The 112144-nt window shown below is 57.3% G+C and carries 112 protein-coding genes, 1 tRNA gene, 2 pseudogenes and 1 riboswitch (1 of these 116 only partly in view); of the genes and pseudogenes, 59 read left to right on the top strand and 56 right to left on the bottom strand.

From position 1 onward, the window contains the following. The first annotated feature begins 363 nt into the window (after positions 1-363). The 8 genes from metK to ruvX all read left to right on the top strand — a co-directional run bounded on the left by metK (position 364) and on the right by ruvX (position 7423). Positions 364-1518 carry a methionine adenosyltransferase gene (gene metK, locus AC0TNG_RS05785; protein WP_010435443.1) on the top strand — a complete coding sequence of 385 codons (1155 nt, stop codon included), beginning with the start codon at positions 364-366 and terminating at the stop codon, positions 1516-1518. A 335-nt stretch (positions 1519-1853) separates the two neighbouring features. Further along, positions 1854-3251 (top strand): galactose/proton symporter, encoded by a 1398-nt coding sequence (gene galP / locus AC0TNG_RS05780; RefSeq protein WP_157189703.1) that lies wholly within the window; start codon positions 1854-1856, stop codon positions 3249-3251. 58 nt (positions 3252-3309) lie between these two features. Further along, positions 3310-3807: a SprT family zinc-dependent metalloprotease gene (locus tag AC0TNG_RS05775; RefSeq protein WP_032650144.1), complete on the top strand. Its 498-nt coding sequence runs from the start codon at positions 3310-3312 to the stop codon at positions 3805-3807. Positions 3808-3901: 94 nt separating this feature from the next. Next, the gene (gene endA / locus AC0TNG_RS05770) at positions 3902-4609 is read left to right on the top strand and encodes a deoxyribonuclease I (protein WP_023333343.1); all 708 of its coding nucleotides are present in this window, start codon (positions 3902-3904) and stop codon (positions 4607-4609) included. A 51-nt stretch (positions 4610-4660) separates the two neighbouring features. Continuing rightward, positions 4661-5392: a 16S rRNA (uracil(1498)-N(3))-methyltransferase gene (gene rsmE / locus AC0TNG_RS05765; RefSeq protein ID WP_024906558.1), complete on the top strand. Its 732-nt coding sequence runs from the start codon at positions 4661-4663 to the stop codon at positions 5390-5392. Between the two features lie 19 nt (positions 5393-5411). Then, the gene (gene gshB / locus AC0TNG_RS05760; protein WP_024906557.1) at positions 5412-6359 is read left to right on the top strand and encodes a glutathione synthase; all 948 of its coding nucleotides are present in this window, start codon (positions 5412-5414) and stop codon (positions 6357-6359) included. 87 nt (positions 6360-6446) lie between these two features. Next, complete coding sequence (locus AC0TNG_RS05755; protein ID WP_032645077.1) at positions 6447-7007, top strand: YqgE/AlgH family protein; 561 nt, start codon at positions 6447-6449, stop codon at positions 7005-7007. Beyond that, entirely contained in the window at positions 7007-7423 is a 417-nt protein-coding gene (ruvX, locus tag AC0TNG_RS05750) for a Holliday junction resolvase RuvX (protein WP_021242076.1), read from the top strand. The genes AC0TNG_RS05755 and ruvX overlap by 1 nt, the downstream gene beginning before the upstream one ends. A 10-nt stretch (positions 7424-7433) precedes the next feature. On the opposite strand, the gene AC0TNG_RS05745 is transcribed toward ruvX, so the two are convergent. Beyond that, complete coding sequence (locus AC0TNG_RS05745; RefSeq protein ID WP_473713194.1) at positions 7434-8414, bottom strand: type IV pilus twitching motility protein PilT; 981 nt, start codon at positions 8412-8414, stop codon at positions 7434-7436. A gap of 17 nt (positions 8415-8431) precedes the next feature. On the opposite strand from AC0TNG_RS05745, the gene AC0TNG_RS05740 reads away from it, so the two are divergent. From AC0TNG_RS05740 to AC0TNG_RS05715, 6 genes are all read left to right on the top strand, one after another. After that, entirely contained in the window at positions 8432-9133 is a 702-nt protein-coding gene (locus AC0TNG_RS05740; RefSeq protein ID WP_157189707.1) for a YggS family pyridoxal phosphate-dependent enzyme, read from the top strand. 21 nt (positions 9134-9154) lie between these two features. Next, positions 9155-9721: a YggT family protein gene (locus AC0TNG_RS05735; protein ID WP_024906554.1), complete on the top strand. Its 567-nt coding sequence runs from the start codon at positions 9155-9157 to the stop codon at positions 9719-9721. After that, positions 9718-10014, top strand: coding sequence for a DUF167 family protein YggU (gene yggU, locus AC0TNG_RS05730; protein ID WP_248246085.1), 297 nt, complete (start codon positions 9718-9720; stop codon positions 10012-10014). Before AC0TNG_RS05735 ends, yggU begins: the two co-directional genes overlap by 4 nt. Positions 10015-10017: 3 nt before the next feature. Next, positions 10018-10611 carry an XTP/dITP diphosphatase gene (locus tag AC0TNG_RS05725; protein ID WP_032643339.1) on the top strand — a complete coding sequence of 198 codons (594 nt, stop codon included), beginning with the start codon at positions 10018-10020 and terminating at the stop codon, positions 10609-10611. Beyond that, positions 10604-11746, top strand: coding sequence for a radical SAM family heme chaperone HemW (gene hemW, locus AC0TNG_RS05720; protein WP_473713195.1), 1143 nt, complete (start codon positions 10604-10606; stop codon positions 11744-11746). Before AC0TNG_RS05725 ends, hemW begins: the two co-directional genes overlap by 8 nt. A gap of 63 nt (positions 11747-11809) precedes the next feature. After that, on the top strand, positions 11810-12172 hold the full coding sequence (locus tag AC0TNG_RS05715; RefSeq protein ID WP_073961472.1) for an endonuclease domain-containing protein: 363 nt from the start codon (positions 11810-11812) through the stop codon (positions 12170-12172). A 61-nt stretch (positions 12173-12233) separates the two neighbouring features. Here AC0TNG_RS05715 and AC0TNG_RS05710 read toward each other — a convergent pair whose 3' ends face one another. The 3 genes from AC0TNG_RS05710 to trmB are packed head-to-tail and all read right to left on the bottom strand — an operon-like array spanning position 12234 to position 14052. Then, positions 12234-12950, bottom strand: a complete 717-nt coding sequence (locus AC0TNG_RS05710; RefSeq protein ID WP_024906551.1) for a YggN family protein — start codon at positions 12948-12950, stop codon at positions 12234-12236. 56 nt (positions 12951-13006) lie between these two features. Further along, entirely contained in the window at positions 13007-13333 is a 327-nt protein-coding gene (locus tag AC0TNG_RS05705) for a YggL family protein (RefSeq protein WP_014885198.1), read from the bottom strand. Then, positions 13333-14052: a tRNA (guanosine(46)-N7)-methyltransferase TrmB gene (trmB, locus tag AC0TNG_RS05700; RefSeq protein ID WP_023333355.1), complete on the bottom strand. Its 720-nt coding sequence runs from the start codon at positions 14050-14052 to the stop codon at positions 13333-13335. Before trmB ends, AC0TNG_RS05705 begins: the two co-directional genes overlap by 1 nt. A 144-nt stretch (positions 14053-14196) precedes the next feature. Between trmB and mutY the strand changes: the two genes are divergently transcribed. The 4 genes from mutY to AC0TNG_RS05680 all read left to right on the top strand — a co-directional run bounded on the left by mutY (position 14197) and on the right by AC0TNG_RS05680 (position 18156). Then, on the top strand, positions 14197-15249 hold the full coding sequence (gene mutY / locus AC0TNG_RS05695) for an A/G-specific adenine glycosylase (RefSeq protein WP_175557797.1): 1053 nt from the start codon (positions 14197-14199) through the stop codon (positions 15247-15249). Between the two features lie 26 nt (positions 15250-15275). Then, entirely contained in the window at positions 15276-15548 is a 273-nt protein-coding gene (locus tag AC0TNG_RS05690; RefSeq protein ID WP_023309138.1) for an oxidative damage protection protein, read from the top strand. 56 nt (positions 15549-15604) lie between these two features. Continuing rightward, on the top strand, positions 15605-16681 hold the full coding sequence (mltC, locus tag AC0TNG_RS05685; protein ID WP_024906549.1) for a membrane-bound lytic murein transglycosylase MltC: 1077 nt from the start codon (positions 15605-15607) through the stop codon (positions 16679-16681). Positions 16682-16899: 218 nt separating this feature from the next. Continuing rightward, on the top strand, positions 16900-18156 hold the full coding sequence (locus AC0TNG_RS05680; protein WP_008499767.1) for a nucleoside permease: 1257 nt from the start codon (positions 16900-16902) through the stop codon (positions 18154-18156). Positions 18157-18236: 80 nt separating this feature from the next. Here the strand turns inward: AC0TNG_RS05680 and citG are convergent, their stop codons facing one another. From citG to AC0TNG_RS05640, 8 genes are read right to left on the bottom strand one after another with little or no spacing between them, the layout of a single operon-like run. Then, complete coding sequence (gene citG / locus AC0TNG_RS05675; protein WP_090418622.1) at positions 18237-19040, bottom strand: triphosphoribosyl-dephospho-CoA synthase CitG; 804 nt, start codon at positions 19038-19040, stop codon at positions 18237-18239. Then, entirely contained in the window at positions 19018-19557 is a 540-nt protein-coding gene (gene citX, locus AC0TNG_RS05670; RefSeq protein WP_024906547.1) for a citrate lyase holo-[acyl-carrier protein] synthase, read from the bottom strand. Before citX ends, citG begins: the two co-directional genes overlap by 23 nt. Then, complete coding sequence (gene citF / locus AC0TNG_RS05665) at positions 19554-21077, bottom strand: citrate lyase subunit alpha (protein WP_473713196.1); 1524 nt, start codon at positions 21075-21077, stop codon at positions 19554-19556. Before citF ends, citX begins: the two co-directional genes overlap by 4 nt. Positions 21078-21087: 10 nt before the next feature. Beyond that, positions 21088-21963 (bottom strand): citrate (pro-3S)-lyase subunit beta, encoded by an 876-nt coding sequence (gene citE / locus AC0TNG_RS05660; RefSeq protein ID WP_029740740.1) that lies wholly within the window; start codon positions 21961-21963, stop codon positions 21088-21090. Continuing rightward, positions 21960-22253, bottom strand: coding sequence for a citrate lyase acyl carrier protein (gene citD, locus AC0TNG_RS05655; protein ID WP_090418625.1), 294 nt, complete (start codon positions 22251-22253; stop codon positions 21960-21962). The genes citE and citD overlap by 4 nt, the downstream gene beginning before the upstream one ends. A 16-nt stretch (positions 22254-22269) precedes the next feature. After that, complete coding sequence (gene citC, locus AC0TNG_RS05650) at positions 22270-23292, bottom strand: [citrate (pro-3S)-lyase] ligase (RefSeq protein ID WP_090418627.1); 1023 nt, start codon at positions 23290-23292, stop codon at positions 22270-22272. Positions 23293-23302: 10 nt separating this feature from the next. After that, positions 23303-24166 carry a fumarylacetoacetate hydrolase family protein gene (locus AC0TNG_RS05645; RefSeq protein WP_032650155.1) on the bottom strand — a complete coding sequence of 288 codons (864 nt, stop codon included), beginning with the start codon at positions 24164-24166 and terminating at the stop codon, positions 23303-23305. 17 nt (positions 24167-24183) lie between these two features. Then, a complete protein-coding gene (locus tag AC0TNG_RS05640; protein ID WP_032650157.1) occupies positions 24184-25545 on the bottom strand; it encodes a 2-hydroxycarboxylate transporter family protein in 1362 nt (453 codons plus the stop codon). Positions 25546-25890: 345 nt separating this feature from the next. Between AC0TNG_RS05640 and AC0TNG_RS05635 the strand changes: the two genes are divergently transcribed. Both AC0TNG_RS05635 and AC0TNG_RS05630 read left to right on the top strand, forming a co-directional pair. Next, on the top strand, positions 25891-27516 hold the full coding sequence (locus AC0TNG_RS05635; RefSeq protein WP_024906542.1) for an ATP-binding protein: 1626 nt from the start codon (positions 25891-25893) through the stop codon (positions 27514-27516). Further along, positions 27506-28198, top strand: coding sequence for a response regulator (locus tag AC0TNG_RS05630; RefSeq protein WP_061714488.1), 693 nt, complete (start codon positions 27506-27508; stop codon positions 28196-28198). The genes AC0TNG_RS05635 and AC0TNG_RS05630 overlap by 11 nt, the downstream gene beginning before the upstream one ends. A 54-nt stretch (positions 28199-28252) precedes the next feature. Here AC0TNG_RS05630 and AC0TNG_RS05625 read toward each other — a convergent pair whose 3' ends face one another. After that, positions 28253-30388, bottom strand: coding sequence for an ornithine decarboxylase (locus tag AC0TNG_RS05625; protein WP_473713197.1), 2136 nt, complete (start codon positions 30386-30388; stop codon positions 28253-28255). A 181-nt stretch (positions 30389-30569) separates the two neighbouring features. Here AC0TNG_RS05625 and AC0TNG_RS05620 point away from each other — a divergent pair, with 181 nt between their 5' ends. The 3 genes and pseudogenes from AC0TNG_RS05620 to AC0TNG_RS05610 all read left to right on the top strand — a co-directional run bounded on the left by AC0TNG_RS05620 (position 30570) and on the right by AC0TNG_RS05610 (position 32210). Next, a complete protein-coding gene (locus AC0TNG_RS05620; protein WP_267217292.1) occupies positions 30570-31286 on the top strand; it encodes a DUF554 domain-containing protein in 717 nt (238 codons plus the stop codon). Positions 31287-31381: 95 nt separating this feature from the next. Continuing rightward, positions 31382-31457: transfer RNA gene (locus AC0TNG_RS05615), tRNA-Phe, on the top strand. A 272-nt stretch (positions 31458-31729) separates the two neighbouring features. Next, positions 31730-32210 (top strand): annotated as a pseudogene (locus AC0TNG_RS05610) (Hcp family type VI secretion system effector). Between the two features lie 24 nt (positions 32211-32234). Here the strand turns inward: AC0TNG_RS05610 and AC0TNG_RS05605 are convergent. From AC0TNG_RS05605 to AC0TNG_RS05595, 3 genes and pseudogenes are all read right to left on the bottom strand, one after another. Then, on the bottom strand, positions 32235-32552 hold the full coding sequence (locus AC0TNG_RS05605) for a DUF1493 family protein (protein ID WP_024906537.1): 318 nt from the start codon (positions 32550-32552) through the stop codon (positions 32235-32237). Further along, the gene (locus AC0TNG_RS05600; protein ID WP_024906536.1) at positions 32552-33004 is read right to left on the bottom strand and encodes an STM2901 family protein; all 453 of its coding nucleotides are present in this window, start codon (positions 33002-33004) and stop codon (positions 32552-32554) included. The genes AC0TNG_RS05605 and AC0TNG_RS05600 overlap by 1 nt, the downstream gene beginning before the upstream one ends. A gap of 108 nt (positions 33005-33112) precedes the next feature. After that, positions 33113-33313: pseudogene (locus AC0TNG_RS05595) on the bottom strand (hypothetical protein); the annotation flags it as partial. 321 nt (positions 33314-33634) lie between these two features. Here AC0TNG_RS05595 and AC0TNG_RS05590 point away from each other — a divergent pair. Next, complete coding sequence (locus AC0TNG_RS05590) at positions 33635-34453, top strand: DUF4225 domain-containing protein (protein WP_024906534.1); 819 nt, start codon at positions 33635-33637, stop codon at positions 34451-34453. Here the strand turns inward: AC0TNG_RS05590 and AC0TNG_RS05585 are convergent. Both AC0TNG_RS05585 and AC0TNG_RS05580 read right to left on the bottom strand, forming a co-directional pair. Next, positions 34431-34757 carry a hypothetical protein gene (locus tag AC0TNG_RS05585; RefSeq protein ID WP_071994442.1) on the bottom strand — a complete coding sequence of 109 codons (327 nt, stop codon included), beginning with the start codon at positions 34755-34757 and terminating at the stop codon, positions 34431-34433. The genes AC0TNG_RS05590 and AC0TNG_RS05585 overlap by 23 nt on opposite strands. A 284-nt stretch (positions 34758-35041) precedes the next feature. After that, on the bottom strand, positions 35042-35569 hold the full coding sequence (locus AC0TNG_RS05580; RefSeq protein WP_048990453.1) for a helix-turn-helix domain-containing protein: 528 nt from the start codon (positions 35567-35569) through the stop codon (positions 35042-35044). Between the two features lie 672 nt (positions 35570-36241). Between AC0TNG_RS05580 and pgaA the strand changes: the two genes are divergently transcribed. The 4 genes from pgaA to pgaD are packed head-to-tail and all read left to right on the top strand — an operon-like array spanning position 36242 to position 42378. After that, positions 36242-38680 (top strand): poly-beta-1,6 N-acetyl-D-glucosamine export porin PgaA, encoded by a 2439-nt coding sequence (pgaA, locus tag AC0TNG_RS05575; protein ID WP_473713198.1) that lies wholly within the window; start codon positions 36242-36244, stop codon positions 38678-38680. Positions 38681-38688: 8 nt separating this feature from the next. Continuing rightward, a complete protein-coding gene (gene pgaB, locus AC0TNG_RS05570; RefSeq protein ID WP_473713199.1) occupies positions 38689-40626 on the top strand; it encodes a poly-beta-1,6-N-acetyl-D-glucosamine N-deacetylase PgaB in 1938 nt (645 codons plus the stop codon). Further along, positions 40619-41950 (top strand): poly-beta-1,6-N-acetyl-D-glucosamine synthase, encoded by a 1332-nt coding sequence (gene pgaC / locus AC0TNG_RS05565; protein ID WP_048990458.1) that lies wholly within the window; start codon positions 40619-40621, stop codon positions 41948-41950. Before pgaB ends, pgaC begins: the two co-directional genes overlap by 8 nt. After that, positions 41947-42378 (top strand): poly-beta-1,6-N-acetyl-D-glucosamine biosynthesis protein PgaD, encoded by a 432-nt coding sequence (pgaD, locus tag AC0TNG_RS05560; protein WP_090418649.1) that lies wholly within the window; start codon positions 41947-41949, stop codon positions 42376-42378. The genes pgaC and pgaD overlap by 4 nt, the downstream gene beginning before the upstream one ends. Before the next feature lie 52 nt (positions 42379-42430). Here pgaD and gss read toward each other — a convergent pair whose 3' ends face one another. The 6 genes from gss to AC0TNG_RS05530 form a co-directional block, all read right to left on the bottom strand. Beyond that, the gene (gene gss, locus AC0TNG_RS05555; RefSeq protein ID WP_090418652.1) at positions 42431-44293 is read right to left on the bottom strand and encodes a bifunctional glutathionylspermidine amidase/synthase; all 1863 of its coding nucleotides are present in this window, start codon (positions 44291-44293) and stop codon (positions 42431-42433) included. Positions 44294-44404: 111 nt separating this feature from the next. Continuing rightward, entirely contained in the window at positions 44405-45382 is a 978-nt protein-coding gene (locus AC0TNG_RS05550; protein ID WP_090418654.1) for an ABC transporter ATP-binding protein, read from the bottom strand. After that, complete coding sequence (locus tag AC0TNG_RS05545) at positions 45379-46356, bottom strand: ABC transporter ATP-binding protein (protein WP_024906525.1); 978 nt, start codon at positions 46354-46356, stop codon at positions 45379-45381. Before AC0TNG_RS05545 ends, AC0TNG_RS05550 begins: the two co-directional genes overlap by 4 nt. Beyond that, the gene (locus tag AC0TNG_RS05540; RefSeq protein WP_021242100.1) at positions 46349-47194 is read right to left on the bottom strand and encodes an ABC transporter permease; all 846 of its coding nucleotides are present in this window, start codon (positions 47192-47194) and stop codon (positions 46349-46351) included. The genes AC0TNG_RS05545 and AC0TNG_RS05540 overlap by 8 nt, the downstream gene beginning before the upstream one ends. Before the next feature lie 5 nt (positions 47195-47199). Next, positions 47200-48153 carry an ABC transporter permease gene (locus AC0TNG_RS05535; protein WP_090418657.1) on the bottom strand — a complete coding sequence of 318 codons (954 nt, stop codon included), beginning with the start codon at positions 48151-48153 and terminating at the stop codon, positions 47200-47202. A 45-nt stretch (positions 48154-48198) separates the two neighbouring features. Beyond that, positions 48199-49788, bottom strand: coding sequence for an ABC transporter substrate-binding protein (locus AC0TNG_RS05530; RefSeq protein ID WP_473702208.1), 1590 nt, complete (start codon positions 49786-49788; stop codon positions 48199-48201). Positions 49789-50033: 245 nt separating this feature from the next. Between AC0TNG_RS05530 and yghU the strand changes: the two genes are divergently transcribed. After that, positions 50034-50900: a glutathione-dependent disulfide-bond oxidoreductase gene (gene yghU / locus AC0TNG_RS05525; protein ID WP_008499796.1), complete on the top strand. Its 867-nt coding sequence runs from the start codon at positions 50034-50036 to the stop codon at positions 50898-50900. 158 nt (positions 50901-51058) lie between these two features. Then, a complete protein-coding gene (locus AC0TNG_RS05520) occupies positions 51059-51391 on the top strand; it encodes a glycine zipper domain-containing protein (RefSeq protein WP_008499797.1) in 333 nt (110 codons plus the stop codon). 119 nt (positions 51392-51510) lie between these two features. Here AC0TNG_RS05520 and AC0TNG_RS05515 read toward each other — a convergent pair whose 3' ends face one another. The 3 genes from AC0TNG_RS05515 to AC0TNG_RS05505 form a co-directional block, all read right to left on the bottom strand. Beyond that, a complete protein-coding gene (locus tag AC0TNG_RS05515; RefSeq protein ID WP_473713200.1) occupies positions 51511-51789 on the bottom strand; it encodes a hypothetical protein in 279 nt (92 codons plus the stop codon). Positions 51790-51991: 202 nt separating this feature from the next. After that, positions 51992-52246 (bottom strand): hypothetical protein, encoded by a 255-nt coding sequence (locus tag AC0TNG_RS05510; RefSeq protein ID WP_090418665.1) that lies wholly within the window; start codon positions 52244-52246, stop codon positions 51992-51994. Positions 52247-52373: 127 nt separating this feature from the next. Beyond that, a complete protein-coding gene (locus AC0TNG_RS05505; RefSeq protein ID WP_024906520.1) occupies positions 52374-53921 on the bottom strand; it encodes a methyl-accepting chemotaxis protein in 1548 nt (515 codons plus the stop codon). Positions 53922-54140: 219 nt separating this feature from the next. Between AC0TNG_RS05505 and AC0TNG_RS05500 the strand changes: the two genes are divergently transcribed. Then, positions 54141-55181 (top strand): aldo/keto reductase, encoded by a 1041-nt coding sequence (locus AC0TNG_RS05500; RefSeq protein WP_032650239.1) that lies wholly within the window; start codon positions 54141-54143, stop codon positions 55179-55181. Positions 55182-55242: 61 nt separating this feature from the next. Here AC0TNG_RS05500 and AC0TNG_RS05495 read toward each other — a convergent pair whose 3' ends face one another. Both AC0TNG_RS05495 and AC0TNG_RS05490 read right to left on the bottom strand, forming a co-directional pair. Beyond that, positions 55243-55731, bottom strand: a complete 489-nt coding sequence (locus AC0TNG_RS05495) for a TIGR00645 family protein (protein ID WP_023333400.1) — start codon at positions 55729-55731, stop codon at positions 55243-55245. 81 nt (positions 55732-55812) lie between these two features. After that, positions 55813-56316, bottom strand: a complete 504-nt coding sequence (locus AC0TNG_RS05490; RefSeq protein WP_023309170.1) for an ESA_00282 family adhesion-associated protein — start codon at positions 56314-56316, stop codon at positions 55813-55815. A 103-nt stretch (positions 56317-56419) separates the two neighbouring features. Between AC0TNG_RS05490 and AC0TNG_RS05485 the strand changes: the two genes are divergently transcribed. Together AC0TNG_RS05485 and AC0TNG_RS05480 are read left to right on the top strand one after the other, a co-directional pair. After that, positions 56420-56824 (top strand): hypothetical protein, encoded by a 405-nt coding sequence (locus AC0TNG_RS05485; RefSeq protein WP_048990472.1) that lies wholly within the window; start codon positions 56420-56422, stop codon positions 56822-56824. A gap of 1 nt (position 56825) precedes the next feature. Continuing rightward, a complete protein-coding gene (locus AC0TNG_RS05480) occupies positions 56826-57272 on the top strand; it encodes a hypothetical protein (RefSeq protein ID WP_061714475.1) in 447 nt (148 codons plus the stop codon). Here AC0TNG_RS05480 and AC0TNG_RS05475 read toward each other — a convergent pair. From AC0TNG_RS05475 to exbB, 3 genes are all read right to left on the bottom strand, one after another. Beyond that, positions 57269-58720: a methyl-accepting chemotaxis protein gene (locus AC0TNG_RS05475; RefSeq protein ID WP_061714474.1), complete on the bottom strand. Its 1452-nt coding sequence runs from the start codon at positions 58718-58720 to the stop codon at positions 57269-57271. The genes AC0TNG_RS05480 and AC0TNG_RS05475 overlap by 4 nt on opposite strands. 273 nt (positions 58721-58993) lie before the next feature. Further along, positions 58994-59419, bottom strand: a complete 426-nt coding sequence (gene exbD / locus AC0TNG_RS05470) for a TonB system transport protein ExbD (protein ID WP_024906515.1) — start codon at positions 59417-59419, stop codon at positions 58994-58996. A gap of 4 nt (positions 59420-59423) precedes the next feature. After that, positions 59424-60155 (bottom strand): tol-pal system-associated acyl-CoA thioesterase, encoded by a 732-nt coding sequence (gene exbB / locus AC0TNG_RS05465; RefSeq protein ID WP_024906514.1) that lies wholly within the window; start codon positions 60153-60155, stop codon positions 59424-59426. A gap of 251 nt (positions 60156-60406) precedes the next feature. Between exbB and metC the strand changes: the two genes are divergently transcribed. Both metC and yghB read left to right on the top strand, forming a co-directional pair. Then, on the top strand, positions 60407-61594 hold the full coding sequence (metC, locus tag AC0TNG_RS05460; RefSeq protein WP_473713201.1) for a cystathionine beta-lyase: 1188 nt from the start codon (positions 60407-60409) through the stop codon (positions 61592-61594). A gap of 143 nt (positions 61595-61737) precedes the next feature. Then, entirely contained in the window at positions 61738-62397 is a 660-nt protein-coding gene (gene yghB, locus AC0TNG_RS05455) for a DedA family general envelope maintenance protein YghB (protein WP_024906512.1), read from the top strand. A gap of 48 nt (positions 62398-62445) precedes the next feature. On the opposite strand, the gene AC0TNG_RS05450 is transcribed toward yghB, so the two are convergent. After that, a complete protein-coding gene (locus AC0TNG_RS05450; protein ID WP_148769371.1) occupies positions 62446-63345 on the bottom strand; it encodes an AraC family transcriptional regulator in 900 nt (299 codons plus the stop codon). Positions 63346-63540: 195 nt separating this feature from the next. On the opposite strand from AC0TNG_RS05450, the gene yqhD reads away from it, so the two are divergent. Next, positions 63541-64704 (top strand): alcohol dehydrogenase, encoded by a 1164-nt coding sequence (yqhD, locus tag AC0TNG_RS05445; RefSeq protein WP_024906510.1) that lies wholly within the window; start codon positions 63541-63543, stop codon positions 64702-64704. A gap of 105 nt (positions 64705-64809) precedes the next feature. Beyond that, entirely contained in the window at positions 64810-65637 is an 828-nt protein-coding gene (dkgA, locus tag AC0TNG_RS05440; RefSeq protein ID WP_024906509.1) for a 2,5-didehydrogluconate reductase DkgA, read from the top strand. Between the two features lie 41 nt (positions 65638-65678). Here dkgA and AC0TNG_RS05435 read toward each other — a convergent pair whose 3' ends face one another. The 6 genes from AC0TNG_RS05435 to AC0TNG_RS05410 form a co-directional block, all read right to left on the bottom strand. Continuing rightward, positions 65679-66080: a transthyretin-like family protein gene (locus AC0TNG_RS05435; protein ID WP_048990484.1), complete on the bottom strand. Its 402-nt coding sequence runs from the start codon at positions 66078-66080 to the stop codon at positions 65679-65681. 109 nt (positions 66081-66189) lie between these two features. Then, complete coding sequence (locus AC0TNG_RS05430) at positions 66190-68364, bottom strand: YgiQ family radical SAM protein (RefSeq protein ID WP_061714470.1); 2175 nt, start codon at positions 68362-68364, stop codon at positions 66190-66192. 131 nt (positions 68365-68495) lie between these two features. After that, entirely contained in the window at positions 68496-69908 is a 1413-nt protein-coding gene (gene ftsP / locus AC0TNG_RS05425; protein ID WP_032650246.1) for a cell division protein FtsP, read from the bottom strand. 58 nt (positions 69909-69966) lie between these two features. Continuing rightward, positions 69967-70704: a 1-acylglycerol-3-phosphate O-acyltransferase gene (gene plsC / locus AC0TNG_RS05420; protein ID WP_024906505.1), complete on the bottom strand. Its 738-nt coding sequence runs from the start codon at positions 70702-70704 to the stop codon at positions 69967-69969. A gap of 163 nt (positions 70705-70867) precedes the next feature. Continuing rightward, on the bottom strand, positions 70868-73126 hold the full coding sequence (gene parC, locus AC0TNG_RS05415) for a DNA topoisomerase IV subunit A (RefSeq protein WP_157189728.1): 2259 nt from the start codon (positions 73124-73126) through the stop codon (positions 70868-70870). Positions 73127-73244: 118 nt separating this feature from the next. After that, positions 73245-73646, bottom strand: a complete 402-nt coding sequence (locus AC0TNG_RS05410) for a YgiW/YdeI family stress tolerance OB fold protein (protein WP_023344926.1) — start codon at positions 73644-73646, stop codon at positions 73245-73247. 138 nt (positions 73647-73784) lie between these two features. Between AC0TNG_RS05410 and qseB the strand changes: the two genes are divergently transcribed. The 4 genes from qseB to AC0TNG_RS05390 all read left to right on the top strand — a co-directional run bounded on the left by qseB (position 73785) and on the right by AC0TNG_RS05390 (position 76823). Then, a complete protein-coding gene (gene qseB, locus AC0TNG_RS05405) occupies positions 73785-74444 on the top strand; it encodes a quorum sensing response regulator transcription factor QseB (RefSeq protein ID WP_024906503.1) in 660 nt (219 codons plus the stop codon). After that, a complete protein-coding gene (gene qseC, locus AC0TNG_RS05400; RefSeq protein WP_473713202.1) occupies positions 74441-75790 on the top strand; it encodes a quorum sensing histidine kinase QseC in 1350 nt (449 codons plus the stop codon). The genes qseB and qseC overlap by 4 nt, the downstream gene beginning before the upstream one ends. Before the next feature lie 105 nt (positions 75791-75895). Continuing rightward, positions 75896-76477 (top strand): NAD(P)H-dependent oxidoreductase, encoded by a 582-nt coding sequence (locus tag AC0TNG_RS05395; protein WP_473713203.1) that lies wholly within the window; start codon positions 75896-75898, stop codon positions 76475-76477. A 31-nt stretch (positions 76478-76508) separates the two neighbouring features. Next, positions 76509-76823: a putative quinol monooxygenase gene (locus AC0TNG_RS05390; protein WP_008502984.1), complete on the top strand. Its 315-nt coding sequence runs from the start codon at positions 76509-76511 to the stop codon at positions 76821-76823. A gap of 88 nt (positions 76824-76911) precedes the next feature. Here AC0TNG_RS05390 and AC0TNG_RS05385 read toward each other — a convergent pair whose 3' ends face one another. From AC0TNG_RS05385 to AC0TNG_RS05365, 5 genes are read right to left on the bottom strand one after another with little or no spacing between them, the layout of a single operon-like run. Further along, a complete protein-coding gene (locus AC0TNG_RS05385; RefSeq protein ID WP_048990494.1) occupies positions 76912-77787 on the bottom strand; it encodes a MurR/RpiR family transcriptional regulator in 876 nt (291 codons plus the stop codon). After that, on the bottom strand, positions 77784-78734 hold the full coding sequence (locus AC0TNG_RS05380; RefSeq protein ID WP_473713215.1) for an iron-siderophore ABC transporter substrate-binding protein: 951 nt from the start codon (positions 78732-78734) through the stop codon (positions 77784-77786). The genes AC0TNG_RS05385 and AC0TNG_RS05380 overlap by 4 nt, the downstream gene beginning before the upstream one ends. A gap of 9 nt (positions 78735-78743) precedes the next feature. Beyond that, positions 78744-79784 carry a FecCD family ABC transporter permease gene (locus AC0TNG_RS05375; RefSeq protein WP_048990497.1) on the bottom strand — a complete coding sequence of 347 codons (1041 nt, stop codon included), beginning with the start codon at positions 79782-79784 and terminating at the stop codon, positions 78744-78746. Then, complete coding sequence (locus AC0TNG_RS05370; protein WP_473713204.1) at positions 79781-80764, bottom strand: FecCD family ABC transporter permease; 984 nt, start codon at positions 80762-80764, stop codon at positions 79781-79783. Before AC0TNG_RS05370 ends, AC0TNG_RS05375 begins: the two co-directional genes overlap by 4 nt. Then, complete coding sequence (locus tag AC0TNG_RS05365; protein ID WP_473713205.1) at positions 80761-81573, bottom strand: ABC transporter ATP-binding protein; 813 nt, start codon at positions 81571-81573, stop codon at positions 80761-80763. Before AC0TNG_RS05365 ends, AC0TNG_RS05370 begins: the two co-directional genes overlap by 4 nt. Positions 81574-81955: 382 nt before the next feature. Between AC0TNG_RS05365 and AC0TNG_RS05360 the strand changes: the two genes are divergently transcribed. Next, entirely contained in the window at positions 81956-84097 is a 2142-nt protein-coding gene (locus AC0TNG_RS05360; RefSeq protein WP_473713206.1) for a TonB-dependent siderophore receptor, read from the top strand. An 83-nt stretch (positions 84098-84180) separates the two neighbouring features. On the opposite strand, the gene parE is transcribed toward AC0TNG_RS05360, so the two are convergent. The 5 genes from parE to nudF are packed head-to-tail and all read right to left on the bottom strand — an operon-like array spanning position 84181 to position 88589. Beyond that, positions 84181-86073: a DNA topoisomerase IV subunit B gene (gene parE, locus AC0TNG_RS05355; RefSeq protein WP_032650257.1), complete on the bottom strand. Its 1893-nt coding sequence runs from the start codon at positions 86071-86073 to the stop codon at positions 84181-84183. A gap of 28 nt (positions 86074-86101) precedes the next feature. Further along, a complete protein-coding gene (yqiA, locus tag AC0TNG_RS05350) occupies positions 86102-86683 on the bottom strand; it encodes an esterase YqiA (RefSeq protein ID WP_008502976.1) in 582 nt (193 codons plus the stop codon). Then, entirely contained in the window at positions 86683-87510 is an 828-nt protein-coding gene (gene cpdA / locus AC0TNG_RS05345) for a 3',5'-cyclic-AMP phosphodiesterase (protein ID WP_090418705.1), read from the bottom strand. Before cpdA ends, yqiA begins: the two co-directional genes overlap by 1 nt. A 27-nt stretch (positions 87511-87537) precedes the next feature. Then, a complete protein-coding gene (locus AC0TNG_RS05340) occupies positions 87538-87960 on the bottom strand; it encodes a DUF1249 family protein (protein ID WP_014833293.1) in 423 nt (140 codons plus the stop codon). Continuing rightward, entirely contained in the window at positions 87957-88589 is a 633-nt protein-coding gene (nudF, locus tag AC0TNG_RS05335) for an ADP-ribose diphosphatase (RefSeq protein ID WP_024906492.1), read from the bottom strand. The genes AC0TNG_RS05340 and nudF overlap by 4 nt, the downstream gene beginning before the upstream one ends. A gap of 204 nt (positions 88590-88793) precedes the next feature. On the opposite strand from nudF, the gene tolC reads away from it, so the two are divergent. The 3 genes from tolC (at position 88794) to AC0TNG_RS05320 (ending at position 92303) form a co-directional block, all read left to right on the top strand. Beyond that, positions 88794-90281: an outer membrane channel protein TolC gene (gene tolC / locus AC0TNG_RS05330; protein ID WP_024906491.1), complete on the top strand. Its 1488-nt coding sequence runs from the start codon at positions 88794-88796 to the stop codon at positions 90279-90281. 190 nt (positions 90282-90471) lie between these two features. After that, positions 90472-91140 carry a DUF1190 family protein gene (locus tag AC0TNG_RS05325; protein ID WP_024906490.1) on the top strand — a complete coding sequence of 223 codons (669 nt, stop codon included), beginning with the start codon at positions 90472-90474 and terminating at the stop codon, positions 91138-91140. 2 nt (positions 91141-91142) lie between these two features. Continuing rightward, complete coding sequence (locus AC0TNG_RS05320) at positions 91143-92303, top strand: glutathionylspermidine synthase family protein (RefSeq protein WP_267215614.1); 1161 nt, start codon at positions 91143-91145, stop codon at positions 92301-92303. Between the two features lie 93 nt (positions 92304-92396). Here the strand turns inward: AC0TNG_RS05320 and ygiD are convergent, their stop codons facing one another. After that, positions 92397-93185 (bottom strand): 4,5-DOPA-extradiol-dioxygenase, encoded by a 789-nt coding sequence (ygiD, locus tag AC0TNG_RS05315; protein WP_473713207.1) that lies wholly within the window; start codon positions 93183-93185, stop codon positions 92397-92399. A 196-nt stretch (positions 93186-93381) separates the two neighbouring features. Between ygiD and zupT the strand changes: the two genes are divergently transcribed. Further along, entirely contained in the window at positions 93382-94155 is a 774-nt protein-coding gene (gene zupT / locus AC0TNG_RS05310; protein WP_024906487.1) for a zinc transporter ZupT, read from the top strand. Between the two features lie 32 nt (positions 94156-94187). Here the strand turns inward: zupT and ribB are convergent, their stop codons facing one another. Beyond that, positions 94188-94841: a 3,4-dihydroxy-2-butanone-4-phosphate synthase gene (gene ribB, locus AC0TNG_RS05305; RefSeq protein WP_010435670.1), complete on the bottom strand. Its 654-nt coding sequence runs from the start codon at positions 94839-94841 to the stop codon at positions 94188-94190. Between the two features lie 106 nt (positions 94842-94947). After that, positions 94948-95098, bottom strand: a riboswitch (FMN riboswitch). A 119-nt stretch (positions 95099-95217) separates the two neighbouring features. Here ribB and ubiK point away from each other — a divergent pair. After that, the gene (gene ubiK, locus AC0TNG_RS05300) at positions 95218-95514 is read left to right on the top strand and encodes a ubiquinone biosynthesis accessory factor UbiK (protein WP_014071796.1); all 297 of its coding nucleotides are present in this window, start codon (positions 95218-95220) and stop codon (positions 95512-95514) included. Between the two features lie 80 nt (positions 95515-95594). Here ubiK and hldE read toward each other — a convergent pair whose 3' ends face one another. From hldE to AC0TNG_RS05285, 3 genes are read right to left on the bottom strand one after another with little or no spacing between them, the layout of a single operon-like run. Further along, positions 95595-97025 (bottom strand): bifunctional D-glycero-beta-D-manno-heptose-7-phosphate kinase/D-glycero-beta-D-manno-heptose 1-phosphate adenylyltransferase HldE, encoded by a 1431-nt coding sequence (gene hldE / locus AC0TNG_RS05295; protein WP_003862540.1) that lies wholly within the window; start codon positions 97023-97025, stop codon positions 95595-95597. 40 nt (positions 97026-97065) lie between these two features. Further along, a complete protein-coding gene (gene glnE, locus AC0TNG_RS05290; RefSeq protein ID WP_473713208.1) occupies positions 97066-99921 on the bottom strand; it encodes a bifunctional [glutamate--ammonia ligase]-adenylyl-L-tyrosine phosphorylase/[glutamate--ammonia-ligase] adenylyltransferase in 2856 nt (951 codons plus the stop codon). Positions 99922-99942: 21 nt separating this feature from the next. After that, positions 99943-101244 (bottom strand): CYTH domain-containing protein, encoded by a 1302-nt coding sequence (locus tag AC0TNG_RS05285; RefSeq protein ID WP_473713209.1) that lies wholly within the window; start codon positions 101242-101244, stop codon positions 99943-99945. A gap of 229 nt (positions 101245-101473) precedes the next feature. Here AC0TNG_RS05285 and AC0TNG_RS05280 point away from each other — a divergent pair, with 229 nt between their 5' ends. Both AC0TNG_RS05280 and AC0TNG_RS05275 read left to right on the top strand, forming a co-directional pair. Next, the gene (locus tag AC0TNG_RS05280) at positions 101474-102094 is read left to right on the top strand and encodes a TIGR04211 family SH3 domain-containing protein (protein ID WP_024906484.1); all 621 of its coding nucleotides are present in this window, start codon (positions 101474-101476) and stop codon (positions 102092-102094) included. Positions 102095-102154: 60 nt separating this feature from the next. After that, complete coding sequence (locus AC0TNG_RS05275) at positions 102155-103396, top strand: multifunctional CCA addition/repair protein (protein WP_032650479.1); 1242 nt, start codon at positions 102155-102157, stop codon at positions 103394-103396. A 10-nt stretch (positions 103397-103406) separates the two neighbouring features. On the opposite strand, the gene bacA is transcribed toward AC0TNG_RS05275, so the two are convergent. Together bacA and folB are read right to left on the bottom strand one after the other, a co-directional pair. After that, on the bottom strand, positions 103407-104228 hold the full coding sequence (gene bacA, locus AC0TNG_RS05270) for an undecaprenyl-diphosphate phosphatase (protein ID WP_290093947.1): 822 nt from the start codon (positions 104226-104228) through the stop codon (positions 103407-103409). Between the two features lie 105 nt (positions 104229-104333). Continuing rightward, entirely contained in the window at positions 104334-104702 is a 369-nt protein-coding gene (gene folB / locus AC0TNG_RS05265) for a bifunctional dihydroneopterin aldolase/7,8-dihydroneopterin epimerase (RefSeq protein WP_032645073.1), read from the bottom strand. 107 nt (positions 104703-104809) lie between these two features. On the opposite strand from folB, the gene plsY reads away from it, so the two are divergent. From plsY to ureG, 10 genes are all read left to right on the top strand, one after another. Next, the gene (gene plsY, locus AC0TNG_RS05260; protein WP_023309216.1) at positions 104810-105430 is read left to right on the top strand and encodes a glycerol-3-phosphate 1-O-acyltransferase PlsY; all 621 of its coding nucleotides are present in this window, start codon (positions 104810-104812) and stop codon (positions 105428-105430) included. Positions 105431-105514: 84 nt separating this feature from the next. Continuing rightward, entirely contained in the window at positions 105515-106981 is a 1467-nt protein-coding gene (locus tag AC0TNG_RS05255) for an MFS transporter (RefSeq protein ID WP_473713210.1), read from the top strand. 116 nt (positions 106982-107097) lie between these two features. Continuing rightward, complete coding sequence (locus AC0TNG_RS05250; RefSeq protein WP_473713211.1) at positions 107098-107925, top strand: urease accessory protein UreD; 828 nt, start codon at positions 107098-107100, stop codon at positions 107923-107925. Positions 107926-107935: 10 nt separating this feature from the next. After that, positions 107936-108238, top strand: coding sequence for an urease subunit gamma (locus AC0TNG_RS05245; RefSeq protein WP_006811999.1), 303 nt, complete (start codon positions 107936-107938; stop codon positions 108236-108238). A 10-nt stretch (positions 108239-108248) separates the two neighbouring features. Continuing rightward, positions 108249-108563, top strand: coding sequence for an urease subunit beta (locus AC0TNG_RS05240; protein WP_473713216.1), 315 nt, complete (start codon positions 108249-108251; stop codon positions 108561-108563). After that, positions 108556-110259, top strand: a complete 1704-nt coding sequence (gene ureC, locus AC0TNG_RS05235) for an urease subunit alpha (RefSeq protein WP_473713212.1) — start codon at positions 108556-108558, stop codon at positions 110257-110259. Before AC0TNG_RS05240 ends, ureC begins: the two co-directional genes overlap by 8 nt. A gap of 9 nt (positions 110260-110268) precedes the next feature. After that, a complete protein-coding gene (ureE, locus tag AC0TNG_RS05230) occupies positions 110269-110733 on the top strand; it encodes an urease accessory protein UreE (RefSeq protein ID WP_045909994.1) in 465 nt (154 codons plus the stop codon). 9 nt (positions 110734-110742) lie between these two features. After that, on the top strand, positions 110743-111282 hold the full coding sequence (locus AC0TNG_RS05225) for a HupE/UreJ family protein (RefSeq protein WP_159125759.1): 540 nt from the start codon (positions 110743-110745) through the stop codon (positions 111280-111282). Continuing rightward, a complete protein-coding gene (locus AC0TNG_RS05220; RefSeq protein WP_229226314.1) occupies positions 111282-111956 on the top strand; it encodes an urease accessory protein UreF in 675 nt (224 codons plus the stop codon). Before AC0TNG_RS05225 ends, AC0TNG_RS05220 begins: the two co-directional genes overlap by 1 nt. Positions 111957-111965: 9 nt before the next feature. Next, positions 111966-112144: the 5' end (the start) of an urease accessory protein UreG gene (gene ureG / locus AC0TNG_RS05215; RefSeq protein ID WP_008503187.1), read on the top strand. Its footprint extends 439 nt past the window's final position; the window shows 179 of its 618 coding nt (coding positions 1-179); it begins with the start codon at positions 111966-111968; the stop codon falls past the right edge of the window.

Here is a 112144-nt window from a genome sequence, read left to right as displayed (position 1 = left end):
CACTGCTTAACCCGGCTGGAAGTGGCGACACGATGAGTTCATCGAGCGCTTATTTTATATGAGCCGCGCGCCGCGTTTTATACCGAGAAGGGGGCTAAAAAGCAAAACAAAAATGCGCGTGTTGCCGGGGCCGTCAGGAATTATTGCCAGCAGCAATTTCAACTGAGTGAGAGGTTAGTCAAAAAAAACTGGAAATCGGGCGAAGAAGTGACCTAAAATAGCCATCCAGATGTTAATCCATCTATACTGATTAACACTCATACTGCCAGTGTCAAAAACCTGCAGGCCTTGGTAGAATTATCTCCTTTGGCTATTCCACACAGCAGCTTGAGCTAACCAAATTCCTCTTAGGTGAAATAAAACATGGCAAAACACCTGTTTACGTCCGAGTCCGTATCAGAAGGACATCCTGATAAAATTGCTGACCAAATCTCCGATGCGGTGCTGGATGCGATCCTGGCGCAGGATCCAAAAGCGCGCGTAGCGTGTGAAACCTATGTCAAAACCGGCATGGTTCTGGTTGGCGGTGAGATTACCACCAGCGCATGGGTTGATATCGAAGAGATCACCCGTAACACGGTGCGTGAGATCGGCTATGTGCATTCTGATATGGGTTTTGATGCCAACTCCTGCGCGGTACTGAGTGCGATTGGCAAACAGTCTCCAGACATCAACCAGGGCGTTGACCGTGCCGATCCGCTGGAACAGGGCGCGGGCGACCAGGGTCTGATGTTCGGCTATGCAACCAACGAAACCGACGTGCTGATGCCAGCACCGGTCACCTACGCACACCGTCTGGTGCAGCGTCAGGCTGAAGTGCGTAAAAACGGCACCCTGCCGTGGCTGCGCCCGGATGCGAAAAGCCAGGTCACTTTCCAGTACGACGACGGTAAGATCGTCGGTATTGACGCGGTGGTTCTGTCTACCCAGCACTCCGAAGATATCGATCAGAAATCCCTGCAGGAAGCGGTGATGGAAGAGATCATCAAGCCGGTTCTGCCGACCGAATGGCTGAGCTCTGCGACCAAATTCTTCATCAACCCAACCGGACGCTTCGTTATCGGCGGCCCAATGGGTGACTGCGGTCTGACCGGTCGTAAAATCATCGTTGATACCTACGGCGGCATGGCGCGTCACGGTGGCGGTGCGTTCTCCGGTAAAGATCCGTCTAAAGTTGACCGTTCTGCGGCGTACGCGGCACGTTATGTGGCAAAAAACATCGTTGCCGCCGGCCTGGCTGACCGCTGTGAGATCCAGGTTTCCTACGCTATCGGCGTGGCTGAACCAACCTCCATCATGGTTGAAACCTTCGGTACTGAAAAAGTGCCTTCAGAACAGCTGACGCTGCTGGTGCGCGAGTTCTTCGACCTGCGTCCATACGGCCTGATTCAGATGCTGGATCTGCTGCACCCAATCTACAAAGAAACCGCGGCATACGGTCACTTTGGTCGTGAACATTTCCCATGGGAAAAAACCGACAAAGCCGCCCTGCTGCGTGAAGCTGCCGGTCTGAAGTAATCGACTGACATCGCTTTTAAAAGGCCAGCCTTCGGGCTGGCCTTTTTTTATGTTTGAAACCGATTACACCATGCCGAATATATCCCGCTTTCAGAATAATCTCTTTGCCTGATCGCCTTTCTTCTGCTGTTACATTTCATTTCAGTTAAGTCCGAAATTCTAACAAACGCGATGCGCATCACCTCGTTTACCTCTATATTTTCAAAGCTTTAATTATTTTTACGGTTCCACGTTAGTGTAACCGATTACACCTATGTGATTAACCTCACATATTTTTACGAGTTGCTCACCTACCCTTTACATCAATAAAACTGATAACCCAACTGGAGGGCATAATGCCTGACAATAAAAAACAGGGGCGTACGTCCAACAAGGCGATGACATTCTTCGTCTGTTTCCTCGCCGCCCTGGCAGGATTACTTTTTGGCCTGGATATCGGCGTGATTGCCGGTGCATTACCTTTCATCACTGACGAGTTCCAGATTAGCGCTCACACCCAGGAATGGGTGGTCAGCTCCATGATGTTTGGCGCTGCCGTTGGGGCCGTCGGCAGCGGCTGGCTCTCCTTCAAGCTCGGGCGTAAAAAGAGCCTGATGATCGGCGCGATCCTGTTCGTTGCCGGTTCACTCTTCTCTGCCGCAGCGCCTAACGTTGAGGTTCTGCTGGTTTCACGCGTGCTGCTCGGCCTTGCCGTGGGCGTGGCGTCCTATACCGCCCCGCTCTACCTGTCTGAAATCGCGCCGGAGAAAATCCGCGGCAGTATGATTTCGATGTACCAGCTCATGATCACCATCGGTATCCTGGGCGCGTACCTTTCCGATACCGCGTTTAGCTACAGCGGCTCATGGCGCTGGATGCTCGGCGTGATCATCATCCCGGCCATCCTGCTGCTGATTGGCGTCTTCTTCCTGCCGGACAGCCCGCGCTGGTTCGCTGCAAAACGTCGATTCCACGATGCTGAACGCGTGCTGCTTCGCCTGCGCGATACCAGCGCGGAGGCAAAAAACGAGCTGGAAGAGATCCGCGAAAGCCTGAAGGTCAAACAGTCCGGCTGGGCGCTGTTTAAAGAGAACAGCAACTTCCGCCGCGCGGTGTTCCTTGGCGTGCTGCTGCAGGTCATGCAGCAGTTCACGGGGATGAACGTCATCATGTACTACGCGCCAAAAATCTTTGAGCTGGCGGGTTATACCAACACCACCGAGCAGATGTGGGGGACCGTCATCGTGGGTCTGACCAACGTGCTGGCGACCTTTATCGCCATCGGTCTGGTGGACCGCTGGGGACGTAAGCCAACCCTGACGCTGGGCTTCCTGGTGATGGCGGCCGGTATGGGCGTCCTCGGTACCATGATGCATGTGGGCATTCACTCCCCAACCGCCCAGTACTTTGCGGTAGGCATGCTGCTGATGTTTATCGTCGGGTTTGCGATGAGCGCCGGTCCGCTGATTTGGGTGCTGTGCTCGGAGATCCAGCCGCTGAAAGGGCGTGATTTTGGTATCACCTGCTCTACCGCAACAAACTGGGTTGCCAACATGATCGTCGGCGCAACGTTCCTGACCATGCTCAATACCCTGGGCAACGCGAACACCTTCTGGGTCTACGCCGGTCTGAACATCTTCTTTATTGTGCTGACCATCTGGCTGGTTCCAGAAACCAAACACGTTTCGCTGGAACATATTGAACGTAACCTGATGAAAGGTCGTCCTCTGCGCGAAATCGGCGCTCACGACTAATTATCTTGCGGGAGGCGCCTCTTGCGCCTCCCCGCTTCGCGCTTTATGCTCTGCCCCTATGAAAGCACCCCGTCTCCCCATCGCCATTCAGCAGGCCGTTATGCGCAGCCTGCGGGAAAAACTCGCCCAGGCGAACCTGAAGCTCGGTCGCAATTATCCTGAACCCAAACTCGTCTACCAGCAGCGTGGAACCTCGGCCGGTACCGCCTGGCTCGAGTCGTATGAGATCCGCCTTAACCCGGTGCTGATGATGGAAAACCAGCAGGCGTTTATCGAGGAAGTGGTACCGCACGAGCTGGCACATCTGCTGGTGTGGAAACACTTTGGCCGCGTCGCGCCGCATGGAAAAGAGTGGAAGTGGATGATGGAGGCGGTGCTCGGCGTTCCGGCACGCCGTACCCATCAGTTCGAGCTGGAATCGGTGCGCCGCAATACCTTCCCCTACCGCTGCCAGTGTCAGCAGCACCAGCTTACCGTCCGTCGCCATAATCGCGTGGTGCGTGGCGAGGCGACCTACCGCTGCGTCAAATGCGGCGAGCCGCTGGTTGCGGAATAATCATCTGAACTTTCAGGAACTTTCCTGATCTGACTGATTGCATACAGGAACAACATTCGTTACGTTGCGGGCTCGTTTTGACACGGAGTGTAAGATGTCCCGTAATTTTTCTCTCGCGGTCGCTTTTCTGACGACGGCGCTCTCAGGCCATGCTCTGGCCGACGGTATCAACAGTTTTTCCCAGGCCAAGGCCGCAGGCGTAAAGGTCAACGCCGACGTGCCGGGCGATTTCTACTGCGGCTGTAAAATTAACTGGCAGGGTAAAAAAGGGGTCGTTGACCTTGAGTCCTGCGGCTATAAGGTGCGTAAAAACGAAAACCGCGCCAGCCGTATTGAATGGGAGCATGTCGTTCCGGCCTGGCAGTTTGGCCACCAGCGCCAGTGCTGGCAGGATGGCGGACGTAAAAACTGCGCCAAAGATCCGGTGTATCGCCAGATGGAAAGCGATATGCATAACCTGCAGCCTGCCGTGGGTGAAGTGAACGGCGACCGGGGTAACTTCATGTACAGCCAGTGGAACGGTGGCGAAGGCCAGTACGGCCAGTGCGGTATGAAGGTTGATTTTAAAGAAAAAGTCGCCGAGCCCCCTGCCCGCGCGCGCGGCAGCATTGCCCGCACCTACTTCTATATGCGCGACCGTTACGATCTCAACCTTTCCCGCCAGCAGACGCAACTGTTCAACGCCTGGGACAAGCAGTACCCGGTGACGGAGTGGGAATGCCAGCGCGACGAACGTATCGCCAGAGTCCAGGGGAATCACAACCCTTACGTCCAGCGGGCTTGCCAGGCGCAAAAGAGCTAACCTACACTACGGCAATTCGCTTATATCGCATGACACATGGAATTTCTGACTATGCGCATTCCCCGCATTTACCATCCTGAACTGATTACCGCAGGCCGCGAAATCGCCCTGTCTGATGACGCCGCCAACCACGTTGGCCGCGTGCTGCGCATGGGCGCAGGTCAGGCAATACAGCTGTTCGACGGCTCGAACCAGGTTTTCGACGCGGAAATCACGCGGTCTGATAAAAAAAGCGTACACGTTAACGTCCTGCGTGGCGAAGTGGACGACCGGGAATCACCGCTGCACATCCATCTGGGCCAGGTGATGTCGCGCGGCGAGAAAATGGAGTTCACCATTCAGAAATCCATTGAACTGGGTGTAAGCCTCATTACGCCACTTTTTTCTGAACGCTGTGGCGTTAAACTGGATGCGGAACGTCTGAACAAAAAGATCCAGCAGTGGCAGAAAATTGCCATTGCGGCTTGCGAACAGAGTGGCCGCAACCGTATTCCGGAGATCCGCCCGGCGATGGATCTGGAGGAGTGGTGTGCAGAAGAGGACAGTGGGCTGAAGCTCAATCTTCATCCGCGCGCCAGCGCCAGCATCAATACGCTGCCCCTGCCCGTTGAGCGCGTACGCCTGCTGATTGGCCCCGAAGGCGGCCTGTCGGCGGACGAAATTGCGATGACGGCACGTTACCAGTTTACTGATATTCTGTTGGGACCTCGCGTTCTGCGCACTGAGACAACGGCACTCACGGCCATTACCGCGCTACAGGTACGGTTTGGCGATCTGGGTTGAAGCATTAACGGAGAAGAACATGATCAAGCTCGGCATCGTGATGGACCCCATCGCAAACATTAACATCAAGAAAGATTCCAGCTTCGCTATGCTGCTGGAAGCGCAGCGTCGCGGCTATGAACTCCACTATATGGAGATGAACGATCTTTACCTGATCAACGGTGAAGCCCGCGCCCGCACCCGCATCGTTAACGTCGAGCAGAACTACGACAAATGGTACGAATTCGGCACCGAGCAGGACATTGCCCTGGCCGATCTCAACGTCATCCTGATGCGTAAAGATCCGCCGTTCGACACCGAATACATCTACTGCACCTATATTCTCGAACGCGCTGAAGAGAAAGGCACGCTGATCGTCAACAAGCCGCAGAGCCTGCGCGACTGCAACGAGAAGCTCTACACCGCCTGGTTCTCTGACCTGACGCCGGAAACCCTGGTGACCCGCAGCAAAGCGCAGCTGAAGGAATTCTGGCAGAAGCACGGCGATATCATCATGAAGCCGCTGGACGGCATGGGCGGCGCATCGATTTTCCGCGTGAAAGAGAGCGATCCGAACATTGGCGTGATTGCCGAAACGCTGACCGAACTGGGCACGCGTTACTGCATGGCGCAGAACTATATTCCAGCGATCAAAGACGGTGACAAACGCGTTCTGGTGGTAGATGGCGAACCGGTTCCTTACTGCCTGGCACGAATCCCGCAGGGTGGCGAAACCCGCGGTAATCTGGCCGCCGGTGGCCGCGGCGAGCCGCGTCCGCTGACCGAAAGCGACTGGGAAATTGCCCGCCGCGTTGGCCCGACGCTGAAAGCCAAAGGTCTGATCTTCGTCGGACTGGATATCATCGGCGATCGTCTTACCGAAGTGAACGTCACCAGCCCGACCTGCATTCGTGAAATTGAGGCGGAATTCCCTGTCTCAATCACCGGCATGCTGATGGACGCTATCGAAAAGCGTTTACAAAAATAACCTAACAATACTATTAGTGACAGCGCCTGAGTTTGTCCCCATACTGGGCGCTGTCGCTTTTTAAACCAGGAAACAGTACCTCTGACAATGAATTTACAGCATCACTTTCTTATTGCCATGCCTGCTCTCCAGGACCCGATTTTTCGCCGCGCCGTGGTTTATATTTGTGAATACAATGAAGACGGTGCGATGGGCATTATCATTAATAAACCGCTGGAAAATCTTCAGGTTGAAGGAATTCTGGACAAGCTGAAAATCCCGGCTGAAGCGCGACTGCCGGAAATCCGGCTTGATAAACCCGTGATGCTGGGTGGACCTCTTGCAGAAGATCGCGGTTTTATCCTGCATACGCCGCCGGTATTCTCTTCCAGCATTCGCATCTCCGACAAGACCGTTATCACCACCTCGCGTGACGTGCTCGAAACGCTGGGCACCGCAGAGCAGCCTTCTGAAGTGCTGGTGGCGCTGGGCTATTCGTCGTGGGAGAAAGGCCAGCTTGAGCAGGAGATCCTCGATAACGCCTGGCTCACCGCCCCTGCGGACATGAATATCCTGTTTAAAACCCCTATCGCCGATCGCTGGCGTGACGCGGCAAAGCTGATTGGCATTGATATCCTGACCATGCCTGGCGTAGCGGGGCACGCCTGATGAGCGGAACGCTTCTTGCCTTCGATTTTGGTACCAAAAGCATTGGCGTCGCCGTGGGGCAGCGCATCACCGGTACCGCGCGTCCGCTTACGGCCCTGAAGGCCAACGACGGTACGCCGGACTGGAACCTCATCGAGCGCCTGCTCAAGGAGTGGCAGCCCGATGACGTGATTGTTGGGCTACCGCTGAACATGGACGGTACCGAGCAGCCGCTGACCGCCCGGGCGCGTAAGTTCGCCAACAAAATCCATGGCCGCTTTGGCGTCTCCGTGAAGCTGCACGACGAGCGTCTGAGCACCGTCGAAGCGCGTGCGGGTCTGTTTGAGCACGGCGGCTTCCGGGCGCTCAACAAAGGCAGCGTGGACTCCGCTTCTGCCGTTATCATCCTCGAAAGCTATTTCGAGCAGGGCTTTTAAGCACAGGGGCCTACAGCCGCCCCTGCGCCCGTCTCTCCGCCAGGCTCTGGTCAAAGTTCTGCATTCCTGCCTGCTGACCGGTTTGAATGATGCCGGGCAGTTGCCACGTTTTCCCTTCACGAATAAGATTCGCCGCCGCGGCAGTGTTCACCAGCAGTTCATACAGCGCGACGCGCCCGCCCTGGAGATCGGGAAGCAGCTTTTGCGCCAGCACCGCCCGCAGGCTGCCGGCCAGCTGGTTACGCACCGGATCTTTCTCCTGCGCCGGGAACGTATCGACCAGCCGTTCAATCGCCTGCGATGCCCCGCGCGTATGTAGCGTCGCCAGCACCAGATGTCCGGTCTCCGCCGCCGTCAGCGCCAGGCGGATCGTTTCGCTGTCGCGTAACTCCCCAAGCAGAATCACGTCAGGATCCTGGCGTAAGGCACTGCGCAGCGCGTCGGCAAATGACGGGCTGTGCTGACCGATCTCCCGCTGCTGGATCAGGCAACGCTCGCTTTGGTAGATAAATTCCACCGGATCTTCGAGCGTGAGGATATGGCCGTCAGTGTGGTGGTTGAGAAAATTAACCATCGCCGCCAGCGTCGTGGATTTGCCGCTGCCGGTCGCCCCCGTCACCAGAACCAACCCGGACTCATTGGTTAACAGTTCCGGGATGGCCCTCGGCGCACCCAGTGAAGCGAGCTGCGGACAGGTACGCGGCAACAGCCGCAGCGTCACAGAGACACCGCGCATCTGCTTAAAGGCACTGCCGCGCAGGCGCTGGCCTCCCGCCACCGTCGCGGCAAAATCCACCTGCCCGCTGGCCCACCATATCCCCTGCTGCTCATCGTTGAGCCACGCTTTTAACAACGCCCCGACGTCAGGAGGAGGAAACGGTGCCGGCTCAAGGCGGCCCGTTCTGCGCCAGCGGGGTGGCGAATCACTGCACAGGTGTAGATCGGAGACGTTATGCTTTACACTAAGGGCCACAATTTCTTCCACATCCATAGACTACTCCTCGGAAAATGAACGACATTGCGCATAACCTGGCACAGGTCCGGGACAAAATCTCAGCCGCCGCAGCGCGTTGCGGCCGGGCTTCAGAAGAAATTACGCTGCTTGCAGTCAGCAAAACCAAGCCTGCGAGCGCCATCGCAGAAGCCATTGACGCAGGCCAGCGGGCGTTTGGTGAAAACTACGTGCAGGAAGGCGTGGATAAAATTCGCTACTTCCAGGAACAGGGGAAGACGGATCTGCAGTGGCACTTTATTGGCCCGCTGCAGTCGAACAAAAGCCGTCTGGTGGCAGAGCACTTCGACTGGTGTCACACCATCGACCGTCTGCGTATTGCGACACGTCTGAACGACCAGCGTCCGGCAGAGATACCAGCGCTTAACGTGCTGATTCAGGTCAACATCAGCGACGAAAACAGCAAGTCCGGCATTGCGCTGAGCGAGCTGGACGCGCTGGCCGCAGAGGTGGCCGAACTGCCGCGCTTAACCCTGCGCGGGCTGATGGCCATTCCGGCGCCTGAGTCAAGTTATGAAAGGCAGTTTGCCGTGGCACAGCAAATGGCTGTAGCATTTGAGGCGCTTAAAGCGCGCTATAACACGGTAGACACGCTTTCTCTGGGCATGTCGGATGATATGGAAGCCGCCATCGCGGCAGGCAGCACTATGGTGCGCATCGGCACGGCAATTTTCGGTGCGCGCGACTACTCAAAATAATAAGGAAACCTGAGGAACGCCATGAAGACGTTGACTTTCCTGCTCTCAACTGTGCTTGAGCTGTATACGATGGCGCTTTTGCTGCGCGTCTGGATGCAGTGGGCCCGCTGTGATTTTTACAATCCGTTCTCGCAGTTTGTCGTGAAAATCACGCAGCCTGTTGTCGGACCATTGCGCCGTATTATCCCGGCTATGGGCCCCATCGACAGTTCGTCTCTGCTGGTGGCGTTTATTCTGAGCGTTATCAAAGCGATCGTGCTGTTTATGGTCATTACCTTCCAGCCGATTATCTGGATTGCTGCGGTCCTTATTCTGGTCAAAACCATCGGTCTGCTTATTTTCTGGGTGCTGCTGGTGATGGCCATCATGAGCTGGGTCAGCCAGGGGCGTAGCCCGGTGGAGTATGCTTTGATTCAGCTGGCAGAGCCGCTGCTGCGTCCAATCCGTAACCTGCTTCCGTCTATGGGCGGCATCGATTTTTCCCCGATGATCCTGGTTCTGCTGCTCTATGTGGTCAACATGGGGATCGCTGAGCTGTTACAGTCCACAGGCAATATGCTGCTGCCGGGGCTGTGGATGGCGCTATGAGTGCAGTAAGCACCTGCGCTAACGGGCTGGTTTTACGGCTGTATATTCAGCCGAAAGCCAGCCGTGACGGTATTGTTGGGCTGCATGGCGACGAGTTAAAAGTCGCCATCACTGCCCCGCCGGTTGACGGCCAGGCGAACGCGCATCTGACCAAATATCTGGCAAAACAGTTTCGCGTCGCCAAAAGCCAGGTCATCATTGAAAAAGGTGAACTTGGGCGACATAAACAGGTAAAAATCCTTAATCCGCAATCTATCCCGACGGAAGTCGCGGCTCTGACAGAACAGGACTAAACCATGCAGAAAGTTGTTCTCGCGACCGGCAACGCCGGTAAAGTGCGCGAGCTGGCCTCGCTATTAAATGATTTTGGGCTGGACGTGGTCGCCCAGACCGATCTTGGCGTGGAGTCCGCCGAAGAGACGGGGCTGACGTTTATCGAAAACGCGATCCTGAAAGCGCGCCACGCCGCGCAGATTACGGGCCTGCCCGCGATTGCCGACGACTCCGGCCTGGCCGTGGATTTTCTCGGCGGCGCGCCGGGGATTTACTCCGCGCGCTACTCCGGCGTTGACGCCACCGACCAGCAGAATCTCGAAAAGCTGCTTGTCGCCCTGAAAGACGTACCGGACGAGCAGCGCACCGCGCAGTTCCACTGCGTACTGGTCTATCTGCGTCACGCGGAAGACCCTACGCCTATCGTCTGCCACGGCAGCTGGCCGGGCGTGATTACCCGTGAAGCGGCTGGCAACGGCGGCTTTGGCTACGACCCGATTTTCTTTGTCCCGACCGAGGGCAAAACCGCTGCGGAACTGACCCGCGAAGAGAAAAGCGCGATTTCCCACCGTGGACGCGCGCTGAAACTGTTACTGGAAGCACTGCGTAATGGCTAATTTGCCGCCTCTGAGTCTTTATATTCACATCCCGTGGTGCGTGCAGAAATGCCCGTACTGCGATTTTAACTCGCACGCGCTGAAGGGCGAAGTGCCGCACGATGACTACGTTGCACATCTGCTGGCCGACCTGGACGCCGATGTACCTTACGCACAGGGACGTGAAGTTAAGACCATTTTCATTGGTGGCGGTACGCCGAGCCTGCTGTCCGGTCCGGCTATGCAGACCCTGCTGGACGGCGTGCGTGCGCGCCTGAACCTGGCGGCGGATGCTGAAATTACGATGGAAGCCAACCCCGGCACCGTTGAAGCCGACCGTTTTGTCGACTATCAGCGCGCGGGCGTGAACCGCATCTCCATCGGCGTGCAGAGCTTTAGCGAACCGAAGCTAAAACGTCTGGGGCGTATTCACGGCCCGGAAGAGGCGAAGCGCGCGGCAAACCTGGCGACCGGGCTTAATCTTCGCAGCTTCAACCTCGATTTGATGCACGGCCTGCCGGATCAGTCGCTGGACGAGGCGCTGGACGACCTGCGCCAGGCCATTGCGCTGAACCCGCCGCATCTGTCGTGGTACCAGCTCACCATCGAGCCAAACACGCTGTTCGGTTCCCGCCCGCCGGTGCTGCCGGACGACGACGCGCTGTGGGATATCTTCGAGCAGGGTCACCAGTTGTTAACCGCTGCGGGCTATCAGCAGTATGAAACGTCCGCGTACGCGAAGCCGGGCTATCAGTGTCAGCACAACCTGAACTATTGGCGCTTTGGCGACTATCTCGGGATTGGCTGCGGCGCGCACGGCAAGGTGACCTTCCCGGACGGGCGCATTCTGCGTACCGCCAAAACGCGCCACCCGCGCGGGTATATGGAAGGCCGCTACCTGGAGCGTCAGCACGATGTAGAGGCGGCAGATAAACCGTTTGAGTTCTTTATGAACCGCTTCCGCCTGCTGGAAGCCGCGCCGCGCGCGGAGTTTGCGCTGTACACCGGGCTGCCGGAATCGGTGATTCGCCCGCAGATCGACGAGGCGCTGGCCCAGGGGTATCTCACCGAGTGTGATGAATACTGGCAGATCACCGAGCACGGCAAACTGTTCTTAAACTCCCTTCTTGAGCTGTTCCTCGCCGAAGAATCCTGAAGGCTGATTCAGGATTTTGCATCCCGTTCTGCCGGCTGAGGGAAAGGCTGGCAGAGTGCGGGGATGGAAATTACTCGTTCATATGCAAAACAGCTCAGACGCGAGCTGACAACGGAAGAAAGGCGACTTTGGTATCTACTGCGCAGCCGCCGTTTCGAAAATTATAAATTTCGCCGACAGCATCCGGCAGGAAATTACATACTCGATTTCGCCTGCTGCGAAGCACGTCTGGCAGTTGAGCTGGATGGCGGACAGCATGATGAAAATCAGGAATACGATCGTCAAAGGACGTTGTGGTTAAACCAAAAGGGCTGGCACGTTATTCGATTCTGGAACAACGAACTCTGGAATAATGAAGAGGCTGTGTTGGAAAAGATCCTTGAGACACTGCAAATGCTGCAACCCTCACCCCGGCCCTCTCCCTGAAAGGGAGAGGGAGCAAACCATCCCCTCGCCCCTTTGGGGAGAGGGTTAGGGTGAGGGGAACTTACTTCAGCGTCCCCACCAGCGCCTTCCTACTATCTTCCAGCGACACCACGCGTTTACACACGTCTTTGCCGAACTGCTGGAAATCATCTTCCTGGTTCTTCCACTCGTTCTGAATAGAGGTTTGCAGGCCGCCCAGACTGCCCAGCACGCCCTGCAGCGGGTTACCGCCGCCTTTCAGCACCGCTTTGGCGCCCATCTCGTTGATGCTGTCCTGCAGGATGCCGCCCATCGCCTGGTTCACCAGCTGCTGCCCGTCGGCACGGACCTGATCAATCGCCTTGTAGTGGAAAGTCAGGCCGTCGGAACGCGTCTCGATAATCCGGTTCATCTGTTCTTTAAGCTGCTTATCAAGCTTCGTCAGGCGGGTGCGCATATTGCTGCTCTCCCCCACCTCTTTAGTGATGATCTTATCCAGCGCCACGCGGCTCTTTTCGACGCGCGTCAGGGCACCTTCATTAATCCACGGCAGCGCGGTACGCAAATCGGCCTGATAGTCTTTCGCCTGCTCACGCTGTGCGGCAGTCAGGTTGTACTGCTTGCCGTTAAAGGTGACGTTCCCCTGCGGCGTAATCACCAGATTGCCGTTCTCGCCTTTGACCTGCACGGTTTGCGGGCTTAACACCACGTCATCACGCGGGGTGACGCTACACTGATAATCCGCATGGGCGGTGAATCCAGTTGCCATCAAAGCAACAGCCAGCAACGTTTTGCGCATCTTAAACACTCCCTCAGACAAAATGGGCCAGCTAATGCTGGCCCCTGACTTCTTTATTAGTCCCACCAAACGTCGAAAAGTTCGCTGACGCGGACATCTTCCAGCTTGTGGTCCTCAAGCCATTTACGCACCAGCGCCTGATGTTCTTCGGTGCATTTACCCACTTCCTGGGTGCAGATCAGACCTTCCCATGCCAGGTAGCCGCTACCGTCGAAGGCCAGCTTGTTTGGCTCAATCACGTCGTTGATGAACGCATCCACGTCCTGATCGATCTGTTCTACACTGGTGCCTTCCGGGAAACGCCACGCAACGGAGAAGCCCACTTCCTGGAATTCTTCGATGTGCATCTTTTTACGCAGACGACGGCTACGATTCTTTGCCATTATTTCACCCTCTCGAACATTAAGTCCCATACACCGTGACCAAGACGATGGCCACGCTGTTCAAATTTCGTTACCGGACGCGATTCCGGACGCGGTACATAGTCGTTGCTCGCAGACTGGTTTTTGTAACCGTCCAGCGACGACATCACTTCCAGCATATGTTCCGCATACGGTTCCCAGTCGGTCGCCATATGGAAGACACCGCCCAGCTTCAGCTTGCTTTTCACCAGCTCGGCAAACGGTGCCTGAACGATACGGCGTTTATTATGACGTGCTTTGTGCCACGGGTCAGGGAAAAAGAGCTGAACCATGGTTAAAGAATTGTCAGGAATCATTTTGTGCAGCACTTCCACCGCGTCGTGACACATCACGCGCAGGTTCTCAACGCCCTCTTCATGGGCCGTTGCCAGGCATGCACCCACGCCCGGGGAGTGGACTTCAATACCGAGGAAGTTCTGCTCCGGGCGGGCTTTCGCCATGGTCACCAGCGAGGTGCCCATACCAAAACCGATCTCCAGCGTGACGGGTGCTTCGCGGCCGAACAGTTCAGTAAAGTCCAGAGGCTGCTCGCTGAACTCAACGCCCATCACCGGCCAGTAGTTGTCCAGCGCGTGTTGCTGACCTTTTGTCAGGCGGCCCTGACGACGGACAAAGCTGCGAATACGGCGCAGCGGGCGACCGTTTTCATCAAATTCCGGTGAAATGACGTCGTTTTTCATAAAAGAGTTGTCTGCTTGTGAGAATGTTCGGGAAACGGGCATTATCCAAAGTTAAGGCTTCTATGCAAGCATGGGAAAGATCCGGTTTACAGCAGATTGACGCTGTGCTGCAATCTGCGTCCCTGATTATGCGAATCGATGACCATGCAAGCCTCTCAATTTTCAGCCCAGGTGCTGGACTGGTACGACAAATACGGGCGTAAAACCCTGCCCTGGCAAATTGAAAAAACGCCTTACAAAGTATGGCTCTCCGAGGTGATGTTGCAACAAACGCAGGTCGCCACGGTGATCCCTTACTTCGAGCGTTTTATGGCGCGCTTCCCGACGGTGACCGATCTGGCCAACGCCCCGCTGGACGAGGTCCTGCACCTGTGGACCGGTCTTGGCTATTACGCCCGCGCGCGTAACCTTCACAAGGCCGCACAGCAGGTCGCGACGCGCCACAACGGGAAATTCCCGGAAACCTTCGACGAGGTGGCCGATCTCCCCGGCGTCGGACGCTCAACCGCAGGTGCGATTCTTTCCCTGTCGTTAGGCAAGCATTTCCCGATCCTCGACGGCAACGTAAAGCGCGTGCTGGCACGCTGCTATGCCGTCGACGGCTGGCCGGGGAAGAAGGACGTTGAAAAACGTCTTTGGGAAATTAGTGAAGCGGTCACCCCGGCCAACGGCGTCGAGCGTTTCAACCAGGCGATGATGGATCTCGGCGCCATGGTCTGCACGCGCTCAAAACCAAAATGCGAACTCTGCCCGGTGAATACTCTCTGCGTGGCGTATGCCAACCATTCCTGGGCGCAGTATCCGGGTAAGAAACCCAAACAGACGCTGCCGGAGCGCACAGGCTATATGCTGCTGATGCAGCACGGCGACGAGGTCTTCCTGGCCCAGCGTCCGCCGAGCGGCCTGTGGGGTGGTCTATACTGCTTCCCACAGTTTGAAGATGAAGACTTGCTGCGTGAATGGCTTAAAAAGCGCGGGATTGCTGCCGATAACCTGACGCAGTTGACCGCGTTTCGCCATACCTTCAGCCATTTCCACCTGGATATTGTACCCATGTGGCTTCCCGTGTCGTCATTTGCCTCGTGCATGGATGAAGGCACCGCTCTCTGGTATAACTTAGCGCAACCGCCATCAGTCGGACTGGCGGCTCCCGTGGAGCGCCTGTTACAGCAATTACGTGCCGGTGCAATGGTTTAGCATCGACAAGAAAAAGAGGAATGTGTATGGCCAGAACGATTTTTTGTACTTTCCTGCAGCGTGACGCTGAGGGCCAGGATTTCCAGCTTTATCCGGGCGACCTGGGTAAACGCATCTACAATGAAATCTCCAAAGAAGCCTGGGGACAGTGGCAGAAAAAGCAGACCATGCTGATCAACGAGAAGAAACTCAGCATGATGAACCCGGAACACCGCAAGCTGCTGGAGCAGGAGATGGTAAGCTTCCTGTTCGAAGGTAAAGACGTGCACATCGAAGGCTATACGCCACCGGAAAAATAACAGCGTGCGGGGGAAACCCCGCCGTTAAAGCAAACACAACACGCACTCCCGGAATGATGAAAAAACTTTTAGCGCTAGCCCTTGTTGCGCCGTTGCTTGTCTCGTGTTCGTCAAAAAAAGGCGAAGATTACAACGAAGCCTGGATCAAGGACACCAACGGTTTTGACATTTTGATGGGGCAGTTTGCCCACAACATCGAGAACATATGGGGATTTAACGAAGTTCTTATTGCCGGACCCAAGGACTACGTTAAGTACACCGACGCCTATTTGACCCGTAGCCACATCAACTTTGATGAGGGTACGATCACGATTGAGACCATTGCAGGCACTGACCCTGCAGCGCGCTTACGTCAGGCCATTATCAAAACCCTGCTGATGGGTGACGATCCGGGATCTATCGATCTCTACTCCGATGCCGACGATATTACGATCTCGAAAGAGCCGTTCCTGTACGGTCAGGTTGTCGATCAGACCGGCCAGCCGATCCGCTGGGAAGGTCGCGCCACGAAATTTGCCGACTACCTACTGCAGACGCGCCTGAAAAGCCGCTCTAACGGTCTGAAGATCATCTACAGCGTCACCATAAACCTCGTCCCGAACCACCTCGACAAGCGTGCGCATAAGTACATTGGGATGGTGCGTCAGGCCTCACGTAAGTACGGCGTGGATGAGTCGCTGATCCTGGCGATTATGCAGACCGAATCCTCGTTTAACCCGTATGCGGTAAGCCGTTCCGACGCCCTGGGGCTGATGCAGGTGGTGCAGCACAGCGCCGGGAAAGACGTCTTCCGCGCGCAGGGGAAATCCGGCACGCCGAGCCGCAGCTATCTGTTCGACCCGCAGAGCAACATTGATACCGGTACCGCCTATCTGGCGATGCTGAACAATGTGTATCTGGGCGGAATTGATAACCCAACGTCGCGCCGCTATGCGGTGATCACCGCCTATAACGGCGGCGCGGGCAGCGTGCTGCGCGTCTTCTCGAATGACAAAGTGCAGGCCGCGAACATCATCAACAGCATGGCGCCGGGGGATGTTTACTCCACCCTCACCACCCGCCACCCTTCTGCGGAATCCCGCCGGTACCTGTATAAGGTGAATACGGCGCAGAAAAACTATCGTCGTCGGTGATCGGCACACCTTCTCCTGCAAGGAGAAGGTGTTCTCCTTCCCCCCACCCATACGAAAATGTTATTTGCATCACAATCCAAACTGCAAATTAATGTGGATTGCATTTTTTTGCGGGAGGTAACAAAACATATCGTTGCCAACTGATAGAATTGCATCAAATAACAACCCTGAATGTTCCTATAACAACATATCTCCCGCTCACTTGTGAGGAAAGTAACATGAACCTTAAGCTGCAGCTTAAAATATTGTCGTTTCTGCAGTTCTGCCTGTGGGGTAGCTGGCTGACTACACTCGGCTCCTATATGTTTGTGACGCTCAAGTTCGATGGTGCGTCAATCGGTGCCGTATACAGCTCGCTCGGTATTGCGGCGGTCTTCATGCCAACGCTGCTGGGGATCGTGGCGGATAAATGGCTAAGCGCCAAATGGCTGTACATGCTTTGCCATCTGGTGGGCGCGGGGACGCTGTTTATGGCAGCCCAGGTGACCACGCCGGGGGCAATGTTCATGGTGATCCTGCTTAACTCGCTGGCCTATATGCCAACGCTTGGGCTGATCAACACCATCTCCTACTACCGCCTGAAATCCGCGGATATGGATATCGTGACCGATTTCCCGCCAATCCGTATCTGGGGCACCATCGGCTTTATCATGGCGATGTGGGGCGTGAGCTTCGCGGGCTTCGAACTGAGCCATATGCAGCTCTATATCGGTGCAGCGCTCTCCGTGCTGCTGGCGATCTTCACCCTGACGCTGCCAACCATCCCGGTGTCTAACCAGCAGAAAAACCAGAGCTGGAGCACCATGCTCGGCCTGGACGCCTTCGCGCTGTTTAAAAACAAACGCATGGCGATCTTCTTCATCTTCTCCATGCTGCTGGGCGCGGAGCTGCAGATCACCAACATGTTCGGCAACACCTTCCTGCACAGCTTCGATAACAATCCGCTGTTCTCCGGCAGCTTTATCGTTGAACATGCGTCGGTGATGATGTCCATCTCTCAGATCTCTGAGACGCTGTTTATCCTGACCATCCCGTTCTTCCTGAGCCGCTATGGCATCAAGAACGTCATGCTGATCAGTATCGCGGCATGGATGTTGCGCTTCGGTCTGTTCGCCTACGGCGACCCAAGCCCGTTCGGCACCGTGCTGCTGGTGCTGTCGATGATCGTTTACGGCTGCGCCTTCGACTTCTTCAACATCTCCGGTTCGGTGTTTGTGGAAAAAGAGGTGAAGCCTGAAATCCGCGCCAGCGCGCAGGGTATGTTCCTGATGATGACCAACGGCTTCGGCTGTATTCTTGGCGGCGTGGTGAGCGGTAAAGTGGTGGAGATGTACACCACCAACGGTATCACCAACTGGCAGCCTGTATGGCTGATCTTCGCGGCGTACTCGCTGGTGCTGTTCTTCGCGTTCATCGCGCTGTTCAAGTACAAGCACGTACGTGAACCACACGGTGCGCAGCCGATCGCGCATTGATTGTTGTGCCCGGTGGCGCTAGCGCTTACCGGGCCTACAAAACCAGACCATAGGCCGGGTAAGGCGAAGCCGCCACCCGGCTATTTTATTGCAGACAGCACCCATCCCACCGACAGCAAATCCGCACTGCCGCCCGGACTCAGATTGCGTTCAATCAATGCGTTATCCATCCTAAGCAACGCCTCGCGGTCCCAGCCGTTAGCCAGCAGTTCCCGCGCGTAGCCCTGAACGTAGCGCAGCCCTTCCATGCCGCCGCGAGATACCAGATTACTGTCCTGATTGACGGCCATCAGGCGTAACAGCAGGCCGTGAAGTGAATGTCCGTTCCACTGCGCCAGCGCCTTACGCACCGTCGCAAAGCCGCTCTCCGCCTCACCGCGCGCACCGGTTAAGCCGTACTGCTGGAACTGTCGCTCGCCAGCCGTCGTCTGTCCGCTGCGTGCGGCCAGCTCCCGCGACACCAGCCCGCGGCAGATGTTACTCACCTCACAGCAGAGGCTCTCTGCGGAGATATTTTTCACACGACCGGCGGCGAAGCACAGTAAACCCAGGGCAAAAACCCCGCCTTTGTGGGTGTTCACCCCGTTCGTCGCGGCATACATCGCCTGCTCGCAGGCCAGCCCCATCGGGCGGAGAACGCGTAGCTGTTCGCCAGCGGGTTTATCCGCATGCGCGCTGCCCAGCTCGGCAAAGCGCGAAAACCACGGCGTAATCGCCGCGATGCTGCGGACAAACAGCGCGTGGTCCATATCGCGATGGGAACCGTTGTTGAGCGTGTCCACCAGTCCCGGCTTGGGCGTCAGCTCCAGCTCCTGCCACAGCGCCGCCTCGGCAAGCGCGGGCACGTCAGCCGGGCGCGGTTTAGTCGCGAGCAAACCAGTCATCGATCGTCTTCTCCACGCGGGAAACCACCTGCTCAACGGGGTGATTGCGCGAACGGGAACAGGCATGAGCGGGCGCGTCGCAGATCAGGCAGCGCCTGAGATTCGCCCCCAGCGACTGACGCCCGACGTGGCCATGCTGAGGGCAGATCACGTCCAGATCCCACAGCCTGCCGAGCGGGTGCGTCTGCTCCAGATCCGTACAGTGCGCTTTGATTTCCACCGCCGGATGGGCCACGCACCAGAGGGCTTCTGGCCCGGTCGGGAGCCACAGCACCTGACGGTCCAGCACCTGCCAGCGGTTCTCCCACAGCAGCTGGTCGCACATCTGCAGCGCCACGCCCATGGTATTGCGATAGCGCAGGCTGTCCTTGATTTCCCCGGGCGTGACCAGCGTGAGGGAAATCACCGGTTGTTGATAGTGCTCGAGCATGTCAGCCTGGCGCGCTGCGCGGCGCTCTTTCGCCGCCAGCAGTTCGTCAAGGCTGACACCCGCCCGCACGGGTGTCGCTAAAGTCATACTTCCTCCTTCACCTGTCGCACGGTGTCGATCACGCTGCCGTCGCGGTAGCGGATCACCCCGACGATTTTGTCGGTAAATTCAATCGGTTTCGGGACGCCGGTCAGGGAGATCGCCCGCTCATACAGCGCGTTGATATCCACAACCTTCAGCCCGGCCTCCAGCAGCCGCTCGCGGATTTCCGGGCGCGCCGGGTTGACCGCGATGCCGTGATCGGTAACCAGCACGTCGATGCTTTCGCCCGGCGTGAGGCGCGTGGTAACCCGCTTCACCACCGTCGGAATGCGGCTGCGCAGCAGAGGGGCAACGACGATGGTCAGGTTCGCCGCGGCGGCCACGTCGCAGTGCCCGCCGGACGCGCCGCGCATCACTCCGTCGGAGCCGGTGATGACGTTGACGTTGAACTCGACGTCGATTTCCAGCGCGCTGAGGATCACCACGTCGAGCTGGTCGCAGCTTGCCGCCTTGCTGCCTGGGTTAGCGTAAACGTTGGTGGAGATCTCCACGTGGTTCGGGTTACGCGCCAGCGAGGCCGCCGCCTGGCCGTCAAAGCACTGGGTATCGAGCAGCTTTTCGATGAGCCCCTTCTCGTGCAGATCCACCAGGCTGCCGGTGATGCCGCCGAGTGCAAAGCGCGCCTTCACGCCGCTGCGCTCCATCTTCTCTTCCATAAAGCGCGTGCAGGCCGTGGCCGCCGCGCCGGAGCCGGTCTGCATCGAGAAGCCCGGTTTGAAGTAGCCGGAGTGTTCAATGACGTCCGCCGCATAGCGGGCGATCATCAGCTCGCGCGGGTTGCTGGTGACACGGGCCGCGCCGACGCTGATTTTCGCCGGGTCGCCCACGCTTTCAACCTGCACGATGTAGTCCACCTGGTCCTGCACCAGGCTGGCGGGCATATTGGGGAACGGCACCAGCTCTTCAGTCAGCAGCACCACCTTGCGGGCAAAGTGCGCGTCCACCATCGCGTAGCCGAGCGAACCGCAGCACGATTTTCCGTGCGTCCCGTTGGCGTTGCCAAACTCATCGCTGCACGGCACGCCGAGAAACGCCACGTCGATATTCAGCTCGCCGTCCTGGAGCAGCTTCACGCGCCCGCCGTGGGAGTGAATTTGCACCGGTTTGTCCATCAGCCCGTGGGAAATGGCATCCGCCAGCCTGCCGCGCATCCCAGAGGTGTAAATCCGGGTGATGACGCCGCTTTCGATATGCTCGATCAGCGCGTCGTTGCAGGTCATCAGCGAGCTGGAGGCCAGCGTCAGGTTTTTAAAACCCATCCGCGCCAGCAGCGCCACGACGGTGTTGATCACCCGGTCGCCTTCGCGAAACGCATGGTGGAAGGAGATGGTCATCCCGTCCTGCAGGCCGCAGCGCTTAACCGCCTCTTCAACAGAGGCGCAGAGCTTACGGCTGTGCTTCGCGTCGCTGTCCGCCAGCCACGGCGTGGCGCTGTGGGCGGTATCGAAGGGTTTTAAGTCCCGCAGATGGGGGAAATTCACGTGAAGAAGTTCTGTCTGATTCATTGTCTTATCCTTACCGACGCACGCCGGAGGCTGCCGCGCGCTCCAGCACCACCTGCGCGTGGTTAATAATCGGTGCATCCACCATTTTGCCGTTGAGCGACACCACGCCCAGGCCGTTACGCTCTCCCTCTTCCGCCGCCTCAATCACCCTTCTGGCGTGATCCACCTCTTCCTGCGTCGGGGCGTAGGCGTTGTGCAGCAGATCAATCTGGCGCGGGTTGATCAGCGATTTGCCGTTGAAGCCCATCTTGCGGATCAGATCGACCTCACGCAGGAACCCGGCCTCGTCGTTAACGTCTGACCACACCACGTCGAAGGCGTCGATACCCGCCGCGCGGGCGGCGTGCAGCACGGCGCAGCGGGCGTAGAACAGCTCGGTGCCGTCGCCGCGCTCGGTCTGCATGTCCATCACGTAGTCAAAGGCGGCCAGCGCGATGCCGATGAGGCGCGGAGAGCTGCGGGCAATCGCCACGGCGTTGATGACGCCAATGGCCGACTCAATCGCCGCCATCACGCGGGTGGAGCCGACCTCGCGGCCGCACTCGCGCTCGATACGCTCAAGGTGGCCCTCCAGCTCGTAGATGTCGTCCGGCGTGTCGGTTTTCGGCAGGCGGATCACGTCCACGCCGGCCCGCACGGCGGCCTCCAGATCCAACAGGCCAAACGGCGTGCTGAGCGGGTTAATGCGCACCACGGTTTCGATATCCTGATACATCGGGTGCTGCAGCGCGTGAAACACCAGCATGCGCGCGGTATCCTTCTCGCGCAGGGCAACGGCGTCCTCAAGGTCAAACATGATGGAGTCGGGACGGTAGATAAAGGCGGTGGAGAGCATGGCGGCGTTGGCGCCCGGCAGGAACAGCATACTGCGGCGGAGTTTGCTCATTTCAGCGCCCCCCAGTTGATGGTCTGTTCGTCGGCGGCACGCATCAGCGCGCTTTGCAGGCGGGCGCGGATCACACAGTCCAGCGCCCCTTTGTCTTCAATAATGATTAATCCCTGGTGCACGTTCATGGCGCGCAACGTGTCGTTGACCACCTGGCGAATCTGCTCGCCAAACTGCTTAATCACTTCGCTGTGGATGACGATCTCCAGCTCGCCGTGAGCGGGAGCGATTTTCACCATCAGGTCGCTGGACTCCTGCGTTCCGGCCAGCGCCTCCCTTACAATTTTCATGATAAATTCCTGGTAGTTAAGCGACTTCCGCACTCGCACGGTAATGCGTTTCGAGATGCGCGAAGGTGGAGTCCGGGACAATCTCCCGGATCCGGGAAAACTGCTGTGTCTTCAGTAATCGGCGCACTTCGGACGCCGATATGGCGTTGCCGGTGGCCTTGATGCGCGGCATCTCCACCACCTCGATATGCGAGGCCAGCAGGTCGTGCAGCGTCTGGTTGTACTGGCGGGTGATATCGCAGAACGGCTCCGAGCCGATGAAGCGGTGCGTGATGCCGAGCGCCGGGGCGATAAAGTCCCGGAAGATCAGCACGTCGATCTCGCTCCACGCCTGCTGCACTTTGCCGGTCTCCTTCAGGAAGTAGGCCGGAAACGTGGCACGAGATATGATGTACTGTGAGCCTTCATGCACCACGACGCTGGGCAGATGCGCCACGCCCGCGCGCACCATCTCGAGGCGCGCGCTGAACGGGAAGAACGACGCGTCTTCGCGCACCACGAACAGGTGCAGGGCGTCGCACTGCGCCGCCGCCTGCTCCACCAGATGGCGGTGGCCGAGGGTGAACGGATTGGCGTTCATCACGATGGCGCCAATCTTCTCCCCGCACCTGCGGTTCGCGCGCAGAGAGCGGCAGTAGCGCTCGATCCCCTGCGGGGTGTTCTCCATCAGCACGGCGTTGTTCCCGCTCTGGGCAATCGGCCAGAAGCCGCTGCGGGCAAAGCGCTCCCGGTTGCACGGACGGGTGCAGAGGAAGAGGTGAAAATGGCCGCGCTCCAGCGCCGCATGTTCCACCTCTGCCAGCAGCCGCGCGCTGAGGTTCTCGCCGCGAAGCTGCTCGTTGACCGCCACGCACTTGATGACGTTGGCGGCAAGCCCTGCGCAACCCACCAGCTGCGGGCCTGACCAGGCTTCGACAAACAGCGTGATGTCGTTGTCCAGGCCAAGGCCGCTGTCTGCCAGCAGGTAACGGATCTGGCTTAAGCGTTCCGGATGCTTCGCCACGAGGGTGTGGCGAAAATCGATGGGTTGACTGTTCATGCCGCCTTACTCAGTGTGCCGCCGCAAGCCCGACGGCTGGCGCTTCCACGATCACGTTGCTCAGATGACCGATATGCTCGATCTCCACCTCAATGCGGTCGCCCTCTTTCATAAACAGCGGCGGGTTACGCTTTTTACCCACGCCGCCCGGGGATCCGGTGATGATCACATCGCCCGGGCTTAAGCGGGTAAAGGTGCTGATGTACTCAATCAGCTCCGCAACCTTGTGGATCATGCTGCTGGTGTTGTCTTCCTGCACCATGCGGCCGTTCAGCCAGGTGCGGATTGCAAGCCTGTGCGGATCCGGGATCTCATCGGCCGTTGCCATCCACGGGCCGAACGCGCCGGTCTGACGCCAGTTTTTACCGGCTGTAAACCAGGTGTGCTGCCAGTCGCGGGCGGAGCCGTCCATGTAGCAGCTGTAGCCCGCCACGTGGCGCAGGGCGTCATCACGGCTGATGTTCTCCCCGCCTTTACCGATGATCACCGCCAGCTCGCCTTCGTAGTCGAATTCGCTGGAGTGGCGCGGCTTCAGCACCGGCTCGTTGTGGCCGGTCTGTGAATCAGGGAAGCGGACAAACAGCGTTGGGGCCGGGTTGTGCTGGTCAAACTCTTTGCGCTTGTCGGCGTAGTTCATGCCCACGCAGAGGATTTTTTCCGGCTGCTCAATCACCGGTAAGAAGGTGATGGCGCTCATCGGCACGTCCACGGCATCGTTCAGGTAGCGGGTGGCCTGCGCCAGCCCGTTGCCCTGCAGCAGCGCCTTGAGGTCGCTGTAGCGGTCGCCCAGACGGCGGCCTAAATCAATCACGCCGTCGGCCTGGACGATGCCGTAGCTGCGTTTTCCCTGGTATAAAAAGCTTGCGAGTTTCATTGTTCTTTCCTGAAAACTTAAACGAGGAAGTTGCCCAGAATCAGCAGTGAGACAGAGACGTTAATCGCCCCGCCGATACGGGTAGCAATCTGGGCGAACGGCATCAGGCTCATGCGGTTGCCTGCGGTCAGGATCGCCACGTCGCCGGTACCGCCCTGGCCGCTCTGGCAGCAGGAGACGATGGCGACATCAATCGGGTGCATACCAATCTTTTTGCCGACGAAGAAGCCGGTGGCGACCAGTGCAGAAACGGTGCTGACAATCACCAGCAGGTTGCTGACGGTGAACGCCGCCACCAGTTCATGCCATGGGGTGATGGCCACGCCAACGGCGAAGAGGATCGGGTAGGTCACAGAAGTCTGGAAGAATTTGTACACCACCTGAGAACCTTCCAGCAGGCGTGGAGAGGCGCCGTTGCAGAGCTTCACCAGCACCGCCATAAACAGCATGCCGACCGGAGCAGGCAGACCAATCAGCTTGTGGCCGAGCATGCCCAGCATATAGAGCAGCACCGCCAGCAGCGCGCCGGAGGCGATAGTGGTCACATCCGCTTTGCCGGAGAACGCAGGCTGAGAGACGGTGGTATCGGCATTGGCGCGGTTAGGCATCAGCTGGCCTTCACCGGTCAGGTGCGGGAAGCGTTTACCGAGCTGGTTCAGGCAGCCGGAGATGATGATCGCTGTCAGACCGCCGAGCATCACCATCGGCAACACGCGGCCGAGCGCCACGCCCTGGTCCATGTGCAGTAAGGTGGCATAGCCGATGGAAAGCGGGATCGCCCCTTCCCCGACGCCGCCCGCCATAATAGGCAGAATGATAAAGAAGAAGATCTGGAACGGCTCAAGACCCAGCGCCAGGCCGACGCCCATCCCCACCAGCATGCCGACGATTTCGCCGCACAGCATCGGGAAGAAGATGCGCAGGAAGCCCTGAATCAGCACCGTGCGGTTCATGCTCATGATGCTGCCGACAATAATGCAGCAGATATAGAGATAGAGAATGTTGGTGGATTTGTAGAACTTGGTGGTGGACTCGACCACCACGTCCGGCAGCAGGCCGTAATAGACCAGCGCGGAAGGAATAAAGGTGGCGCAAATCGCCGCCGCGCCGAGCTTGCCGACAATCGGCAGGCGTTTGCCAAACTCGCCGCAGGCAAAGCCGAAGAAGGCCAGCGTTGCCACCATCACCACGATATCGCTCGGCAGTTTTCCGCCCAGGCAATCAATCGCGATCAGCGCGCCCGCCAGAACGAACAGCGGCAGAGGAATAATCCCAATTTTCCAGGTATCCATAATATGCCACCAACGCTCTTTGAGCGAAGGTCGCTGAATTTCAATCGGGTCGTGGGTAACAGAGAAAGAATCGTCAGTTGTGCTCATAATAAGCCCCTTGGTTATTTTGTGCGTTCAGCTTAGAGTCACAAAGGCTTACTTTATGTGAGGAATGGCATATTAAAAGCGAAGTTTTAATGGCAGCTATGGTTTTAATGGTTTCTTTTATTTAATGTGATTTACACCTTATTTATTAGCGTGGTTTTTATGGTTTCTTTTCCGAATCGAACAAACAAATAACATTTGTTCATGCAGCCAGAGGCACGGCAGACTTTAGGATAACGCTTTTACAGCGCCCGCTGTGCAAGGGATCACAAGTTTTCGGCAAAGCGGGCGTCCGCGTGAAAAAAGATGATATATTGGCGATCTTTGCTGCTACCTTGCGTGATAGTTATGAAAGTCTCTTTCCAGATCAAGTTGTTTATTTCGCTGGTTGCCTTTTTCTCAGTACTTTTTGCGTTACTGGGCGGATATTATTATGCCGACGTCGGGAAACAGCTATATCAGGAAATGAGTACGCGAGCCAAAATACAGGCTGAAGAAATTGCGCTTATTCCGACATTGCGTAATGAAGTTGAACAAAAAAATATCAGCGCCATCCATGATTTTATGCAGAAGATTTCTGCGCACAGTGACGCCAGCTTTATTGTGATTGGTGATAATAAGGGTCAGCATCTTTTTCACTCCGTCTTTGCCGACAGAGTGGGCACAACCCTGGTTGGCGGAGACAACGAAGCCGTATTGCAGGGTAAAAGCACCACCACCATTCGCAAAGGCGGGTTGGGTATTTCGCTGCGCAGTAAGGCCCCCATCTTCAACGCTGCCGGACAGGTGGTCGGCATTGTTTCGGTCGGCTATCTCACCAGCTACCTGGACACCATTACCGTCAGTAAGGTGGTCAATATCCTGATTGCCGCCGTGCTGCTGCTGATCGCTCTCTTTATCTTCTCCTGGTTCTTTACTCGCAGCATCAAGAAGCAGATCTTCTCTCTTGAGCCGCGAGAAATCGGGCTGCTGGTGCGCCAGCAGAAGGCGTTAATGGAGTCTATTTATGAAGGGGTGATTGCCATTGACGATCGGCGGCGGATTGAAGTGATCAACCAGGCGGCGCGCAAGCTGCTGGGTCTGAGCCAGCCGGCCCGTGAGCTGCGCGGGCAGCTGATAAGCCAGGTTATCGATCCGGTCCCGTTCTTCGACACGCAGACGATGCTGGCGAAAGATACCCATGACGAGATTTGCCGTTTTAACGATCTCACGGTAATTGCCAGCCGGGTGCACATCATGCTTGAGGGGTCGCTGCAGGGGTGGGTGATCACCTTCCGCGATCGCAACGAAATCGACTCGCTGAGCGCCCAGCTCAGCCAGGTAAAACGCTATGTCGATAACCTGCGTATTATGCGCCATGAGCAGTTAAACCGAATGACCACGCTCTCCGGCCTGCTGCATATGGGCCGCTATGAGGAAGCCATTGGCTACATTCAGGCGCAGTCGGAGCATGCCCAGGAGCTGCTGGACTTTATCTCTTCGCGCTTCAGCTCCCCGACCCTGTGCGGCCTGCTGCTGGGGAAAGCCGCCCGCGCGCGGGAGAAAGGCGTCGAACTGAGTTTCGACCCGGCATGTCGGCTGGACAGGCCGTTCCTGCCGTTAGGGGAGCAAGAGCTGATTTCAATTATTGGCAACCTGCTGGATAACGCCATCGAAGCGACGCAGCGATCGCCGCTTCCCCATGCGCCGGTAGAAGTGCTGATAAAACTCAGCGACCAGGAGCTGATTATTGAAGTCGCCGACCAGGGCGTTGGCATTACACCGGAGATCCGTGACCGGATCTTTGAACGCGGCATCACCACCAAAACACGCGGCGATCATGGGATTGGCCTGTATCTGATCGAAAGCTATGTCACACAGGCTGGCGGCGCGATAGAAGTTGCCGATAATACCCCGCGCGGCGCCATTTTCTCCTTGTTTATCCCGGCCACGGGAACCGCCCGGCAACTGGAAGACACCGACTATGCAACATGAACTTATCGACGTACTGATTGTTGAAGACGAGAACGAGCTGGCGCAACTGCACGCGGAGCTGATAAGCAAACATCCGCGACTGAGGCTGGTGGGCATTGCCTCGTCGCTGGCTGCGGCTCAGGCAGAACTTGCAAACAAACAGCCGCAGCTGGTGCTGCTGGATAACTATCTGCCGGACGGCAAAGGGATCTCGCTGATCAATAACCCCATGCTGGCCCGCGCCAACTGCTCGGTGATTTTTATAACCGCCGCCAGCGATATGGATACCTGCAGCCAGGCGATCCGCAACGGCGCGTTCGACTACATCCTCAAACCCGTCTCCTGGAAACGGCTCAGCCAGTCGCTGGAGCGGTTTGTGCAGTTTGCCGAACAGCAGCGGGTCTGGAAGATTGTCGACCAGCAGAACGTCGATTCGCTGTATCAGCTACAGGCGAAAAACTACCGCCAGGACAACGGCAGCAAGGGTATTGAGGAAAATACGCTGGCGCGGGTGCAGTCGCTGTTTAACGACAAGGCAACGCACTGCTTTACCGTGGATGAAGTGGTGAGCGAAACGGGATTAAGCAAAACCACCACCCGGCGCTATCTGGAACACTGCGTGGAGGCGGGTTTTCTGACGGTGGAGATGCTGTACGGCAAGATTGGGCATCCGAGGAGGATGTACAAGCGTAGCGCGATTTGATGAAAGGTTCCCTCTCCCTGTGGGAGAGGGTTAGGGTGAGGGCTGCAGCCCGCACTATCTCAACACATACCCATACAGCCGCTTGATCCCGTCAGCATCCTTCTCGCTGTAAACCCCCTGCAGCTCCGGCGAGAAGCCCGGCAGCAGGTTGATCCCCTCCTCCAGCGCCAGGAAGTAACGCTGTACCGCCCCGCCCCAGACTTCACCCGGCACCACGCACAGCACGCCCGGCGGATAGGGCAGCGCTCCTTCGGCCGCAATTCGCCCTTCGGCATCCCGTATGCGAACCAGCTCCACCTCTCCGCGAATATACACCTGATTGGCATCCTGCGGGTTCATCACCACCTCCGGCAGGCTCTCCTTGCGGAACATCGCCTTCTGCAGATCCTTGACGTCAAAGCTGACGTAGAGATCGTGCATCTCCTGGCACAGCTGGCGAAGGGTGTAATCCCGGTAGCGCACCGGGTATTTCTGGAAGATCGTCGGCAGCACGTCCGCCAGCGGCGTGTCGTCTTCAATATGCTGTTCAAACTGGCCCAGCATCGCCACCAGCTGCGCCAGCTTCTCGCTGCTTTCGGCAGGCGTCAGCAGGAACAGGATCGAGTTGAGGTCGCATTTCTCCGGCACGATGCCGTTTTCGCGCAGGTAGTGCGCCAGAATCGTCGCCGGGATCCCGAAATCGGTGTACTCCCCGGTTTCGGCATCGATACCCGGCGTGGTCAGCAGCAGCTTGCACGGGTCGACAAAGTACTGCTCGTGAGCATAGCCCTCAAACCCGTGCCATTTGGCCCCCGGCTCAAAGCTGAAGAAGCGCAGCTCGCTGGCAATGGCGTGCGTCGGATGATCCTGCCACGGTCGCCCCGCCACCACCGGTGGGATAAACGGTTTGATCATATGACAGTTGGCAATGATTGCCTTACGCGCCTCAATCCCCAGCTCAACGCACTCGGCCCACAGCCTGCGCCCGCTTTCCCCTTCGTGGATCTTGGCATTCACATCCAGCGCGGCGAACAGCGGGTAAAACGGGCTGGTGGAGGCATGCAGCATAAAGGCGTTGTTCAGCCGCTTGTGCGGGCAGAAACGCGCCTGACCGCGGATGTGGTTATCCTTTTTATGGATCTGCGACGTTTGTGAAAACCCGGCCTGCTGTTTGTGCACCGACTGGGTCACAAAAATGCCCGGATCGTTCTCGTTCAACTCCAGCAACAGCGGGGACGTTGCCGCCATCATCGGAATAAACTGCTCGTAGCCCACCCAGGCGGAGTCAAAGAGGATGTAGTCGCACAGATGGCCGATCTTGTCGATCACCTGACGGGCGTTGTAGATCGTCCCATCGTAGGTGCCGAGCTGAATGATCGCCAGGCGGAACGGACGCGCCTCGTCGGCTTTCTCCGGCGCCGCCTCGCGGATCAGGTCCCGCAGATACGCGTCGTCAAAGCAGTGCTCGTCAATCCCGCCAATAAAGCCAAACGGGTTACGTGCAGCCTCCAGATAAACCGGCGTGGCACCCGCCTGGATCAGCGCCCCGTGGTGGTTAGATTTATGGTTGTTGCGGTCGAACAGCACCAGGTCGCCGCGGGTGAGCAGCGCGTTGGTCACTACCTTGTTGGCCGCCGACGTTCCGTTCAGCACGAAGTAGGTTTTATCCGCGTTGAACACTTTCGCCGCGAACTTTTGCGCGTGCTTGGCGGACCCTTCGTGGATCAGCAGATCGCCCAACTTCACGTCGGCATTGCACATGTCGGCGCGAAACACGTTCTCACCGAAGAAATCATAGAACTGCCGCCCTGCCGGGTGTTTTTTGAAAAAGGCGCCGTGCTGGTGGCCTGGACAGGCAAAAGTGCTGTTGCCCATCTCCACATACTGGCTCAGGGTGTCGAAAAACGGCGGCAGCAGGTTCTCTTCGTAATGGCTGGCAGCAGTCTCCAGTTCCAGAAACTCCTGAGCTTTACCCGAGATGACCGCGGTGGCACCGTCAGGTACGTCCGTTGGCTCCTGAGAGAAAATAAACACCGGTAGCTTAAAGCCCGTACGTTTCAGCAGTGCAAGAATGCCGCTGCGACTTTCAGCTGTTGTGATGACGACGGCCGCCACATCGGTAAAATCCGTGCTGTCCAGCGTCACCTTTTCGCGGTGCGTAGACACGGTGGAGACCAGCTCGCGGCTGACGGCAATTTTCATGGTTTTCATAGGCGCAGTTACCCTCACCGAGCGGTGAGACAGGGAGGAGAAAATTCGCGCAATAATGTCACCTTTTATTTTGAGGTGCAAGAAGGAATCAGTATGCACGAAACCACCCAAAGCTAAGGCTCGCGCAGGCCTGACGTGCCATAATAATGCAATATCAATGATTAAATAACAGGAGTTAACTTTGGTTATCGGGCCATTTATCAACGCAGGAGCCGTATTGCTGGGCGGCGTACTCGGCGCCGTGCTGAGCCAGCGGTTGCCGGAGCGGATTCGCACCTCCATGCCCTCGATATTCGGCCTGGCATCGTTAGGGATCGGTATTCTGTTGGTGGTCAAATGCGCCAACCTGCCGGTGATGGTGCTGGCCACCCTGCTCGGCGCGCTGATTGGCGAGTTCTGCTATCTGGAAAAAGGCATTAACGGCGCGGTGAGTAAAGCCAAAAACCTGATTGCCCGACCCGGCGGCAAGGCGAAACACGGCACGCACGAGACGTTTATTCAGAACTATGTCGCCATCATCATTCTGTTTTGCGCCAGCGGCACCGGGATTTTCGGTTCGATGCAGGAAGGAATGACTGGCGACCCGAGCATATTGATTGCGAAGGCGTTTCTTGATTTCTTCACCGCCACCATTTTCGCCACTACTCTTGGCGTCGCCGTGGCGGCGATTTGCGTCCCGATGCTGCTGATCCAGCTGGCACTGGCTACCTGCGCCACGTTGATTCTTCCGCTCACCACGCCAGCGATGATGGCAGACTTTACCGCCGTCGGCGGCCTGCTGCTGCTGGCTACCGGGCTGCGTATCTGTGGGATTAAGATGTTTGCCGTGGTGAACATGCTGCCCGCACTGCTGCTCGCCATGCCGCTCTCCGCACTCTGGACGCACTTTTTCGCTTAAGGATGCGGCGAAATGGTGAGAGATTGCGCAGTCTGTAACGAAAACAACATTTTTCGTTGACGCCACCGGGCAGATCGGGTTTAATGCGCCCCGTTGCCCGGATAGCTCAGTCGGTAGAGCAGGGGATTGAAAATCCCCGTGTCCTTGGTTCGATTCCGAGTCCGGGCACCACTATTTAAAGAACCCGCCCTCGTGGCGGGTTTTTGCTTTTGCGCTAGTCCAGCAGCTCATACAGCCAATCACTGACATAGTATTACGCTTCCAGCGTCAGACTTCCTTTTAATTTTTGATTAAAAAATAACAAGTCATTGTCTTAAAAAAACAAAGACAGGCCGTAAACATGATCTGTTTTGAACTTCTATACCAGCTACGCGTATACGCTTGCCCGAATGGTCTGCGAAAGCAGGATGGAGATCCACACGCAAAAAGGAAGGAATATTCGAATGGCTATACCGGCTTATCTATGGCTGAAGGACGATGGTGGCGCGTTGATTAAAGGCGGAGTTGATGTTCAACACAGAGAATGCAGCATTGAAGTGAAAGGTTTTCATCATAACCTTGTTATCCCAACAGATAACGCAACCGGTAAAATAACCGGTACGCGAATGCACTCACCTATGTTGATCATTAAGGAATTCGATTGTTCAAGCCCATACCTCTACAAAGCCGTTGCGACAGGTCAAAACCTGTCATCAGCTGAGATAAAGTAGTATCGGATAAATTACTCTGGCCTTGGAGAAGAGTATTTCAACATGTTGTCTGAAGACGTCAGGATAGTATCGATTTCCCTGCGATGACTACAGGCGATAACCCTAACGAAAACCCTATGGAAACCTTCGAACTCAAGTATGAGAAATCACCTGGAAGCATAACGATGGGAACATCATCTTTAGTGATGCATGGAACGAGCGTCAATCGGCGTAAACATCATAAGGGGCTTTCAGCCCCTTAGTCATATAGCCAGCGCCCCGCTTTTGCCGACTCAATAATCATTTCGAGATTTAGCGGCTTGTACTGCCGATCGCGGAATTTTTTTCTGAGCCGAAACTGAAACCAATACAGCTCCGGTTCAAAATAATGGTCCATCACAAAGTTGCTATATTCAATTCCATACCGGGTGAAAAGGTCAAGCAGCATGTCCTCAAGATCTTCTGGTACGAGATTGAAATGCTCCTGGAAGGTCCATTCTTTCCTTGCCGGAGTTTTACGGTCACTATAATTCTCAGTGATGTAATCTAGTAATTCTTGCTCATCAGGAAGCAACATCAGAAGTATGTCCAGGCAATACGATCTTTAGGTCGCGCGATGAGGTTGTACTTGCTTCTCGTTTCTCTGGCAACCGTAATAAAAATAATCACCGCCTGAGTATAGCCAACATACGGAACCGCCCGCCCTACTGCTGCCCCGACCTTGTTTGTTAGACGTGTCTTACCCATACCAATGGTGGTTTCGACCCTTATGCCATCGGGGAAACGTGCTCCCTTTAAAATACGCCGCGCCACTTTCGAGGCAATACTTGTCCGTGATCCGGATGCACCCAGGACCTTTCGCTTAGGCAGAAGGGGTTGCCCAGCCAAAATGGTTGCAGCAGTCTCAACCGTCACCCCTATATGATTTGCAAGACCTTCAGCAAATATGAGCAAAAATAGCTCCTGCGCTGTTACGTTAGCATTACCGTGATAGAAATATGTTCCACCAGACTCTTCAACCGTGTCCATTACAGCGTCCTTTCTCTCGTTTTGAGCCAGAGTAAATCCATATCTGAAACAAGGATGCTGTCACCGTCCATTTTTCTTAAAACTCAGAATAGCGCCCGCAAGACAGTTTTATGCTTTTGGTCTCTCCCCAACCCAGGGATCGTTCCTACCTGCGCCCAGCAGTTTGTTTTTGAAGATAAACAAACACGCCTCATTAAAATTCTCCGCCCCCAGCCGTTCCGAGAGCGCCGTCCGTTTACGATAGAGACTTTTCACCGACGTATTCAGCTCGCCTGCAACCTCCTCCATTAACATCCCTGCCCTCAACATGGACTGACCCCGCCAACCACTCAGCGAAATGAGTAAATTACTCAACAGGATAGGGGCTCTCCCCGTCATCCGGCTTTATCGAAAGTGCAAAGATTGCTTTCAGATATGTAGGACAGCTATTCACTGGAGCAGGAGTGGCACAACATATGTGAGCACCAGCAACAAATCAGGCCGAGGAGCGAAGCTGTAAAAAGCGACTTCTGCTTCAGACCCCGTAACTACATTGCTACTATATTGTCCATGCGTTGGCACGCATGGCTGTCAGAGGGAGCCGTTTATCAGTCTAAACAAATGCCGGTAAAGCAATTGAGAGGAATTACAATGGATGCAGCATTGCTTAACATGATGCAATCAGGTGGAAGAAATAAAGCCTGGGCGGAAACGATGGTGAATATGGAAGCCAGAAAACTGGTAAATACAGCCAACACTCTGTCGGCTTTTCATCTCAGCGATGGTCTGACTCGAATGAAGTTTATTCAGGAAATTCGGGACCTCATAGAACAACAGTTTACGTTAGCTCGTCGGGCTAAATCAGATGAAGAATGCATGGAATGCGTTAAAAAACTTAGAGAAGAAAACTATAACCTTCTGGAACAAGCTCGTTTATTACGAACTAAGGCAGCGAAGCTTTACGCTAAAGTCGAGTTCATCCGAGAGAATAACAAAATTGTTGGGTATGTTATCTCGGCAGTTAGTGTTGTCCTGGCCGGTGCTGAAATAGCCGCAGGATTTACCCTTATTGGCACTATGACCCCTCTCGGGGTCCTTGCTGGTGCGGTTCTGGTTACTGACGGGGCAAACAGCATCAGTAAAGAAGTGGCTCGCTACGCAACGAACAACACTACCAGTGAAGGGCTGGTCGCGGATGCCGCGATGTCTACAGCTGAGTTTATGGGCTTTAGTCGTGAGAACGGGTTAGGTGTCTACAAATCAATTTCACTGGCCGCTAACGCTTATACCATTTTTGGCTTGTTGCGGCGACCAGGTACCTGGCGACTGTTTCGTTATATGCCCACAGACTATTACCGAAAGGTGAGCACACTGAGCCGCCCGCAGCTTACAATGAAAATTGCTGGTTATGGGGTCAAAGCTAAGATTATTTTTGATCTGTTGTCCGTCAGCGATCCGTCCCAGAATTAGTCAGCATTTTACGATAACGCCAGGATTTGTAGCCAAGTTTTGCTGGCGTTATATACCAGATAAAAGGGAGTACAATCAATAACGTGAGCGCAAGTGTCAGACTTGTATCCCTGGATGCAAGTAAAAGAGTTAAAGCCAGTATGATAAAGGCAATAATAGTTATCCACTTCATTGCCTTAAAACGATTGGCCAGATCATGAGTTACGCTATCAAACGAACCACCGTAATTCTCGATATTGTTTTTTAGCTTTTGAAGATCTCGTTTACTAAAACCTGATTTTAAAAGTGCTTCTTCGCTCGTCATTCTGCCATCCGTCCCATAACTCACTGAAACCTGTGACGAAGTTTAACTTAATTTGACGGATAAATCGCTCCTTGACGATATTTGTAAAATTTTTATTTAAATCAAATATTTGAAGATATGCTACACAGTAGCGGTGACCAGACTCTTCAATCGTGTCCATGACAACGTCCTTGTGTCGTTTTGAGCCAGAGTAAATCCAAACCCAAGGCCAGGAAGTTGTCCTCATCCAGCATTCTCAAAGCTCAGAATACCGCCCGCAATTTTGCTTTTGATCTCTCCCCAACCTAGGGATCGTTCCCACCTGCGTCCAGCAGTTTGTTTTTAAAAATAAACAAACACGCCTCATTAAAGTTCTCCGCCCCCAGGCGTTCCGAGAGCGCCGTTCGTTTGCGGTAGAGGCTTTTCACCGACGTATTCAGCTCATCGGCAATGGCTTCCATCGACATCCCTGCCCTCAGCAAGCGCAGCATGATCGCTTCGTGCGTGCTCAGCCGTAAATTCAGCAGCCACTTCGTGGTCAGGCGCCTGCCCTTCATATTGAGCACCAGGTTAAACAGCGAGGCCATATCCGGCGCAGTAAGCGACGTGTTCATAAACAGCTTCATACTGAGCAGATTCTCCTCGCGGTGACGCATATCAAGCATAACGCAGCAGATTGTTTTTTTCGTTCTGGCCGGATGGCGTATCAGGTAATCATATAAACGGAGCGGACAACGACTATCAATCAATACAGAATATTCATCTGCACCGTTATCAAATATGTTTCTGTCAATCGAATCGAGCAGGATAATATCCGGAAAAAATATCCGCATTCCTCTGACAAGGTAGCGATCCTGAGTCACTAACACTATTGAAGTTGCCACTAACCATCCCTTTTAGATTAAAGCAAGAACGATCCTTCAGAAAGAAGGCCGCCTTCGTTTTATAGCGCTGTTATATTAACGATAAATGTATTCTGGCTTTGGACATCCCTCAATACAGACATTGATGAGTAAGACTTCCTGTAGACTATCATTCAATGTCTGCCATTAATTATAAATAAAAAACAATCGCAGAAAAGTCACTTCTCTAAACATTAAGAATTTTTGTCATGAAACTTCCCAAACATGCACCAGAAAGTACTTTAATTGAGGCGGATAAACGTCACTAAAAATATATACAAAACTGTCACAATAAAAATAAAATCATTTTATTTCAGATAGTTACGATTAAGCTCTCAATTCACAATAATCATTAAAACCTGCTCATTCCAGAATTATCTCAAAACTACTCAGCCGCTTTTCAGCATATTTATCCGGCAACATATCAGGTGTACATTACCTCCCATCCAGTCTACTGAGATGAGGATCCATAATTACCTTTAAGTAAGTACCCCGTAACATCACTGCATTCAGATTTAATGTTCTCATTTATGGCCTTTTACGCTGAGCTTAAAGGCGGCCGTGTTATGCAATGGATTCATGATAAACAAATGGCAAATAGATATGGAAAGATCACTTAGCTTCAGTACATTATTCTTTTATCGCACCCCAACATTATTGTTTCTGTTATTACTCTTTCCTGTTCTGGTTCAGGCTACGGAATCCGTTTATGAGCAACAGATTCAACAGGCGCGTAACGGTAATTACACGTCGTTTCTCGATTATCTTCAGCGTTATCAGCAGCAGCATGCCCTGACGCCTGAACACGTCGCGGACTGGTTACAGGTGGCGGCCTGGGCAGGTCATGATGACGAGGTTATTCAGGTCTGGCAGCGCTACAGCATTTATATGCCGCTACCCGCCCGTGGCGTTGCGGCTGTCGCGCAATCCAGGCGAAATCAAAAGGCGTGGCAGCCCGCCCTGGCGCTCTGGGAAAAGGCGCGCAGCCTTGCGCCGGATAACGACGATTATCGTATCGGCTATATCAAAACCCTGGCCGATGCCCGCAAAGATACGCTTGCCCTGCAGGAAGCCCGGCGGCTGGTGGCGGAAAATCCCTCTCAGGCGCATCTTCAGACGCTGGCGTATGTCTGGTTACGCCAGGGAAAAAGCTGGGATCGGCTCTTAGCAGACACGCGCGCGCTGAATATCGCACCTGAGAATAAAACGCTCCTCAGGGAGCTGATTGATGCGCTAACGGATAACCGGGTCAATACCCCCGCGCTCCTTCTTTCACAAAAGGTGGCGCTGTCCCCCGCAGAGCGTCGTCGCCTTGAGCTGAATGCCGCAGCCGAAAGCGTTCGCCTTGCCGATGTGCCTGGCCGAACAGAAAAGGAGCGCCTGCAGCTTGCGCAATCTGCGCTGAATCGTTACGGCGCGCTGCTTGCTCGCTGGCAACGCGAGCCGCAGGCGGCGGAAGACATCATCCTTGCGCGTATCGACCGGCTCGGCGCGCTGTACGCCCATGGTGATTACCCGCGGGTCATCAGCGAATATCAGGATCTGACGGCAGCCCAGCATCCGGTGCCGGGCTGGGCAATCGGCTGGGTGATCTCCGCGTACCTGCAGGAGAAAAACGCGGCTGCCACCTTCTCGCTTCTGCAACGCTATCCGCAATACGCTTCCGACCCGCAGGACGAGGAGCACGCGCTTTTCTACGCCTGGCTGGATACGGGAGAGTATCCGTCCGCCCGCCGGTATGCAGAGCGCCAGACCCGCAACGTCCCCTGGACCCGTTACGATTTCGGCTCACCTACCCCTCAGCCTAACGATCTGTGGCTTACCGGGCAGTCGCTCCGTTTTAACTATTTGCTGGCGACGAATGCCCTGCCGGAAGCCGAAAAGCTGGCGCACCATCTGGCGACAACGGCACCGGGCAATCAGGGATTACAGATTGACTACGCCACGCTGCTTCAGGCGCGGGGTCTGCCGCGCGCGGCCGAGCAAACGCTGAAAATGGCGGAGGCACTGGAGCCCTCGAATCTGGAACTTGAGCAGCAGCAGGCTTACGTCGCCATGGATCTACAGGAGTGGCGGCAGATGGATTTACTGGCCGATGACGTCATCACCCGCACGCCCGTCGATCGCAGCGCAAGGCGTCTGGACAGGCTACGCATCGTCCACCACATGTCCGAACTGCGCCTCAACGCGAGCAAGGGCTTGCACTCCGATAACCCCGTCAGCGGGACGCACGACCTCAACTGGGACGCCACGCTCTATGGCCCGCCCGTAGCGGATAACTGGCGGCTGTTTGCCGGCACCCGCTATGCGCAGAGTAATTTCGAAGAAGGCAAAGGCACCAGCCGTCACCTGTTGGGCGGCGTCGAATGGCGGCCACGCGACCTCCAGCTCGAAGCCGAGCTCTCCAGCAACCGCTATCACGGGGCAAACAAGCCGGGCGCTCGCCTCTCAACCTCGTACGTTCTGACGGATAACTGGCAGGTCAGCGGCAACCTTGAACGCCTGTCGCGCACCACCCCCCTGCGGGCGTTACGCAACGGAATTAGCGCCAACCGGGGTGAAGGCGGGGTGCGCTGGTATCAAAACGAGCGCCGTGAGTACCAGTTCAGCGCCGCCCTCAGCCGCTTCTCAGACCATAACCGCCGTCAGGAATACACCCTCACGGGTAAGGAGCGTCTCTGGCAGACCCCGTCCCTGACGCTGGATCTCGAACCAGGGATCGCCGCCAGTAAAAACAGCCTGCACGACACGCTCTATTACAACCCGGCACGGGACCTGTCCGTGACGGCCGCCCTGTCCATCGACCATGAAATGTATCGCCATTACGACACCCTCTGGAGCCAGCAGTTCGTGGCGGGTGGCGGCGGCTACTGGCAGAAAAATCAGTCCGCTGGCGCCATCACCCTGCTGGGTTACGGACAACGCGTTCAGTGGAACAACGTCATGGACACCGGCGTGATGCTGAACTGGGACAAGCGCCCTTACGACGGCAAACGCGAGAGCAACCTCTCCGTCACGTTTGATGCGAATTTACGCTTTTAAGGATGATGATGATGAACACACGTTTTTCCGTGAGCCTGATACTCATCGGCTGGCTCTGCCTCAGCGCGAGCGTTTGCGCGCAGGCATTTTCGTTTATTGCGCCCAACGCGCGGCCACAGCTGGAGGCGAGCAAACCCTGGCCGCAGAACCAGTTTCTGGTACTGGCCTACCACGACGTCGAAGACGATGCCGCCGATCAGCGCTACCTCTCCGTACGTACCAGCGCGTTAAACGAGCAGATAAGCTGGCTGCTGCACAACGGCTATCACGTCATCAGCGTGCAGGACATCCTGGATGCCCATGACGGGAAAAAAACGCTGCCGCCCAAAGCCGTTCTGCTCAGCTTTGACGACGGCTACAGCAGCTTTTACACCCGCGTCTGGCCGCTGCTTCAGGCGTGGAACGTTCCTGCGCTGTGGGCGCCGGTGGGCAGCTGGGTGGATACGCCGGAAAATCAAAAAGTTAACTTCGGCGGCCTGATGACGCCCCGCGATCGCTTCGCGACGTGGGACATGGTGCGCGAGCTCAGCCAGTCCCCGCTGATTGAGATTGGATCGCATACCTGGGCCTCGCATTACGGCATTCCGGCCAACCCGCAGGGCAGCCGCGAACCGGCGATCGCCAATCGCTTTTATGATAAAGCCACGGGCCGCTATGAAACCGACCAACAGTTCAACCAGCGGATCGGCGATGACGTTCGTAAAGTGACCGAAAAAATCACGCAGGTGACGGGCAAGGCGCCGCGCGCCTGGGTCTGGCCCTACGGTGCTGCTAACGGTACGTCGCTTGCGATCGCCAGACAGCAGGGTTATCAGCTGGCCTTTACCCTTGAAGACGGGCTGGGGAACGTGCAGGAGCTGGGGAACATCCCTCGTCTGCTGATCGCCGGTAATCCCTCCCTCAAGGCGTTTGCCAGTACGGTAAGCCAGGTTCAGGAGCGCGAGCCCGTGCGCGTCATGCACGTCGATCTCGACTACGTTTACGATCCCGATCCGGCCCAGCAGACCCAAAATATCAACAGGCTGATCCAGCGGGTCTACGACATGAAAATCAGCCATGTTTTCCTGCAGGCGTTTGCCGACCCGCAGGGCGACGGCAGGATCAAGGCACTCTATTTTCCCAACCGCCAGCTGCCGGTCCGGGCCGATCTCTTTAATTTTGTCTCCTGGCAGCTGCAAACCCGCGCGGGCGTGAAAGTCTTCGCGTGGATGCCGGTGCTCTCGTTCGATCTCGATCCTGCTCTGCCGCGCGTGCAGCGCCGGGATCGCCAGACAGGCCAACTGAGCGAGGCCACCGAGCCCTATATCCGGCTCTCCCCGTGGGACCCGCAGGTGCGCCAGCAGGTGACGGACATCTATGAAGATCTGTCCCGCTATGCCAGCTTCAATGGGATTTTGTTTCATGACGATGCGGTGCTGACGGACGTGGACGATGCCGGGCAGGACACGACTCGCCAGAAGAGCCAACTGCTTATCGGGTTTACCCACGCCCTGAGCCTGGCGGTGAAGCATATCCGTGGCCCGCAGATAAAAACCGCGCGCAATATGTTCGCCTTACCCATTCTGCAGCCCGAAAGCGAGGCGTGGTTCGCGCAGAATCTTGACGATTTTCTGGCGGAGTATGACTGGACGGTGCCGATGGCCATGCCGTTGATGGAGTCCGTCCCGGTAGACGAAAGCGATGCCTGGCTGACGCGTCTGGTTAAAGCGGTCGCCACGCGTCCCGGCGCGCTCGATAAAACCATTTTCGAGCTGCAGGCCAGAGACTGGGATAAGCAACCGCCGCGCGCCGTTTCCGACAGCCAGCTGGCACAGTGGATGCGCGTGCTCCAGCTGAACGGCGTCAAAAACTACGGCTACTACCCCGATGATTTCATCAACAACCAACCTGATATCTCACGTATCAGGCCTGTATTTTCTTCGTACTGGTACCCTGACAATGACTGATCGCATTATCGCCTTTTCTATTCTATGTCTGGTATTCGGGTTGCCGTTAGGCGTGGCCGCCCTCTTTACCGGCGAGCTGATTCTGGATTTTGTGTTCTTCTGGCCGCTGTTCATGTCCGTGCTCTGGATAACCGGCGGGCTCTATTTCTGGTTTCAGCTTGAACGCCACTGGTCGTGGGATAAAGACACGCCCGCCCCGACGCTCGCCGGTAAGCCGCTCATCTCCATTCTGATCCCCTGCTTTAACGAGGGACGAAATGCCCGGGAGACCATCAGCGCCGCGCTGGATCAGCGGTATGAAAATATAGAAGTTATCGCCATCAACGACGGCTCCTCTGACAACACGGCGGAGGTATTGCAGGCTCTGGCGCAGGAACATCCGCGCCTGCGGGTGATTAACCTCGCGGAGAACCAGGGGAAGGCGCTGGCGCTCAAAGCCGGGGCAGCGGCGGCCCGGGGCGATCTGCTGGTCTGCATTGACGGTGACGCCCTGCTCGATCGCGATACGGCAGCGTATCTGGTGGCACCGCTGATTCAGTATCCCCACGTCGGGGCGGTCACCGGCAATCCGCGTATTCGCACGCGCTCCACGCTGATTGGTCGCATCCAGGTGGGCGAGTTCTCATCGATTATTGGGCTCATCAAGCGGACGCAGCGGATCTATGGCCGGGTCTTTACCGTCTCGGGCGTTATCGCCGCCTTTCGCCGACAGGCGCTGGCGGACGTCGGGTACTGGAGCCCGGACATGATCACCGAAGACATCGACATCAGCTGGAAGCTCCAGCTGCGCCACTGGGATATTTTTTTCGAGCCGCGGGCGCTGTGCTGGATCCTGATGCCGGAGACGCTCAAGGGCCTGTGGAAACAGCGTCTGCGCTGGGCCCAGGGCGGCGCGGAGGTGTTTCTGGTCAACCTGCGCAGGATTGTGCGCTGGGAGCATCACCGCATGTGGCCCCTGTTTCTTGAGTATGCCCTGTCAACGCTGTGGGCCTTCGCGTACGCGATGACGGTGCTGTTATTTATCCTCAGCCATATCGCCCCTGTTCCTGCCAGGCTGACCGTGGAGAGCCTCTTTCCACCGGAGTTTACCGGGCTGCTGCTGGGGGTGATGTGCCTGTTGCAGTTCCTGGTCAGTTTGTACATCGAGAGGCGCTATGAACGGAAGGTAGCCAGCTCGCTTTTCTGGGTGATCTGGTTCCCGATGGTGTACTGGATGATTGGCCTGTTCACCACCCTCGTCGCATTTCCAAAAGTCATGCTTAAACGCCAGCGTGCCCGCGCGCGCTGGATCAGTCCGGACCGGGGAAAAGGAAGCATTCAATGAACGAAAATACCTTAATTTTGACCGAACATCGGCTATTGCCACGTGTTTTCGATGCCGCGTTAACGCTGGTGGCGTGGGGAGGCTTTCTGTTTTTCCTGTATGCCCGGCTCTGGATGCAGCTCACCGATGAGAGCGACCACCGCTGGGGCGTCATTATTGCGTCCTTTAATACGGTGTTGATCTATTTACTGTTCGCCGCGCTCAACGGCTGGCTGCTGATTTTGTGGTATCAGTACAACCGCCGCCGCGCCCACGTGAGGCGGCGTCAGCCGGGCTATTTTCACCAGGAGGAGCTGGCCCGCAGCTTTAATGTCTCACCGCAGATCATCTCCGAGATGAGCCAGTACAACCTGCTGACGGTCTATCATGACCAGATTGGCCGCATCATCGATCTGAAGATCAACGGACAGGAAGAGGAAGAACAGTAACGAAAAGCCCCCGCAGGATACCCAGCGGGGGCTTTTTTCTCGCGGGAGTCAACTACTTATCTTTCACCACAATCAGCGGCTCGATATCGCTCTCTTTCTTCACCACCAGCGAGTCATCGCCGCGCAGGCAGGTACCCCCGTAGTTCCCGCCCACGGTGAAGGTGCAGACCTGAATGTACTTGCCGTCGACCTTCGGCAGGCACCACAGCTGCTGGTAGATGTTTTTACGGTCGACAAACTTGCCGCTGGATTTATCCAGCAGTTCGTCCTGGGCGCTAATCAGGTCGATATTGCTGCCGCAGCGTCCGGCAATCGGCTTGACGGCATAGCCGGTCTGCTTCAGCAGATCGTTAACCTCAAAATCGGTGTCGAGCAGGTAACGGTGGTTCGGGAACAGCTGCCACAGTACCGGGAGAATCGCCTTGTTGCCGGGAATGACGGTCCACAGCGGTTCAAAGACCAGCACCTCCGGGCGCAGCAGGACGTCAATCAGGCGCACCTCGCCTTCAGGATGTCCGGTCCGGATCGGCACGGCGGCGTATTCGGTTTCGCTGACCTCGCGGATCTGCTCTATCGCCGTCTCCCACGCCCAGGTTTTCCACACGCAGTTGACGTGGCGACCTTCGTCGTCAATCAGCTGTCCGGCGGCATCCCAGCTCAGCGCCCCCAGCCCGTGCAGGATTTTGGTTTCAAACCCGGCCTGCATCAGCGAACGCTGGATAAAGAGCGCGTGATAGTCCTCTTCGACATCGTTGTCCTGCATGATGTGGACAAACGGCCGCGCGTGGCTGTGCTTCCAGGCGCCGGTCAGCTCTTCCAGCAGCCCTTCCGCCGGGTTATGCCCGTTGCCGCGATAGCCGTTTTTCACCCACTCTTCGAGAATCAGCCCGCCCTCGGTATGGCAGGAGGCGGAATCCGCGTTGTACTCGTAGACCTTGATCCCGCGCTCATCCATGCAGAAATCCATACGACCGGTGATCATATGGTGACGACGCCACTGCCAGGAGAGGCGCAGGCGCGGCCAGAGGATTTTCGGGATGTCGAAAAGCGCCAGCAGACTGTCGTCTTTCAGCACCTTGTCCGTCGCGTGCAGGTACATCAGGTGCAGTTCGTTGGTGGCCTTGATCAGCTCCTGCTCGGCGCTTTTGGTAATGGTGAAGTACTGGCAGGGATCTTTGTTGATCACATGGCCGTTGGCGCGGATATACGCCTGCTGCAATGCGTCATTTTCGTTAAGCCATTTTCCGTCGAACTGACGCCTGTTTTTCAGCCGCGCGCCGCTGATTTTCAGCAGTTCGCCGTCGATTTCCGGCTGGGGAATGCTGTGTTCCGTGTCGTCGGTCTGGATCATCCAGCCGAGGATCTCCGTGTCGTTGAAAGTGTCATGGATCGTATAACACCCGTTCTCCACGCTCAGACGCAGCTCGCGCGTCCATTGCTGCCCGAGCGGCAGCGGAGAGTGAATCACGTTCTGCTCGGCGATACGCACCTTATCGTCCAGAAGCTGGGTGATCACCGCCACGTGGCCGGTCTCGTGAAACTCGCCGCCCTTTTGCCAGATCAGCAGCGCCCCGGCGCGCGGCGCGCGTTTTGAGCCATTAGCAAAAGCCTGAAGGGGCAGGATGTTATCGTTCACCACCTGACGCAAAAAGCGCAGGGAGAAGATCTCCCACGCCATGCCGACGTCGGTAAACACGAAGCCATAGTTGAGAAACAGGAAACGGCGGGCAAACTCAACGCACTGCCACTTGTGGCCCATGTATTCGTTGCCAATATAGCTGCGAAAATCCGCGTCTTGCGGGTAGTTGCGCGGGTCCAGACTGCCGTAATTTGAAGAGTAAATCGCCACGCCACCGGGCGCATAGCCTAACAATGTCCCGAATGGCGCATCACTGCTTAACTTTCCTTTACGCATGTATCCAACCTAAAACAGGCAGGCGGCAATTTTTTTAAGGGTTGTCGTCGTCTGCACGTTGTAATTAACCTGACAGAGGGGCATTTATCATACACCTGCGTGGGGCATTAATTACACGTTAAACAACCAGCACGCCGCGAAATGCCCTGGCGCAATCTCCCGCATGGCAGGCTCCTGCGTCTGGCAAACCGGCATGGCGTGCGGGCAGCGGCTGCAGAACTTACAGCCCGGCAGCGCGGACGTGGGGCCTGGAATGTCGCCGCGCAGGGTGGCGTCTTCGAGATTGCGGATGCGCGGATCGGGCCGGGGAACCGCCGCCAGCAGCGCGCGGGTGTAGGGGTGCGCCGGACGCTGATACAGTTCATTCGCCGGGGCCACCTCCACCAGCTTACCGAGATACATCACCCCAATGCGGCTGGAGATATGGCGCACCATGGAGAGATCGTGGGCGATGAACAGATAGGTCAGCCCCAGCTCCTGCTGCAGATCCTGCAAAATATTCACCACCTGCGCCTGCACCGAGACGTCCAGCGCCGAAAGCGGTTCATCGCACAGCACAAATTCAGGACGCACGGACAACGCGCGGGCAATACTGATGCGCTGACGCTGCCCCCCGCTGAACTCATGCGGGAATCGTTCAAGGTGTTCGTGCTTCAGCCCCACTTTGTAGAGCAGCGTTTCCGTACGTTCCCGCTGTTCTTCGCGGCTGTAGCCGTGGATCTGCATCGGCTCGGCCACCAGCTGTCGTACCGTCATGCCGGGGTTGAGCGAGGAGTAAGGATCCTGAAAAATCGCCTGCATCCGCTTACGCAGCGGCTTGAGCTCTTTTTCGCGGGCGTGAGCGATCGCCTGCCCGGCAAAGTGGATCTCGCCAGAGGTAATATCGAAAAGGCGCAGGATGGCGCGCCCGAGGGTGGATTTCCCACAGCCGGACTCTCCCACCAGGCCAAACGTCTCGCCGGGCTGAATATCAAAGCTCACGCCATCAACCGCCTTCACGGCCACGCCTTTATGCAGCAGACCGCCGTTGAGCGGATAGTGTTTGCGCAGATCGCGAACGCTCACTAATGGCGCCTGTTGTTCACTCATGCCTGAATCTCCTTATCGGCCCATAGCCAGCAGGCGGCGCGATGGCCCTCTCCGGCGGTGTAAAATGCGGGCTGCCGTTCACACTGGGGCATGCGTTTCGGGCAGCGTTCGGCGAACGGACAGCCCGGCGGCGGGTTAAGCAGGCCAGGCGGCGCGCCTTCGATGGGCGATAAGCGTTGGTTAACCTCATCCGGGCGCGGCAGCGAGGCCAGCAGACCCTGAGTGTAAGGATGCGCAGGGCGATAAAAAATGTCCTCCACGCTCCCCTCCTCCATCACCAGCCCGCCGTACATCACCACCACGCGGCTGCAGACCTGCGCCACCACGCCGAGATCGTGGGTGATCAGCAGAATCGCGGTTTGGGTCTGCTGTTGCAGGCTTTTCAGCAGACGCAGGATCTGCGCCTGAATGGTCACGTCCAGCGCGGTGGTTGGCTCATCGGCAATAAGAAGCTTAGGGTTGCAGGAGAGCGCAATCGCGATCATCACCCGCTGGCGCATCCCGCCGCTAAACTCGTGGGGATACTGGTCGTATCGGCGTTCCGCTTCGGCAATCCCCACCTGTTCCAGCATGGCGATCGCCGCCGCTTTGGCCGCTTTTTTGGTCAGTCCTTTATTGCGCATCAGGATCTCCGCCATCTGTTTGCCGATGGTCAGCACCGGGTTCAGGGCGGTCATCGGATCCTGGAAAATCATCGCGATCTCGTTGCCGCGAATGGCGCGCATCTGCTCAGGGGTTTTCTGCGCCAGATCGTCATTCTGGAAGCGGATGCTGCCGCCGGTTATCCGTCCGTTGTTCCCCAGAAGCTGAATGATCGACTTACAGGTGACGCTTTTCCCGCAGCCCGACTCGCCGACGATGCCGACAAGTTCTCCCGGCTGCACCTGAAAGCTCACGCCGCGCACCGCGTGAACCTCGCCCTCGCGGGTGCGGAAGGTGGTTTGCAGGTTCTCAAGCGCTAACAGGTTACTCATCGCGATTCGCTCCTGGCTCAAAGGCGGTACGGAAGACATCGCCCAGCACGTTAAAGCTGAACACCGTCAGCAGGATCAAAATGCCGGGGAACATCGCCAGCCACGACGCTTCGCCAATATACGACTGGGCGTTGTTGAGCATGCTTCCCCACGATGCCGCCGGCGCCTGCACGCCCAGCCCTAAGAAGCTGAGCGTCGACTCCATCAGAATGGCCGAGGCGATATTGAGCGTGGCGGCCACGATAATGGTCGGCAGCACGCCGGGAATAATGTGGCGCACGATAATGCGCAGCGGGTTTTCCCCCGACGCGCGGGCATAAAGCACATACTCGCGCTCTTTCACCGATAAGGTTTCTGCGCGCACCAGCCGCGACATGTTCATCCACGTCAGCAGGCTGATGATCAGAATGATGTTATCCACGCCCGGCTTGAGGTAAGCATTCACCACCAGCAGCAGGAAGAAGGCCGGAATGGCCATCAGGATATCCACGGCGCGCATCATCAGGTTATCCAGCCAGCCGCCAAAATAGCCGCTCACCGTTCCTACCACCGTGCCGATAAGCGTGGAAAAGAGCATCGCCAGAAAACCGACCATCAGGGAGATCTGGCCGCCATACAGCGCGCGGGTGAAGTAGTCGCGGCCATACTCGTCGGTGCCGAACCAGTGCGCGGCATCCGGCGGTAGCGTGCGTGCGCCGAGCGCCATCCGATCCGGATCGTACGGACTTAGGCCCGCACAGAGCGCGGCGACAACGAAAATAAAAAGCACAAACAGGGAGAACTGCGCCGGACGGTTGCGGCGCAGCTGGTGACGAACCTGCTGCCAGCGTCTGCTCATCCGGGTTACCTCAGCGTACGAATGCGGGGATCGGCGAAGCGATAAAGCAGATCGGCGATCAGGTTACCGACGATCAGCATCATCGACGAGAGCATGATGATCGCCATGATCAGCGGGTAGTCCAGCGAGGCGATCGACTGGATCCCGAGCAGCCCCATCCCCGGCCACGAGAAGACGCTTTCCGTCACATAGGCCCCCACAATCAGCTCACCGAACGACAGGCCGAACAGGGTAATCACCGGCAGCAGCACATTTTTCAGCACGTGGCGGAACAGAATGCCGGAACGCGTGGCGCCGTAGGCCAGCTGGGTCTGCACGTAGTCGGCCGAGAGCTGCGAGATGGTGTTGGAGCGGATGTAGCGCACGTAGCTGGAAAGGTTGTAGAACGTGAGGGCAATACACGGCAGCACGCCGTGACGCAGCACGTCCAGCGCGTTATCTTCCATGCCGATGGTGCGCATACCCATGCTGGGGAACCAGTTAAGCTGCACGGCAAAGACCGTAATGAGCAAGATGCCGAACCAAAAAATCGGCACCGAGATGCCGATATAGGCGAACAAGTTAAGCACGTGATCCAGCCAGCGGTGCTTAAATGCCCCCGCCAGCAGGCCCAGCGGGATCGCCAGCACGATCGCCATCAGCAGCGACGCGCCCATCAGCCCCAGCGTGGCCGGAATGCGTTCGCCGATCATCTCCAGCACCGGGCGGTGATAAATCAGCGAATAGCCGAGATCGCCCTGCAGGACGTTTTTCAGCCACAGGACGTACTGCGTGACCAGCGGCTTATCCAGCCCCAGGCTCTGGCGAATACGCTCGATATCTTCCGGGGCCATGCGCGGCGTAATGTACGCCGCCACCGGATCGCCGGGCGCGAGCTTGACCAGCAAAAACGCCACCAGTGAAATAAAGAACAGCATCGGCAGCAGCTGCAGCAACCGACGGGTGAGGAGTGTGTTCACGACGTGCCCTTACAAAATCCCCGACCTGACGGCCGGGGCAATCACTTATTTCTGATAGATTTTTGACAGATCCTGGAAAAGATAGACCGGTTTCGGCTCTGCCTCCTGGGTGCCGCCGAAGCGCTTGTCCACCGCGACGGTCGCATTGGTGTAGGCAATCGGGTAGTAGGTCATGTCGTTCGCCACGGTCTGCTGAATGTGCTTGTAGATATCGGCACGTTTCGCGGCGTCGGTTTCCACTGCGCCTTTATCCCACAGGGCATCAAACTGCGGATTTTTGTAGTGCGCATAGTTATAGGCTTCGTTGCTCATGAACAGCGATTTGTAACCGTCCGGCTCGGAGCCCATGATGTAGCCGCCCAGGTTCAGCTCCCACGCGGTGTTGTTCATATCAAGACTGCGCTGAGACATGGCGTTGGAGTCCAGCGGCATCAGCTCCACGTTCACCCCAATCGCCTTCAGCGCCTGCTGAATATAGAGTGCCATGCTCTCCTGGGTTTTGTTGGTGTTCACATACGCCAGGCGCAGCTTGAGGTTGTCCGGCGCGCCGGACGCTTTAAGCAGCTCTTTGGCTTTTTGCAGATCGAATTTGTACTGTTCAACGTCATCCGTCTTGTAAAGCGTATCGGGCGTCAGGAACGAGGTCGCCGGTTTAGCGTAGTCCAGCGAGGTAAACGCGGTCTGGGTGAGCTCGTCTTTGTTGATGGCATACGCGATGGCCTGACGCAGCGCTTTGCTCTTCATCACCGGCACGTTCTGGTTGAACGTCATATAGGCCAGGCGGCCTTCCGGATAGACCACGAAGTCGAACTTACCGGTATTTTTCAGGCGATTCACGTCCTGCGGGTCAACCATCTTGAGGTTGATTTCACCGTTTTGCAGCGCAAGGTTGGCGGCGTTGCTGTCTTTGGCGAAACGGTAGGTAACCGAATCAAGCTTCGCTTTGCCGTTCCAGTAATCATCGAAACGGGTCAGGGCGTAATACTGCCCGGCGCGGTACTCTTTGAATTTGAACGGCCCGGAGCCGACCGGCGCATCGTTTTTGCTGCTCTTTTCCAGGTCACCTTCACCTGCGAACACGTGCTGCGGAATCGGGTAGATCTGAACCAGAGTGCCGGTAAAGGCCGCGCTGACCTGCGGTAAGGTGAACTTAACGGTGCGGTCGTCAACCTTGCTTACCTGTACCGGCTTATCGCCGTAGGTGAACATGCTGCGGAAGAAGCTGTGCTGTTTGGCATCCAGCAGCTTATTGAACGTAAAGACCACGTCGTCCGCCGTCAGCGGCTGTCCGTCCTGCCATTTCAGATTGGGTTTTAACGTCAGGGTGTAGCTCAGGTTGTCGGCGGAGGGCTTCAGGCTTTCCGCCAGGCCCCACTCGATCTTACCGTTGTTGAAGCTATAGAGCGGGGCATAGAGCGCCTGCATGATCGTTAACGTGGTACGGTCGCTGGCATAGAGCGGATTAACGGCTAACGGGTCGCCGGAGGTAATACCGATAATCAGCGAACCGCCCTCTTTTGGCGCGTCGCTTTTTGCCGCAGGGGGGGTATTGGTCTCTTTATTTTTCGCATCATCACAGCCCGCCAGGCCTAACGCGAGCGAAACGACCACTGCCGATAACAGAAGCTTGCGCATCTCACTAACTCCTTGCCTTATAAAGTGTTTATGACTGCATCTTTTATTTATGTTGAAGCATCATATGCAGCTTTATCCGTTTACGCATTAATTATGAAAATGCGATTTTCGATTAAGCTTATGCCGCATTTGATATATATAAGCGCCGGAAGGAATAGCGGCAGATCGATTACGCTCAGTTGGTTAAACGCTTCACAAATCTCCTGCTACACTGCCTCAACACATCACTCAAAAGGCAGGCCAACATGTCAGACAACACGTATCAGCCACCAAAAGTGTGGGAATGGAAAAAGAACAACGGCGGCGCGTTCGCCAACATCAACCGCCCCATTTCCGGCGCGACCCATGAGAAAGATCTACCTGTCGGTTCGCACCCGCTGCAGCTCTACTCGCTGGGAACACCGAACGGCCAGAAAGTGACGATCATGCTCGAAGAGCTGCTGGCGCTGGGCGTGACGGGCGCGGAGTACGACGCGTGGTTGATCCGCATCGGCGAGGGCGATCAGTTCTCCAGCGGCTTCGTTGAGGTGAACCCGAACTCGAAAATACCGGCGCTTCGTGACCACTCCACGAACCCGCCAACGCGCGTATTTGAATCCGGCAATATTCTGCTCTATCTGGCGGAGAAGTTCGGCCACTTCCTGCCGAAAGATCCGGCGGGACGCACCGAGACGCTGAACTGGCTGTTCTGGCTCCAGGGTGCGGCGCCGTTCCTCGGCGGCGGTTTTGGCCACTTCTACAACTACGCCCCGGTGAAAATCGAGTACGCGATTGACCGCTTCACCATGGAAGCCAAACGCCTGTTCGACGTGCTGGATAAACAGCTGGCGCGCGGCCGCTACGTAGCGGGTGAGGAGTACACCATCGCGGATATCGCTATCTGGCCATGGTTCGGCTGCGTAGCGCTGGGCAGCGTGTATAACGCCGCTGAGTTCCTCGACGCAGAAAAGTACACCAACGTGCAGCGCTGGGCGAAAGACGTGGCGAACCGCCATGCCGTTAAGCGCGGACGTATCGTTAACCGCACCAGCGGCGAGCTGAACGAGCAGCTCCACGAACGCCACGCGGCGAGCGACTTCGAGACCAATACAGAAGACAAACGTCAGGCGTGACGACTAGCCGGGCGGATCGCCGCCCGGCAACAGAGATCCTTGCTCAGGGCATGATTGGCCTAAAGGTTGAGCCGGCATTGCTGGCACTATCTGTGCGTTTTTCTCACCTCAGAGTGAGAAGCAACGTATCAACCGACAGCAGTCACAAAGGATCTGTTATGAAACTTATTAAAACAACGCTGGTTATCAGCGCCCTCATTTTTTCCACCTCGGGAATGGCCATCGACAAAACCGCCGCTGGCGCGGTAGCAGGCGCAGCCATTGGCGCGGCGACGGGTAAAGATCTGAAATCGACGGTTGGCGGCGCCGTCGTTGGCGCAGGCACCGGTGCCATGTTCAAAAACGGCGACAAAGGTAAAGCCGCGCGTAAAGGTGGTGCGGTAGGTGCTGCCGTGGGCGCAGGTGCCGCGGCGGTTACCGGCAAGAGCGTGCTGAAAGGTGCGGCCGTTGGCGCGGGAACGGGCGCGCTGATTGGTGAAGCGACGCACTGATAAACTTCGCCGGGCGTCGCAGCGCGTGCCCGGCCTCATGACTGTTCAGTAATAACTCCCTGCACCCAATCACGACTATTTGCCCTCAACTTATGGCCAGAAATGTCACCCGGAATACATCAATGGTGATCGTCATACTGATGCTCAATCACCATCCCTTCCGCCACGCTCGCCACATGGCGTGCACGCGGATGATAGACCGGTGCAGGGGCGACATACGTTGTTTGTGCAGGTGCAGGTGCAGGCGCAACGCTTACCGCCTCAGGAACCGTGGCTGACTGCGGAACAATCACGACCTTATACCCGGCAGGGACATCGACCGTGACGCTCTGGGCCATCGCTGTATTGACCACGGCAAAACCTGCCAGGGCAGCAAATAAAATAATACGGTTTTTCATAAATTGAATTATTTCCGGTATCAAGAAGATAATTCATTATGTCGGCTGAATCTTAAGACAATATTAATTTTCATGTTCTGGAATGTGCAGAAAATGCCAAATATATTGTTACAAGCAAATACTTTAATATTTAAAAAATATTGACTTACGTTTTTTTAAAAGGCGGCAAGAAATACGCTTGCATGCCGCCTCACCTGTTATGTTAATACTTAATATCCCGCGCTTTTTGCCGTCCGGACTGTTTCATCTGGCGCTTGTCCTGGCGGCAGTCGTGATTACTCTGGTTATTGTTTGCCACGCAGGTCTGCTTCACCTGCCGTGACGTATCGCGGGTTTCCTGCCTGACATCACGCGCCACGCGCCGTTCCTGCGCCTGCTGGGTCGCACTGGCAAAAACCGAAAACAGCATCAGAAAAATGAAAGAGAGAACAGGGATGACAGATAACGATCTGTTCATAGCAACACCTCATAGAAGAGAGCCCAGAACGTCAGGGGGGTTAGCAAAAGAATAGCAGTTTCAGCGCGAGCTGGAGGGGAAGACGTTAATAATGTAAGGCCGCACAAGGCGGCCTTGCAGCGCTGCGTTATGCCGTCAGGCGGAACTTCTGCACCGAGCGCTGAAGATCTTCGGTCTGGCGCTCCAGCGCCGCCGCCGCCGCGGAAACCTCTTCAACCAGCGAGGCGTTTTGCTGGGTAACGCCGTCCATCTGGGTAATGGCAACCCCGACCTGCGAAATGCCCTTGCTTTGCTCCTCAGAGGCAGAGGCTATTTGCTTCATAATGGTCGTCACTTCCGTCACGTCACGCAAAATCGCATCCATAGTGGTGCCGGTGTCGCCCACCAGCTTCGCCCCCTGCTCGACGCGGGAAACGGAGTCGGTAATCAGCCCCTCAATCTCTTTGGCCGCGTTGGCGCTGCGGCTTGCCAGGTTGCGGACCTCACCTGCCACTACCGCGAAACCACGCCCCTGTTCGCCCGCGCGCGCCGCTTCAACCGCCGCATTGAGTGCCAGAATATTGGTCTGGAAGGCAATGCTGTTGATTACGTTGGTGATTTCAGCAATTTTCTTCGAGCTTTCCGAAATTCCGCTCATGGTGGTCACCACCTCTTCCACCAGCGAGCCGCCGCGGCTGGCAGTGGTAGAGGCCACATCGGCCAGCTGGCTTGCCTGACGCGCGCTTTCCGCGTTCAGCTTCACCGTGGCGGTCAGCTGTTCCATGCTGGCTGCCGTCTCTTCCAGCGCGGCCGCCTGCTCTTCGGTACGGGACGAGAGATCGTTGTTACCGCTGGAGATCTCCGTTGCGCCGCGCCAGATATTCTCACTGCCGGAGCGGATCGTGCTGACCGCTTCACGCAGGCTGTCCTGCATGGCGCTTAGCAGCGGCACCAGCTGGCCCACGCAGTTGCGGCCGAACGGCTCAATGGGCTGGCTGAGATCGCCCTGGGCAATCTGGCGGAACTGCTGGCGAATGCGGTCCAGCGGTTTGACCAGCATCGCCACCAGGTAACGGTCGGTGAAGAGCAGGATCAGCAGGCCGATTATCGTGGCAACGATAATCACCGTGCGGGTCATGCTGGTCAGGCCGTCCACCACCACGCGGGTGCTGTCGAGCGACTTCGCGGCGGCATTGTTGAACTCTTCAGCCGCCGCACCGAACGCGCGGCTCAGCGGTGGGGTGACGTTGTTGGCCTGCTGACGGTAGCCGTCCAGCGCGCCCAACTTCGCCTGCTGCATTTGCGGCGTCACGCCCTGTTCAAGCAGCGCCTGCCAGGTGCCGATCACCCGGGAAGAGATCTGCTCATCCATCGGGCCAGGGGAAATGGCTTTCATTTCAGCCAGCTTCTTGCCCATGTTATCCAGCGCCTGCTGGGCAGAGGCCAGATCCGGCGTGCCGCCTGCAGCTTTGACTTCCATCGCTCGGCTCAGACGGGTCACAAAGCGGAAATACTGATCGTTGCCCTGACTGAGCACCGTCATCTGTTTGACCAACTGGCGGTCCACCTCGTTGCCATCAGTCACGCGAGACAGGGACCAGGTGCTGTACAGTCCAACACCCGCCCACATTAAACAAAAGATCCCGAGAATCGCCAGCATGACGAAGCGGATCGTGAAATTACGGAGCATATTCATAAGTCTTCCTTGCCGTGAGGGTGAGTTCGCCCAGAGGCGAGTACTACTCTCGTTATCGGCAGGAACGAGGGAAATTATAACGTTTTGTGATCATTTTTAATTAGCGTGGCTTCACTGGTCGCACAGCCGCCGTTAACCATTATCTTCGCGCTTAGTGATGTGATAAGTTCAGAATGAAAACGACGTTTCAAAAAATTATCGATAAGAAAAGGAGACATCATGTCCTGGTACCCTGACGCTACCCGCTATGAACATATGCAGTACCGCTACTGTGGAAAGAGCGGTCTGCGCCTTCCTGCGCTGTCGCTGGGACTGTGGCACAGCTTCGGCCACGTCCAGCCTCTTGATGCCCAGCGCGCGCTGCTGCGCAAAGCCTTCGACCTCGGCATCACCCATTTCGATCTCGCCAATAACTACGGACCTCCGGCGGGTAGCGCGGAAGAGAATTTCGGCCGCCTGCTGCGGGAGGACTTCGCCGCGTACCGCGACGAGCTGATTATCTCCACCAAGGCGGGTTACGACATGTGGCCAGGGCCGTACGGCTCGGGCGGTTCACGCAAATATCTGCTCGCCAGCCTCGATCAGAGCCTGAAGCGCCTGGGCGTCGAGTATGTGGATATTTTCTATTCCCACCGCGTGGATGAAAACACGCCGATGGAAGAGACGGCCGCCGCGCTGGCCCACGCCGTGCAGAGTGGGAAAGCGCTGTATGTGGGCATTTCCTCCTACTCAACCGGGCGCACACAAAAAATGGCCGAGCTGCTGCGCGAGTGGAAGATCCCTCTGCTGATCCACCAGCCGTCCTATAACCTGCTCAACCGCTGGGTCGATAAGACCGGTTTGCTGGATGCGCTGGAAGCAAACGGGACGGGGTGTATTGCCTTTACCCCGCTGGCACAGGGTTTGCTGACCGGAAAATACCTGAACGGTATTCCTGAAGATTCACGCATGCAGCGTGAAGGCAAGAAAGTCCGTGGTCTGAACGAAAAGATGCTGACCGAAGCCAACCTGAACAGCCTGCGTTTACTGAGTGAAATGGCGCAGGCGCGCGGTCAGACCATGGCGCAGATGGCGCTAAGCTGGCTGCTGAAAGATGCGCGCGTGACGTCCGTGCTGATTGGCGCAAGCCGCCCGGAACAGCTGGAAGAGAATGTTCAGGCGCTGGAAAACCTGCGCTTTACGGAGGACGAACTCAAGCGGATTGACCAGCATGTTGCGGATGGGGAGTTGAATCTGTGGCAGGCGTCGTCGGATAAATAGTGCGGTCTGATGCCCTCACCCCGGCCCTCTCCCTGTGGGAGAGGGTTAGGGTGAGGGGGAATTACTTCTTACTGATCTTATCCAGATACCCCATCACAAACGCAGAGAGCACAAACGTCAGGTGGATAATGACGTACCACATCAGTTTGTTATCCGGCACGTTCTTCGCGTCCATAAACACGCGTAGCAGGTGGATAGAGGAGATCGCCACAATCGACGCGGCCACTTTATTCTTCAGCGATGACGCATCCATTTTGCCCAGCCAGCTGAGCTTCTCTTTACGCTCGTCGATATCAAGCTGGGAGACAAAATTCTCGTAGCCGGAGAACATCACCATCACCAGCAGCCCGCCCACCAGGGTCATATCCACCAGCGACAGCAGAACCAGAATCAAATCCGCTTCGGCAATGGAAAAAATGTTCGGCAGAACATGCAGGATTTCCTGAAAGAACTTAATCGTCAGCGCGACAAGCGCCAGCGAAAGGCCAAAATAGACGGGGGCCAGTATCCAGCGAGAGGCGTACATGGCATTTTCAAAAAAGCGTTCCATAAAGTCCTGTTTGCAAAAGAAACCAGCGCCCAGTATATCTCAACGGCGCTGACTGTTTGCAATAACTCAACAGTACGCCACTCAGACGTTGTCCGGGTTAACCTCTGGACGGGCGTACTCCGGCCAGACAAGCGCCACCAGCTCAGGATAGGCTTCCAGACTGAACTCGCGAAAACACTGCCGCAAATTTAATACGTCCAGATCGGAATAAGAGACCTTCTCGCCGTTAAGGCAGCGCTTTTTGATATTGTCATAATATTTATACACGGCTGAATTCAGGTCGCTACAGCGACGCTGCGCCTCAAACAGTCCGGGCGTATCATTAATTTCCGACATTTTCATGCGCTTAATTGTCGCGTGTAAAAAGTCGATATATTCGTGGTTCACCCGCCAGTACCAGACCGGCGTAACGGAGTTCATCAATACAGAGAAATGGTCTTCACCTTCCTCTTTTGTCATCAGTTCAGGTTGCGGGGGTTCACTGGTGTCTTTCGACACTTTCGTTTTATTGAACTCCTGCATCAATAAAAGAACACCAGCGGTCAGTAATAGTAATGTGATGACCGTAAAAAAGATGCTGTTCATGGGTAGGCTCCATTTTTTTTGATTTTAAATTTGCCTCATGATATTGTCAACGAATCTCACGCCTTTACCAACCCCACCCTGTTGAAATTAAAGGAAATTGAAAATGCTGCCCGACTATCTCGTCCCGGCTAAGTACCACATCACGCCTGTGGAACAGCAACCGACGGAAGCAGAAAAAGAGGCCAGTTTCACTCAGGGGAAAAGAAAGCTCTCTGATTTCGAGCCCGATATATTAATTGGTGTTTCCCGAACTGGCAAATCCCGAAATATGTTGCTGGAAGAGCACGATCGCCATATAAAAGACCGCTTATTTCGCGCCATAAAAATTGAAGCCTTTGTCCACCTGCTGAATGACCTGCAGGCCGAGGGTGAAATAGATGCCCAGAAACTAAGTCAAATATTGGCCGAGAAAACCGAAGAAATTAACAAAGCGGGCAATGAAATTTGGCTTAACTTAATTACGCGCGAAAAAAACAACCCAATTTTTTATAGCCTTGGGGAGGATTAACGTGAAGGAAGTTAAAAACAACGACGTTTATTTGACTTTAGATGATAAGAAAAGTGATGAATTTATCTTAAAGCAAAATCTCGATGCGCTGCGAAACACAAAAAATGACGAGATGACGCGTATTACCCAGGACCTGGTATCGATCCCGGCAACGCTGGTGCGGCTGAAATGGCAGAATCGCCGTGAAATTTATCCGCTACAGGTCAAAGAAGAAATTTACGGTGCCGTGATGAACACCATCATGGAACAGCGGCCAGAGCTGAAAGAGAAGCTTCTGGGTCGCCTCGAGGCCAATTACCAGTATCTGCTTGCCAGAGAAATCGCCACCCTGCGCCTGACGCGCAAGCTGTCAGACGGTGAGTTCCGTACCTCAAACGTCACCTGCGTGGCGCTTGATGAAGACGCGCTGGCGTCTGGTGCCAGCGCCCCTTCCGAACCGCAACGCTAATTAAATCTGAATACGGCAATCGCCTCTTTTAACTGACCCGTCTGCTGGCGCTGCGCTTCAGCCACCTGCACTGTTTGCGCTACGTGACGCACGTTCTCCTGCACGCTGGCATCGATGCTGGCAATGCTGTCGTTCATCTGCGCAATGCTCGCCCGCTGCTGCTCGCTCATCTGCGACAGCTCCTCCAGCAGAGAGCGAAGCCCTTCGATACTCTCAATGATCGACTTCATTGTCATACCCGCCTGCTCAACCTGCTCGACGCCCTGCAGCGTGGTTGCCTGCGATGCGGTCAGAAGCTGGCGGATATCTTTTGCAGCCCCCTCGCTGCGCTGGGCCAACACGCGCACTTCCGAGGCAACCACCGCGAAGCCTTTGCCATGTTCGCCCGCTCTGGCAGCCTCGACCGAGGCGTTGAGCGACAGAATATTGGTCTGGAACGCAATCCCGTCGATCAACTCCAGAATGGCGTAAATGCGCTGCGACTCCTCGCGAATGTGCTCCATCGCCGCAATCGCCTGCCGTACGTTATGGCCCCCCTGCTCCGCCACGTTACTGGTGCTGAACGCCACCTCCCTGACCTGGCTTGCTTTTTCACTGGTCAGGGTGGCGACAGCCCTTAACTGTTCCATCGCACTGGCCGCCGTCGCCAGCGAACTTGCCTGGTGATCGGTACGTTCCGACAGCGCGCTGTTGCGCTGTCCTAACGCGCGGGATGCCTCCAGCAGTTGCCCAATATTGGCGCTAACCTGCTCAAGCGTGGCGCGCATGGTGCCCAGCGTCAGGCTGAACGTGCGGGCAAAGGAAGACTCTGCGGGGACCGCATCGACGGCCAGCGTGAGGTACCCCGGTTCACGGTTGATCACCCCCGCCAGCCTTGCCACCTCGCTCGCCGAGCGGGCGTCCTGCTCCATTCGTATCGCCAGCAGAACCAGAATTGCGGTCTGGACCACCACAAACAGCCCGTGGAAAACCACCATATGAAAGCCGGTGTGCATGAACACCACGACGCCGTAAAGGTCATTCTCCTGCAGATAGTTAAACACCAGATGATGTAACGCGATGACCGCCGCCCCCATCACCAGCGGGCGCCAGTCTCGCCAGGCAAGGAGCGCGGAGAGCAGGACAAAAACCGAAAAATGGTATTCAGTTTCGCCTTCGCCCAGATGAATCAGCAGCGCGGAAAATGCCATTAGCACAAACGCAGAGCTCAGGCGGAGCAACAGCGCGCCGGGAAACAACAGCGTCAGCAGCGTCGATAAACAGGCCAGAGAGGTGCCAATAATCGCCCCCTGCACGATATTCTCGTTGATATAGCCCACCCCCAGCGAGATGGCCCACAGCGACCAGATGAGCACCAGTATTAGCCTGTCGGCGCGTCGTCGAATGGCAGAAAGCGAAAACAGATCGTTTTGAGGCGCGTGCGGATACAGCCATGTCATCGTAGCCATAGGGAGTCTCTTGCTGTGCAGGTGAAAAGATCCTTCGAAGAAGGTTTGTTTTTATTATCTTTTTTAAGCGTAGTGGGGATATTCCACGACGCCATTTCAGCCAACGATATATTTTAATGACTCAGCCGAATACTAATATTTACTTAACTATCAATGGATTATTAATTATGGCTTTATTGATAAGGAAATATGAAGAATGGGGATATACAGCAGAAAATAATAACGATGCCGCGTGGCAGAAAACAAAAAAGCTGGCTTTCGCCAGCTTTCGTTCTATTTTTTGGCCGCTTTTTCTTCGCCGACCAGCCCAATCTTCAGGTAACCCGCCTGATGCAGCGTGTCCATTACCTTCATCATGGTTTCATAATCAACGGTTTTATCCGCACGGAAGAAGACCGTGGTATCTTTCTTACCGCCCGTAAGCTGATCCAGGGCCGGGATGACAGAGTCGGCCGTCACCGGGTCATTGCCGAGGAACATGGATTTATCCGCCTTCACCGACAGGTAGATAGGCTTCTCCGGGCGCGGCTGGGGCTGGCTGGATGAGGCAGGTAGATTTACCTTCACATCCACCGTCGCCAGCGGCGCAGCCACCATGAAGATAATCAGCAGAACCAGCATAACGTCGATAAACGGCGTCACGTTGATCTCATGCATTTCGCCGTTATCGTCCAGATTTTCGTTTAGACGCATCGCCATACTATCAACCCACGCGCAGTTTGGACGCCGCGTGCACCGGCTTAACCGAGCTGGCATTCAGGTCGAGATCGCGACTTTGCAGCAGCAGAACCTGCGCGGCAACGTCACCCAGCGTGGCTTTGTAGCTGCCAATCATACGCGCGAAGATGTTATAGATAACCACCGCCGGAATCGCCGCGACCAGACCAATCGCCGTCGCCAGCAGCGCTTCTGCGATACCCGGGGCCACAACCGCCAGGTTGGTGGTTTGGGTCTGCGCGATACCGATAAAGCTGTTCATGATGCCCCAGACCGTACCGAACAGACCGATAAACGGTGAGATCGCCCCGATGGTCGCCAGATAACCATTGCCGCGCCCCATGTGTCGGCCAACGGCCGCCACGCGACGCTCCAGGCGGAAACCGGTACGTTCTTTGATGCCTTCGTTATCTTCACTGCCCGCGGAGAGTTCCAGCTCGTTCTGCGCTTCATTCACTAACAGGGTGGTCAGGCTTTTCGCGTGGAAGGATGAGGTCATGTCTGAAGCCTGATCCAGAGAGCGGGCTTCAGCCAGCTGCTGCTGTTCCCTCTTGAGGCGACGCTTCTGCGAAAGCAGCTCGGCGCTCTTGCTGAAGAAGATAGCCCAGGTGACAACGGACGCCAGAATCAGGCCGATCATCACAATCTTAACCACGATGTCAGCATGCTGATACATGCCCCAAACGGAGAGATCCGCCTGCATCAAATTATTACCCACTCTGTATCTCCAGGACGCAAATCACAAAATCTGAACGTAATAATATCAAAACGTCGTCGAATTGATAGTAGTTCTCATTAGTATTTGCATAGTGCCGCAATTTTCGTTCACTTTCCTTGCGCTTACGCAGTAAAAATTTCTTATGCGTTTTTTTGCTAATATTTTCTGCTTATTCGATAAGCCTGCGGGTGCAGTTTTTTCCAATCGTGGTAGTCTGGACGTCCAGACGTATAAAAACAGGGTTAGCGAACATGACAAAGAAGCATCTTGATACCACGCTGGTACAGGCAGGACGCAGCAAAAAATATACTCAGGGATCTGTCAACAGCGTGATTCAACGCGCCTCCTCGCTGGTGTTTGATACCGTTGAGGAGAAAAAAATCGCCACGCGCAACCGCGCGAAAGGCGGCCTGTTTTATGGCCGTCGCGGCACGCTAACCCATTTTTCTCTGCAGGAGGCGATGTGCGAGCTGGAAGGAGGCGCAGGCTGCGCGCTGTTCCCGTGCGGAGCGGCTGCGGTCGCCAACACCATTCTGGCGTTCGTGGAACAGGGCGATCACATCCTGATGACCAACACCGCCTACGAACCCAGCCAGGACTTCTGTACCAAAATTCTCAGCAAGCTCGGCGTGACCACCGGCTGGTTCGACCCGCTGATTGGTGAAGGTATTGCCGAACTTATTCAGCCCAACACGCGCATTGTGTTCCTGGAATCGCCGGGGTCGCTCACCATGGAAGTTCACGACGTGCCGGCTATCGTGAAGGCCGTGCGCAGCAAAGCGCCAGAGGCGATCGTTATGATCGACAACACCTGGGCGGCAGGCGTGCTGTTCAAAGCGCTGGACTTCGACATTGATATCTCGATTCAGGCGGCGACGAAGTACCTGATTGGCCACTCGGACGGCATGATCGGCACGGCGGTCTCCAACGCGCGCTGCTGGGATCAGCTGCGTGAAAACGCCTACCTGATGGGCCAGATGGTGGATGCCGACACGGCCTACATGACCAGCCGCGGACTCCGCACGCTGGGCGTTCGCCTGCGTCAGCACCATGAAAGCAGCCTGAGAGTTGCCGAGTGGCTGGCACAGCATCCGCAGGTTGAGCGCGTGAATCACCCCGCGCTACCCGGCAGTAAAGGCCATGAGTTCTGGCAGCGTGACTTTACAGGCAGCAGCGGGTTGTTCTCGTTTGTGCTGAAAAAACGGCTGAATAATGACGAGCTGGCAAGCTATCTGGATAATTTTACCCTCTTCAGCATGGCCTACTCGTGGGGCGGTTTTGAATCCCTCATCCTGGCTAACCAGCCGGAACAGATTGCGGCCCTGCGCCCCGGTGGCGACGTGGACTTCAGCGGTACCCTGATTCGACTGCATATCGGTTTAGAAAATGTTGACGATCTGATTGCGGATTTAGCAGCAGGGTTCGAGCGTATCGTGTAGAGTGCTGGCTGAAAATGTACTCCCTGGACGCTTTTGTGAACACCGCAAGCGGAAAAGTCTGCATGAGTTGCGCCCGGGATCAAACCCGACGGGCGAATAAGGGAGTACAATAGCGCTATATCTGCTGTTCCACAGGAAAGTCCATGGCTGTTATTCAAGATATTATCGCGGCGCTCTGGCACCACGATTTTGCCGCGCTGGCGGATCCTCACGTCGTCGGTATCGTCTATTTCGTGATGTTCGCAACTCTGTTTCTGGAAAATGGATTACTGCCAGCCTCGTTTTTACCCGGTGACAGCCTGCTTTTACTTGCCGGGGCGTTAATCGGTAAAGGCGTCATGGACTTCACGCCAACGATGGTTATCCTTACCTCCGCAGCCAGCCTGGGCTGCTGGCTGAGCTATCTGCAGGGCCGCTGGCTGGGGAACACGCGCGTCGTCAAAAGCTGGCTGGCGCAGCTGCCGCATAAGTATCACCAGCGTGCGACCTGCATGTTTGACCGGCACGGCCTGCTGGCGCTGCTGGCGGGGCGTTTCCTGGCGTTTGTTCGCACGCTTCTGCCGACGATGGCGGGCATTTCCGGCCTGTCGAACCGCCGCTTTCAGTTCTTCAACTGGCTGAGCGCCCTGCTGTGGGTTGGCGTGGTGACGACGCTCGGCTACGCGCTGAATATGATCCCCTTCGTGAAACACCACGAAGATCAGGTAATGACCTTCCTCATGGTGCTGCCGATGTTCCTGCTGGTGGCGGGTCTGGTGGGGACTATCGCGGTGGTGATTAAGAAGAAGTACTGCAGCGCATAATTCAACAAAGCCGGGTGGCGCTATCGCTTACCCGGCCTACGTTTTTCGTCAGACTCCCTGCATCGTTCTTATACGTGACGCATCCTCTCCCGGCGTAACGCCGAAATAGCGCTTAAACTCCCGACTGAACTGCGACGCACTTTCGTAGCCCACCCGCATCGCCGCCGCGCTGGCCTTCATGCCGTCGTGGATCATCAGCATCCGCGCCTTATGCAGCCGGTAGGTTTTGAGGTACTGCAGCGGCGAGGTGCTGGTCACCGATTTAAAATTATGGTGAAACGCCGAGACGCTCATGTTCGCTTCCGCCGCCAGCTGGTCGACGCTGAGGTTTTCGGTGTACTGGCTCTCGATACGCTTGAGCACGCGGCTTATCAGGCTGAAGTGGGTCTGTCGGCTCACCAGGGCCAGTAACGCCCCGCCTCCCGGGCCCAGCAGCACGTGGTAGAGAATTTCGCGGATAATCTGCTTGCCCAGAATGCGCGCGTCCAGCGGCCTCTCCATCACGTCCAGCAGACGCTCAATGGCGCAGAGGATCTCTTCCGACAGCGTCGCCGAGTTAATCCCGCTCGACGCCATCGAAGGCTGGAAGAGTTCATCTTCGCCAATCTCCATCAGCAGTTCCTGCAGCTGCAGAATATCGACGTTGACGCGAATACCCGCCAGCGGAACGGCCTCTGTCGCGAAGGTTTCACATTCAAAGGGTAAAGGTACCGTCAGAAGCAGATATTCGTTGGTGTCGTAGCGGAACACGCGCTCGTTGATATAGCCAATTTTATGGCCAGAGAAGAGAAAAACGATGCCAGGCTGGTACATGACCGGCGTGCGCGTCCCTGGCTGCGTGCCATAAAGCAGGCGAATGTCAGGAAGCAGGCCACTGACGCCATTTTCGTTATCTATCAGTCTTTTAATCTGCGCAGTGAGCTGCTGGCAGATAGCCTCACGGTTCATCTTGCGTTACTCCGGGTGCGGTTTTCGACGTTGACAGTGTGCGTCGTTTTCCGCGCTTTCTCCAGCGCTCTGTAGAAATGGGCAAGACATCGGCAGGAATGTGCATTGAGGGCGTAGCCCCGGGCGGCCACAATGAGCAGCATCAGGTCGCCCTCTGCGCCACCACGGTTTTTCACCCACTAAAGGGAACGAGCAATGAACAACTTTAATCTTCACACCCCAACCCGCATTCTGTTTGGTAAAGACGCTATCGCCGATCTGCGCGCGCAGATCCCTGCTGACGCCCGCGTGCTGATCACCTACGGTGGCGGCAGCGTGAAAAAAACCGGAGTATTGGATCAGGTTTACAGCGCGCTGGACGGTCTGGACGTGCGTGAGTTCGGCGGCATCGAGCCAAACCCGTCTTACGAAACGCTGATGAACGCGGTGAAAATCGCCCGCGAAGAAAACATCACCTTCCTGCTGGCGGTCGGCGGCGGCTCCGTGCTGGACGGTACCAAATTCATCGCGGCGGCAGCGCACTACGCTGACGGCATCGATCCATGGCACATTCTGGAAACCCGCGGCAGCGACATCAAAAGCGCTATCCCGATGGGCTCCGTGCTGACTCTGCCGGCCACCGGTTCTGAATCCAACAAGGGCGCGGTGATCTCCCGTAAAACCACCGGCGATAAACAAGCATTCATGAACGAACACGTTCAGCCTGTGTTCGCCATTCTGGACCCGGTTTACACCTACACCCTGCCTGCGCGTCAGGTAGCGAATGGTGTGGTCGACGCCTTTGTTCATACCGTTGAGCAGTACGTCACGTATCCGGTAAATGCCAAAATTCAGGATCGCTTCGCGGAAGGCATTCTGCTGACGCTCGTCGAAGAAGGTCCGAAAGCGCTGAAAGAGCCGGAAAACTACGACGTTCGCGCCAACGTAATGTGGGCCGCCACGCAGGCGCTAAACGGCCTGATCGGGGCTGGCGTGCCGCAGGACTGGGCAACCCACATGCTGGGCCACGAGCTGACGGCAATGCACGGTCTGGACCACGCTCAGACGCTGGCCGTTGTGCTGCCTGCCCTGTGGAACGAAAAACGCGACACTAAACGCGCCAAACTGCTGCAGTACGCTGAACGCGTGTGGAACATCACCGAGGGTTCTGACGATGCGCGTATTGATGCCGCCATCGAAGCGACCCGCAGCTTCTTTGAAGGTTTGGGCGTGCCAACGCGTCTGTCTGGCTACGGCCTGGACGGCAGCTCGATCCCTGCCCTGCTGGCGAAACTCGAAGAGCACGGTATGACCCATCTGGGCGAGCACGGCGACATCACGCTGGACGTCAGCCGTCGTATTTACGAGGCGGCACGCTAAGCGTTTTTGTCCCCCCGACTTTCGTTTTTTGACATTTCGTCCAGACTTAATGCACACCCCATCGCCGGAGGAACCCTCCGGCGATGCGCACCTGAAGGAGGAAAAATGGCAAACCAAACCGTAATCAAGCTGCAGGACGGCAACGTGATGCCCCAGCTGGGGCTAGGTGTATGGAAAGCCGGTAACGACGAGGTCGTCTCCGCCATTCATAAAGCCCTGGAAGTCGGCTACCGGTCGATTGACACTGCCGCCGCGTACAAAAACGAGGACGGCGTGGGTACCGCACTGGCCAGCGCCGGTGTCCCTCGCGATGAGTTGTTCATCACCACTAAACTCTGGAACGACGACCAAAAACGTCCCCGCGAGGCCCTGGAAGAGAGCCTGGAAAAACTCCAGCTCGACTTCGTCGATCTCTGGCTGATGCACTGGCCGGTTCCGGCTATCGATCACTACGTTGATGCCTGGAAAGGGATGATTGAACTGCAGAAAGAGGGGCTGGTGAAAAGCATCGGCGTCTGTAATTTCCAGGTTCATCACCTGCAGCGGCTGATTGACGAGACGGGCGTCGCGCCTGTCATTAACCAGATCGAGCTGCACCCGCTGATGCAGCAGCGCCAGCTTCATGCCTGGAACGCCACGCATAAAATCCAGACCGAGTCCTGGAGCCCGCTGGCGCAGGGTGGCCAGGGCGTGTTCGATCAAAAAATTATTCGCGAACTGGCGGATAAATACGGCAAAAGTCCGGCGCAGATCGTCATTCGCTGGCATCTGGACAACGGCCTGGTGGTGATACCGAAATCAGTCACGCCGTCACGCATCGCCGAGAACTTCGACGTCTGGGATTTCCGTCTGGACAAAGACGAGCTGGGTGAGATTGCGAAGCTGGATAAGGGTAAGCGGCTTGGGCCGGACCCGGATCAGTTTGGCGGGTAATACCTAAAACGAGCCTGGTCTTCCGCCGGGCTCGTTTTAATCTATAAACCGGACTGACATCTCGCTTCTCCGGGAAGATCAGGCAATGTGCAAATAACGTTATACGCTTTCCCTTCAAGTTTATGTGGCCCACCGAGACCTCCGCCTGCTTCTGCATCATATTCCTTTCCGTTGACACTTATCTGGAGCGGGGTGTGATAAATCCAGTCCATCGGACCTATTGGCAGAAAAAAGATCCACTCATGCTGGCTCTGAAAAGCAAAACGACCGTTGTCGTCAGAAAGCGTTTGCTCCCTCTCTAATGTTATTTTAGCGCCAGAGACTGGCTTACCTGCGCTGTCGATTAGACGTCCTTCCACTTCTGGCTGTGTCTGGCGGTGCATTACACAACCGCATAACGTCAGGCCAATCAGCATCGTTCCTGTTAACTTCCTTATTTTCATTTTGGGCCTCCTATCCTTATGCAGAAAAAGCCGGGTGGCGGGCCTTACCCGGCCTACGCGCTGACCTGTAGGCCCGGTAAGCGCAGCGCTACCGGGCATTGTTACAGGTTTAACCGATCTTACGTTTTACGTTCTTCTTCGTTCCCGCCCCACCGTTCGAACGCTGATGCACAATTGGCGTGTGCTTGGTCAGCGCCGGGCGCGTATTGCGGTTCTGGCGACGCGCTTCGCGCATCTCCTCCAGCGTCGGGGCCGGTACCAGGCAGTCGCGGCGCGAGCCGATCAGATGTTTTTTACCCATCTCTTCCAGCGCCTGGCGGATCAGCGGCCAGTTTTTCGGATCGTGGTAACGCAGCAGCGCCTTGTGCAGACGACGCTGTTTATCCCCTTTCGGCACCACCACCTCTTCACTCTTATAGCCAATCTTACTCAGCGGGTTCTTGCCGGTGTAATACATAGTCGTCGAGTTGGCGAGCGGTGATGGATAGAAGTTCTGCACCTGATCCAGACGGAAGCGACGCTGCTTCAGCCACAGGGCCAGGTTCACCATGTCCTCATCGCGCGTGCCCGGGTGGGCGGAGATGAAGTACGGGATCAGATACTGCTCTTTGCCCGCCTGCTTCGAGTAGGTGTCGAACAGCTCTTTAAAGCGGTCATAGCTGCCCATGCCCGGCTTCATCATCTTCGACAGCGGGCCTTCTTCGGTATGCTCCGGCGCAATCTTCAGATAGCCGCCGACGTGATGCGTCGCCAGCTCTTTGATGTAGCGAGGATCTTCCACGGCGATGTCGTAACGTACCCCGGAAGCGATCAGGATCTTCTTGATGCCCTTCAGATCGCGCGCGCGGCGGTAGAGGTTAATCGTCGGCTCGTGGTTGGTGTCCATGTGCTCGCAAATGCTCGGATAGACGCAGGAGAGGCGACGACAGGTTTGCTCCGCGCGCGGCGACTTGCAGCGCAGCATGTACATGTTTGCGGTTGGGCCACCGAGATCGGAGATCACGCCGGTAAAGCCCGGCACCGAGTCGCGAATCGCTTCGATCTCGTTGATGATCGAATCTTCAGAGCGGCTCTGGATAATACGCCCTTCGTGCTCGGTAATGGAGCAGAAGGAGCATCCGCCGAAGCAGCCGCGCATGATGTTGATCGAGAAGCGGATCATCTCATACGCCGGGATGCGGGCGTTGCCGTACGCCGGGTGCGGCACGCGCTTGTACGGCAGCGCAAAGACGCTGTCCATCTCTTCGGTGGAGAGCGGGATGGCCGGCGGGTTGATCCAGATAAAGCGCTCGCCGTGCTTCTGCATCAGCGCACGGGCGCAGCCCGGGTTGGTTTCATGGTGCAGAATACGGGACGCGTGCGCGTAGAGCACCTTGTCGGCTTTCACCTTCTCGTAGGACGGCAGCAACACGTAGGTCTTTTCCCACGGTTTCGGGCGCGGCGGCTGCACGACGATAGCCTTTGCTTCCGCTTTTTTCGGCTCAACCGGCTTGTTATCGGCACACGGCAGATCTTCACCGTACGGGTGTGGGATCGGGTCGATTTTGCCCGGCATATCAATGATGCGGGAATCCACACCGCGCCAGCCCGGCAGCGCCTCTTTCACCATGATGGCGGTATTGCGCACGTCACGGATGCTGCTCACCGGCTCGCCCTGCGACAGACGGTGCGCCACTTCCACCAGCGGACGCTCGCCGTTGCCGTAAATCAGCATGTCGGCTTTGGAGTCCACCAGCACCGAGCGGCGAACGGTATCAGACCAGTAATCGTAGTGCGCGGTACGGCGCAGGCTCGCCTCGATGCCGCCCAGGATCACCGGGACGTCTTTCCAGGCTTCTTTGCAGCGCTGGGTATAGACGAGGGTCGCGCGGTCCGGACGTTTACCCGCCACGTTATCCGGCGTGTAGGCGTCGTCATGACGCAGCTTACGGTCGGCGGTATAGCGGTTGATCATCGAGTCCATGTTGCCCGCGGTCACGCCGAAGAACAGGTTGGGTTTACCCAGACGCATAAAGTCGTCTTTGCTGTTCCAGTCAGGCTGGGAGATGATCCCCACGCGGAAGCCCTGCGCCTCAAGCATACGGCCACAGATGGCCATGCCGAAGCTCGGATGGTCAACATAGGCATCGCCCGTGACCAGAATAATGTCGCAGCTGTCCCAGCCCAGTTGGTCCATCTCTTCCCGGGACATCGGCAGGAACGGCGCCGGTCCAAAGCAGGCCGCCCAGTACTGGGGCCAGGAGAAGAGGTCACGATCCGGCTGGATCAGGGAAATTGCGCTCATAATGCTTCCGAAGAAAAAATAGACAAAAGGAGCGGGATTATACGCTGGATCAATGTGGGAAATGAAGGGGTATTATGCGGGCTGTTGCCCTCACCCCAGCCCTCTCCCACAGGGAGAGGGAGAAAAGCAATTTACGGCGCCGGATTGATCAGCATCTGCCCCACGGAGCCCCTGTCCATCATCTCCAGCGTCTGGCTGTGGAACAGGAACGGGAAGTGCGGCCACGAAGGCTGACCGTAGTAGACGAGCAGTTCAACCTGACCGTCCACCCAGACGGTATCTTTCCAGCCGCGATCTTCCGGGAACGGCATCGCGCCGTTGACGTTGCGGATCAGGAATGACACCCCTTCAATATGGAACGACTGCGGCATATCCGAGCGAACCGTCCAGCGCTCCCAGGTGCCCTGCTGCGCGGTGATGTCGATGCGGTTAACGTCCCACAGCGCGCCGTTGATCCCCGGATCGTCGCCCAGGCTGATATCACGGCTGCGCACCGGCGAGCCGCTCATGATCTCCTGCGGCAGCAGACGCATTGGCAGGCTGTCGGTCACCAGCGGCAGCAGACCGGTTGGACGCAGGGTCAGCACCAGGGTCGAGACAAGTATGCTCGACGGTTCAAAGAACCCGCGAATGCGGTCAACAATGCTGGCCGCTTCGCCGCAGGTGACAGACACTTCATCCCCATTGGTCATATCAATAAGCACTTCGCGACGTTCCCCCGGCGAGAGCGCCAGCTGTTTGACGGAAACCGGCGCCGGTAAAAAGCCCTGATCGCCGGAAATTACGTGCAGCGGACGGCCATCGCTCATTTTCAACTGATAGCGGCGCGAGTTAGACGCGTTGAGCAGACGCAGGCGCACCCAGCCACGGGACACTTCTACATACGGGCTCTGCGCGCCGTTTACCAGCAGCGTATCGCCAACGAAGCCGCCGCTGCCCGGTTCGCTGTATTCCGGCGTACCGAAATTATCCAGACGTTTGTCCTGGATGATAATGGGGAAGTCATCCACGCCGTAGTGGTTCGGGATCGGCAGGGATTTGCTGACCTCATCTTCCACCAGCCACATGCCGGCCAGGCCGTTATAGACCTGCTGCGCCGTGCGGTTAGGTGTGTTGGCGTGATACCACAGGGTTGCCGCGCTCTGGCGAATCGGCAGAACGGGCGCCCAGTCGGCGCTGGGTGACATCATTCGCGCCGCGCCACCAATCAGCGGGCCAGGCACCTGTAAACCGCTGATGGTCATGGCGACATTTTCAGGGGTACGGTTACTGTAGATGAGCTTAACGTCATCGCCATTCCACACGCGTATGGTCGGCCCAAGGTAACGTCCGTTAATGCCCCAGACGGGTGCACGCGTCCCCTGGGTAAAGGACCAGTGGCTGCGCTGCAGCGTCAGGAAAAGCGGCTGACCGCGACGGGATTCAATGAGTGGCGGAATAGGCAGCGGCTGTTGCTGCCCGGCGGCGCTGGCTGTCAGCGGCATCGCACCCGCACAAAGGGCGATCCCCGAAGCCTGAATAAACTGACGCCGACTGAGTGACATATAAGCTCCATCTGAAACGACTAACAACGCGGGAATTCGTTTTCCCTTCAACGCCGGATTAAATCTTACCGGCGGCTTCTCTCTCTGCGACTTCTTTGTCGAGCAGCGCAATATGCTCAGCCATCAGATCACGGCAGTGCGCGGCCAGCTCGCGCACCTGATCTTTACCGTATTTGCTGGTATCGACGGGTGGCAGCATTTCGACAATCACCAGCCCGTTATTCAGGCGGTTAAGATTAATCTTATTCGAAGTATTGGAAACGCACACAGGAATAATTGGAACACCTGCCGCAATTGCGGCATGAAACGCACCGGTTTTAAACGGCAGCAGGCCGCGGCCGCGGCTGCGCGTCCCTTCCGGGAACATCCAGATTGAAATTTTGCGCTTTTTAAAATGATTCACCACTTCCGCAATGGTGCTATGCGCTTTTGCACGGTTGTTACGGTCGATCAGCAGGTTACCGGTAAGCCAGTACAGCTGACCAAAAAACGGGATCCACAGCAGGCTTTTTTTGCCCACCGTCACGGTCGGTGGAAGCACGATATTAGAGGCCGTCACCATATCGTAGTTGTTCTGATGGTTGGCGATATAGATGGCGTTACCGAAATTCTCCGCCCCTTCCGGCAGACGTTTTTCAACCTTCAGACCGAACAGCGGCGCAAGGCGACCAAACATATGGCCGAAGGTGGCGACATGCTTCGGATTACGCGGGCTGAACAGGCAATAAATAGAGCCGAAAATACAGACCAGAATGCAGTAGATAACGGTAAGAATAAGACGAACAATATATAGCATAGCGACCTCTGAAGCCCCAACAGCTGACAATTATACTTCACCTGTGGCCAGGTAAGGACTTTATTACGAGCGCGTATTGTTAATCGCAACGCACGAATTAACAACGATTTTACGGGAAATTTTATTGAAATTCCCCCTCCGGACAGAGGGGGATATCACGACATTACTCTTCGCTGTCACCCGCGGTGCTGCGTGCAGGAGAGTCAATCTCCACGCGGTCAATACGCTGCAGACCGCGCATCAGCGAGCCACGGCGACCGCGCTCACCCACCACCTTCTGCAGCTCTTCCGGACGAAGCTTGATTTTGCGCTTGCCGACGTGAATGGTCAGCGTGCTCTGCGGCGGCAGGAGGAAGAGGTGCGCCAGGCCATCTTCGCCTTTCGCGGCCTCCGCCGACGGGATGTTGATAATCTTGTTGCCCTTGCCTTTCGACAGCTCCGGCAGATCGCTGACCGGGAACATCAGCATACGTCCGGCGGTAGTGATCGCCAGCAGCATGTCGCTTTCGTTCTCAATCACCAGCGGCGCCATCACGTGAGCGTTGTCCGGCAGGCTAATCAGCGCCTTACCGGCACGGTTGCGGGAAACCAGATCGTTAAAGGTACAGATAAAGCCGTAGCCCGCATCGGACGCCAGCAGCAGCTTCTGCTCATCGGCTTCCATCAGCATATGGTCAACCGTCGCGCCCGGCGGCAGCGTCAGCTTGCCGGTGAGCGGCTCGCCCTGCCCGCGCGCGGAAGGCAGTGTGATTGGGTCGATGGCGTAGCTGCGGCCGGTGGAATCGATAAACGCCACCGGCTGGTTGCTCTTCCCTTTCACCGCCGCTTTGAAGCTGTCGCCCGCTTTGTAGCTGAGCCCCGGCGCGTCGATATCGTGGCCTTTGGCGCTGCGCACCCAGCCGCTCTGCGACAGGACAATGGTCACCGGCTCGGACGGCTGCATGTCGTGCTCGTTCATCGCCTTCGCTTCTTCGCGCTCGTGCAGCGGAGAACGACGGTCGTCGCCAAACGCGTCGGCATCGGCCTGCAGCTCTTTCTTCAGCAGGGTGTTCATCTTGCGTTCGGACGCGAGGATCGCCTGCAGCTGATCGCGCTCTTTTTCCAGCTCGTTCTGCTCGCCGCGGATCTTCATCTCTTCCAGTTTGGCGAGATGGCGCAGCTTCAGCTCGAGGATCGCTTCGGCCTGGGTTTCGCTGATGCCAAAGCGCGACATCAGGGCGGGCTTCGGCTCATCCTCGGTACGGATGATCTCAATCACCTCGTCGATATTGAGGAACGCCACCAGCAAACCTTCGAGGATATGCAGGCGCTTAAGCACTTTCTCCAGACGATGGTTCAGACGACGGCGGACCGTATCGCGGCGGAACGTCAGCCATTCGCTGAGGATCTCCAGCAGGTTTTTCACCGCCGGGCGTCCGTCGAGGCCGATCATGTTCAGGTTGATGCGGTAGCTTTTTTCCAGATCGGTGGTGGCAAACAGGTGGTTCATTACCTGCTCCATGTCCACGCGGTTAGAGCGCGGCACAATCACCAGACGGGTCGGGTTTTCGTGGTCAGACTCGTCGCGCAGGTCGTCCACCATCGGCAGCTTTTTATTGCGCATCTGGGAGGCGATCTGCTCCAGCACTTTGGCACCGGAAACCTGATGCGGCAGCGCGGTGATCACCACGGCGCCGTCTTCTTTATTCCACACCGCGCGCATGCGCACGGAGCCGCGACCGTTCTGGTAGATTTTGCGGATTTCCGCACGCGAGGTAATGATTTCGGCTTCGGTGGGGAAATCCGGACCCTGCACGATATCCAGCAGATCGTCGAGCGAGGCTTTCGGCTGCTCTATCAGGGTGATGGCGGCTTTCGCCACTTCACGCAGGTTGTGCGGCGGAATGTCCGTCGCCATACCGACCGCAATACCGGTGGTGCCGTTCAGCAGGATATTCGGCAGACGCGCAGGCAGCATCTTCGGCTCCTGCAGCGTACCGTCGAAGTTTGGTACCCAGTCAACGGTTCCCTGCCCCAGCTCGCCCAGCAGCACTTCGGCATATTTAGACAGACGGGATTCGGTATAACGCATCGCCGCGAAGGATTTCGGATCGTCCGGCGCCCCCCAGTTCCCCTGACCATCCACCAGCGGGTAGCGGTAAGAGAACGGCTGGGCCATCAGCACCATCGCTTCATAACAGGCGCTGTCGCCGTGCGGATGGTATTTACCCAGCACGTCACCGACGGTACGGGCGGATTTCTTGAACTTGGCGGTGGCGTTCAGCCCCAGCTCGGACATCGCATAGACGATGCGGCGCTGAACGGGCTTCAGGCCATCCCCGATAAACGGCAACGCCCTGTCCATGATGACGTACATGGAGTAGTTCAGGTAGGCGTTTTCCGTGAATTCATGTAGCGCGAGGCGCTCTGCCATATCGCTCATTACGTGTGATTCCTCAACTCAGAAACCGAAGGGTTTCAGGCAATATTGCCGCAGATACTACCTTATCTGGCGAGTTGAGTCACAAAGAAAAAGGGCCGCTTATGCGGCCCTTTCAGGGTTATTTGTTCAGCTTAATGACCTGCTTCACGTCGATTTCAAAATCGTTCCACTCTTTATCGACCTTGCCCTGGATTTCCACTTTATCCTGAGGGGTGACGGTCACGCCGTTCCAGCGCTTGTGGTCAATTTCCACGTTCACCGTGCCGGTCTCATCGCGGAAGGTGTAGCGGTCATCGGACAGGCGCTGGGTGATGTTCCCGCGCAGCTTCACCCAGCTGTCGTCCTTCATCTCTTTCACCTTCACCGCGGTAGTGAGGTTGGCGTCATTATCGACAAAACCGCCTGCCTGCGTTTGGGTCTGGGTCTGTGCGGCAGACGGGCCGTTAAATCCGCCCTGCGCGGCAAAAACGGGGGCAGTGGTCATCATCATGATGGCGGCAATAGCAGCGAATTTTTTCATATTAACTCTCCCTTTAATCTGGTTTCGCAGTCCATTAAACAGGGTAATCCTTAACAACTTCTTAAGGGAAAAATTTATTTATTATTGCTGTACAGCAGGCGCTTACAGAGGGTTTACTGACGGCATCAAGGAGGGAACATGCGCATTTTACTGGTAGAAGACGACAGGTTAATCGGTGACGGTATCAAGGCGGGGTTAAGCAAAATGGGCTTTAGCGTGGACTGGTTTACCGACGGTAAAACCGGTCAGGCCGCGCTCGCGTCTGCGCCCTACGATGCCGTGGTGCTGGATCTGACGCTGCCGGAAATCGACGGTCTGGAGATCCTGCGCGCGTGGCGCGAAAGCGGGCGCAGCGAGCCGGTATTGATCCTGACCGCGCGGGATGCGCTTAACCAGCGCGTGGAAGGGCTGCGTCTTGGCGCGGATGATTATCTCTGCAAGCCGTTCGCGCTGATTGAAGTGGGTGCCCGCCTTGAGGCGCTGGTCCGCCGCAGTCACGGCCAGACGCGTAGCGAGCTACGCCACGGTAAGGTCACGCTCGATCCGACCCGACTCGTCGCCACGCTGGACGGTGAGCCGCTGACGCTCAAGCCGAAAGAGTTCGCGCTGCTGGAGCTGTTAATGCGTAACGCGGGTCGGGTGCTGCCGCGAAAGCTTATCGAGGAAAAACTGTATACCTGGGACGACGACGTCTCCAGCAACGCCATCGAAGTGCACGTTCATCATCTGCGCCGCAAGCTTGGCAGCGAGTTTATCCGCACCGTGCACGGCATCGGCTATATCCTGGGTGACGCATGAAGCTGACGCAACGCCTGAGCCTGAAGCTGCGCCTGACGCTCCTTTTTTTAGCGCTTTCCCTGACGGCATGGTTTGCCGCCAGCCTGGTGGCCTGGCAGCAGACCACCCACAAGCTGGATAAGCTCTTCGACACGCAGCAGATGCTGTTTGCCAAACGGCTGCTGACGATGGATCTTGACGAGATCCGCGCCCCCGAACGCATGCGCGAGATCCCCAAAAAAGTGAAGCATGGCCGTCTCGATGACGACGCGCTGGCTTTCGCCATTTACAGCGTCGAGGGCAAAATGCTGCTGAACGACGGCGAGAACGGGCGCGATATTCCGTACCACTATCGCCGCGACGGGTTTGCTAACGGGCAGCTCCAGGACGACAACGACGAATGGCGTTTCCTGTGGCTGACCTCACCCGACGGGAAGTACCGCGTGGTGGTCGGTCAGGAGTGGGAGTACCGCCAGGATATGGCGCTGGACGTGGTCAGCTCACAGCTGACCCCCTGGCTGGTGGCGCTGCCCGTGATGTTGCTGCTGCTGGTTCTCCTCCTCAGTCGGGAGCTGAAGCCACTGAAAAAGCTGGCACAGACCCTGCGCTCCCGCTCGCCGGACGCCACAGATAACCTGCCGACGGAGGGCGTACCAACAGAAGTACGCCCCCTGCTCGACGCGCTGAATCATCTCTTCGCGCGCACCCAGGAGATGATGACCCGCGAGCGCCGCTTTACGTCCGATGCGGCCCACGAGCTGCGCAGCCCGCTGGCGGCCCTGAAGGTACAAACTGACGTGGCACAGCTCTCTCATGACGATCCGCAGGCGCGGGAAAAGGCGCTGATGCAGCTGCATGCGGGAATCGACCGCGCTTCCCGGCTGGTGGACCAGCTCCTCACGCTGTCGCGTCTGGATACGCTGGACAACCTGGACGATGTCGAACCTATAACGCTTGCCGATCTACTGCAGTCGGCGGTGCTGGATATCTGGCATCCGGCGCAGCAGGCGGGCATTGATGTTCGCCTGAATATCCATGCACCAGAGGTTACACGTACGGGCCAGCAGTTGCTCCTGAGCCTGCTGGTGCGCAACCTGCTGGATAACGCGATTCGCTACAGCCCGCGCGGCAGCGTGGTGGACGTGACGCTGGACGCGCGTAGCTTTAGCGTGCGCGACAACGGTCCCGGCATTTCACCGGACGCGCTGGCGCGCATCGGCGAGCGCTTTTATCGTCCGCCGGGTCAGGATGCCACGGGCAGCGGGTTGGGATTATCCATCGTAAAACGCATCGCCGCCCTGCACGGGATGCGCGTCTCGCTGAGCAATGCCCCTGAAGGTGGTTTTGAAGCGAAGGTCATCTGGTAAGGAATTATTGCGTTTAATGCAAAAGACTTTGCACATTTTGCTCATTTTTCCGCTCCGTCCTCGCGCGTAGAATACCCGGCATACTCTCATCGTCGAGGACAAATAATGAGCAACATTCTGATTATTAACGGTGCAAAAGAATTTGCGCACTCTAAAGGCCAGCTAAATGACACCCTGACCGAGGTCGCGGATGGTTTCCTGCGCGACGCCGGGCATGATGTTAAGGTCGTGCGTGCAGACAGCAACTACGATGTGAAAGCAGAAGTGCAGAACTTCCTGTGGGCTGACGTGGTGATCTGGCAGATGCCAGGCTGGTGGATGGGCGCGCCGTGGACCGTAAAAAAATACATGGACGACGTGTTCACCGAAGGTCACGGCTCACTGTATGCCAGCGATGGCCGCACCCGCTCTGACGCGTCCAAAAAATACGGTTCAGGCGGTCTGATTCAGGGCAAAAAATATATGCTGTCACTGACCTGGAACGCGCCGCTGGAAGCCTTCACCGAGAAAGATCAGTTCTTCGAAGGCGTGGGCGTGGACGGCACGTACCTGCCGTTCCACAAGGCGAATCAGTTCCTGGGCATGGATCCGCTGCCGACCTTTATCGTCAACGACGTGATTAAAATGCCTGATGTCCCGAGCTATATCGCAGAATATCGCAAGCATCTCGCGAAAATTTTTGCTTAACTGGTAGCCTGGAATTAAAGGAGTAGTAAACATGCTTACCGTTATCGCAGAAATCCGTACTCGTCCAGGTCAACATCACCGCCAGGCGGTGCTGGATCAGTTCGCGAAAATTATCCCGACCGTACTGAAAGAAGAAGGCTGCCACGGCTACGCGCCGATGGTGGATGCCGCCACTGATGCCAGCTTCCAGGCGACCGCGCCGGACTCGATCATCATGGTTGAGCAGTGGGAAACCGTCGCGCATCTTGAAGCGCATCTGCAGACCGCGCACATGAAAGCGTGGAGCGACGCGGTGAAGGGCGACGTGCTGGAAACCCACATCCGCATCCTGGAGCAAGGGGTTTAAGTTTCCCCTCACCCCGGCCCTCTCCCCAGGGGAGAGGGAGAACAGATCCAGGCCCGGTAAGCGCTAGCGCCACCGGGCTTTGTTGTTTTTAGCTGCTTTTCTTCCCCGGTTTTAACCCGCGATGGAGCTCGTTGATACGCTTCATGGACTTGATGGTGCGCTGCGGCTCGGTGGAGGCGACGGATAAAATGATCATCTCCAGACACAGCAGCACCGTGCCGTGGAGCGGGATTTTGCCCTTTTCGCCGCCGCGCGGAACGTGGATCACCACGCTGGCCTCCTTACTGAAACGCGAATCAAGGGCGTTGGTCAGCAGGATGGTGGGAATGCCCAGACGTTTTGCTTCACGCAGGGTGGTTTGCCCCTCCCGGTGCGCGGATTTCTGCGCCATCATCACCAGCACGTCGCCGCGCTGAAGCGCAATCAGCTGCTCGGCAAGCCCGATCCCGGTACGGTTGAGCGGCGTGGCGGGTAACCCCATACGGCTGAACAGCCTGGCGGTGTACTCGGCCAGAATGCCGGAGGCGCCAATGCCAAATATGGCGACCTGCCTCGCCTGCGCCAGCAGAGAGACCGCCTGCGCCATCGCGTAGCGGTTGTGGGGCTCGGATAACACCTCACAGGTGTGCTGATGCCCCTCCAGCACGAAATCAATGCTCGCGTTGACGTCGCTGGCGAGCGTGTTCACCGTGGTGGACATCTTTTCGCTGGAGGTGACCACCGGGCCAAACCACTGCTCCAGCGTCTGCTTGAGATCGCGCAGCCCGGCGAACCCCAGCGCCTGAATGGCGCGGACCACCGTGGCATCCGAGGTTTTCAATACGGCGGCAATCTCCATGGCGGTCTGCTCCATCACCGCTTCGCGGTTGTCATGGATGTAGCGTGCGACCTGCAGCAGACGCGGCGTCAGCTGATGCGCGCGCGAGCGGAATCTCTCACCGTAAACATCGACTCTTCGGATCACCGTGACGCCTCCGGCAGCGGACGCCCGGCAATCTGCGACTGCACCTGCGCGGCCATCAGCCCTAATGACGCGAACGAATTCGAGATCGCCTCTTCACGCGAGATCAGCACGTAGCGCCCGGTTCGGCAGGCATTCAGGAACTGACACCAGCCCGGCATGACCGCATCCATCGCCGCCAGCTCGTCCTGCGGTTTACCGCCCGTATCCCCGCGCCAGGTGGCGAAGACGAAATCGGCATCCAGCTCCGGCAGACGCTCGGCGCTGACGTCAATCCGCCCCCCTTCCGGGATGGACTCAATCAGCGGCGGGAATTTGAATCCGGCGTCACGCAGCACGCGGCCCAGCGAGTGGTAGCTGTGCATGGCGTTGATTTTCCCCTGATTAGCCTGGATCACGGACACGGTCACCTTGCTGGTATCAATTGTCGCCTTCAGCGCCTTAATCTGCTCCTGATAGCGCCGCTCCAGAACCTTGAGCCTCGCCTGCGTTCCCGTCAGCTGAGCCAGCTTGCGGTAGATCTCCGGCGCGCCGCCGTCGAGATGATCGATGCTTACCGTCGGGGCAATTTTTTCCAGCTGTTCCACCGGGGTGTTGCGCGTCGGCTCGGTGATAATCAGGTCAGGCTTTGCGGCGGCGATGGCCTCTATGTCGATATCGGCCGTGCCGATAAATTTGATATCGGAATTATCGAAGTCGACGCCGGTCAACATGCCGCTGGAGCGCAGAAAGTGGCTGCCGTCCGGCCGCGTGCGGCCATGGCTCGCCACCGGCGGCACGCCAAGCTCAATCAGCGGAATGGTGATATCCAGATCGTGTAATGAAACAATCCGCTTCGGATGAACCGGCACAACGACTTTGCGTCCCAAATCGTCGGTAAATACCTGCGTCGGCTCCGCCGCGCTCACCGCGAACCCCACCAGCAACAGCATCGAAAACAGTATGCGCATCATAGTCCCCTAAAATCTGTCCCGACGCTGCCAGAGCAGCAGCAGGAAAAACGGTCCGCCAATCAATGAAATTACAATCCCCGCCGGCAGCTGCAGCGGGAGGAATGCCAGACGTCCGACGTTATCCGCCAGCAGCACCAGCAGCGCGCCCAGCACGGCGCTTCCCGTCAGGAGCGCGGTTTGCCCACCGCGCAGCAGCAGGCGCGCCATGTGCGGAGCAATCAGCCCCACGAAGCCAATACTGCCCACGCAGGAGACGCAGGCCGCCGTCAGCACCACCGGGGCGAGAACCCGCAGCAGCGCCAGCCGGGTTGTGCGCACGCCAAGACCTGCGGCGGCCTGATTGCCGAGCAACGCCACGTCCGCGGCCCGGGCGGTAAACAGCAGCAGCGCAAACGCGGGAGCCGTCCAGAGCGCGGCCAGCCCTACCAGCGTCCAGTTGGCCGCGTGCAGGCTTCCCGCGAGCCACAGCATCGCCGTCTGCACGTCGCGCACGTCGGCGGTGGTGATAAAGACGCCCATTGCCGCGGCAAACGCCCACGACACGCCGATGCCGATCAGGATGAATCGCGGGCGCGAGATATCGCGCGCCAGGGCGATAACCAGCAGCGCGGTGAGCAGCCCACCGGCCATGCCGACCAGCGGACGCCAGGCCAGGCCCAGCGCCGGGAACTGAAAAATCAACAGCAGTACCGCCGCGCTACAGCCCTCCTTTACGCCGATAAGCCCGGGGTCAGCCAGACCGTTGCGGGTGATGGACTGCATTGCTGCCCCTGCCATGCCGAGCATGGCGCCGCACAGTATCGCCATCAGCAGGCGCGGCAGGCGGATGTCCAACACGACGTAGCGCGTCTCGGCCGTCAGACTTTCAGGCGAAAAAAGCGCGCGCCCGATGGCAGAGGCGGGAATGGGTAGAGAACCGTGCGTCAGGCCAAAGCCCAGCAGACTTAGCGCCGCCAGCGCGAAAAGCGACAGGTACGCCAGCGCCTTCGGACGAACCAGCGCCGACAGGTAGCCAACGCGGATCGCGCGGAGTCCGGCCCGGTTCATTTGAACATCCTCGACGCCATAAAGATGAACACGGGCGCGCCGACCAGGGCCGTCATGATGCCGGTTGCCAGCTCCCAGGGGGTAAACAGCGTGCGGGCAGCGATATCCGCCAGCAGCAACACCAGCGCGCCGCACAGGGCCGACAGCGGCACCATCACGCGCAAATCGACCGACACCAGACGGCGGATGAGCTGCGGCACCACAAGGCCGATAAAGCCAATCGGCCCGGCGACAGAGACGGCCGCGCCGCAGAGCAGCGCGATGGCCAGCAGGGCGAGCAGGCGAGTTTTCAGCAGCGACACGCCAAGCCCCTGGGCCATTCTGTCGCCCAGCGCCAGCATGTTGAGCGAGGGGGACAGCCCGATAGCGAGAACAAAACCGACTGCTGCCGCCCACAGGGCGCTCTGAAGCATCTGCGCGTTGACTCCGGCGATATCACCTGCCAGCCAGGTGCGCAGAGAGAGCAGCGTCTGTTCATCCAGGATTAACACCGCGGCGGTAATCGACGAGGCAAACGCCGACATCGCCACGCCGCACAGGGTGACCTTCATCGGCGTGAGCCCGGTGCGACCGGACGAGGAGAACATCAGCACCATCAGAAACAGCGCGGCGGCACCGGCGGCGGCAATCAGCGGGCGACCAAACGGCAGCGACAGCCCAAGCGCGCTGGTAATCACTACCGCCAGCGCGGCCCCGGCGTTGAGCCCCAGAATATGCGGCTCGCCGAGCGGGTTGCGGATCACGGACTGTAGCAGCACGCCCGCCACGCCGAGCGCGGCGCCGGTCACCATCGCGGCGCAGAGGCGCAGCAGTCGTAGTCTGATGATGATGTTATGGTCGAAATTGCGCGGGTCGAAGTGGAAGAATGCCTCTACTACCGTTCGGGGAGGGATAAACCGCGCCCCGATGCCAAGATGCACAATCGCGCCCAGCGCCAGCAGCAATGTAAAAATCAGGAAGGCCAGAGAGGAGCGCATCATGGTTGAACAGCGCCCTGCCGAAACGGCATAAAGAACGGCTTGCCGGTCAAGGGGTTGATGGACATATGCACGTCCACATCAAACACCGCTTTGATCAGCTCCGGCGTGCAGGCATCGCCCTCATGCAATACGCCCTCAACTTTTCCCTGGCGTAAAAAGACCAGCGAATCGCCGTAGTTCACGGCGAAGTTGAGATCGTGCAGCACCACCACCACGGTACGCCCGTGCTGGCGGGTCAGGGCGTGCAGCAGTTCCAGGATCTCCACCTGGTAGCGGAGATCGAGATACGTCGTCGGCTCGTCAAGCAGGATATACGGCGTTTGCTGCGCCAGCGCCATGGCGATCCAGCAGCGCTGACGCTGGCCGCCGGACAAGCTTTCCACCGGCATATGGGCAAACTCTGCCGTGCCGGTCAGCCGCAGGGCCTCTTCCACCGCCAGTTCGTCCTCGTCGCTCCACTGACGCATAAAGTTCTGCCAGGGAAAACGCCCGCGCGAGACAAGCTCAAAGACGGTCAACCCTTCCGGCAGCAGCGGAGACTGCGGGAGAATGCCAAGCTGACGGGCGACCGCTTTGGTGGGCTGCTCATGAATGGCTTTACCGTCCAGCAGCGCGGTTCCCCCCAGCGGCTGCAGCAGCCGCGCGATAGTGCTCAACAGCGTGGATTTTCCACAGCCGTTCGCCCCTACCAGCACCGTCATTTTCTGCTGAGGGATGGCAAGAGAGATATCATCAACGATGATTTTTTTCTGATAGCCCGCAGAGAGGTTCTCCAGAACCAGACCCGGTTTGTGTGTGTTGTGAGCCACGTGAACGCCAACGTAATGAAAAAACAACAAATAAAAATAAAACTCATTCTCTTTTGAGAGTTTGACGCTGCGCCATGTAGTAGTCAAGCGAAGAAACACCCTGAAAAAATCAGGGGTAAGCCAGAGTAAAGATGAATGCATTAAGGTTTATAAAAATATTAATTTCAATAAGTTAATTAACATCCCTCTGCGCTTATCCGCACGTTTAAACGCTGTAGTCGATTTTTTCTTTTTTCCATTTACTACTACATCCCTGCATGGTTGAATGATTCTCAATTACATGTCCGATGCCACTTCCGGCTAACGGACAGACCGTAAAGGGCAATGACTCACACAGTTTGCCGCGAACGCATTCGCGGTATATTTCGGGATAACAGATGTAATGGCTACGTTCACACCTTCACTCTCTGGGGTAAAAGGGCGCGCGCTCTTTTCACTGCTGTTTATGGCGCCGCTGGCGCAGGCAGCAGACACCACCGCGGCTAAAGACGGCGAAACGCTTACCGTCACCGCCGATCCAAATACTGCGGCGGAAGCCACCAACGGCTATCAGCCGCTGAATACCTCCACCGCGACGCTCACCAACATGCCGATGCTGGATATCCCGCAGGTGGTGAATACCGTCAGCGATAAAGTGCTGGAGGACCAGCACGCCACCACGCTGGATGAGGCGCTCTATAACGTCAGCAACGTGGTGCAGACCAACACCCTGGGCGGTACGCAGGATGCCTTTGTGCGCCGCGGGTTTGGCGCGAACCGCGACGGCTCGATCATGACCAACGGCCTGCGCACCGTCCTGCCGCGCAGCTTCAATGCCGCCACCGAGCGCGTGGAGGTGCTGAAAGGTCCGGCCTCGACCCTGTACGGCATTCTCGACCCGGGCGGCCTGATCAACGTCGTCACCAAAAGCCCGGAGAAAATCTTCGGCGGCTCGATTTCTGCCACCTCTTCCAGCTTTGGCGGCGGCACCGGACAGGTCGATGTTACCGGCCCGATTGACGGCACGCGCCTGGCGTATCGCCTCACGGGCGAATATCAGGACGAGGATTACTGGCGTAATTTCGGCAACGAACGCAGCACCTTTATCGCCCCATCACTCACCTGGTTCGGCGATGATGCCACCGTGACCGTGCTCTATTCGCATCGCGACTATAAGACGCCGTTCGATCGCGGAACGATCTTCGATCTCAACACCAAAAAGGCCGTCGACGTCGATCGCAAAACCCGCTTTGACGAGCCGTTTAACATCACCGACGGCCAGTCCGACCTCGCTCAGCTCAACGCGGAATATCGCCTCAACAGCCAGTGGACCGCGAAGTTTGACTACAGCTACAGCCAGGACAAATACAGCGATAACCAGGCCCGCGTGATGGCCTACGATTCAAAAACCGGCAACCTGACCCGCCGCGTGGATGCGACCCAGGGCTCGACCCAGCGCATGCACAGCACCCGTGCGGATCTGCAGGGGAACGTGGATATCGCAGGCTTTTACAACGAGATCCTGACCGGCGTGTCGTATGAGAATTACGATCTGCTGCGCACAGATATGATGCGCTGTAAAAACGTGAAGGATTTCAATATCTATCACCCGACGTATGGCAATCTCGACAAATGCACCACCGTGTCGGCGTCCGACAGCGACCAGACGCTCAAGCAGGAAAGCTACTCTGCGTACGCGCAGGATGCCCTGTACCTGACCGATAAGTGGATCGCCGTCGCCGGGATGCGCTATCAGTATTACACCCAGTACGCGGGCAAAGGCCGTCCGTTCAACGTCAACACCGACAGCCGCGACGAACAGTGGACGCCGAAGCTGGGGCTGGTTTACAAGCTCACGCCAGCGGTCTCGCTGTTTGCCAACTACTCGCAGACGTTTATGCCGCAGTCGTCCATTGCGAGCTACATCGGCGACCTGCCGCCGGAAACGTCGAATGCTTACGAAGTGGGCGCGAAGTTCGACCTGTTCGACGGGGTTACCGCCAATATCGCGCTGTTTGATATTCATAAACGCAACGTGCTGTACAACGAAAGCGTGGGGGGTGAAACCATCGCCAAAACGGCGGGCCGCGTGCGCTCCCAGGGCGTGGAGGTGGATCTAGCCGGATCGCTGACCGAGAACACCAATATCATCGCCAGCTATGGCTATACCGACGCGAAGGTGCTGGAAGACCCAGACTATGCGGGCAAACCGCTGCCGAACGTGCCGCGCCATACCGGCTCCCTGTTCCTGACCTACGATATTCACAATGCGTTTGCCGGGAATACCCTGACGCTGGGCGGCGGCGGGCACGGCGTGAGTCGTCGTTCCGCAACCAACGGTGCGGATTACTATCTGCCGGGCTATTTCGTGGCGGATGCGTTTGCGGCGTATAAGATGAAGCTGCAGTATCCGGTGACGCTGCAGGTGAACGTGAAGAACCTGTTTGATAAGACTTACTACACCTCATCTATCGCAACCAACAATCTGGGTAACCAGATTGGCGACCCGCGCGAAGTGCAGCTGACGGTGAAGATGGAGTTTTGACGTAAAAAAGCCCGGTGGCGCTAACGCTTACCGGGCCTACGATCCATTCCCTCTCCCTGTGGGAGAGGGTTAGGGTGAGGGCATCAGGCCTCAATATCCGCCATATCGCCTTTCTCCTGTAGCCAGTTACGTCGGTCTTCCGAACGTTTCTTGGCAAGGAGCATATCCATCATTGCGTTGGTCTGCTGTTCGTCTTCGTCGCTGATCGTCAGCTGCACCAGGCGGCGCGTGTTCGGATCCAGCGTCGTTTCGCGCAGCTGCATCGGGTTCATCTCGCCCAGCCCTTTAAAGCGCTGCACGTTAGGCTTGCCCTTCTTACGCTTCAGCTGTTCCAGCACGCCCGCTTTCTCTTCTTCCGTCAGCGCGTAGTAAACCTCTTTGCCGAGGTCGATCCGGTACAGCGGCGGCAGCGCCACGTGGACGTGACCGTTTTTCACCAGCGTGCGGAAGTGCTTCACAAACAGCGCGCACAGCAGCGTGGCGATGTGCAGACCATCGGAGTCCGCATCCGCGAGGATACAGATCTTGCCGTAGCGCAGCTGGCTCAGATCGTCGCTGTCCGGATCGATGCCGATCGCCACCGAGATATCGTGGACTTCCTGCGAGGCCAGCACTTCATCAGACGAGACCTCCCAGGTGTTCAGGATCTTACCCTTGAGGGGCATGATCGCCTGATATTCACGATCGCGCGCCTGCTTGGCCGACCCGCCCGCCGAGTCCCCTTCCACAAGGAACAGTTCGGTACGGTTGAGATCCTGCGCGGTACAGTCCGCCAGCTTGCCCGGCAGTGCAGGGCCGCTGGTCAGCTTTTTACGCACCACTTTCTTGGCGGCGCGCAGACGACGCTGGGCGCTGGAAATGGCCATTTCCGCCAGCATTTCTGCCGCCTGCACGTTCTGGTTGAGCCACAGGGTAAACGCATCTTTCACCACGCCGGAAACGAACGCCGCGCACTGACGTGACGACAGGCGCTCTTTGGTCTGACCGGCAAACTGCGGATCCTGCATCTTCACGGAGAGCACGTAGGCACAGCGGTCCCAGATATCTTCCGCCGACAGCTTCACGCCGCGCGGCAGGATGTTACGGTATTCGCAGAACTCACGCATTGCATCCAGCAGCCCCTGACGCAGGCCGTTGACGTGCGTACCGCCCAGCATGGTTGGGATCAGGTTAACGTAGCTTTCGGTCAGCAGCTCGCCGCCTTCCGGTAGCCACAGCAGCGCCCAGTCCACCGCTTCAGTGTCGCCGGTGAAATTGCCGACGAACGGTTTTTCCGGCAGCGTCGGCAGGCCGTTTACCGCTTCGCACAGATAGTCATTAAGGCCATCTTCGTAGCGCCAGGTCTGCTCGGTGTTGTTGACGTTATCCTTAAAGGTGATTTCCACGCCCGGGCACAGCACCGCTTTGGCTTTCAGCAGGTGCGTCAGGCGGGAAACGGAAAAGCGCGGGCTGTCGAAGAAGCTTTCGTCAGGCCAGAAGTGAACGCTGGTGCCGGTGTTGCGTTTGCCGCACGTCCCGACAACCTGCAGATCCTGCACCTTCTCGCCGTTTTCAAACGCGATGTTGTACACCTGACCGTCGCGACGGACGTTCACTTCCACGCGTTTTGACAGGGCGTTGACGACGGAAATCCCCACGCCGTGCAGGCCGCCGGAGAACTGGTAGTTTTTGTTGGAGAACTTGCCGCCCGCATGCAGACGACAGAGGATCAGCTCAACGGCCGGGACGCCCTCTTCCGGGTGGATATCCACCGGCATGCCGCGCCCGTCGTCAATGACTTCCAGCGACTGATCGGCGTGCAGGATGACGTCAACGCGTTTGGCATGGCCCGCCAGCGCTTCGTCCACACTGTTATCAATAACTTCCTGGCCCAGATGGTTTGGGCGCGTCGTATCGGTGTACATCCCCGGGCGGCGGCGAACCGGCTCAAGCCCGGTGAGGACCTCAATGGCATCAGCGTTATAGGTTTGCGTCATGATTTAAACTAGCAATTCGCATTGATTGTCAGTGGCTGTGCAGTCCAAGAAAATCGACAATCTGGGTGAAATGATTCTCAAAGCCCGTGAAAGCATGGTTTCCGCCCTCTTCTATTGTCTGGCGGCAGGAGGCGTAATACGCCACTGCCTGGCGGTAATCCAGCACTTCATCTCCCGTCTGCTGCAGCAGCCAGATGAGATCCGGCGCCTCGAGCGGGTCGACCTGCATAACTTTGAGATCGTAAATATGGCGTGACTCTAGCACATATTGCTGGCCCGTGTAGGGGTTCTCGTTTTCGCCAAGAAAGTCCCGCAGCAGCTCAAATGGCCGAACCGCCGGATTAACCACAACGGCGGGCAGCATAAAGCATTGCGAGAGCCAGGTGGCGTAATACCCGCCCAGGGATGAACCGACCACACCAAAGGTTTCGCCGCCGTGCGCAAGCACAATGGATTCCAGCATCTCCGCGGCCTCTGCCGGGTAAGGCGGCAGCTGAGGGATAATCATCTCAACGTCGGGGTGATGCTCGCTCAGCCACTGGCGAAACTGTGTCGCTTTTGCGGAGCGTGGCGAGCTGTTGAATCCGTGCAGATAAAGGAGCGTAGACATCAATAGCCTTCTGAAGCGGTATCCGGGCGGAATTTTGCACCGGTCAAACGGCAGACTTCCGTGGTCAGCGTGCCGTCGGCATGCAGTTCCAGCCAGCGCCAGCCTGGCGCGATGGTATCCAGCGTAAAGTTGGCGCAGTGCGGCTTAAACTGAACGCAGGTCGACGGCGTCGCCAGCATGCGGCGCCCGTTCCAGTCGAGATCCTGTTCCTGGTGAATATGCCCACACAGCAGATTTTTCACCCGCGGGAACTTCGCCAGCACGCGATCCAGCGCCGCGGAGTTGCGCAGACTGTGCTGATCGAGCCAGCTGCAGCCCGCCGGCAGAGGGTGATGATGAAGCAACAGCAGCGTATGACGTTCAGGTTCAGCAACCAGTTTGGTCTCAAGCCAGTCGAGCTGAAACTCGCTTAGTTCACCGTGCGGGACGCCAAACACCTGACTGTCCAGCAGCAGGATCTGCCACTGTTCACCCGCAAAAACACATTTCGCCGGAGAAATACCCGCATCCTGAAGAGAACTGTACATGGCAGGTTGGAAGTCATGGTTTCCCGGCAGCCAGACGCAAGGCACGCTAAAGCTCGCGATGCCTTCAGCAAAATGCTGGTAGGCCGCGGAAGATTGGTCCTGCGCCAGATCGCCCGTTGCGACAATCAGATCGCATGCACGGTTTTCAGCGTGAATGGCGCTCAGTACCGCCTGATAACTCTCCCAGGTATTCACCCCCAGCAGCGTTTCATGCTTTTCGGCAAAAAGGTGGGTATCGGTGATTTGTAATATCCTGACTGGCGCCCCACCAGCAACAGTCAGGTTCAACAGGCTTTCCAAATGGTGTCCTTAGGTAGGTTTATGACGCTAACAAACCGGAATCGCCATTGCTCCATGTGCTAAACAATATCTTAGCCAGTCGGCTAAAAACTGGTTAATTTGATGCTTTTCGTCGCGTTGATGCAACTTTTTATTCGGGTAATCATACCGCGCCTTGAAGCGAAAGATCTGCTGGCTTGAACACACTTCAGCGACCATCGCGTCATGATAGAGGCGTACCGTCATCGACGGCAGGCTCCAGTAGCTAATGCTGGGTGCCGTTTGCTCAATCTCCACCAGCGTAGTGTAGCGCGTTGATTCTGTTATCGTTAATCGATACTGCGCGTTGCTCACCTGATAGCTTACCGTTTCGCCGGGTGCGTCGTTTTTCGGCAGCAGGCGGCGCAATTGTGCGAAATTGGTTTCGCACAGGCGCATCATTTCTGGGAAGTCAGGCGTATAGCGCTTCATTTTTTCCACTCGTTTCGTAATGTCTGATAATGCAGCTGTAGCCATTGCAGGGCGATGACAGACGCTGCGTTGTCGATTTTCCCCTCTTCTACCCACTGATAAGCCTGTTCCCGGCTTACCACATGAACCCGAATATCTTCGTTTTCATCAGCCAGACCGTGAATGCCTTCTGCGGTCGTGGCGTCCACTTCGCCCACCATTATGGATAAGCGTTCGCTGGTGCCTCCCGGGCTTGCCAGATAGCTCAGCACCGGTTTGGTTCGGCCAACCACCAGCCCCGCCTCTTCCAGCGCCTCGCGCCGGGCGACGTCCTCGACCGACTCGCCTTCTTCGATCATCCCGGCCACCATCTCCAGCAGCCACGGGCTCTCACTGACGTCATAAGCGGCGATGCGGATCTGCTCCACCAGCACAACTTCGTCACGCACTGGGTCAAAGGGTAGCAAGACTGCCGCATGCCCGCGCTCAAAAATTTCGCGTCTGATTTCGCCGCTCATTTCCCCGTTAAACAGGCGATGCCTGAAACGGTAAAGATCCATTGAAAAAAAACCGCTATAAAGCGTTTCTCGTGCAATAATTTCTACATCGTTTTTGGCGAAAGTCACGGGCAACTTATCTGGTTTTTGCATGAGTCGAGTCCTGGTAGCAATGGTGATGAAATTGTGAATTTCAAGGCTGTTTGGCTGCCGTTTGTAAGGCTATATGGTAGATTGGTGCAAATTACCGCCAGATGGCACGTAACGCCAACCTTTTGGTATGGAAGATTCTGTTAGAATCGGCAATTATTTTTTAATTAGATCAGCGCTAATACTGCTTCACAACAAGGAATGCAAATGAAGAAATTGCTCCCCATCCTTATCGGCCTGAGCCTGACGGGCTTCAGTGCAATGAGCCAGGCGGAAAACCTGTTACAGGTCTACCAGCAGGCACGTCTGGGCAACCCTGATTTACGTAAATCAGCGGCCGATCGTGATGCTGCGTTTGAAAAGATTAACGAAGCGCGTAGCCCCTTGCTGCCACAGTTAGGGTTAGGTGCAGATTATACCTACAGCAACGGTTTCCGCGACGCTAACGGCGTAAACTCCAATGCTACCAGCGCCTCACTGCAATTAACACAGACGCTGTTTGATATGTCCAAATGGCGTGCCCTGACCCTGCAGGAAAAAAGCGCAGGCATCCAGGATGTGACCTATCAGACCGACCAGCAGACGCTGATCCTGAACACGGCCACGGCGTACTTCAACGTGCTGAGCGCGATTGACGCACTCTCCTACACCGAAGCGCAGAAACAGGCGATTTACCGCCAGTTAGATCAAACTACCCAGCGCTTCAACGTGGGCCTGGTGGCGATCACCGACGTGCAGAACGCCCGTTCACAGTACGACACCGTGCTGGCCAACGAAGTGACCGCGCGTAACAACCTCGATAACGCGCTGGAATCCCTGCGTCAGGTCACCGGGAATTATTATCCTGAGCTGGCGTCTCTGAACGTCGACAGCTTCAAAACGGATAAGCCGCAGGCCGTTAACGCCCTGCTGAAAGAGGCGGAAAACCGCAACCTGACGTTGCTGCAGGCGCGTCTGAGCCAGGACCTGGCCCGCGAGCAAATTCGTCAGGCGCAGGACGGTCATCTGCCAACCCTGAGCCTGAGTGCCTCTACCGGCATCTCTGACACCACCTACAGTGGTTCTAAAACGAATGGTGCCAATTCGCAGGGTTATAATGACAGCAATATGGGCCAGAACAAGGTGGGCCTGAGCTTCTCTCTGCCGCTGTACCAGGGCGGTCAGGTCAACTCTCAGGTGAAACAGGCGCAGTACAACTTTGTTGGCGCGAGCGAGCAGCTGGAAAGCGCGCATCGTAACGTGGTGCAGACCGTACGTTCATCCTTCAACAACGTGAACGCCTCAATCAGCAGCATCAACGCCTATAAACAGGCCGTTGTGTCTGCACAGAGCTCTCTGGACGCGATGGAAGCGGGTTACTCGGTCGGTACACGTACTATCGTTGACGTGCTCGACGCGACCACCACGCTGTACAACGCGAAACAGCAGCTCTCCAGCGCGCGTTATCAGTACCTGATTAACCAGCTGAACATTAAGCAGGCTCTGGGTACGCTGAACGAGCAAGACCTGCAGATGCTGAACAGCGCACTGGGCAAGCCGGTCTCCACCTCTCCGGAGAGCGTTGCACCAGAGAATCCTGATCAGGTTGCCGCGGTTGATAACTTCAACGCTAACAGCAACACCCCTGCTGCACAGCCCGCTGCCGCACGCACCACAGCGCCTGCCAGCAAGGGCAATAATCCGTTCCGTAATTAAGAGTGTCATCAGGCCTGGTGCGGCCTGATGCCCTCACCCCGCCCCTCTCCCACAGGGAGAGGGAGCATCTGAATCACATCCGAACGTAAGCCAACGTAAAGATCCCCCTGATTCCGCCCCTCTTCGCTTCATTTTCAACCACTCATCCTCTATCCTGAGCGTTATTACCACTGGGTCCTGGAAGACAAAGATGAAACGGACAAAATCTATAAATCACGCTTCGTTCCGCAAGAGCTGGAACGCGCGTCACCTCACCCCTGTTGCGCTGGCGGTCACGGCTGTCTTTATGCTGGCAGGCTGTGAGAAAAATGACGAAACGGTTTCGCTGTATCAAAACGCAGACGACTGCTCTGCCGCAACCGGCAAAGCCGCCGAGTGTAAAACGGCTTATACGAGCGCGCTGAAAGAAGCAGAACGTACCGCGCCGAAATATGCCTCACGCGAAGACTGCGTGGCGGAATTCGGTGAAGGTCAGTGCCAGCAGGCACCGGCCCAGGCCAGCACCGCACCTGAAAATCAGGCGCAGGCGCAGTCCAGCGGCAGCTTCTGGATGCCGCTGATGGCAGGCTACATGATGGGTCGCCTGATGGGCGGCGGTGCAGGCTACCAGCAGCAGCCGCTGTTTAGCTCGAAAAACCCGGCCAGCCCGGCTTACGGTCAATATACCGATGCCAGCGGTAAAGGCTACGGCGCAGCGACGCCTGGCCGCACCGTGACGGTACCGAAAACGGCAATGGCGCCGAAGCCTGCGACGACCAGCACCATCACCCGCGGCGGGTTTGGTGAATCGGTGGCGAAGCAGACCAGCATGCAGCGCAGCGCGACAGGCACCTCCTCTACTCGCTCAATGGGCGGCTGATCATGGAACGAGTCAGTATCACCGAGCGCCCGGACTGGCGTGAAAAAGCCACCGAGTACGGTTTTAACTTCCATACCATGTACGGCGAGCCGTACTGGTGTGAAGACGCTTACTACAAGCTCACGCTGGCCCAGGTTGAGAAGCTGGAAGAGGTGACGGCAGAGCTGCATCAGATGTGCCTGAAGGTCGTGGAAAAGGTCATCGACAGCGACGAGCTGATGGCAAAGTTCCGCATTCCGAAGCACACCTGGAGCTTTGTCCGCCAGTCGTGGAAAACAAATCAGCCTTCGCTTTACTCTCGCCTGGATCTGGCGTGGGACGGCAAAGGTGAACCGAAGCTTCTGGAAAACAACGCCGATACCCCAACGTCCCTGTACGAAGCGGCGTTCTTCCAGTGGATCTGGCTGGAAGACCAGGCCAATGCCGGAAACCTGCCGGAAGGCAGCGACCAGTTCAACAGCCTGCAGGAGAAGCTGATCGAGCGCTTCGCCGAGCTACGCGAGCAGTTTGGCTTCAACCTGCTGCATCTCGCCTGCTGCCGCGACACGGAAGAAGACCGTGGCACGGTTCAGTATCTGCAGGACTGCGCTGCCGAAGCGGAGGTGGCGACCGAGTTCCTCTATATCGAGGATATCGGCCTGGGTGAAAAAGGTCAGTTTACGGATACGCAGGATCAGGTGATCAGCAACCTGTTCAAGCTCTACCCGTGGGAGTACATGCTCCGCGAGATGTTCTCCACCAAGCTGGAAGATGCTGGCGTGCGCTGGCTGGAACCGGCCTGGAAGAGCATTATCTCTAACAAAGCCCTGCTGCCGATGCTCTGGGAGATGTTCCCGAATCACCCGAACCTGCTGCCGGCGTATTTTGCGGAAGATGATTACCCGCAGATGGAGAAATACGTCGTTAAGCCGATCTTCTCCCGCGAAGGCGCGAACGTGTCGATTATCGAAAACGGTAAGACGCTGGAAGCGGTTGAAGGGCCGTACGGCGAAGAAGGGATGATCGTCCAGGAGTTCTATCCACTGCCGAAATTTGGCGACAGCTATACGCTGATTGGCAGCTGGCTCATCAACGATCTGCCAGCCGGAATTGGCATTCGCGAAGATCGCGCGCTGATCACGCAGGATCTGTCGCGGTTCTATCCGCATATTTTTGTGGAGTAAGACTGCGGCCTGATGCCCTCACCCCAGCCCTCTCCCACAGGGAGAGGGTGCACACACTAAAAACGGCAACCTGAAGTTGCCGTTTTGCTTTTATTACCCCACCTGCACCGACAGCATACTCAGACTCCCCATCTCAATACCGTCAACCGGGATCGTAACCGGCTCCTGACCATCCCACGCGCCAAGCACGTACAGCAGCGGCAGGAAGTGTTCCGGCGTCGGGTTAGAAAGCGAACCGCCCTCATGATCCAGATAGTTCACCAGCGGATGCTCCTCAGCCGGCCCCTGCCACGTCAGGTTTGCTTTAACGTAGTCGTTAAAAGCGGTCGCCCACGGGTAAGGCGTATTCTCACCGTGCCAGCGCGCTGTACGCAGGTTGTGCACCACGTTGCCGCTTGCCACCAGCATGATGCCTTCATCACGAAGCGTTGCCAGCTTGCGGCCCATCTCCAGATGCCAGGCGGCCGGTTTGGTGCTGTCGATGCTCAGCTGCACCATCGGGATATCCGCATCAGGATACATTTTAATCAGCACGCCCCAGGAGCCATGGTCAAAACCCCAGGCTTCTTTATCCAGCGTTACAGGAACAGGCGCCAGCAGATCCACCAGCCTTTGTGCCAGCTCAGGCGAGCCGGGGGCTGGATAATGCGTGTCATACAGCGCCTGCGGGAAGCCGCCAAAATCATGAATGGTTTTTGGCGCTTCCATGGCAGTCACGCCCGTTCCACGGGTGAACCAGTGCGCGGATACCACCACAATCGCTTTTGGACGCGGCAACGTCTCGCCCAGGCTACGCCATGCGCGGGTATAGACGTTGTCTTCCAGAACGTTCATAGGGCTGCCGTGGCCTAAAAACAGGGCTGGCATACGGGAAGAAGTCATGGTGATATCCTTACAGAAGGTGTCAATTTAATGGTGCTACATTACGCGCAATCCGGCAAAGATGAACGCAGATAAGCGTGAAGATCATCATCAGGAAATTTGAATGTAAGGAATGTGTAAAGCCGGGGTTCGCCCCTCGCTTTGCCAGAAATGAATCATTTATATTAATGAGAATCATTATCAAAAGGAGTTATGCATGTCAGTCCCCTTGATCCTGACCATACTCGCGGGCGCTGCGACCTTTATCGGTGCGATCCTCGGCGTACTTGGTCAAAAGCCCTCTAACCGCGTGCTGGCCTTCTCGCTGGGCTTTGCTGCCGGGATCATGCTGCTCATCTCCCTGATGGAGATGCTGCCTGCCGCGCTGGGCACAGAAGGCATGTCTCCGCTGCTGGGTTACGGCATGTTTGTTTTTGGCCTGCTGGGGTACTTTGCCCTCGACCGGATGCTGCCGCACGCGCATCCGCAGGATTTAATGCAGAAAAACGTAACGCCCATGCCGCGGAATATTAAGCGAACGGCGGTTCTGCTGACGCTGGGCATCAGCCTGCATAATTTCCCGGAAGGGGTCGCCACCTACGTGACGGCCAGCAGCAATCTGGAAATGGGCTTTGGCATCGCACTGGCGGTGGCCTTACACAATATTCCTGAAGGACTGGCCGTCGCCGGACCGGTCTATGCCGCCACGGGCTCGAAACGCACCGCAGTGTTCTGGGCAGGTATTTCCGGGATGGCCGAAATCCTTGGCGGCGTGCTGGCCTGGCTGATCCTTGGTAGCCTGGTCTCTCCGGTAGTGATGGCGGCGATTATGGCAGCGGTAGCCGGGATCATGGTTGCACTTTCGGTGGATGAACTGATGCCGCTGGCGAAGGAGATAGATCCTAACAACAACCCCAGCTATGGCGTGCTGTGCGGAATGTCGGTGATGGGATTAAGCCTGGTTCTGCTGCAGACCGCAGGAATCGGGTAAAAAAACGCCGGGATATCCCGGCGTTTTTATTATCAGCTGGCTTTGCGCTCGTGCGCCTGGCGATACTCCACCAGATCTTCAATCGTGACCACCGGCATGTTGTGCAGACGCGCAAAGGTGATGCACTCCGGCGCGCGCGCCATAGTGCCGTCATCGTTGGTCAGTTCACACAGCACACCCGCAGGTTTGAAGCCCGCCAGCGTCACCAGGTCGATGGTCGCTTCGGTGTGACCGCCGCGGGTCAGGACGCCGCCCGCCTGCGCGCGCAGTGGGAAGACGTGGCCTGGACGATGCAGATCGGATGGCTTCGCACCGTCAGCAATCGCGGCACGTACGGTGGTCAGACGGTCAGCCGCAGACACACCGGTGGTCACGCCATGCGCCGCTTCAATAGTCACGGTAAAACCGGTACCAAAGGCGCTGGTGTTGTTTTCGACCATCATCGGCAGCTCGAGCTGCTTACGACGATCTTCGGTAATACACAGGCATACGATGCCGCTGCCGTGACGGATGGTCAGCGCCATCTGTTCAACGGTCATGTTTTCGGCGGCGAAAATCATGTCGCCTTCGTTTTCACGGTTTTCATCGTCAAGCACCATCACACCGCGGCCTTCGCGCAGTGCATCCAGTGCATGTTCAACACGTTGAGTTGAAGTGCCAAAAGAGGAAAGTAGCGTCTGATTCATGGTAAAAAAACCTCATTAACATTATGGTTACCAGAATCAGGGCAGTCTTAGGAGCGCCGTATAAGCGGCAAAAAGATAACGTGAGCGGGCCCATGCCCGACTGGATCGTTACTCTCTCCCATCCGGACTCTAACCGTCGGCCCCGGAATTACACCGGATCTGCTGACCTTTGAGTTTTCACCCAAAGCGCTCGCGGGCTTTCAGCGTCACGCTGATTTACCGCCGGTGGGGAATTTCGCCCCGCCCTGAGAATAAGCGAGATAACTATAACGCTATTGATTATCCTGGGCAATGCATAAGCATCAAACAATTTTGTTTACCCCGGGCATGACGCGCTACAATGGACACTAACACCTTTCCATCAAGGGAAACGACAATGATTGACCCGAAGAAAATTGAGCAGATCGCGCGTCAGGTTCATGAATCCATGCCAAAAGGCATTCGTGAATTTGGTGATGACGTTGAGAAGAAAATCCGCCAGACGCTGCAGGCGCAGTTGGTTCGCCTTGATTTAGTCAGCCGCGAAGAGTTTGACGTGCAGACCCAGGTTCTGCTGCGCACCCGCGAGAAGCTGGCGCTGCTGGAACAGCGTCTGACCGAGCTGGAAAACCGCAATGCGCCGGAAGAAGTGAAGCCAGCACCGGCCATTCCACCGGTGGATGACCAGGAGTAAGTGCGGCCTGATGCCCTCACCCCAGCCCTCTCCCACAGGGAGAGGGTGAAAAAATAAACGGGCCAGCTGGCCCGTTTTTTTTACTGACTGTCTTTCTGGATCTTCTTGATGATGTTGGTGGTGGAACACCCGTCCTCAAAGTTGAGCACCATCACTTCACCGCCATTGGCCCAGACCTCTTCGCTGCCCGCGATTTGCTCCGGCTTGTAATCACCGCCTTTTACCAGCAGATCCGGCAGAATACCGGCAATCAGACGCTGCGGTGTGTCTTCTTCAAACGACACTACCCAGTCCACGGCTTCCAGCGCGCCGAGTACGATCATCCGCTGCTCAAGTGGGTTCACCGGACGCGTTTCACCCTTCAGGCGTTTCGTCGACGCATCGCTGTTCACAGCCACAATCAGGCGATCGCCCAGCTTGCGCGCATTCGCCAGATAGGAGACGTGACCCGCGTGCAGAATGTCAAACACGCCGTTGGTCATCACCACTTTCTCACCGCGCTTGCGCGCGGCGGCGACGGCCACTTTAAGCTCGTCTTCGGTCATCACACCGAAACCGGTGTCCGCACGGCCGCGCACCGCGTTTTCCAGCTCGATTGGGGAAACGGTTGAGGTGCCGAGCTTACCGACGACTACACCCGCCGCGGCGTTAGCGAAGTAGCACGCCTCTTCCAGGGAGTTTCCTGCGGCCAGCGTCGCCGCCAGCACGCCGATCACCGTATCACCGGCACCGGTCACGTCGTACACTTCCTGCGCCTGGGTTGGCATATGCAGCGGCGCCTTGCCCGGCTGCAGCAGCGTCATCCCCTGCTCGGAGCGGGTCACCAGCAGCGCGGACAGCTCAAAGTCAGCAATGATCTTCATGCCGCGCTCAACCAGCTCTTCCTCGGTTTTGCACTTGCCCGCCACCGCCTCAAACTCGGAGAGGTTTGGCGTCAGCAGCGTCGCGCCGCGATAGCGCTCAAAGTCGGTGCCTTTCGGGTCGATCAGCACCGGTACGCTGGCCTTACGCGCCAGCTGGATCATCGTCTGCACGCTCGCCAGCGCGCCTTTCGCGTAGTCGGACAGCACCAGCGCGCCGATATTGCCCAGCGCCTGGTTAATGCGCTCGTGCAGCGGCTCGGGATCAACGCCTTCGAACCCTTCTTCAAAGTCGAGGCGGATCAGCTGCTGGTTGCGAGACAGCACGCGCAGCTTGGTGATGGTCGGGTGGGTCGGAACCGAAACGAAGTCGCACTTCACGTTCACGTCCGCCAGCGACTTACTCAGCGCGCGCGCCGCATCGTCGATGCCGGTCAAGCCCACCAGACGCGAGTGCGCGCCCAGAGAGGCAATGTTCATCGCCACGTTTGCCGCGCCGCCGGGACGCTCTTCAATGGTGTCGACCTTTACCACCGGTACCGGTGCTTCCGGAGAGATGCGGCTGGTCGGTCCATACCAGTAGCGATCCAGCATCACATCCCCAACAACCATTACCCCAGCACGTTCAAACTCTGGCAGTGTTACTTTCATTCCTGACTCCAGAAAGATTCACAATTTGCGCGCGATAATATCACACTTGATTTGTTACGCACGGTTCCACCAGCCACTTCTGCCAGCTGGCCGTTACCTGAGCGCGTTCAGCAGTGAAACAGTCCAGCGCCACGTGCCCCGGTTCCTCCTGCAGCGCCAGGTGATGAAGCTCGTCGCGCAGCGTCGTGTAGGCGCGGGTTAAGGCCTGCGCCTCCTGTTCGTCCATGATGTCGTTTTGCGCCAGCAGTTCCAGAATGCGCACGTTATCAGACCAGCGGGTCAGCTTCGGCTTGTCGTGGGCGTGGAGCAGCACCAGATACTGGGTAATGAACTCAATATCGGTGATCCCGCCCTCGTCGGCTTTGATATCAAAACGATCGCGGTGTTTATTGCCGAGATGCGCGCGCATTTTCTCGCGCATCTCGCGCACTTCGGTCTGCAGCGTACTGCCCTCGCGTGAGGTGGTCATGACGTCCTTACGAATAGCATCGAACTGCGTTTTGAGCTGCGGATCGCCATACACCACGCGGGCGCGCACCAGCGCCTGATGCTCCCATGTCCAGGCTTCATTCTTCTGGTAATCGGCGAAGGATTCCGTTGAGGTCACCAGCATGCCCGCCGCGCCGGACGGACGCAGGCGCGCATCGACTTCATACAAAATGCCCGACGAGGTGCGGGTGCTGAACAGGTGCATGATGCGCTGCGCGAGGCGCAGGTAGAACTGACGCCCGTCAATCTCGCGCTCGCCGTCGGTCATCACGTCAACCGGGCAGTCGTGCAGGAAGATTAAATCCAGATCGGAGCTGTATCCCAGCTCCCAGCCGCCAAGCTTGCCGTAACCGACCACGGCAAACCCTCGCCCCTCACGGTCAGCAAGGTGCTTCGGCTGGCCGTAGCGGGCCACCATCTGCACCCACGCCTGCTGCACTACCGCGTCGATGATCGCCTCCGCGAGCCAGGTTAAGTGATCGCTCACTTTCATCACCGGCAGCGTTCCGGCGATGTCCGCCGCCGCCACGCGCAGCATCTGGGCCTGCTTAAACTGGCGCAGCGCCTCCAGCTGCTGCTCTTCGTCTTCTTCCGGCACGCGCAGCAGATACTGACGCAGCTCGTCCCGGTAGGCATCCGTCGCCGTGGGTTGATACAGGGTGTTCGGGTCGAGCAGTTCATCCAGCAGAAGCGGATAGCGCGCCAGCTTGTTGGCCACCATCGGCGAGGCGGCGCAGAGCGTAATCAGATGCTTCAGCGCCCCCGGAAACTCGCTCAAAAGCTCAAGGTACGTGGTACGCGTGATGATCCCGCTCAGCAACGGCATCATGCGCGACAGCGGCACCGGCGCATCCGCCCGCGAGCAGACCTCGCTCAGCAGGTGCGGCATCAGGTGATCCAGCACCTGACGGCCGCGCGGGCCGATGGCGCGTTTGTTCAGCTCAAGACGGAAATCGGCGATCAGCGCCACCACGCGATGGCGCGCGTCGTCGGTTAAGTGCGTCAGCACCGGCGTGGTGTCATCTTCCTGGAGCGCATCCTGCCACAGCTCGCGCCAGTGCTCGGAGAGCGCATCGTCCTGCGATTCGCTTTCGTCATCACCGATCAGTTCGTTAAAGATGCGGCGCACGCCTGCCATATGGGCATCGAGCCGTTCGGTCAGCATTGACCAGTCGTCCACGCGCATCCCCCAGGCCAGACGCGCCCGGTTAAGGTCATCCCCCGGCAGGGTCTGGGTCTGTTCGTCGTTGATGCTTTGCAGCAGGTTTTCCAGACGACGCAGGAACAGATAGGCCTCGCGCAGGGTTTGCGCGTCGCCGTCCGGCAGCAGGTGCAGCTGCTCGATGGCGCTCAGCGTCGGCAGCAGTGAACGGGACTGTAACGACGGCTCACGCCCGCCGCGAATCAGCTGGAAGACCTGGACGATAAATTCGATTTCGCGAATGCCGCCCGCGCCAAGCTTGATGTTGTCCTTCAGCCCACGACGGCGAACCTCACGGGCGATCATCCCTTTCATATTGCGCAGGGACTGGATGACGCTGAAGTCGATATAGCGACGGAACACGAACGGGCGCAGCATGGCGCGCAGCTCGTTGGCGTAGGCGTCGTCGCTGTCGCCCATGATCCGCGCTTTAACCATCGCATAACGCTCCCAGTCGCGCCCCTGCTCCTGGTAATAATCTTCCAGCGCGGCAAAGCTCAGCACCAGCGGGCCGCTGTCGCCAAACGGACGCAGGCGCATGTCCACACGGTAAACAAAACCGTCCTGCGTGGGCTGATCCAGCGCCTTAATCAGACGCTGACCGAGACGGGTAAAGAACTGGGCGTTGTCCAGCTCGCGACGGCCGCCGCGCGTGGAGCCGTTCTCAGGCCAGGCAAAAATCAGGTCGATATCGGAGGAGAAGTTCAGCTCGCAGCCGCCCAGCTTGCCCATCCCCAGAATCAACAGCGGCTGAGGAACCCCTTCCTCGCTGCACGGCGTGCCCCACTCTTTACAGCAGGCGGCGTAGAGCCAGTCGCGCGCGGCGACAATCAGCGTTTGCGCCAGCTCGCTTAGCTGCTGCAGCGTACTCTCTTCGCTCACCAGCTCCAGCGCCTGAGCCCAGGCAATGCGCACCATCACCCGACGGCGGAACTGACGCAGGACGCGCATCAGCGTCGTCTCATCCGCTACGTCTTCGAGTGCGGCATGCAGCCAGCCGGCATAGTGCCGCCACTCGTCCGCCTGCGGCGGTGCGTTCTCAAGCTCCATCAGCCAGTCCGGGTAGGCGGTGATGCTTTCCTGCACAAAATCACTGAAGGCGAGCACGCTTTTCGCCTGCTCGCTTAACGATGACGCCGGTAATGACTCAGGCAGACGTTCGCACACGGTCTGCCACTGCTGCTGTAACGGTGAAGAAAGCGGCATTTTAGGGGTTCCTTGCCAGAGTTAACGTTTTCCGCTGTGCAGCCAGAACGGCTCCTGCGAAATGGCCTCGTTACGGAAATGCTCAATCTCAATATGCTGGCGGGTTTCGATGGCATGCTTCAGCCCCTGCCAGTTTTCCAGCCACGCCTGCGCCTGTGGCCCGTCGTAGGCACCGGAAAGGAGCAGCATGCTGTCGATGTTGCGCGACAGACGGGGAAGCTGATCGCCATACTTATCGCCGAGCGGATAGGCAAAGGTGCTCTTCAGTTCAGCGGCATGACGGGAAAGATGAATATCCGCGAAACGCTTAAAGTTTTCCGCGATTTTGGCCTCTGCTTTCGCATCCAGGAAGGCGCGCCAGCCGCGCGTCACCAGAAACTCGGTCAGCGCCAGTTTTGCCGTGGCGGTTTGCGGGCTGTAGATCGCCGTTTGCGCCGAGACATCGGAGAGCATCAGCGTTTCGGTCTGCGTCAGCAGGTCACGTAAGTGAGCGCTCGCTTTGCGAGGAACAATACCGCCGAACAGCGCAAGGGTATGGCGCACCAGAGCAATCGCCGCCAGCACGTGGGATTTGGCGTTTTTCACATTCCGCACCCACAGCTCTTCATGATATTGCCACTGAGAAAGCGCCAGCTCCAGCGCGGCTTCCAGACCCTGTTCAACGCTGGCTTTCGGCGCAACGTGCAAAATGGTCGTCTCTTTCAGCACGCGCGGCGCATTTCCGGCGGCCAGATGGTAACCTCGCGCGGCTTTACTCAGGCTTCCCTGACGTAATCCGGACTGGCTCACCAGCCTGCGCGCCAGCTTCAGCACGTCATTGGCGTCCCCTTCCAGCAGCTCAAGCTCCAGTTCGCAAATCGGTTCCTGGAACTCACCCGCCTTCACGTCCCCCAGATCGAGGGCAATTTCGATGCGGCTTTTACCTTCCGTCACCAGCCATTTTTCGCGCCAGAAATCGGTGCTGAACAGCGGCTGCACCTGTTCCGCCAGCGTGGAAGGCAGCTCGCCTTCCGGCCAGACTTCCGCCGGAAAACGTTCCAGCTCAAGTTCTGGCTTGCTGATGTCGATATTGTATTCCGGGCGCTGATGCAAGCCGCCGACCACGTGGCCGGCAATTTTCATCGTCATCTCGTAGCGCCCGCCCGCGCCGCGGATACGCAGCCCCATATCGTGGCGGCGCAGCCAGTTGTCTGGCGTTTCGTAATAGATATTAAGCAGCTGTACCGGTGCATGGTGTTCGCCGGAAAGCGTATGCAGATGCTGGCGGAGTGCGTCAACGCTGTCTTTTTCGACGATAAACTTTAATTCGATTTCTTGTGCCATAGCCTTGTACTTTTGCGTGCGTCACAGACGCGTCAATGAGGGCGAACTTCCTCGCCATTTGTTTGTCAGTACATAGTATTTTGCGCCAAATTGCCATGCAATGAGCAATTTGTCGGGCGTAAATGTGTAGAGTCGTGACACAGATGATTCTGATTGCTGACGAATGCTTTGCGTAGAGACACTGTTGCCACTACTATCGTTCCACTATTTATGAAAATAACGACTAATGATGCTTAAATTACGCCTGATTGGACTTACTTTACTCGCTTTTAGCGCCGCAACCGCCGTGCACGCTGAAGAAAAGCGTTACGTTTCTGACGAACTGAACACCTGGGTACGCAGTGGCCCCGGAGATAATTATCGCCTCGTGGGCACGGTAAATGCCGGCGAGGAAGTCACCCTGTTACAAACCAATGCGGACACCAACTACGGTCAGGTTCGCGACAGTACCGGTCGTACTTCCTGGATCCCGCTGAAAGAGTTGAGCACCGTGCCAAGCCTGCGCACGCGCGTGCCGGATCTGGAAAACCAGGTGAAGACCCTGACCGACAAGCTGAACAACATCGACGGCACCTGGAACCAGCGCACCGCTGAAATGCAGCAGAAAGTGGCGCAAAGCGACGGTGTGATTAACGGCCTGAAAGAAGAGAACCAGAAACTGAAAAACGAGCTGATTGTCGCGCAGAAGAAAGTGAATGCCGCCAACCTGCAGCTCGACGACAAACAGCGCACCATTATCATGCAGTGGTTTATGTATGGCGGTGGCGTGCTGGGCGTGGGTCTGGTACTGGGTCTGGTCCTGCCGCATCTGATCCCAAGCCGTAAGCGTAAAGACCGCTGGATGAACTAATTCGTCTTCTCTGCCAGACTTACGTATCATTCTGGAAAAGAGAAAACGGGAGAGTTGGGCGTGAAGAGTTATCTGGTCGGTGGTGCGGTACGTGATGCGTTGTTAGGTCTGCCGGTCAAAGATAAAGACTGGGTGGTGGTTGGCGCCACCCCTGAAGAGATGCTCGACGCGGGCTACCAGCAGGTAGGCCGCGATTTTCCCGTGTTCCTGCACCCGAAAAGCCGTGAAGAGTATGCCCTGGCGCGTACCGAGCGGAAATCGGGCTCGGGCTATACGGGCTTCACCTGCTATGCCGCGCCGGACGTGACGCTGGAGCAAGATCTCCTGCGCCGCGATCTCACCATCAACGCGCTGGCGCAGGACGAGCACGGGCAGATCGTTGACGCCTATGGCGGTCAGGACGATCTGCGCAACCGTCTTTTACGTCACGTCTCCCCGGCGTTTTCTGAAGATCCGCTCCGCGTGCTGCGCGTGGCGCGCTTTGCCGCGCGTTACGCCCATCTCAGTTTCCGTATTGCAGATGAGACAATGGCGCTGATGACCGCCATGACCGAGGCGGGCGAGCTGGAACACCTGACGCCAGAGCGCGTCTGGAAAGAGACGGAAAATGCACTCACCACGCGCAACCCGCAGGTCTTTTTCCAGGTCCTGCGCGACTGCGGCGCGCTGAAGGTGCTGTTCCCGGAAATAGACGCGCTGTTTGGCGTACCTGCCCCGGCAAAATGGCACCCGGAAATTGATACCGGCGTACATACGCTGATGACCCTGAGCATGGCGGCCATGCTCAGCCCTGACGTGGACGTGCGCTTTTCCACCCTGTGCCACGATCTCGGCAAAGGCTTAACGCCAAAAGAATTCTGGCCTCGCCACCACGGACACGGTCCGGCAGGGGTGAAGCTGGTCGAGGGGCTGTGCCAGCGTCTGCGCGTGCCGAACGAGATCCGCGATCTGGCGAAACTGGTGGCCGAATTCCACGATCTGATCCACACCTTCCCCATCCTGAAACCGGCCACCATCGTTAAGCTTTTCGATAATATCGACGCCTGGCGCAAACCCCAGCGCGTAGAGCAAATCGCGCTGACCAGCGAAGCTGACGTGCGCGGGCGTACCGGGTTTGAAGCGTGCGATTACCCGCAGGGACGTTTACTGCGTAAAGCCTGGGAGGTAGCGAAAGCGGTGCCCACGAAGGACGTTGTCGAGGCGGGATTCAAAGGACCGGAAATTCGTGAAGAACTCACGAAACGGCGAATTCAGGCGGTGTCTGACTGGAAAGAAAAGCATTGCCCTCAGCCAAAAGACTGAGGGCCATCGGTCAGAAGAAGACCACGTACACCGCAGCCGCGACGATAAAGCGATAGATCGCGAACGGAATAAACGAGATACGCTTAATCAACTGCAGGAAGGTTTTGATGGCAATCAGCGCCACGATAAACGCGGTGATGAAGCCAACGGCGAACATCGGAATGTCGCCAGCCGTCAGGAAGTGATAGCTCTTATAGACGTCGAGTACGGTGGCGCCCATCATCATCGGCACCGCCAGCAGGAACGAGAACTCTGACGCGGCGTAACGGCTTACGCCCATCAGCATCCCGCCGGAGATGGTAGCGCCTGAACGCGAGAAGCCCGGCCACAGCGCCAGACACTGGAAGCAGCCAATGATAAACGCCTGACGATACGTCATATCGTCCAGACCTTCCGCGCGCGGCGTTTTTGGCTTCAGCACTTCCGCAGCGATCAGCAGGAAGCCGCCCACCACCAGCGCGTACATCACGTTAATCGGGTTAAACAGCGATTTGATAGCGTCGTGGAAAACCAGGCCCAGCACCACCGCCGGGACCATCCCGAGCAGAATATGGACCAGCGACAGGCGACCTTTACTCATCCCTTCGTGCTGCGGCGGACGGCCAAAATGGATACCAATCAGACCAAACAGACGGCGCCAGAACATCACCACCACCGCCAGAATCGAACCCAGTTGGATCACCACTTCAAACGTTTTTGCGGTATCCCCTTCAAAGCCCAGCAGATGGCCAACGATAATCATATGGCCCGTACTGGACACCGGCAAAAATTCCGTCAATCCTTCGACCACACCCAGTATTGCCGCCACCAGCAGCGAGTGCATATCGCTCATCTATAAACCCCTAAAAAGATATAAAAAAACGGTGTCCCACACGGACAACCGATAAGATACAGTCTTGAGACCGGTATAACCTAAATTGGTTTAGCAATTATGACGTTAATTCTTGCCTTTCAGATTTGTGCCACGCTCAATGATGACGCCAACGTTGGCGGCGCGCGCCACCGCGCCCGGTTTGCTCAGCTTGATGCGCACCCACGGTGAGTTGAATTTTTTCAGCAGCAATTCTGCGACTTCTTCAGCCACCCGTTCGACCAGCGCAAAACGTTGCCCTTCCACATGGTTGATGACCGTTTCACTGATGTCGGCATAGCTCAGACAGTCGTTCACGTCATCGCTTTTTGCCGATTTGCGGTTATCCCAGCCCATTTCGATATCGAACACCAGTTTCTGCTCGATGGTCTGTTCCCAGTCGTAAACACCAATAGTGGTGATTACCGAAAGTTGCTCTATAAATACAATATCCATCACGACCTGCCTGCTTTTTGGCTAAACCGGATACCACTTCCGGCGAATTATGCGTATTATCCACAGATGCTGAGAATACAGATACATTTTCAAAACGGAACAGCGTTATGAGTGCAATCGCGCCTGGAATGATCCTCCTCGCCTATCTTTGCGGCTCAATCTCCAGCGCCATTCTGGTCTGCCGCATTGCCGGGTTACCTGACCCGCGTGAAAATGGTTCCGGGAATCCGGGGGCGACCAACGTACTACGAATTGGCGGCAAGGGAGCAGCCGTAGCGGTTTTGATTTTTGATGTTCTGAAAGGGATGCTACCCGTCTGGGGCGCGTATGCGCTGGGCGTCACGCCGTTCTGGCTGGGGCTCATTGCTATTGCTGCCTGCGTCGGCCACATCTGGCCCGTATTCTTCGGCTTTAAAGGCGGCAAAGGTGTGGCGACCGCCTTTGGTGCCATTGCCCCCATCGGCTGGGACCTGACCGGCGTGATGGCCGGGACCTGGCTTCTGACCATTCTGCTGAGCGGCTATTCGTCGCTGGGCGCTATCGTCAGCGCGCTGATCGCCCCGTTCTACGTCTGGTGGTTCAAACCCCAGTTCACCTTCCCGGTGTCGATGCTCTCCTGTCTTATCCTGCTGCGTCATCACGACAATATCCAGCGCCTGTGGCGTCGTCAGGAGACCAAAATCTGGACGAAGCTCAAGAGAAAGAAAAAAGACGCTCCGAAGGGTTAGTTATGCCTTATAGCCAAATGTGATTTTGGTCACCTTCTGCCTGTGGTAACTGTTAGGGACACAACACAACCGCATAAGAAGAAAATGGCTGAAATCACAGAATCTACTCCCCTTTCAACGGCAGGTATTCCCCCTGATGGCGACATCCAGTGGGTGCGCAGTGCATCGGATGTATCACGCCTCGTTAATGACGGTTCTCAGGGCCGGGCAAACGCCCGTATCGTAGTCGGTATCGCGCTGGGCGGCATTTTCCTCGATGCCTACGATCTGGGCGCGCTGGCATTCGGCATTAAAGACATCACCCGCGAATTTAACCTGACGCCCACCGGTACCGGCATGGTGGCCTCGGCGATTACCTTTGGCGCCATTGTCGGGGCGCTGCTTGGCGGCTATCTCACGGATAAAATCGGGCGCTACCGCGTTTTTATGGCTGATATGGTGTTCTTCGTGGTGGCCGCTATCGCCTGTGCACTGGCTCCGAACGAATATGTGCTCGTGGGCGCCCGCTTTGTGATGGGGCTCGGGGTCGGGATCGATCTTCCCGTGGCGATGGCGTTTTTAAGCGAGTTCGCCAGGCTGAAAGGGCCCGGCAATAAGGCCTCCAGCGTCGCGATGTGGTGCCCCACCTGGTATGCCGCCATCAGTATCTCCTACCTGCTGGTGCTTTTCTTCTACGCCGTGCTGCCGGAAAGCCACAGCGACTGGCTGTGGCGTTTGATTCTCGGCTTTGGCGCGGTGCCCGCGCTGGTGATTATCGCCATACGCAGCCGCTACATGAGCGAATCGCCGGTCTGGGCGGCGAATCAGGGCAACCTGAAAGAGGCGGCGTCCATTTTACGCCAGTCGTATAACATCAATGCCCACGTGCCGCAGGACGCGCTCAGCCAGCCCGCACCTGTCGTGAATAAAGCGAAATGGTCAAACTATCTGAACCTGTTCCGCGGCATCTACTTACGCCGCACGACGCTCGCCACGCTGCTGTCCGTCGTCTCCTCGTTTGCCTATAACGCCGTGGCGTTTGGCCTGCCGGTGATCATCTCCAGCTTCTTTGTCCAGTCGATGCTGACCACCATTCTCATTTCTCTGGCGCTTAACCTGCTGTTTGCCTTCGTTGGCGGACTGCTGGCGGTACGCTACGTACCGCGCTTCGGTGCCTGGCGGATGTCGCTTGCGGGTTATGCCTGCCAGCTGGTCGCGCTGCTGGGACTGGCGCTGATTGGCCGCCCTGAAGGCGCCTCTGAAGGGGTGCTCGCCGTCGCGATGCTGGCGCTATTCCTGTTCGGTCAGGGCTTTGGCCCGGGCGCGCATACCATGACGTTCGCCTCGCTGAGCTACCCGACCTCGCTGCGCGGCGTGGGTGTGGGTCTCAACCAGACGCTGATGCGCAGCAGCTCGACGCTGTCGCTGTTCCTGTTCCCGCTGCTGGTCGCCTCGCTGGATACCGCCGTGTTCTGGGTGATTGCGCTGGCACCGTTTATCGGCCTGGCATCGCTGCTGGCAATCCGCTGGGAGCCGTCGGGGTATGATGTGGATGCGGAGGATTACCGCTAGTCCCGCAAACCGGCTCACAAGAGCCGGTTTTTTATCCATAAGCGACTCATATGACAGCCTTCATTTCCGCCAGGGCATACTGAAACATATCCCGATGGTGTGGAAATGGATGCAGCATGTTAGCAGCTCAGGTCACTGATAATTCGTACAAAGGCTGGCAGGCATCGCTTGCCCTGCAGTTTTGTCACACCCCTGAGAAAACCCTCCTGCACTCCGCCCACCACGTCGGGCCGCTCACCGTTCAACGTCCGTTTTACCCCGAAGGGGAAACCTGCCACCTTTATCTGCTGCACCCGCCAGGCGGGGTTGTGGGCGGCGATACGCTGGATATCACCGTGCGTCTGGACGCCAAAAGCCATGCGCTTATCACCATGCCCGGCGCCAGCAAGTTCTATCGCAGCAGCGGCCCACAGGCTCGCCTGAATCAGCATTTTTATCTCGAGGAAGATTCCACCCTGGAGTGGCTGCCGCAGGACACGATTATTTTTCCCGGCGCGAATGCCGCGCTGCGCTCCGTTTTCCACCTGAAGGCCTCCAGCACGCTGCTGACGTGGGAGCTGTACTGCCTGGGCCGCCCGGTGATAAACGAAACCTTCAGCCACGGCACGCTGGAGAGCCGTCTTGAGGTGTGGGTAGATGACGAGCCGCGCCTGATTGAGCGTCAGCACCTTAGCGACGGCGATCTCACGCCCGTCGCCGGGCATCCGTGGCTCGGCACGCTGCTGTTCTACCCTGCCCAGGAAGAACATCTCGAGGCGGTGCGTGAACGCCTCGCACCGCTGGAAAATTATGCAGGTGCAACGCTCACCGATGACCTGCTGTCGGTGCGTTTTCTCTCCCACGACAACCTGATTTGCCAGCGGGTGATGCGCGATATCTGGCAGTCGCTTCGCCCGCTTCTCACCACCAAAACCGCCTGTTCGCCGCGTATCTGGCAGACATAAGAGAAACGTTATGGAACTGACCCCCAGAGAAAAAGACAAGCTGTTGCTGTTCACCGCCGCGCTGGTTGCCGAACGCCGCCTTGCGCGCGGGGTAAAGCTCAATTACCCGGAATCAGTCGCGCTGATCAGCGCCTTCATCATGGAAGGCGCGCGCGATGGCGAAACCGTCGCCTCGCTGATGGAGGCAGGCCGCCACGTCCTGAGGCGCGACCAGGTGATGGAGGGCGTGCCGGAGATGATCCCGGATATTCAGGTCGAAGCCACCTTCCCGGACGGATCGAAGCTCGTCACCGTCCATAACCCGATCGTCTAAGGAGCACATGATGATCCCTGGCGAATATCAGATCCAGCCCGGCGCGATTGCGATCAACGTCGGGCGCGAAACTCAAACCGTGATTGTCGAAAACCACGGCGACAGGCCGATCCAGGTCGGATCGCACTACCACTTTTACGAGGTCAACCCGGCGCTGAAGTTCGATCGGGAAGCCACCAAAGGCTACCGGCTGAACATCCCGGCGGGTACCGCCGTGCGCTTCGAGCCCGGCCAGAAGCGGGAAGTGACGCTGGTTCAGGTCGCAGGTGCGCAGCGCATTGTCGGCTTTCGCGGCGAGGTGATGGGCGAGGTGAAACATGGCTGAGATTTCGCGCCAGGCCTATGCCGATATGTTTGGCCCCACCACCGGGGATAAAGTGCGGCTGGCCGACAGCGAGCTGTGGATCGAAGTGGAAGACGATCTCACGGTCTACGGCGAAGAGGTTAAATTCGGCGGTGGGAAGGTGATCCGCGACGGCATGGGTCAGGGGCAGATGACCGCAGACGACTGCGTGGATCTGGTTCTCACCAATGCACTGATCGTCGATCACTGGGGGATCGTGAAAGCCGATATCGGCGTCAAGAACGGGCGGATCTTTGCCGTCGGTAAAGCCGGAAACCCGGACATTCAGCCCGGTGTGACGATCCCGATTGGTGCCGCAACCGAAGTGATTGCCGCCGAAGGAAAGATCGTCACCGCAGGCGGGATCGACACCCACATCCACTGGATCTGCCCGCAGCAGGCGGAAGAGGCGCTGGTCTCCGGCGTCACCACCATGATCGGCGGCGGCACCGGACCGGCGGCGGGCACCAACGCCACCACCTGCACGCCGGGGCCGTGGTATATCGCCCGCATGCTGCAGGCTGCCGATACGCTGCCGGTGAATATCGGCCTGCTCGGCAAAGGTAACGGCTCCAGTCCGGATGCCCTGCGCGAGCAGATTGCCGCGGGTGCTATCGGGCTGAAAATCCACGAAGACTGGGGCGCGACGCCTGCGGCGATCAACTGCTCGCTGGAGGTGGCCGAAGAGATGGACATTCAGGTGGCGCTGCACAGCGACACGCTGAACGAGTCCGGGTTTGTCGAAGACACGCTGGCGGCCATCGCCGGGCGCACAATCCACACCTTCCACACCGAAGGGGCGGGCGGCGGCCACGCGCCGGACATCATCACCGCCTGCGCGCACCCGAATATTCTGCCCTCTTCCACCAACCCGACCTTGCCCTACACGGTGAACACCATCGACGAGCATCTCGACATGCTGATGGTTTGCCATCACCTCGATCCGGATATCGCTGAGGACGTGGCGTTTGCCGAATCCCGCATTCGTCGGGAGACCATCGCCGCGGAAGACGTGCTGCACGATATCGGCGCGTTTTCGCTCACCTCGTCAGATTCGCAGGCCATGGGCCGCGTCGGGGAAGTGATTATCCGCACCTGGCAGGTGGCGCACCGTATGAAGGTCCAGCGCGGCGCGCTGCCGGAAGAGATCGGCGAGAACGACAACTTCCGCGTGAAGCGCTATGTCGCCAAATACACCATTAACCCTGCGTTGACCCACGGTATCGCCCATGAGGTCGGTTCGATTGAGACGGGCAAGCTGGCGGATCTGGTGGTCTGGTCTCCGGCGTTCTTTGGCGTCAAACCCGCCACCATCGTCAAGGGCGGGATGATCGCCTGCGCGCCGATGGGGGATATCAACGCCTCAATCCCCACGCCGCAGCCGGTGCATTACCGCCCGATGTTTGGATCGCTGGGCGCCGCGCGCCACGCCACCCGACTGACGTTTGTCTCGCAGGCGGCCAGTGCGAACGGCATCCCGCAGCAGCTCAACCTGCAGAGCGCCACCGCGGTGGTGAAAGGCTGCCGGACGGTGAAAAAGGCGGACATGATCCACAACGCTCTGCAGCCGAATATCACCGTCGACTCGCAAACCTACGAGGTGCGCGTCGACGGCGAACTGATTACCAGCGAACCGGCTGACGTTCTGCCGATGGCGCAACGCTATTTCCTGTTTTGAGGAGTGATGATGATCTATTTAACCCAACGCCTGGACCATGCGCATCAGACTACCGCCAGCGTCACGCTGCCGATTGACGTGCGGGTGAAAAGCCGCGCCCGCGTGGCGCTGAACGACGGCCGCGAAGCCGGGCTGATGCTGCCGCGCGGCCTGCTACTGCGCGGGGGCGACCTGCTGACCACCGACGACGGCAGCGAAGTGATCGAAGTGATCGCCGCCCCGGAGTCGGTCTCCGTGGTGCGCTGCGCCGATCCGTTCCTGCTCGCCCGCGCCTGCTACCACCTGGGCAACCGCCACGTGCCGCTGCAGGTCATGCCCGGCGAGCTGCGCTATCACCACGATCACGTTCTCGACGACATGCTGCGACAGTTTGGGCTGGAGGTAACCTACGCCAGCCTGCCGTTTGAACCGGAAGCGGGCGCGTATGCCAGCGATGCCCATAGCCATAGCCACGCTCATACCCATTCACATTAAGGATCCATCATGCGCAAGTTACTCCCCCTGTTACTGCTGGCCTTTTCCGTTCCCGCGCTCGCGCATCCCGGCCACGGCGCCGACAGCTTTCAGGCCGGTTTTTTCCATCCGCTGACCGGGCTCGATCATCTCCTGATGCTGACCGGTGCTGGCGTGCTTTCAGCGCTGAGCGGCCGCAGGCTCCTGCTGCCGTTTGCCACCCTCGGGATGATGCTTGTCGGTGCCGTTGCGGGCAGCCTGCTCGGCGGCTTTAGCGGCATGGAGATGCTGATTATCGCCTCGCTGGCGGTCAGCGGCGTGATGATGTTTAAAACCGAAAATCGCCTGCTGCTGGCGGTGCCTGCCCTGGCGATGTTCCACGGCTGGGCGCACGGCGTGGAGATGTCCGGCCATAACTTCTGGCTCTTCACCAGCGGGTTTATGTTCGCCAGCGCCACGGTGCTGTGCGCCAGTTTCGCCGCAGGATTACTGCTGCGCCGTCACGACGGGCTGCGTAAAACCTTTGGCGGCGGGCTGATTGTGTCCGCCCTGCTGGCGCTGATGAGCTAATGGAGCACGCCCGTCAGAGGCTGCGCCTGATGCAGCTCTCCAGCAGCAGCCTGCCGGTCGGGTCGTTTACCTGGTCGCAGGGGCTGGAGTGGGCCGTTGAGGCGGGCTGGGTCACGGACGCCGACGCCTTTAAACGCTGGCAGATCCAGCAGATGGAGCAGAGTTTTTTCTGCGTCGATCTGCCGCTGTTTCACCGTCTCTGTCAGGCCTGCGATCGGCACGATCTGGCAACGGCCAAACGCTGGACGGCATACCTGCTCGCCTGCCGGGAAACGCGAGAGCTGCGTGAAGAAGAACGCAACCGCGGGGCGGCCTTTACGCGCCTGATTAAAAGCTGGGAGCCGGACTGCCCGGCAGAATGGCTGGCGCTGTGCAGGCAAAGCCAGCTCTGCGGCATGGCGTGGCTCGGCGTGCGATGGGGCATTGACGTGCGCGAGCTGGCGCTGAGCCTGGGATACAGCTGGATTGAGAGCGCGGTCATGGCGGGCGTCAAGCTGGTGCCGTTTGGGCAGCAGGCCGCGCAGCAGCTGATTATCGAACTGAGCGACCATTTTGCCGCCGGGCTTGAACAGGCCTTTTTACGTCGCGACGACGCGCTGGGGGCAGCAACGCCGCTGTCCGCCATCGCCTCTGCGCGCCACGAAACCCAATATTCACGACTATTCCGTTCCTGAGGAGTCAACATGGCTGATTACAAACATCCCCTGCGCGTGGGCGTGGGTGGCCCGGTAGGGTCGGGTAAAACCGCGCTGCTGGAAGCGCTCTGCAAGGCGATGCGCGATACCTACCATCTTGCGGTGGTAACCAACGATATCTACACCAAAGAGGATCAGCGCATCCTGACCGAAGCGGGCGCGCTGGC

Source organism: Enterobacter sp. PL_is514, from assembly GCF_055816715.1.
This window is presented reverse-complemented; position numbering and strand designations above follow the sequence as displayed.

Bases quoted from the DNA above. Each gene is read 5' to 3' on its own strand.
- AC0TNG_RS05410 (WP_023344926.1), bottom strand. From the start codon at position 73,646: ATGAAAAAATTCGCTGCTATTGCCGCCATCATGATGATGACCACTGCC.
- AC0TNG_RS05370 (WP_473713204.1), bottom strand. From the start codon at position 80,764: ATGATGCGCTCCTCTCTGGCCTTCCTGATTTTTACATTGCTGCTGGCG.
- AC0TNG_RS05435 (WP_048990484.1), bottom strand. From the start codon at position 66,080: ATGAAAATAAGGAAGTTAACAGGAACGATGCTGATTGGCCTGACGTTA.
- yqhD (WP_024906510.1), top strand. From the start codon at position 63,541: ATGAACAACTTTAATCTTCACACCCCAACCCGCATTCTGTTTGGTAAA.
- AC0TNG_RS05585 (WP_071994442.1), bottom strand. From the start codon at position 34,757: ATGACGAGCGAAGAAGCACTTTTAAAATCAGGTTTTAGTAAACGAGAT.
- metK (WP_010435443.1), top strand. From the start codon at position 364: ATGGCAAAACACCTGTTTACGTCCGAGTCCGTATCAGAAGGACATCCT.
- AC0TNG_RS05500 (WP_032650239.1), top strand. From the start codon at position 54,141: ATGTCCTGGTACCCTGACGCTACCCGCTATGAACATATGCAGTACCGC.
- AC0TNG_RS05490 (WP_023309170.1), bottom strand. From the start codon at position 56,316: ATGAACAGCATCTTTTTTACGGTCATCACATTACTATTACTGACCGCT.
- AC0TNG_RS05590 (WP_024906534.1), top strand. From the start codon at position 33,635: ATGGATGCAGCATTGCTTAACATGATGCAATCAGGTGGAAGAAATAAA.
- AC0TNG_RS05640 (WP_032650157.1), bottom strand. From the start codon at position 25,545: ATGAGCACAACTGACGATTCTTTCTCTGTTACCCACGACCCGATTGAA.
- AC0TNG_RS05755 (WP_032645077.1), top strand. From the start codon at position 6,447: ATGAATTTACAGCATCACTTTCTTATTGCCATGCCTGCTCTCCAGGAC.
- AC0TNG_RS05515 (WP_473713200.1), bottom strand. From the start codon at position 51,789: ATGAAAAACCGTATTATTTTATTTGCTGCCCTGGCAGGTTTTGCCGTG.
- plsY (WP_023309216.1), top strand. From the start codon at position 104,810: ATGAGTGCAATCGCGCCTGGAATGATCCTCCTCGCCTATCTTTGCGGC.
- AC0TNG_RS05520 (WP_008499797.1), top strand. From the start codon at position 51,059: ATGAAACTTATTAAAACAACGCTGGTTATCAGCGCCCTCATTTTTTCC.
- AC0TNG_RS05220 (WP_229226314.1), top strand. From the start codon at position 111,282: ATGGAGCACGCCCGTCAGAGGCTGCGCCTGATGCAGCTCTCCAGCAGC.
- nudF (WP_024906492.1), bottom strand. From the start codon at position 88,589: ATGCAAAAACCAGATAAGTTGCCCGTGACTTTCGCCAAAAACGATGTA.
- citE (WP_029740740.1), bottom strand. From the start codon at position 21,963: ATGAGCAAACTCCGCCGCAGTATGCTGTTCCTGCCGGGCGCCAACGCC.
- AC0TNG_RS05375 (WP_048990497.1), bottom strand. From the start codon at position 79,784: ATGAACCGGGCCGGACTCCGCGCGATCCGCGTTGGCTACCTGTCGGCG.
- AC0TNG_RS05320 (WP_267215614.1), top strand. From the start codon at position 91,143: ATGGAACGAGTCAGTATCACCGAGCGCCCGGACTGGCGTGAAAAAGCC.
- ygiD (WP_473713207.1), bottom strand. From the start codon at position 93,185: ATGACTTCTTCCCGTATGCCAGCCCTGTTTTTAGGCCACGGCAGCCCT.
- exbD (WP_024906515.1), bottom strand. From the start codon at position 59,419: ATGGCGATGCGTCTAAACGAAAATCTGGACGATAACGGCGAAATGCAT.
- citD (WP_090418625.1), bottom strand. From the start codon at position 22,253: ATGAAAATTGTAAGGGAGGCGCTGGCCGGAACGCAGGAGTCCAGCGAC.
- bacA (WP_290093947.1), bottom strand. From the start codon at position 104,228: ATGAGCGATATGCACTCGCTGCTGGTGGCGGCAATACTGGGTGTGGTC.
- pgaC (WP_048990458.1), top strand. From the start codon at position 40,619: ATGACTGATCGCATTATCGCCTTTTCTATTCTATGTCTGGTATTCGGG.
- AC0TNG_RS05600 (WP_024906536.1), bottom strand. From the start codon at position 33,004: ATGGACACGGTTGAAGAGTCTGGTGGAACATATTTCTATCACGGTAAT.
- AC0TNG_RS05745 (WP_473713194.1), bottom strand. From the start codon at position 8,414: ATGGATGTGGAAGAAATTGTGGCCCTTAGTGTAAAGCATAACGTCTCC.
- ubiK (WP_014071796.1), top strand. From the start codon at position 95,218: ATGATTGACCCGAAGAAAATTGAGCAGATCGCGCGTCAGGTTCATGAA.
- AC0TNG_RS05710 (WP_024906551.1), bottom strand. From the start codon at position 12,950: ATGCGCAAAACGTTGCTGGCTGTTGCTTTGATGGCAACTGGATTCACC.
- citG (WP_090418622.1), bottom strand. From the start codon at position 19,040: ATGACTGGTTTGCTCGCGACTAAACCGCGCCCGGCTGACGTGCCCGCG.
- AC0TNG_RS05545 (WP_024906525.1), bottom strand. From the start codon at position 46,356: ATGAGTAACCTGTTAGCGCTTGAGAACCTGCAAACCACCTTCCGCACC.
- metC (WP_473713201.1), top strand. From the start codon at position 60,407: ATGACAAAGAAGCATCTTGATACCACGCTGGTACAGGCAGGACGCAGC.
- AC0TNG_RS05360 (WP_473713206.1), top strand. From the start codon at position 81,956: ATGGCTACGTTCACACCTTCACTCTCTGGGGTAAAAGGGCGCGCGCTC.
- AC0TNG_RS05280 (WP_024906484.1), top strand. From the start codon at position 101,474: ATGCTTAAATTACGCCTGATTGGACTTACTTTACTCGCTTTTAGCGCC.
- AC0TNG_RS05495 (WP_023333400.1), bottom strand. From the start codon at position 55,731: ATGGAACGCTTTTTTGAAAATGCCATGTACGCCTCTCGCTGGATACTG.
- AC0TNG_RS05340 (WP_014833293.1), bottom strand. From the start codon at position 87,960: ATGAAGCGCTATACGCCTGACTTCCCAGAAATGATGCGCCTGTGCGAA.
- mutY (WP_175557797.1), top strand. From the start codon at position 14,197: ATGCAAGCCTCTCAATTTTCAGCCCAGGTGCTGGACTGGTACGACAAA.
- endA (WP_023333343.1), top strand. From the start codon at position 3,902: ATGTCCCGTAATTTTTCTCTCGCGGTCGCTTTTCTGACGACGGCGCTC.
- AC0TNG_RS05625 (WP_473713197.1), bottom strand. From the start codon at position 30,388: ATGAAAACCATGAAAATTGCCGTCAGCCGCGAGCTGGTCTCCACCGTG.
- ureE (WP_045909994.1), top strand. From the start codon at position 110,269: ATGATCTATTTAACCCAACGCCTGGACCATGCGCATCAGACTACCGCC.
- rsmE (WP_024906558.1), top strand. From the start codon at position 4,661: ATGCGCATTCCCCGCATTTACCATCCTGAACTGATTACCGCAGGCCGC.
- AC0TNG_RS05580 (WP_048990453.1), bottom strand. From the start codon at position 35,569: ATGCGGATATTTTTTCCGGATATTATCCTGCTCGATTCGATTGACAGA.
- AC0TNG_RS05540 (WP_021242100.1), bottom strand. From the start codon at position 47,194: ATGAGCAGACGCTGGCAGCAGGTTCGTCACCAGCTGCGCCGCAACCGT.
- AC0TNG_RS05645 (WP_032650155.1), bottom strand. From the start codon at position 24,166: ATGAAACTCGCAAGCTTTTTATACCAGGGAAAACGCAGCTACGGCATC.
- galP (WP_157189703.1), top strand. From the start codon at position 1,854: ATGCCTGACAATAAAAAACAGGGGCGTACGTCCAACAAGGCGATGACA.
- ftsP (WP_032650246.1), bottom strand. From the start codon at position 69,908: ATGTCACTCAGTCGGCGTCAGTTTATTCAGGCTTCGGGGATCGCCCTT.
- AC0TNG_RS05380 (WP_473713215.1), bottom strand. From the start codon at position 78,734: ATGCGCATACTGTTTTCGATGCTGTTGCTGGTGGGGTTCGCGGTGAGC.
- AC0TNG_RS05325 (WP_024906490.1), top strand. From the start codon at position 90,472: ATGAAACGGACAAAATCTATAAATCACGCTTCGTTCCGCAAGAGCTGG.
- AC0TNG_RS05630 (WP_061714488.1), top strand. From the start codon at position 27,506: ATGCAACATGAACTTATCGACGTACTGATTGTTGAAGACGAGAACGAG.
- yqiA (WP_008502976.1), bottom strand. From the start codon at position 86,683: ATGTCTACGCTCCTTTATCTGCACGGATTCAACAGCTCGCCACGCTCC.
- citX (WP_024906547.1), bottom strand. From the start codon at position 19,557: ATGACTTTAGCGACACCCGTGCGGGCGGGTGTCAGCCTTGACGAACTG.
- AC0TNG_RS05485 (WP_048990472.1), top strand. From the start codon at position 56,420: ATGCTGCCCGACTATCTCGTCCCGGCTAAGTACCACATCACGCCTGTG.
- gshB (WP_024906557.1), top strand. From the start codon at position 5,412: ATGATCAAGCTCGGCATCGTGATGGACCCCATCGCAAACATTAACATC.
- AC0TNG_RS05775 (WP_032650144.1), top strand. From the start codon at position 3,310: ATGAAAGCACCCCGTCTCCCCATCGCCATTCAGCAGGCCGTTATGCGC.
- yghB (WP_024906512.1), top strand. From the start codon at position 61,738: ATGGCTGTTATTCAAGATATTATCGCGGCGCTCTGGCACCACGATTTT.
- AC0TNG_RS05550 (WP_090418654.1), bottom strand. From the start codon at position 45,382: ATGAGTGAACAACAGGCGCCATTAGTGAGCGTTCGCGATCTGCGCAAA.
- AC0TNG_RS05245 (WP_006811999.1), top strand. From the start codon at position 107,936: ATGGAACTGACCCCCAGAGAAAAAGACAAGCTGTTGCTGTTCACCGCC.
- pgaB (WP_473713199.1), top strand. From the start codon at position 38,689: ATGATGAACACACGTTTTTCCGTGAGCCTGATACTCATCGGCTGGCTC.
- hemW (WP_473713195.1), top strand. From the start codon at position 10,604: ATGGCTAATTTGCCGCCTCTGAGTCTTTATATTCACATCCCGTGGTGC.
- AC0TNG_RS05240 (WP_473713216.1), top strand. From the start codon at position 108,249: ATGATCCCTGGCGAATATCAGATCCAGCCCGGCGCGATTGCGATCAAC.
- ribB (WP_010435670.1), bottom strand. From the start codon at position 94,841: ATGAATCAGACGCTACTTTCCTCTTTTGGCACTTCAACTCAACGTGTT.
- qseB (WP_024906503.1), top strand. From the start codon at position 73,785: ATGCGCATTTTACTGGTAGAAGACGACAGGTTAATCGGTGACGGTATC.
- AC0TNG_RS05450 (WP_148769371.1), bottom strand. From the start codon at position 63,345: ATGAACCGTGAGGCTATCTGCCAGCAGCTCACTGCGCAGATTAAAAGA.
- ruvX (WP_021242076.1), top strand. From the start codon at position 7,007: ATGAGCGGAACGCTTCTTGCCTTCGATTTTGGTACCAAAAGCATTGGC.
- pgaA (WP_473713198.1), top strand. From the start codon at position 36,242: ATGGAAAGATCACTTAGCTTCAGTACATTATTCTTTTATCGCACCCCA.
- tolC (WP_024906491.1), top strand. From the start codon at position 88,794: ATGAAGAAATTGCTCCCCATCCTTATCGGCCTGAGCCTGACGGGCTTC.
- AC0TNG_RS05740 (WP_157189707.1), top strand. From the start codon at position 8,432: ATGAACGACATTGCGCATAACCTGGCACAGGTCCGGGACAAAATCTCA.
- AC0TNG_RS05505 (WP_024906520.1), bottom strand. From the start codon at position 53,921: ATGAATATGCTCCGTAATTTCACGATCCGCTTCGTCATGCTGGCGATT.
- AC0TNG_RS05635 (WP_024906542.1), top strand. From the start codon at position 25,891: ATGAAAGTCTCTTTCCAGATCAAGTTGTTTATTTCGCTGGTTGCCTTT.
- plsC (WP_024906505.1), bottom strand. From the start codon at position 70,704: ATGCTATATATTGTTCGTCTTATTCTTACCGTTATCTACTGCATTCTG.
- AC0TNG_RS05680 (WP_008499767.1), top strand. From the start codon at position 16,900: ATGAACCTTAAGCTGCAGCTTAAAATATTGTCGTTTCTGCAGTTCTGC.
- zupT (WP_024906487.1), top strand. From the start codon at position 93,382: ATGTCAGTCCCCTTGATCCTGACCATACTCGCGGGCGCTGCGACCTTT.
- yggU (WP_248246085.1), top strand. From the start codon at position 9,718: ATGAGTGCAGTAAGCACCTGCGCTAACGGGCTGGTTTTACGGCTGTAT.
- pgaD (WP_090418649.1), top strand. From the start codon at position 41,947: ATGAACGAAAATACCTTAATTTTGACCGAACATCGGCTATTGCCACGT.
- gss (WP_090418652.1), bottom strand. From the start codon at position 44,293: ATGCGTAAAGGAAAGTTAAGCAGTGATGCGCCATTCGGGACATTGTTA.
- AC0TNG_RS05285 (WP_473713209.1), bottom strand. From the start codon at position 101,244: ATGGCACAAGAAATCGAATTAAAGTTTATCGTCGAAAAAGACAGCGTT.
- trmB (WP_023333355.1), bottom strand. From the start codon at position 14,052: ATGAAAAACGACGTCATTTCACCGGAATTTGATGAAAACGGTCGCCCG.
- AC0TNG_RS05390 (WP_008502984.1), top strand. From the start codon at position 76,509: ATGCTTACCGTTATCGCAGAAATCCGTACTCGTCCAGGTCAACATCAC.
- AC0TNG_RS05705 (WP_014885198.1), bottom strand. From the start codon at position 13,333: ATGGCAAAGAATCGTAGCCGTCGTCTGCGTAAAAAGATGCACATCGAA.
- yghU (WP_008499796.1), top strand. From the start codon at position 50,034: ATGTCAGACAACACGTATCAGCCACCAAAAGTGTGGGAATGGAAAAAG.
- glnE (WP_473713208.1), bottom strand. From the start codon at position 99,921: ATGCCGCTTTCTTCACCGTTACAGCAGCAGTGGCAGACCGTGTGCGAA.
- AC0TNG_RS05475 (WP_061714474.1), bottom strand. From the start codon at position 58,720: ATGGCTACGATGACATGGCTGTATCCGCACGCGCCTCAAAACGATCTG.
- dkgA (WP_024906509.1), top strand. From the start codon at position 64,810: ATGGCAAACCAAACCGTAATCAAGCTGCAGGACGGCAACGTGATGCCC.
- citC (WP_090418627.1), bottom strand. From the start codon at position 23,292: ATGAACAGTCAACCCATCGATTTTCGCCACACCCTCGTGGCGAAGCAT.
- hldE (WP_003862540.1), bottom strand. From the start codon at position 97,025: ATGAAAGTAACACTGCCAGAGTTTGAACGTGCTGGGGTAATGGTTGTT.
- AC0TNG_RS05605 (WP_024906537.1), bottom strand. From the start codon at position 32,552: ATGTTGCTTCCTGATGAGCAAGAATTACTAGATTACATCACTGAGAAT.
- AC0TNG_RS05690 (WP_023309138.1), top strand. From the start codon at position 15,276: ATGGCCAGAACGATTTTTTGTACTTTCCTGCAGCGTGACGCTGAGGGC.
- qseC (WP_473713202.1), top strand. From the start codon at position 74,441: ATGAAGCTGACGCAACGCCTGAGCCTGAAGCTGCGCCTGACGCTCCTT.
- AC0TNG_RS05250 (WP_473713211.1), top strand. From the start codon at position 107,098: ATGTTAGCAGCTCAGGTCACTGATAATTCGTACAAAGGCTGGCAGGCA.
- AC0TNG_RS05735 (WP_024906554.1), top strand. From the start codon at position 9,155: ATGAAGACGTTGACTTTCCTGCTCTCAACTGTGCTTGAGCTGTATACG.
- ureC (WP_473713212.1), top strand. From the start codon at position 108,556: ATGGCTGAGATTTCGCGCCAGGCCTATGCCGATATGTTTGGCCCCACC.
- AC0TNG_RS05255 (WP_473713210.1), top strand. From the start codon at position 105,515: ATGGCTGAAATCACAGAATCTACTCCCCTTTCAACGGCAGGTATTCCC.
- AC0TNG_RS05225 (WP_159125759.1), top strand. From the start codon at position 110,743: ATGCGCAAGTTACTCCCCCTGTTACTGCTGGCCTTTTCCGTTCCCGCG.
- AC0TNG_RS05725 (WP_032643339.1), top strand. From the start codon at position 10,018: ATGCAGAAAGTTGTTCTCGCGACCGGCAACGCCGGTAAAGTGCGCGAG.
- parC (WP_157189728.1), bottom strand. From the start codon at position 73,126: ATGAGCGATATGGCAGAGCGCCTCGCGCTACATGAATTCACGGAAAAC.
- folB (WP_032645073.1), bottom strand. From the start codon at position 104,702: ATGGATATTGTATTTATAGAGCAACTTTCGGTAATCACCACTATTGGT.
- citF (WP_473713196.1), bottom strand. From the start codon at position 21,077: ATGAATCAGACAGAACTTCTTCACGTGAATTTCCCCCATCTGCGGGAC.
- AC0TNG_RS05430 (WP_061714470.1), bottom strand. From the start codon at position 68,364: ATGAGCGCAATTTCCCTGATCCAGCCGGATCGTGACCTCTTCTCCTGG.
- mltC (WP_024906549.1), top strand. From the start codon at position 15,605: ATGAAAAAACTTTTAGCGCTAGCCCTTGTTGCGCCGTTGCTTGTCTCG.
- parE (WP_032650257.1), bottom strand. From the start codon at position 86,073: ATGACGCAAACCTATAACGCTGATGCCATTGAGGTCCTCACCGGGCTT.
- AC0TNG_RS05395 (WP_473713203.1), top strand. From the start codon at position 75,896: ATGAGCAACATTCTGATTATTAACGGTGCAAAAGAATTTGCGCACTCT.
- AC0TNG_RS05510 (WP_090418665.1), bottom strand. From the start codon at position 52,246: ATGAACAGATCGTTATCTGTCATCCCTGTTCTCTCTTTCATTTTTCTG.
- AC0TNG_RS05715 (WP_073961472.1), top strand. From the start codon at position 11,810: ATGGAAATTACTCGTTCATATGCAAAACAGCTCAGACGCGAGCTGACA.
- AC0TNG_RS05530 (WP_473702208.1), bottom strand. From the start codon at position 49,788: ATGCGCAAGCTTCTGTTATCGGCAGTGGTCGTTTCGCTCGCGTTAGGC.